Raw genomic sequence first — 115,343 nt, 5'->3', positions numbered from 1 at the left:
GAATTTTGTTCTGGCTGTTTCTTTTCATTAGATGGAGTATCTTGAGCGGCTTGCTGTCTCATTTGAATCTGAATGGCTTTTTTCTGCGTGATTTGATCCGCAAGCTGCCATAGTCATACTTAAACTGCGATCATACTGGCTAAAACTTTCTTCATATTGAACCCCTTTTTAAAATGTAAGTTCATGATGCTCTCCTTTTGATTCATTGAACATCATCATTATACGATATGGACATTTTTTGTGAATGAAAAATGTCCATATCGCGAAGGGAGATGAATACACTGAAATTGCTTACAGCCGAAATGTAAACCTTACAATAAAATGACTAAAACATACCTATGATATTACAAAAACAAAGAATTCCGAAAATAATATTGACTGAAAATGCTTTTAGAATTATGATAATATCAGAAATGACAATAATGTGACAAAAATATTACTACAACATAACAATGGATAGCTTATGTTTATCTTTTTGGTTAGAAATGTAAACGATTACAATTTTCAGGGGTGTAAATCTAAGATAGAGATGACTTTAGTTTTTTTGCCAATATCCACACTGAAACAACTTATTAAGTAATCTTAATAAAGGCAGGGGAAATGGATATGAATGAACATCGAAATCGTAGATTGAAATTAATAATGATTTCAGCAACATTTGGAGGACTTCTCTTTGGATATGATACTGGAGTTATAAATGGTGCTTTACCTTTTATGGCAAGACCAGATCAGCTTCATTTAACACCGGTTACAGAAGGGCTTGTAACAAGTATTCTTTTATTAGGTGCTGCGTTTGGAGCATTGTTATGCGGCAGATTAGCTGACCGCTATGGCCGCCGTAAAATGATCCTTAACCTTTCTTTTTTATTCTTCCTGGCATCTCTTGGAACAGCATTAGCACCAAATGTTTCAATAATGGCACTCTTTCGTTTTTTGCTCGGGCTGGCTGTTGGGGGAGCTTCAGCTATGGTACCGGCCTTTTTGGCAGAAATGGCACCGCATGAGAAGAGAGGCCGAATGGTAACTCAAAATGAGCTAATGATTGTCGGCGGGCAATTTTTAGCATATGTCTTTAATGCGATACTTGGTGTTACAATGGCAAATACCGGACATGTATGGAGATACATGCTTGTCATTTGTGCCGTACCGGCTATACTGTTATTTGCCAGTATGCTCAAGGTTCCGGAAAGCCCGAGATGGCTAATCTCCAAAGGCAAAAAAAGTGAGGCGCTGCGTGTTCTTAAACAAATTAGAGAAGAGAAACGTGCAGAAACTGAATGTAGAGACATTCAAGCTGCGGTAGAAAAAGATACGGAATTGGAAAAAGCATCACTTAAGGATTTTTCGACACCATGGCTGCGCCGTCTGTTACTGATTGGAATTGGTGTTGCCATAGTGAATCAAATTACAGGTGTTAACTCAATTATGTATTATGGCACTCAAATCCTTAAAGAATCCGGTTTTGGCACAAAAGCAGCTTTAATCGCTAATATTGGGAATGGATTGATATCAGTCATTGCCGTTATATTTGGGATTTGGCTGGTCGGAAAAGTAAGAAGGCGCCCAATATTATTGATTGGTTTGGCGGGAACAACGACAGCACTTTTATTCATTGCAATATTCTCAATAGTGCTTGATGGATCCGCAGCACTCCCTTATACTGTACTTTCTTTGACCGTTTTATTTCTTGCCTTTATGCAGGGATGTGTAGGGCCTGTGACTTGGCTGGTCATAGCGGAAATATTCCCTCAAAGATTAAGAGGGCTTGGTTCTGGGATAAGTGTTTTTTTCCTTTGGATATTAAACTTTATGATCGGCTTTGCATTTCCGATATTGCTTAGCTCTGTAGGTTTATCTTTTACATTCTTTATATTCGTGGCTTTAGGTATATTGGCAATCGGATTTGTGTATAAATTCATGCCGGAAACAAAAGGACGGACACTTGAAGAACTGGAAGAGCATTTCCGATCTCGCCATCATCAAAATACCCCTGAAAAATCGGTTGCTGAGGTATAATGATTGATCATAGAATCAGTTCATTATTAAGCCTCTCTGTTTTAAACAAAGATAACATCCCTCTGCATAAAAGAGGGATGTTAGGATGCTGAAAAGGAAATCCAGTTCAAATCTACACGTATAATACAGGAGTTGATACCTTAAAAATTTCGCCATCTCTTATATAAAAACGAGGGATGCGGCGGCTTAATGTAGACACCACTTCATAGTTAATCGTATTAAGCATTTCAGCAACTTCATCAACGGAAATCTCAGCTCCCTTTTGCTGACCGTAAATCACGACTTCTTCTCCTTGCTTACCTTTACCGTTCTCTCCTAAACTAACCATTATCATATCCATGGTCACTCTTCCTGCCACCGGCACTCGTCTTCCGCGATGAAGAACGAATCCGCGATTGGAAAGTGCGCGAGAATAACCGTCAGCATATCCGATCGGGATCGTAGCGATTACTTCATCGGGTTCGGCGATATATGTAGCACCATAGCTAATGGTTCGGGGTTCTGTCTTCATGGTTTTTACATAAGCGATACGCGCCTTTAAACTTAATGCAGGTTTTAGCCTAACGAGGTTAAGTTCTTTTATATATGCTGAAGGATATAAACCATATAAGCCTATACCTAAACGAATCATATCAGCACTAAATTCAGGGAAAGCGATAGCGGCAGCTGTGTTGCTCATATGCACAGTGGGCAGCTCAATGCCTTGATTCTTTAAAAAGCTGAGAAAACTGACAAATTGCTCGTGCTGCAGCTCGGTTAGTGCGGTGTCTGGTTCATCAGCTGTTGAGAAATGTGTAAAAATACCTGACCATCTTAGGAATTGACTTGCTGTTAATGCTTTCACTACTGCTAAAAGTTCTTCTTTTGTACGCACACCTAATCGGCCCATACCTGTATCTACATTAATATGTATACCCAGTCGGTTAGTACTTGCTTCATTTTCCAATATTTCGTTAGCTTCTTTAATCCAATCAACCTGAAATGCTGATAACTCTATATTCCAAGCTGCTGACTTTTTCACACAGCTTAGGGATGTAAAACCAAGCACAAGAATAGGTGCTGTAATCCCCGCTTTTCGTAAAACGATTCCCTCCTCCACGCTCGCAACAGCGAGCTCACTCGCCCCATGTTCCAGTGCATGTCGTGCCACTTCTACAGATCCATGACCATAACCGTTGGCTTTTACGACAGCCATAATTTTGCTCTTTTTTGGAATATGCTGGCGTATTGACCGCAAATTTTTTTTAATGGCATCAAGGTTGACTTCGATCCAAACTTCTCGGCAAAGTTTTGTCATCAACGATTCCTTCTTTCTTATGGTGTAGTACAAATGTATGTAGCCTCAATCAATCTAAATGTAAATGTTAATTGCTGGATGCGTTCAATCTTATTTTTATTCAACTTTAACTGAAATCATTCAACGGCAAAGCCATGATATACGAGAAGGGGTTAATCATCGAGGTTTGAAGGTTATCTTTACGTCAAGAAAATATGTGATATATGAGGCGCAAAAGAGAGGATAAATTGAACGACGACCTAGAATATAGAGATAGTACGTATCAGCGTATCTCCGGAAAAACAAGCAGGACAGTTAATATGGGAATCATTTTAAATTAAAAGAATAACAAAAATAAAAATAAGTGAGGCATAAGAACGAAGAGCGTATCAAACGATAATTGATTGCATGTTACACTGAAATAACAATTGAGTATAATGTTAGAGAGGGGTGACATGAAAAGGGGCGTTCGTTTTCAAATTCCGGGAATACTGCAGCCGTTTAAAATAGCGGCAAACGAGTGGAGAATCTGATTATGTTGTAGATAGAGAGCTAGATGCTGAAGCGTTCTTTAATGACTGCGCAATTGTTGAAGGGACTGACTTTGCAAATTAATTAAAAACAAATCAGTACTATACTATTTTCGTTGAACTGCAAGCATTTCCGTTTAGTAAAACGGTTAATCAAATCAAGACATATGCAGAGATTGTTGACAGTGATTGCGAACTTGTCCTATTGCTGGCAGACAGCAGCTATGTTTCGATATACTGCAAAGACGAAAATGTCATTGAAAGGATTTACTTCAATGCTTTACAGAACCACATTGTAGAGGTTCAGGTTGTTACTATGAAAATGACTCAAGAACCGGCCTTACCAATATGACAATTAATAATATTAAAGGGAGTAATACATATGACAATGCAAATTAAAATCAAATATCTGGATGAAACACAAACAAGAATCAGCAAAATTGAACAAGGAGATTGGATTGATCTTCGAGCTGCTGAAAATGTAACAATCAAAAAAGATGAATTTAAACTTGTTCCATTAGGTGTAGCAATGGAGCTGCCTGAGGGCTATGAAGCACATGTTGTTCCCCGTTCAAGTACGTATAAGAATTTTGGCGTTATTCAAACAAACTCAATGGGTGTTATTGATGAGTCATACAAGGGAGACAATGATTTTTGGTTCTTTCCTGCTTATGCATTGCGTAATACAGAGATTAAAAAGGGGGATCGGATCTGCCAGTTCAGAATTATGAAGAAAATGCCGGCCGTTGAATTAATTGAAGTTGAGCGATTAGGAAATGAAGATAGAGGCGGGCACGGTTCTACGGGAACGAAGTAAATAATAATTAAAAACCTTGGCTGTCTTCATGAAGCCAAGGTTAATGTCATGTCTTCATATAAAAAAGCCCCGGCAAATCTCACCGGGGAACGTAATAGATGGTTATGAGATTTAGTGATGTTTTTTATAGGATTCGACAAAATCATAATAGTGATCATCATCATCATGATATTTTTTTTCATAATGATAATCGTGGTCATCGTAATACTTTTTATCATGATCATAATGCTTTTTGTCGTAATCATAATGTTTTTTATCATGATCATAATACTTTTTGTCGCAATCATAATGCTTTTTATCATGGTCATGATACTTTTTGTCGCAGTCATGATATTTTTTATCATGATCATAATACTTTTTGTAATACGTTTTCTTCCAAGTGTAATACTCTTCTTTATACTTTTTATAATAACCCAATTAAAGTCCTCCTTTTAGTTTTAATCGAAATTAATATATGAAGTTTAAATGATATGGTATGGTCTAATGAAATAATAATAGTAAAAAGAGGCTGTTTAAATCTGAAAAACCAGGATGGTACACTAATTAAAATAAGAGTAAGAGAAAGGATTCAAAAAAATCAGGATACGTTAAGAGGGACTTCTTAAATGATAGAGGGATTTGAACTTCTTGGTTAAGATTCATGAGCTTTATCATGTAATTTCTGATGCTGCCTTGAAGGATTGAAAGATATGACCTCAACATCAGCAAAACGAAGGAATGATCAATAAAAAGTGTTATTGATGAAATGAAAGAGGATATGTATTAAAAAGGCCTAATTTTACTTGGACAAATGACAATTCATATTGAGAGAAATACAATGCATTAAACCATAGGGAGCAATTGGAGGATTTAACGTGTTTAGACAATATCCAATTTGGTACACACAAACACCTTACGATTTGAATTTTTATGTGCCTCAATATCAAATCATGTCATATGATCCTCAACGATGTTATCAACGGTGTATGTATCAAACCGGCGGTAACTATGAGCTGTGTGACAGGTTATGTTATGGGGAAATACAGGTGTAAAGAGGGGGCTAACTCCTCTTTACACATACAGTGATTGGAATAAGCATCTCTTTTTTATCTGCACGTGATGCGTTATTATTGTTCTTGTCTTGAATGGCAAGCAACTGATAATGAAAGAAGGATATGAACAGTCATGACTCAATTTGATAAACAATACAACTCAATTATAAAGGATATCATGAATAATGGAATCTCAGACGAAGAATTTGATGTGAGAACCAAGTGGGACTCAGATGGAACACCGGCTCACACACTAAGCATCATCAGCAAGCAAATGAGATTCGACAACTCAGAGGTTCCGATTTTAACGACAAAAAAAGTTGCCTGGAAAACAGCGATTAAAGAGCTGCTCTGGATTTGGCAGCTGAAATCGAACAATGTTAATGATTTAAACAATATGGGTGTACATATCTGGGATCAATGGAAACAAGAAGATGGCACCATTGGACATGCATATGGATTCCAGCTGGGCAAGAAAAACAGAAATCTAAATGGAGAAAAGGTAGATCAGGTTGATTATCTTCTGCATCAATTGAAGAACAACCCATCTTCACGGAGACACATTACAATGCTTTGGAATCCTGATGAATTAGACTCAATGGCCTTAACACCATGTGTATACGAGACGCAATGGTACGTTAAACAAGGGAAACTCCATCTGGAGGTAAGAGCACGGAGCAATGATATGGCGTTGGGAAATCCTTTCAATGTATTTCAGTATAATGTGTTACAGCGCATGATTGCTCAAGTCACAGGCTATGAGCTTGGTGAATATATCTTTAACATTGGGGATTGCCATGTGTACACACGTCATATAGACAATTTGAAAATTCAAATCGAAAGAGAACAGTTTGAAGCACCTGAATTGTGGATCAATCCCGAAGTTAAGGATTTTTATGACTTTACCATTGATGATTTTAAGTTAATCAACTATAAACACGGGGACAGGCTTTCATTTGAGGTAGCAATTTAATGCTGCCTCTTTATTATTTATTGGAAGGGTGACGGTATGAGCAGCAGATGATGTATCGAAGAAGTTAATCATTATTTTTAATATCATCCAAGCTATGAACAGCAAGCGATTCTTTTTGTGCATTTGTCCTAAGAAAACCGCCAGCGACGCCGGCGGCTTTTTGCTGCTTTGTTTATTTATTAACAGAAATCGTCACGTTGTTTCCTGAAACAGCAACCTTTGCGAAATCTTGTGTATCTACCACAGGTGTGACGGCTTTATTGTCGATTGTAATATTGTTAAAGGCCGTTGAAAAAGTTGCTTTGATGGCATTACGCTGACTTTCGTACGAAACAGCTGCGGTAGCAAGTGTTTTCCATTTCGAGATCGTTCCTATGCTGGTTCCCTGAATTTCCATGATAATCCGTCCGGTATAACCGTCATTGTTTGTTCCCCAAAGGGTCATGCGTGTATTGCCGTTCAAATTTTTATAGATTGTCATTTGGACTGTACTTCCTGGACGGAAGCCTTTATTGTATGTGAATTTGTCTTTTCCTTCGATGTACGTTTCATCATTTTTGGATCCGACCTTCATGAGGGGTTTCCAGACGTTGTACTGTTTGCTGTACTGAAGGCCGATATCCGCCTCAGTTCCGTTTTTTGCGCTAAATCCTGAATAAATATAAGGAGTAGAGACTGAGTCGTCATTTTTCACAGTATCAGGAAGTTTGATTTTTGCTGTAAAAACTGAGCCAGCGCTGTTCAGGTAGGCGCGGCCCCCGATGCCCTTAGGCAGCTGGGAGGCTGCTTTTGCGACTTGAGTGTCTGCTGCTGGCAAGCCGGGAATACCCGATGAAAGTGTTCCGAAAAGAACTGCAGTTCCTACTGCACCTGCAATAATTACTTTTTTCAACACAATTCCCCCTTTTTAGTGGTTTCGTTATTCATTATACCTTATTTTGGAACTCATTTTATGTATATAAAACGACAAATATTTAACTAAGAGAAACTGCTCCTTCAATTGTAAACTTTTTTAGCATTCTAACCTGCTTACAACCGTTTGAGATAATTTGACATCTTCCTCAAAATAAAAACACAAATGCTTATAGAAACGAGAATCAAAAGAATGACCGCTATCGTTTCCCAGCCGGCAAAGAAGGGGTGATCATTAATGAAAGGTCGTCCTTTTAAAATAATAAAAGTACAGGCACCGACTAGAAAAAGCAAACAAATACTTAGGATCGCAAACGCTTTACGGGTATATGTTTTCATTTCATCTCTAACGTATAGCAAAACGAAAACAAAGCAGCTCACATTGGCAATGGTGCTTATCATGTCAAAGCTTTTCATGACAATTGATATAAAAAGACAAAGTAAAATAAGATAAAATACTAAGTTATTAGACAAAGAATCTCTCCTTTTATGTATCACCATCAAAGAGTTTACAAAAGTTTCATTCCAGCTGCAATGCCTGGAAGAGGGATCAAATATAGTTAAATAAACTAATTAAACTATGTACTAAATATTCATTATTAATTTAGATTCAGTCATTAAGGTGAAAAAAGATAGGAAGCGATGGATACAACCGGTGGCCAAACAAAAAAAACCCGGCATTTAGCCGGGGAAAAAAGTGAAAACGAGGAGATGTTAATGGAGTTTAGTAATGGTTTTTATGCTTCTTATACTCTACAACATAATCATAGTCTTTTTTGTCGTGATCATAATATTTTTTATCATGGTCATAATATTTTTTGCCATAATCACAGTCGTAATCTTTTTTATCATGGTGGTCATAGTATTTTTTATCATATTCATAATACTTCTTATAATACGTTTTTTTGACCGTATAATACTCTTCTTTATATTTTTTGTAGTAACCCATATATACTCCTCCTTTATTGTTAATACGCTTTATTATATGGCGAATAGATTGTATCGCTTGAGCAATTAAATCATAGGAGGAAAAAAAGGGCTGTCCAAATCATAGAAAAAAGAGACGATGATATAAAAATAAATCAAAATAAAAAGCCGATCATCATCGGCCAAATCATTTATCTTATATTTGTTTGTCTTCTTTGTTTTCTGATTCACTTTTTCTTACATCCTGAGTGAGTCCGCTGGTTGCTTGTTTAAATTCTGATAAGGCTTTTCCAGCAGCGCGGCCAAGTGCCGGCAGCTTATCAGGTCCAAATACTAAAAAGCCTACAAATAAAATAACGAGTATTTTTGTGAAGCTTAATTCCATATTCTTTTCCTCCTGATTGAAGTTCAACCTTCTACACAAATTATAAAAGATAGCGGTTCAAATGGAAATATGTTATTTTGGACATTTTAAAAACCGAGAGCGGGGAAGATGAATAATTCATAAAATATCTGCGGCGGAATATAATGTCCAATGCCATTTACAAAAGAAGCGGGGAGGTGACCTGGACGGAAGGGACATAGAGGGCCATCCTTGGCTTCATACCGGGTGGCATGTCAGACTCAAAGAAATGACGTATAGTACTGTGAATTGGCTATGATCGAGTAGAGGGGAGATCTGGATGATGAGATTCACTAAGGTAATTGGATTCCTGTCTGTTTTAGGATTCGCTGCGGTTTTTCCATTAACGGCACAAGCTGAAAAAGCGGGGACTGCTGGAGCTGGGGAGTGGGATAAGCTGGGGACTTACACATATACTTATTCAAGTCCGACGGTATACTCGAGCGGGGGAGATTTTAGAGTCTGCCTTTCTGGAAGCACTCCTTTTTCGGTCTCGCTGCACCTATATGAAGATGATGCCGGTGATAATCCTGATGATTATGTAGGGTCAAACTATTTTTCACCCGGAGAATGTCATACCTTTAGCAGTATCGGAAAATTTGTAGATGGAAGCAATAATAGGGCGGAGTTCTTTGTTACTGATTACTCTGGCAAATCAAAAACCGTTACGTTTTATGATTAAAGAGAGAGACACCTCTCTCTTTTTTATTCTTCGACAGCCTTCCGAAGCCGCTCGTTAACAATTCCTGTCCAGCCTCCATCCATTTTGTCTCGAATGACGGAGCTTTTCTCGTTTGCCTTGCCGATCACTTCATTTGGCTTCTTCCACCCGCTGTGAATCAGTGTAAGCGCTGTCTTGTTCCCCAAGTCCTCTAAATGAAATGTAACGACCCATCCATCCGTGTCCCATGTAAAAGAAAGCTCAGTCGGAGCATGAAAATGTAAAACTTTACAAGGGGAGGGTCCAAACGGTGATTGTAAGTGGAATTCTTGTCCTTCCTTCAGCTGAAAGTCATTAGGCATAAACCACTTGGACATTCCTTCTGAAGTGGAGACTGTCTCCCAAACTTTCTGAATAGGCGCTTCCAGGGTAATATGTTTCGTAATATCCGGTAATGTATTTTCGTGATTTTGATTCATTTTGTTTACCTCTTAATAAAAGATATTTTTTCCGTTAAATCATATAATACATAATGAGATCATGTCCATAGCTTGTATTATTATGCTGCAGTCTGTTGATAATCATTTGTACCAGTCATCCAGTTTTATCTGTGAAAGGGTGTTTCTGCGTGTGTGAGAAAGAACATACAGTGAGAGAATGGAAAGTGTATATTTTCGTCTTTTTAATCATGAGTGTTTGTGCAGCGGCACTGGTTCTTTTTGAACCGGGCATCCTGTTCAGCCAAATTGTTTTGCGCGGATTTGATGCATTCATCGGTTATGTTTTACTAGCAAATGTTCTCTTTTTTTGGAGAAAGAGCAAAGGTATAGCATGTTTTTCAGGAGTTTTAGCTGTAATCAATTTTATTATGGTTATAGCTCTGGTTTAAAATCTAAAAACGGGAGGATTTTTGATGCTCGGAAAAATCAAAGCAGCCATTGATAACAGTCCAGGAAAACCGGCTAGAATTGTAGTCAGTGAAAAAACGTTTCAGCAATTAAAGGAGGAAATGCGATTTGTTTACGCTTCCAAACCGAAAACGATAATGGGGATACCTGTTGACATTTCAGATCAGACAGAAAGCTTCAAACTGGAGTTTTAGTTTAATTGCAAACAGGCTCATTTTGCATCTATACTTGTCCTTTGGACTAGTCCTTGGATGTTGTCGTCGGTATGATTGGCGGCTTTCTTCTGACCTTTCTTAATATTGATTTCTAAAGCATGATGAAGATGTTCATCATGCTTTTTTATTGTGAAAATGATGAACATAAAAAATAGATGTACGGGAAAAATAATCCTATTAGAGAGAAGGGAAATGACAGATGGATAATATGATATCAATACTTACTGATTGGACAGTGTGGTTTCAGGCATTAGTTGTATTTCTCGTTCCATATGCAATCTATAAAGTGTTTACTTGGATTCATATATAAGAAGGTGCAATCATGAGATGGCGGGGCAATCATTATAAACCACAAAAGCAGCATCAAGAATCAGAGCATTCAAAAGATGATCACGATGTGTTAACCGGTAACTTCGGATACGACATCGAGCAGGTGAAAAAAAAGATCGGACATAACGGAGACATTCACATTCGGGAACTTCAGATCACTTCTTTATATCTGAAAGCGGTTTTGGTCTTTGTCGATGGACTGTCTGATCAGGATTTGATGAATAAAGGACTTTCTGCGTTGGTCGTGAATCGACCTCATCAGGTAAGCGATGAAGTTTCTCAATTTGGCAAAGACGTTCTTACTCCTCAATATATAAAGAATCAAATCATATCAATCAGTGATGTTATAGAATCAGAGAAAATCAGTGATATCGTGATGAATGTTTTCATGGGTTCAACTGCGCTTCTAATCGAGGGAATGCCGCGGGCCTTTCTTCTGGGCACCGCCAAAAAACAAAATCGAAGCATCGAGGAGCCGCTTTCAGAAGCGCTTGTCAGAGGGCCGCGTACAGGCTTTACAGAGAAGCTGAGCACGAATACAGCTCTTTTAAGACAGCAAGGAAAAAATGATCAATTAACAATGCAAAAATTTGAAGTAGGTACACGACTCAAAAAAGATCTTATCATTGCTTATATGAATGACATTGCAGATACAAAAGTGGTCGAGGAAGTTAAAAAAAGAGTCAGAGGGATTGAGATCGATCATTTGCCGGAATCAGGCTACGTTGAACAGCTAATTGAGGATAACTATCTGAGCCCCTTTCCGCAAGTGCAGAATACAGAACGGCCTGATCGCGTGATAAGTGGATTAATGGAAGGCAGAGTAGCCATTCTGCTTGACGGCACGCCGTTTGCCTTGCTTGTTCCTGTCACTTTCAGCATGGTGCTTCAATCGCCTGAAGATTATTATGAACGATGGTTCCCAAGCTCGCTTATCAGATTGCTAAGGTTCATTGCGGCAATCATAACGTTATTTGCACCGGCTTTATATATATCATTTATTTCTTTTCATCCGGGGTTAATTCCGACCAAATTGGCGATATCAATTTCCGGGACGCGTATGGGTGTTCCGTTCCCATCTATCATTGAAGCATTATTTATGGAAATTGCAATTGAAATTTTACGAGAGGCGGGTCTTCGTCTGCCTAAGCCGATCGGACCTGCGATAGGCATAGTTGGCGGATTAATCATCGGGGAAGCAGCTGTGCAGGCAGGGATTGTCAGTCCAATTATGGTCATTGTCGTTGCGCTTACAGCAATTTCTTCATTTGCCATCCCGCATTACAGTACAGGCATTGCACTTCGGATGCTTCGGTTTGGCGCAATGTTTTGCGCCGCAGTGTTTGGATTATTTGGTGTCATTATGTATTATCTGCTTCTAAGCAGCCATGTTGTAAAGCTGAAGAGTTTTGGTGTCCCATACGCAAGTCCGGCAGTGCCTTACCACTTGAAAGATTGGAAGGATTTCGTCATCAGACTGCCTCTTTTAGTCATGAAGCGCCGGCCTAAAATGATGAATACGGATAATACAAAACGGGTGAAGTGACGAACTCGACAGGATGGTGATAAAGTCTTATGTTCAGCCCAACCAGTAAAATCACAACCGCTCAGGCAACGATTATCATCATTAATTATATGCTTGCTGCCGGAGTTCTTACACTCCCCCGTACAGTAACAGAACAAACGAAATCTCCTGATGGATGGATTTCAGTTTTATTAGGCGGAGTCATTGCGGTAATAGCCGGGATCATAATAGTTAAATTAAGCCAGCAGTATCCTGAAGAGACCTTTTATGAATATTCAGGACATATTGTAGGAAAGTGGCTCGGCCGTTTGATCAGTATGGTTTTTATTGCTTATTTTCTGGCACTCGGTGCATTTGAAATCAGAGTAATGTCTGAAATTGTTGAGTTTTTTCTCCTTGAAGGGACACCAGCTTGGGCCATTATTATGACAGTTCTTTGGATTGGGCTTTATTCGATTACACAAGGGCTCGATCCCATTGCCCGGCTTTTTGAAATGATCTTTCCGATTACGGTCATCATCTTTTTAACGGTGGCGCTCATGAGTATAGGTATATTTGAAGTCAATAATTTGCGCCCTGTATTGGGAAATGGAATCATGCCGGTTCTCAAAGGAGTTAAAACAACGACCCTTTCATTTACGTGTTCAGAAATTATGCTCATTTTAGTCGCATTTATGAAGAAGCCGAAGAATGCAGTGAAAGCGGTATTCATAGGGACAGGGGTTGTAACGTGTTTTTATATCATTACACTGATTATGGTCATCGGTGCACTGTCAGTTGAAGGTGTCGTGACGAGAACATGGCCGGGGCTTGACCTGATGAGAAGTTTTGAAATACCGGGTTTAATATTTGAACGGTTTGAATCATTTTTGCTAGTCATTTGGATTATGCAGCTTTTTGCCACGTTTATTATCACTTTTTATGCAGCATCTTTAGGCGTCTCGCAAGTTTTCAAAAAGAAACCTATTTCATGTATGTTTGGGCTGCTTCCTGTTATTTATATTCTCTCTTGCATGCCGAAAAATGAAAATGATGTGTTTATTTTGGGCGATATGGTCAGTCATATGGCTTTGTATATATTTGGCGCTTTGCCGATTTTGCTTTTAGTCATATCGAAATGGAGGAAAAGAGGTGAATAGTAAAATAAAACATCCAGTGTCCGTTCTCGTTATATTATGTCTGATGATGTTTTGCGTAACAGGGTGCTGGAGCAGCCGGGAAATAGAAGAGCTTGGTCTCACATTCGCTATCGCAATTGATAAAGGAAAAGAAACAAACATTGAAAAAGAGTTAAAAGAAGAGGGCGGGAGCTATCCAAAAAAAGACAACATAACGCTGACCTATCAATTTGTTAATGAAAAAGCGGCGGGTGCGGGGACAAGCGGGGGAAGCGGTGGCGGACAAGGAGCACAAAAAGCATATATTAATATTAGCGAAACAGGAGATTCGTTACAGCAGATCGGAAGCGAGGTTGCGTTAAGAAGGGACCGTGAAGTGTTTAGCCCGCATTTAAAAGTTATTGTCATGAGTGAAGATGTGCTGCGTACATATCCTATCAACGAAATGCTGGATCAATTTTTTCGTGATAATGAAATCAGGCTGAGCTGTCTCGTTTTATCTGCAAAAGGGGAGGCGAGGGAAGCCCTCCAGCTGAAAGAAAGCGGTGAAATTCCGGCTTTTCGGCTGGTTGGGTTAGGTGAAAATGAACATAAAGTTTCCAGAATTCTTCCTCCTGTGACACTCGCGAAACTTATTGGTAAACTTCATTCCGGCAGCAATTTCTTACTGCAAAATGTGGTTGCGGCGAATGGAGCAATCAAATATTCTGGAGCAGCGGTAATCAGCGGGAAGTCTAAAAAAATGATCGGCACTTTAAACGAATATGAAACTGAGGGGATTACATGGATTACCGGGGAAGGAAAAGGCGGAGTTGTAAAAAGCTATGATAAAAAAAGCAAACACGTGATTGCGTACGATATCAATTATATAAAAAGCAAAATCAAGCCCATCGTAAAAGGAAAGGATATTTCATTTCATGTCGATATTGAATCAGAAGGGGATTTAGTTGAAAACTGGAACACAAAAGAGGCCTTGAATACCCGTTTTATTAAACGGATTGAAACAAATACCGAAAACGAAATAAAGAAAATAGTCGGTGATGTATTAACAAAGATCCAGCATAATTATAAAGCAGATGTTGCTGGTTTTGATGAATCATTAAGAGTTAAGCATCCTCACTTATGGAAAAAGGTGAAAAATAACTGGGATGACACCTTCAGTAAGGCTGACATCACGTACAGTGTAAATGCCACAATTACACATTACGGTACAGTTAAAACACAGTAATGAATCAAAAAGAGCTCTAAAAGAAGAGAAGAAAACATCTCTTCTTTTTTCTATGCATGATTTAGGTTGATAATACTTTTTTTGGGATATATGTCTTTTATAAAATGATCAATATGCTAATATAGGAATTGCTTGAAATCGAAGGGAGGAGGGGCTGTGAGGCAGAAACCGATTTATGTAGAAATCGAAATGACATCTGATCTGGACAAGCTCTGGGAATATACGCAAAACCCATCGCTGCATAAGGAATGGGACCTCCGGTTTACCAATATCACATACTTGCATAAGCAGCCGCATGAAAGGCAGAAGTTTCTTTATGAGACGAGGATAGGCTTTGGATTAAAGGTGTCAGGTACAGGAGAAACAGCTGGTGTTTTTAACGAATATTCATCGGAAAGAGTTTCCTCTCTGGCTTTTGGCTCTGATCATCCGCTATCTCTGATTCAGCATGGCAGCGGTTATTGGAAGTACATACAGCGAGACAACGGGAAAATAACGTTTTTAACACAGTACCAATACAAAACAGCATACGGGCTGCTGGGAAGATGGATTGATCATTTATTATTTCGGCCGCTGCTCGGCTGGGCAACCGCATGGAGCTTTGATGCCTTAAGGCTTTGGATTGAGCAAAATAAACATCCGAAACGCTTCATTCGACTTGCTATCGTCTATTTATTAATGTGTCTGTTTTTCAGTCTGTTTTGGTTTTATCAAGGCTTTACAGGTCTTGAAACAAGCATTTTTACAAGAACAGCGGAGATAGGATGGGGAATTTTGTGGTTGATTCCTTTCAAGGGAAAATGGTTCATTCATGCTGTCCAGGCTTGTATTTTTGCTGGATTGGCTTTTCTAGGCTCTGAGGCATTTTTATTGATTCTGTTGAGTGTCTTTTCTGCGGTAAGCGGCGTTCTTAGTCTTCAACTCCCCAGTGCCCGGCACACAAAACGAAAGAGAAAGAAGTGACATTGTGAGTTCGATTTATGAAAAAACGATCAATAACTATCATATGCTCCACCCCAAGCTGCAAAAACGCTATCAATTAGATGCATCTCATACATTCAGCGGGACAGGAACGATGTCAGAAATAAGCGGGGGCTCTTTTCTGGTTAGAATGCTGTTAAAGCTGGGTGTTTTTTTTAGATGCTTCTTTTCAGAAAGAGGCAGAGATATTCCTTTTATGATACAAAATAGAACTTGTCTTTTGAATCAGGAACAGGTCGGGATAGAATGGAATCGTACATTCTTTTTCAAAGGCAAAAAACGTTTTTTTGACGCGATAATGGTATACGACGAAAAAGAAGACAGAATACTAGATTTCTTTGGCAGACCTCATCTTCTGCTGTCTGTTTTAGCATTCGAGGCATCTCCTGACGGCTCTCTTACGATTACGTCGGGAAAGCAATGGCTGTTGATAGGCGGCAAAAGAATACCACTGCCCAAATGGCTGACCGGTACATCCGTTGTTTGCGAAACGTTTGACGAAAGCAAGAATTGCTTCACCATTCAAGTGCATGTGCAAAATACCATTCTCGGCACTCTTTTCTTTTATAAAGGAACGTTTCAGGAAGAAGAGAGAGAAACATGCTAAAACGAAATGGCATAATCAGTACGCTTTGCTTTATAGGATTTCTTGCAGCGGAAGCACCCCATATATCAGTGGCAGAGGCACTCGTTTTGTTATCTATACTGTTTTTCGTGCCGGGAATTTTTCCTTTTGTCTTTCGTCAATCACCGCTTCGGGCTGCTCAATCCCTGGAACCTTGGTTAATACAGTGCTATCCGGCAGCCGCTTTCTTTGCGATGCTCGCTCTTGTGACAGACAACGGAGGTTTCGCTCTGATCTGGTGGATGTACACCGTTTTTCTGGCATTGTACGGGATTCTTCGTCTTTGGAAAACAAAGATACATAGAATTGAAGAGACATCAGTTTTGTTTGGGCTTATCTATTTGGCGGGTGGAGGATTTTGGTTTGTTGCTTATGCTGCACATTTGCAGATCATGCAATTTGGTTCTCTCATCATCTTGCTGACGGCTGTCCACTTTCACTATTCAGCTTTTCTGATTCCGATCTTTAACGGCTTGCTTGGAAGAATCACCAGAAAAAATCGAATGTTGTACAGTTGGATAACATGGGTGATTTTGCTGTCGCCCCTTCTTATCGCGCTTGGCATTACATATTCAAAAACACTTGATGTCATTGCGGTTGGCATCTATATGGCGACGCTTTATCTTCACGCTTTTTTGGTGTTCACCACAGCTTTTCGCAGCAAGACGGGGAAAATTCTTATTCGGCTTTCCTCGGCCGTTTTAATGATCACGATCACTTTCTCGATGATTTATTCATTTGGTGTATTTCGTCAAGAAATAACATTGACGATTCATCAGATGATTTGGATTCACGGTTTTGTCAACGCGTTCGCTGTTATATTGCCCGCTCTCATAGGATGGAGAATAGAAGCTCCGAAGGCTTTAGATGCTGACAGCGTAAAGACATTCAGCCGTATCTACGGAAAAAGAAGGATAGGAAAAGACTTTTTAGCTAACATTCAAGCCGAAAGTAATGCTCGATACAGAGGGCTTGTGGATGATATGGGAAGCCTTCGTTCAAAAGATTTTTCACCAGAAAGACTTGCACCGCTCATTGTATCATTTTATGAACAAACCATTGATTATGATGTAAAAGCAAAAGTGATGTGGAGCATGTGGTTTCGGCCGTTTGCAATTGCTTACGAATGGTTCAGCAGGCGAACCGGCCAGCTCCATCTGTCAACGAACCCTGACTGGTATAGAATGTACAGTACGATAAAAGGTGTCAATTCGAAAAAAGACGGAAGAAACAAAGTGCGTGCCTGGATCAGAACAAATGAAAAAAACGAAACCATTTTTACCGCACTATATTCAGTGTATCGTTCAAACGGAGAAGGGTATATGAACATCTGTCTCCCGCTTCCATTCAGCAGCATGACAGGCATTTTAAAGCCTTATCATCATCAGGAGAAGCTGGTTTTGACAAGCAGACGGAGAAAAAGCGGAGCAGGAGATGAGGGGATTTATCTGCAAACCGGAGCGGGAACTTGTCCGCTTCCTTTATCTGAAACCTTTCTGATAGCTGCTCATGACAATAGATTAACCGCTGTTCATCATATGTGGCTGTTTGGATTAAAATTTTTAACCGTTCATTACAGCATCACACATATTGCCCGCCCAAATGTAAGAACCTAATACAAAAAAGGGGGCTTCGTCTGACAGCTGTTTGACGATTAGATCAGCCGCATTCCCATTCGGCATCTAGATCGGAAAGGAAGGATATTATCATGTTTTATATCAGTTTATTTCTGATTCTTTGGCTGGCTGCGGGATTTGCAGTGGGAGTGAAACAAGTGTATGTCGATCAGCTGTTTGATAAAGATGTGATCGAGAGGCTGGAAAAAGAGGCGGCTGTTCATGGACGCGCTGACCGGTTTATCAAAAGCCGTGTCCTTTACATCACAGCAGTGACATTAAGCGGTTTTATCGCTGTTTATCGTGAAGTGAAAACAATTCCGCAAAGGCGAAGAATAAAAATAATTGAAAAAAATATCATGAAACTGAATAAAGCAAAGAAAAGAAGAATGAAAAAAAAGTAAAAATGCACAGGCCAAAGGGCAGGTGCGTTTTTTTCTGTTTGATATGGGAATTGGGGGAAAGGTGGTGCCACATACTTTTCATAAATTCAAAAATGAGAAGAACAGCGCCCGGGCTAATGGTATATAATATTGTGAATTTAACAAAAATTTAACAAGGAGGACGAGAGAATTCGTGCTAAAGCCTCAAAGAAACCGACATCCTGTTTTGGACTTAGAGGCGGAGTAGATGAAACCGGCCAAAGTATCCCTGCTCCGCCGTTTGCTCCATTCCTTGAAGCATGTTGATTGTAACATAGCCAAACGTTTTCCATCAACTCTTAAAATTGTAAAATTGTTGTTTGTTATTATGGTGTTCACTCCGATTTCTTCAATATATGCTGAAGATGTATATCAGAATTTTGAGGAATTAAAAAACAATGAAGATCCTTCTGATTACGGCATTGTTACGAAGGAAGCCGGCAGCTCTGTCCTTGTTTTAGCGATTCATGGAGGAGGTATTGAAGGCGGGACAAGTGAAATAGCGAGAGAGCTCAGCAAAGAGTATTCGATGTATTTATTTGAAGGCTTACAATCGTCAGGAAACTCAGTGCTGCATATTACAAGCACGCATTTTGATGAGCCTCGGGCCCTGAAGATGACGGGAAGTCATGACTATGTCATTTCATTACACGGGTATGCAGAAGAAGATCAGCAGATCGAGGTCGGCGGTACAGATCGCGTAAGAGCGGCAGACTTAGTTGAAAAGCTGCAAAATGCTGGTTTTCCTGCCGTATTGCTCAGTACCGACCATCCTCATGCGGGCGTAAGTCCGAATAACATTGCAAACAAATCAAAAACAGGTCTGAGTATCCAGTTAGAAATGAGCACGGGTTTTAGAAAATCTATGTTCGGCATCTTTTCTTTAGAAAGCAGATCTGGTACTCAAAATGAGAGGTTTTATGATTTTACAGAAGTGATGTCCAGCTTTTTAAAAAGCAACTACTGAAAAATAGGAGGCGATCAGCCAGCCTCCTACTCCTCTTGCTGCTCTTTTGGAACGTCAGGAAACAGCTCGCCTGCGGCTTCTGTTTGATATTGCAGAGTGTTATCCTTGGCTGTCAGCTCATTTCGGAAGGTTTCATCCAGTACATTTTTCAGCAAATACCGATGAAAAAAATATTCAAATACAGTAAGACAGGCAGCGGAGAGAAGAGCGGCTGCAAACGGTGAGAAATCATTTCTTGTTTGGGTCAAAACAAAGACCCAAAGAATAACAAATGAAAGTCCAAAGTCAGCCAATGAAGCTGTAATATTGTTTGTTCTCGGAAGGACGATCATGTCACCGGAAAGATAAGAGACAAAGCCTAAGAAAAATGCAATAAACAGCACGCTTAAAAAGGGTGCGTGATAGAATCTGTCCAGAATCACATATAAAAGGGCAAGAGTGAGAGCAATCTTTGAAGCAAGTGCAATGATATGTTTCATTTGACCACCTAAATTGTTATTTTTGAGGAAACTCCTGGCTCGTAAAGCCTAATTAGTTGCAGTTATTATTTTGAACAATCCGATTTTGTTTACACTGGTATTTTTTGCTGCGGTATGAAACTTTCCAAGTAAACAATCGTACATATAGATGATTAGCTTGCAAGGGGGGATGATTTGTGAAGGTCAAAGGACTCAATCATTTGTTATTTTCAGTTTCTCATCTGGATTCTTCAATTGATTTTTATGAAAACGTGTTTGATGCCAAGCTTCTGGTAAAGGGCAGAACGACAGCTTATTTTGATTTAAATGGCATTTGGCTTGCGCTTAATGAAGAACCAGACATTCCGAGAAATGACATTAAGGCGTCTTACACCCATATTGCTTTTACGATTGAAGAGCGGGATTTTGAGGACATATCAGCAAAATTAAATAGGCATCATGTCAATATTCTGCCTGGCAGAGAACGAGATGAACGCGATCGAAAATCGATTTATTTTACAGACCCTGACGGCCATAAATTTGAATTTCATACCGGAACCCTTCAAGACAGACTTTGTTATTACAAACAGGAAAAAACACATATGGAATTTTATGAATGAACAAACTTAACATAAAGTGATTGAAAAAAACTGAACCAGCACTGGTATTAACGATTTTGTGATGCCATTTACCATAAAGTCTGGAACTCAACATCAAAACCGACACACGGGTGCTAATAAGCTGAACATATTGAAACGTTAAGCTCACTATAATAAAGGAGAGTGAGCTGTTTTTTTAGAAAAAACTGAACTAACTATACTATGTACTAAATTTTCGCAATAATTCAATTTTTACGCTCCTTAAATAAACTTTAAGCCTAATCATTCCACGCCCTAAAAGAATGAAACCTTTTTAAGAAGATGCCGTCTAATTATTTAAACAGATAGCATTCTGATAAAAGTTTCCTAAAGGAAAGAAAATTTCTTGACTTCAACAATTGTTTGATGGATAATTATGGTGTAAACATGATGTTCTTTTTCCTCCTATTCAGGCTCGCTCCTAAAAGTCAGGGCGAGCCTGCTTTTTTTGAACAACAAACCCCCTCTCCGTAAAGGAAGAGGGGGTTATTTCATAATGATAGATCAATAGGTTAATGGACCGTTCTGAAAACGCCAATCACCTTGCCTAGAATGCTGACATTCTGTAAGATGATAGGTTCCATCGTTGGGTTTTCAGGCTGTAAGCGAATATGAGTATCTTCTTTATAGAAACGCTTTACCGTAGCTTCGTCATCTTCTGTCATCGCCACTACAATTTCCCCGTTGTTCGCAGTGTTTTGCTGTTTAACGATGACATAATCCTTATCGAGAATACCAGCATCAATCATACTGTCTCCCATAATCTCCAGCATAAATACATGCTCATCCGGGGGAACCATACGGTCAGGAAGCGGAAAATATTCTTCAATATTTTCTACTGCTGTAATAGGAGAACCCGCTGTGACTTTTCCGATGACCGGTACATTAACGACCTGGCTTTGCGGAATGTCTACTTCTTCATCTAGAATTTCTATCGCTCTTGGTTTTGTCGGATCCCGTCTAATCAGCCCTTTTGTTTCCAAACGTGCCAAATGGCCGTGGACAGTTGAACTGGAAGCAAGCCCGACAGCCTCTCCGATTTCTCTTACGGAAGGCGGATATCCTTTTGATTTAACCTCTGCTTTAATAAAACGGAGGATATCAAGTTGCCTTTTTGATAGCTTCGTCATTTTTCGCACCTCAAAACGTCGATTTTAAGAAGATTATAGCATGATTTTCCTTACAGTACAAACATAGGTTCGAAAAAAACAATTGACAGAAACATTTGTTCGTATATACTGAAACTATAAAAAGCGAACAAACATTCCTGTTGGAGGTTATGATCATGAGTAAAGAATCTATTATTTTTGTCGGTCTGTTCACAGTGATTTTGAGCGCGGTTATCCTTTTGCTGTCATATACAAGCAGCGGCCAGGAGCTTAATCAGTATGTTAAAATAGAAGTCCAGCAAGGCGACACACTTTGGTCAATTGCGGATCAGGTAGCAGATAAAAAAAAGATAAACAAAAGTGATTTTATTCAATGGATAGCTGATAACAATCATCTTCAGACGTCTGATATCCAGCCGGGAGATGAGTTAGTGATTCCATTGAAAAAGAAGCATCAGGATGCCTATGAATTGGCAACTGTAAGATAGAGAGAGGAAAGAAAAAAAATGAAAGCACTCATTTATGCCCGCGTGAGCACAAATAAAGAACAGCAAGAGACCTCGTTAAAGCGGCAGGAGGAAGAGCTTACGGCCATTGCAGCCGAGAACGGCATGGAAGTTGTCAAAGTGATTTCTGAAAAAGCCAGCGGATATGAAATGGATCGGGATGGTGTATTTGAGCTGCTTGATGAGATCAAAAATTCTGGAATAGATGTTATTTTAGTTCAGGATGAGACAAGGCTCGGACGGGGAAATGCAAAAATCGCACTGCTTCATTGCATCTACAGAGAAGGTGTGAAAGTCTATACAACGGCTCACAGAGGTGAACTGGAGTTATCAGAGGCTGATTCGATGGTGCTGGAGATCGTCAGCATTGTGGAAGAGTACCAGCGGAAAATTCACAACATGAAAATTAAACGCGGAATGAAGCGTGCCGTGAAAAACGGTTTTAAACCGCAAAAAAACCTGAAAAACCAACATGAAAACAGCGGGAAAGAAAGAATAGAGGTCCCCATCTCAGAGATCGTCCGCCTAAGAGCCAATAAACTGACGTTCGCAGAAATTGCGGCTACGTTAAGAGGTTTTGGCTATGATGTGTCTAAAGCGACCGTCCACAGACGGTTTCAAGAATACATAGAGAATGAAGAGACTGCCGAGTGAATCAGTTGTAAAACTCATTTTGATCTAGTACTATATAGACAAATTGGAATAAAGGAGTTTAACATGATTTCAAACGCAAAAATTGCCAGAATTAATGAACTTGCTGCCAAAGCCAAAGCTGGCGTTATGACAGAAGAAGAAAAAGCCGAACAGCAAAAGCTCCGACAAGAGTACCTGAAAGGTTTTCGCTCTTCTATGAAAAACACTTTAAAAAGTGTGAAAATCATTGACCCAGAAGGCAATGATGTAACACCAGAAAAGTTAAAAAGAGAACAAAGAAATAACAAACTTCACTAATATAAGAGGAATACGGAAATATCGTATTCCTCTTTTGCATATACTACAACAAAACTTTTATGTGACAAAATTCAACAAGTTTCTCTCAAATTTAAGCTGAAACAGTTGAGAAAAAGTCGTCAGACATTTATGATGTAAGGGTACAACACATAAGGAAGGGGATTTTTATGGATACAATTGAAAAAAAATCAGTTGCTACCATTCGCACACTGTCAATAGACGCAATTGAAAAAGCAAATTCTGGTCACCCAGGGATGCCAATGGGGGCCGCTCCAATGGCATACACGCTGTGGACAAAATTTATGAATGTAAGTCCGGCAAATCCTGGCTGGTTTAACCGTGACCGTTTTGTTTTATCTGCTGGACACGGATCAGCACTTTTATACAGCATGCTTCATTTAAGCGGGTTTGATCTTAGCATCGAAGATCTAAAGGGATTCCGCCAGTGGGGCAGTAAAACACCTGGACATCCAGAATTCGGACATACTGCCGGTGTCGATGCAACTACAGGGCCTCTTGGTCAAGGAATTGCCATGGCGGTCGGAATGGCTATTGCTGAACGCCATTTAGCCGAGACTTATAACCGCGATTCATTTAACGTAGTCGATCATTATACATACAGTATTTGCGGTGATGGTGATTTAATGGAAGGTATTTCTTCTGAAGCCGCTTCACTCGCTGGCCATCTTCAGCTTGGCCGTCTGATCGTATTATACGATTCTAATGACATCTCTCTTGATGGAGATCTTGACCGTTCATTCTCTGAAAACGTGAAGCAGCGTTTTGAAGCAATGAATTGGGAAGTTCTTTATGTCGAGGATGGAAACAACATTGAAGAATTAACAGCGGCTATCGAAAAAGCACGCCAAAATGAAAAGAAACCTACATTAATTGAAGTGAAAACAACAATTGGATTCGGTTCACCTAACCGTGCCGGCACATCCGGTGTTCATGGTGCGCCGCTTGGTAAAGAGGAAAGCAAATTAACAAAAGAAGCTTACGCGTGGACGTATGAAGAAGATTTCTACGTTCCGTCTGAAGTATATGAGCATTTCGCTTCAGCAGTTAAAGAATCAGGCGAGAAAAAGGAACAAGAATGGAATGCCCAATTTGCTAAATATAAAGAAGTTTATCCTGAACTTGCCGAACAGCTTGAGCTGGCAATCAAAGGAGAGCTTCCGAAGGACTGGGATCAAGAGGTTCCTGTTTATGAAAAAGGAAGCAGCCTGGCATCCCGTGCATCTTCCGGTGAGGTTCTCAACGGGCTTGCGAAAAAAATTCCTTTCTTTGTCGGAGGTTCTGCTGACCTAGCTGGATCTAACAAAACGACAATTAAAAATGCCGGTGATTTCACAGCGGTTGATTACTCAGGCAAAAACTTCTGGTTTGGTGTTCGTGAATTTGCGATGGGTGCAGCTTTAAATGGTATGGCGCTTCATGGCGGACTTCGCGTATTCGGCGGGACTTTCTTTGTTTTCTCTGATTACCTGCGTCCGGCGATTCGCCTTGCAGCATTAATGGGTCTTCCTGTCACATATGTCTTCACTCATGACAGTATTGCAGTAGGTGAAGACGGACCGACGCACGAGCCTGTTGAACAGTTGGCTTCACTCCGCGCGATGCCTAATCTTTCCTTGATCCGTCCTGCAGACGGCAATGAGACAGCGGCAGCATGGAAGCTTGCAGTGCAAAGCACTGACCAGCCAACAGCGCTAGTATTGACACGCCAAAACCTTCCTACGATTGACCAAACAGCTGAAGAAGCATTGGCAGGAGTAGAAAAAGGTGCATATGTCGTTTCTAAATCTAAAAACGAAACACCTGACGCTCTTCTTATCGCTTCAGGCTCTGAAGTAGGTCTTGCGATTGAAGCACAAGCTGAATTGGCAAAAGAAAATATCGATGTTTCTGTTGTCAGCATGCCTTCAATGGATCGTTTCGAGAAACAATCTGATGAGTACAAAAACGCCGTTCTTCCTGCAGATGTGAAAAAACGTCTTGCAATTGAAATGGGCTCATCATTTGGATGGGGCAAATACACGGGGCTTGAAGGAGACGTTCTCGGCATAGACCGCTTCGGTGCATCTGCTCCTGGTGAAACGATCATTAACGAATACGGCTTCTCAGTACAGAACGTAGTGAATCGAGTTAAGGCATTAATCAATAAGTAAGTCTTTGAAAGAGGATGAGTCAAATCATCCTCTTTTTCTTGTTTATCCGACAAAAATAGTATTGGCTGTTTAACAGTAATAGACAATTCTTTCTTTTCTTCTTTTGTATAATAGAGAGCAAATGAAATGCTGCTGGTAAAGGGGATGAAAAGATGGAACGTCACTACTATACGTACCTGATAAAAGAGGAATTTGCCAATCACTATTTCGGGCGGGAATCGGTTATGTTTGAGCTGTTTCAAGACTATCATTGGACAAGCCTTGAAAAGCAGCAGTATGAAATGACAGAGAAACAGATTCAATATATTACACAGCCAATCCCAATTTTACATATGCATCAGAGGTTAAAAATGAATTTAAACAAGACGGATTACAGGCAGCTGGATTATATTTATAGAATAGCTTTGCCGAAAGCAAAAGGCCACGCAACGTTTATGATGAAGGAGCACATGATAGAAATTGTGGCTTCGGGAGATTACGAGGCAGAAACGATTTTCTTTGAAGTGTTAAGAAAGGTAAGCCCTTGCTTTCTGGCAATGGATTTCAATTCGAAGCGGTATGGATGGCTAAATCCGGTGAAAGAAAGAAATTTTGTCTAAAACCGAAGAAAAAGAGATGTAAATGTTGTATAATAGCTTTTGGTTTAGTACACTTTAAACTAGACAACATGAAGGAGGAAATAAAATGACTTTATGGGTTGGCATCCTAGTGGGCGTTGTTGCATTGCTCATAGGTGTTGCACTCGGGTTTTTTATTGCTCGTAAATATATGATGAGCTACCTTAAAAAGAATCCGCCTATTAATGAACAAATGTTACGCATGATGATGATGCAAATGGGAATGAAACCTTCTCAAAAGAAAATCAATCAAATGATGAAAGCCATGAATAATCAAACGAAATAATACGTAAAGATTATGATATAGAGAAACATGGTTATAAAATAAAAAACCCTTATACGGGTTTTTTATTTTGCAATTATTCATCACCCGCTACTGCTCGAAGGCGCTGCTTTTGATATTGTATGAGAAGATGGTCAAGCTCCTGACTGAGCTCTATCGTAATATGAGATGTCATTCCGTTCGCCATGACAATTTGCAGCAGCTCTGCTCTTTTTTTTTCAATTTCATTTAATAGATGCTCTCTAATCACAGGGATGTATCCTTTCATACATTAGATCTTCAAAAGTGAATGTTTATATTATATCCATATTTATACTAATTTTCAAATGAGAAGGAGTACAATATCTCAATGTCAAATTAAATTATATAAGTTTTTTCTATAAATAGAAATCCTTCAAGCAAAAGTGTTAAAAAAATGAAATCATTTTGTCATAACTTGAAGGTATGTCAAATGATGAAGGGATGATGACATGGGAGATGTAAATTACTTTTTGACATTCGGAGCGGGGTTTTTATCCTTTATTTCGCCTTGCTGCCTGCCGCTTTACCCAGCTTTCTTGTCATATATTACAGGGGTCAGCATGGATGATGTGAAAACCGAAAAGCTGCTGCTGCAGAAAAGAAGCTTGTTTCATACTTTGTGTTTTTTGCTTGGTTTTTCGATCATTTTTATCGCTTTAGGCTACGGAACATCCTTTATTGGCAGCCTGTTTAGGGATTATCACGATGCAATTCGGCAAATTGGGGCATTGCTCATTATTTTGTTCGGTTTCATTACGCTTGGCGTGTTCCGGCCTGAGGCAATGATGAAAGAGCGGAGAATCCATTTTAAACATAAACCAACCGGATTTTTAGGTTCCGTCTTAATCGGAATGGCATTTGCAGCGGGATGGACGCCATGTACCGGTCCGATTTTAGCCGCTGTTATCACGCTTGCAGGGACAAATCCAGGCTCAGCGGTGCCGTATATGCTGTTATATGTACTCGGCTTTGCTGTTCCGTTTCTTTTATTGTCTTTTTTTATCACAAAGCTGAAGTGGATAAGGAAAAACCAGCTTTTGATGATGAAAGCGGGAGGCGTTTTGATGATTGTGATTGGTATACTGTTATTCTTTGATTGGATGAGTGTGATCATTATTTTGCTGTCTGATCTATTTGGGGGATTTACTGGTTTTTGACGGTAAATTACTTTCGAACTACTACTAAACCTTTTGTTTTTGGTACAATAAGACTATTATCTGTGGAAATCGTTTTTTGGAGGGGAATATGACAAGAGTTTTAGTTGTAGACGACGCCAAGTTCATGAGAGTGAAAATTAGAGAGATCTTGGAAGAGGCAAATTACATAATCGCAGGCGAAGCAGCGGACGGTGAGCAAGCAGCGGACCTGTATAAAAAACTTCGGCCGGACATTGTGACAATGGATATTACAATGCCAGTGAAAAACGGCATTAAAGCGCTTCGTGACATCTTAACCTTTGACCCTAAAGCGAAGGTCATTATGTGCACTGCCATGCGCCAGCAAAGAATTGTAGCTGAAGCAATTGAACTGGGGGCGAAGGACTTTATTGTCAAGCCGTTCGAGGAATCAAAAGTGTTAGAAGCTGTTAGCCGCGTTATGGGGCATTAAAGTCATTTCTTTTGAAATTGGTTTTTTTTATTGTTTTGGAGTATAGTATATAGTATCACACTCCGAGAAACAAAGGAATGATATGTATGATGATTATAATTTCATCGATTATTGCTGTGTTAATGGCTGTAGCTGTGATGGTGGTCAGAATAAAGTCATCTGACAAGCCCGTTTCACCGAAAAAAATCATTCTTCCGCCGATTTTTATGAGTACGGGAGCGTTAATGTTTTTATTTCCGGTATTTTGGGTCACTGGTGCAGAGTTTTTAGAAGCCATCACCTTAGGCGTGATTTTCTCTATTTTTCTAATCAAAACGTCTAAGTTTGAAATTAAGAATAATGAAATTTACTTGAAGCGCTCTAAAGCATTTGTCTTTATATTAGTCGGTCTTTTAGTGATCAGAATCGTGATGAAATCAATTTTGAGCACATCAATTGATTACGGCGCATTGAGCGGAATGTTTTGGATTCTGGCATTCGGTATGATTGTGCCGTGGAGAATCGCCATGTATTTATCATATCGAAAACTTCATAATGAACTGCAGTCAGCTAATATTCAAATGAATTAAAAAACCTTTCCACCTGTCAGGAAAGGTTTTTTTATTTAAGAAGGGTCTGATAAGGTTCGAGATCGATATTTTTGTCTCGCAGATGTCTTTTTAAGAAGGTATGGTCTCTTTTAGGAGTTGCGAGAATATAGCCTCTGATCATCAGTTGCTGATCAATCTTTGATACCTTTTCTTTTAATGCTAGCTCACCTATTTTACCTGCGATTTTGGCTTTTGCGGCATCTCTGAACAGTTCCGGAACAGGCGATACCAATTCATTCAGAAATTGTTTGTTTTCATTGCTCCACAGATGCCTGCTTTTTTCGATATAGTAATCCTGCCAATCAAGCTCTGACCTGCCGTCTTCTTTTGGTAAACGCTTTAGAAACTTTCGAAACATAAAAAAGCCGCCGATTGATAATAAGACAACCATCGTGATCACCCAAAACAGAATAAACCACAAAAACCAGCCTTCAAGCATTAATCATTCCCCCTTATTCTAACCATATTGTATACGAAGAGAGAATAGAAGAACACAGTAAAAAAAGAATAGAAAAAAGTGATAGACGTCTAGTCAAAAGAGATAGTAGATCATATTTTATTGTATAGTGAATCTGCTATTTGGCCATGGGAGAGTCACTAGAGGGTATTTGACGATAAACGGACGGAAAAAAAGTCACTTTCATAATAGGGGATGAAAGTGACTTTTTATGTTTAGCTGAGAGGAAATTGAAGAGAAAAAGAAGAACCATCTTCTGTTTCTTTATTGACGGCAACTGTGAGTATTTGGTTTTCGCATTCAGTTTGAATGGTTTTGTCATTCAAATAAAAAGGAAGCATCATTTGTTTTTCAAACGTCTGTCCTGATGATTTGACTGTCAAAATGAACTCGCATCCGGACAGGGTAACCGTTACTTGTGTCGGCTTTAAAAACGTCAGATCCGCTTCAATAATATACTGCTGACTTGTTTCATATAAATCAATAGGCAATGTTTCGTCGTACCAGGCAAAGGGGTCTTCAAAAAATTGCCGAAGCCACTCATCCATACCATCGAAATCATTAGCATCATTACGTTTTGAATGGGTCATGGAAGCATTCCCTCCACATATCAACCTTGCTTTCCATCATATGCGGAGGTTGAGAAATGGGTGAACGCATAAAAAAACAGACACTTAGGTCTGCTTTTCTTACATATCATGGCTTGAGTTGTGCTTCTGTCTTGTGTGGTTTCGGTTCTTCACTTTTTTGCTTCCGCTCAGAGGCTCCGGCTGGCCCGGATTGTGTCCTTTAGGGGCGTTTTTATGCATATCTTTACTTGTATTTTTATTGGTCATAAAATGAGAACCTCCTTAAAAGAGTCCGAAGTTATTGATTGGTTTTTCTTTTTTTATTATTTTGGCGTTCAGCCTCAGTCAGTACAAGCTGGTCGTTTTCGATGTAGCCGGCGCCTTTGCCTTGGCTTTTCGCGTCATTCATTCCGTTAATGACGTGATTTGCTTTTCTTTTGACCATCATTATCACCTCAATCATAATATGGCTCCTTTTGTGATGATATATGAGAGAGCATAAACAGCAATAATTACCGGTACATTAGTCTCATAAGCCGAACTTATTGTATTTAATAAAAACATTGATATTTACTTATGTATGATTTTGTTTTAATATGAAATTGTGAGAAAATTGTGATGGAATGTAACATTCATCTGAGAATGATCTGATCTGAAGGGGGATTTTGGAGAATGGCAAACGAGCAAAAAACAGCAGCAAAAGACGTTTTCCAAGCGAGAAAAACGTTTACTACTAATGGGAAAACATATCATTACTACTCTTTAAAGGCGTTAGAGGATTCAGGTATCGGGAAAGTTTCGAAACTTCCTTATTCCATCAAAGTTCTTTTAGAATCAGTATTGCGTCAAGTTGACGGATTCGTCATTAAAAAAGAGCACGTGGAAAATTTGGCAAAATGGGGAACTGCCGAATTGAAGGAAATCGACGTTCCGTTCAAACCGTCTCGTGTAATTTTACAAGACTTCACTGGGGTTCCGGCAGTAGTAGACCTTGCTTCACTGCGTAAAGCAATGGCAGCTGTAGGCGGAGATCCAGATAAAATTAATCCTGAAATTCCTGTTGATCTCGTTATTGACCACTCTGTACAGGTTGATAAAGCGGGCACAGAAGATGCGCTAGCTGTTAATATGGATTTAGAATTCGAAAGAAATGCAGAGCGCTACAAATTTTTAAGCTGGGCAAAGAAAGCGTTTAACAACTATCAGGCAGTGCCGCCTGCAACAGGGATCGTGCACCAGGTAAACCTCGAGTTCCTGGCAAGTGTCGTTCATGCCATTGAAGAAGACGGCGAGCTTGTAACGTATCCTGATACGCTTGTCGGAACAGACTCCCACACAACAATGATTAACGGAATCGGCGTTCTTGGCTGGGGTGTCGGCGGAATTGAAGCTGAAGCGGGAATGCTTGGACAGCCTTCTTACTTCCCTGTTCCTGAGGTAATCGGCGCGAAACTTGTCGGCAAGCTTCCAAACGGAACAACAGCAACTGACTTAGCGTTAAAAGTGACACAGGTGCTGCGCGAAAAAGGCGTTGTCGGAAAGTTTGTTGAATTCTTCGGGCCGGGAGTTGCTGAACTGCCGCTTGCAGATCGCGCAACTATTGCGAACATGGCTCCGGAATATGGTGCTACATGCGGATTCTTCCCAGTAGACGAAGAAGCGCTTAACTACTTGCGACTGACAGGCCGTGATCCAGAACATATTGATGTTGTCGAAGCATACTGCAGAAGCAATGGCTTGTTCTATACTCCTGATGCTGAAGACCCTCAATTTACTGATGTGGTTGAAATTGACCTGTCTCAAATTGAAGCAAACTTATCAGGTCCAAAACGTCCTCAGGATTTAATCCCGCTTTCTGCTATGCAGGAAACGTTTAAAAAGCACTTAGTCAGCCCTGCGGGTAACCAAGGGTTCGGTTTAAATGCTGAAGAAGAGGATAAAGAAATTAAGTTTAAACTTCTCAACGGCGAAGAAACAGTTATGAAAACGGGTGCAATCGCGATTGCTGCGATTACAAGCTGTACGAATACATCAAACCCGTACGTTTTGATCGGCGCCGGACTTGTGGCGAAAAAAGCGGTTGAATTAGGGCTTAAGGTGCCTAATTATGTGAAAACGTCACTTGCACCGGGTTCAAAAGTCGTTACAGGGTATCTTGTGAATTCAGGCCTTCTTCCATACATGAAAGAGCTTGGTTTTAACCTCGTTGGATACGGATGTACAACATGTATCGGAAACTCAGGACCGCTATCACCAGAAATCGAAGAAGCGGTTGCGAAAAACGATCTTCTGATTACATCTGTTCTTTCCGGAAACCGTAACTTTGAAGGGCGTATTCACCCGCTTGTTAAAGGCAACTATCTTGCTTCCCCGCCGCTTGTTGTGGCGTATGCACTGGCTGGAACGGTGAACATTAACCTGAAAACCGATCCGATCGGCGTGGGCAAAGATGGTCAAAACGTTTACTTTAATGATATTTGGCCGTCAATGGACGAAATTAATTCACTTGTTAAGCAAACTGTAACACCTGAGCTCTTCCGCAAAGAATATGAAACGGTATTTGATGATAACAAGCGCTGGAACGAGATTGAAACAACAGATGAAGCTTTATATAAATGGGATAGCGAGTCTACTTACATTCAGAACCCGCCATTCTTCGAAGAAATGTCTGTGGAACCAGGCAAGGTTGAGCCATTAAAAGGTCTTCGTGTTGTCGGCAAATTTGGTGATTCAGTCACAACCGACCATATTTCTCCAGCAGGGGCAATCGGAAAAGATACGCCTGCCGGTAAGTACTTGCAGGAGAAAGGTGTTTCACCTCGCGACTTTAACTCCTATGGTTCCCGCCGCGGAAACCATGAAGTGATGATGAGAGGGACATTTGCAAACATCCGCATCAAAAACCAAATCGCGCCGGGAACAGAAGGCGGATATACAACGTACTGGCCAACTGGTGAAGTAACATCGATCTACGATGCGTGCATGAGATATAAAGAAGATAAAACCGGTCTTGTCGTGTTAGCCGGAAAAGACTATGGTATGGGATCTTCACGTGACTGGGCTGCAAAAGGAACAAACCTTCTCGGCATCAGAACGGTAATTGCTGAGAGCTTTGAAAGAATTCACAGAAGCAACCTTGTATTCATGGGTGTGCTGCCGCTTCAATTTAAACAAGGTGAAAATGCGGAAACACTCGGCTTAACTGGTAAAGAAGTCATCGAGGTTGATGTTGATGAAACCGTTCGCCCTCGTGACCTTGTCACAGTAAGAGCAATCAATGAAGACGGTGATGTAACAACATTTGAAGCAGTCGTCCGCTTCGATAGCGAAGTTGAGATTGATTACTACCGCCATGGCGGCATCCTGCAAATGGTGCTTCGTGAAAAAATGAAGCAATCCTGATGAATCAATAGAAGAGAAGGCATTCAGCTTTCTCTTCTTTTTATGACTAATGTGCTGCGGAGGTGGCATATGCTGAAAAAATGGCTCGCAGGGATTCTGCTTATCATACTTGCCGGTTATATGGGATGGAATTTGTATCAAACATACAGCAAAAAAGAAGTCGGGATTGAAGAGGGACAGCAAGCACCTCATTTTACTTTGAAAACGTTGTCAGGGGAGAAAACCTCCTTACAGGACACAAAAGGAAAAAAAGTGCTGCTCAATTTTTGGGCAACTTGGTGTAAGCCGTGCCGTCAGGAAATGCCGGCGATGGAACAGCTCCAAAAAGAGCACGCAGATAAACTTGCTGTTGTGGCGGTGAATTTCACCTCAGCTGAGAAAAGCGAGCAACAGGTTCAATCGTTTGCTGATACGTATGATTTAACGTTTCCTATCCTGATTGATAAAAAAGGAATCAATGCTGACTATAACGTGATGTCATACCCAACGACGTATATCTTAGATGAAAAAGGCGTTATTCAAGACATACACATCGGCACGATGACAAAAAAAGAAATGGAACAAAGACTGGATCTTGATTAGATTCAGTTTTTTTATGTTCTGATACGCTTACAAGTTTTCAGAATTGGAAAAAATAAAAGAATATGCGGAGGTGAGAAGAGTGAAGAAGATGAGAAAGCGTTCTTTTCATGAGCTTGTCATGGAAAATAAAAAAGAGTTGATGACCAATACAGAGTATTTGAATCAGCTTGAAGAAAAGCTTGAACAGCGATTTAAGCAAAAATAACCTTTAATTTGTATTCATGTTTACCCCTCCTTTTGAGAATCCTATCTGTTGAGGAGGGATAAACATGGGAAACAACAAGAAAAACGGTCAGCCTCAATATGCTCCAAGCCACTTGGGTACAAAGCCTGTAAAATATAAAGCCAATAAAGGGGAAAAAATGCAGGATACTTCCGGCCAGCAGCCGATCATCATGCAAACAAAAGGCGAATAACGCGAATCGAATTTATTTCTAGGGGGTACATTCGAATGACGAATAACCAAAAGCAATACCAGCAGCCTAATCCTGATGACCGTTCTGATAACGTAGAAAAATTGCAGGATATGGTGCAAAATACAATTGAAAACATGGAAGAAGCAGAAGAATCAATGGAGTTTGCTTCAGGAGAAGATAAGCAGCGCATCAAAGAAAAAAATGCCAGACGCGAACAAAGCATCGAAGCGTTTCGCAATGAAATTCAAGACGAATCTGCAGCGAGAGAAAACGGATACCGCTCTTAAAAACCAGGGAAACCTGGTTTTTTTCTTTCTGATTTGATTATGGTAAAATGGGGCTAAATTGACGTTAAGGGAGCAGAGTAATCTTGCATGTATCAAAAAAAGAAATAGAAGTGCGTTACGCAGAAACAGATCAAATGGGGATCGTCTATCACGCAAATTATCTGGTGTGGATGGAGGTCGGCAGAACGGCCCTGATTAAGGATTTAGGCTTTTTATACAGTGATATGGAAAAGAGAGGTGTCCTGTCTCCAGTCGTTGATATCAATATTTCCTATAAAAAGCCGCTTCATTATGGAGAAACTGCGGTTGTGCACACGTGGATAGAGCAATACAACGGCTTTAAAACCGTCTATGGATATCACATTTACAATCCGGCCGGTGAGCTTTCTATTGAAGCTACCTCATCTCATATTTGTGTGGATAAAGAAAGCTTTAAGCCTATTCAGTTTCGCAAAGCTTTCCCTGATTGGCACGCAGCATATGAAAAGGCCAAAAAATAGGGAAGTGAACGAAATATGGCGTTTGGTGTGAAACGTGAGGAACTGAATCGGTGGAAACAAGCGGTAAAAAGAGGAGAAATCGCATTTTTAACACATTACTGGCTGGATGACCGGTTCCCAGAAGCGAAGACCGTGACAAAAGCCGGCTGTGCAGATATTGATAAGCTGATTCAATGGGGAGAGGCGTACGGTTTAAAAAAAGAATGGATACATAGGAAAAGTGGATTTCCTCACTTTGATCTGCTGGGTGAGACCCAAAAGTATATTTTGGAACAAGAAAACCTGACCGATCATCTTATTCGATTTCATTTGTAAAAAAAGAACGCACGTAATGTGCGTTCTTTTTTATTGGTATTCAAAAACAGGTTCATCAGCGTCCGCTGAATAGCTGACTAGAAGGTCGTGGTTATCGAAATACCATAGATCACTTTCTTCGATAAAGAAAGTAATGCCGCCGGCTTCTGCAGTGACTCCAGCCTCTTGTGGGGCATCTTTCGCCACACCGAGAGAAAAACCCTTTTGAACGTTGCTGCAGCCGCCGTAGCGGACGAAAAAGCGAACCTGGTCTCCGCTTTCTAAATCGAGCTCTTCTTTATACCAGTTCAGTGCGTCTTCGTTAATTGTCATATTCATAACAGAACACCCCTTTGTTCTTCATTTGAATTTTCTCTATTATAAACGTATTAGGCTATTCTGTGTCAAAAGAGAAGTTTTTTACGTTTATAACCATTTTACTTTTGGTTCTGTTTTATTGATAATACGTTTAATGTTCGCCCGGTGTCTGTATATGACAAAGATAGTGAGCAGGGTAACGACAATCAATAAATACTTATCATGGACAAAGAGACTATATATAACAGTATAGATCCCTGTTAACATCGATGACAGAGAAACAAATTTAGTCAAGTATAAAAAGATGAAAAATACCGCGACCATCGTGATAAATAACAGAGGTGCGTAAAATAGCAAAACGCCTCCGGATGTTGCCACGGCTTTGCCGCCTTTAAATTTGGCGAAGATGGGAAACACGTGTCCTAAAACCGCAAAGACTCCTGCAAGAAGCGGATGAATATCAACATGCATGAGAAAAGGCAATGCAGTCGCCAGCGTCCCTTTCAAAATATCCCCGGCTATAACGACCGAACCAGCTTTTACGCCCAATGTACGGAATGCATTGGTAGCGCCTAAGTTGCCGCTTCCGTGCTCCCGAATATCAATTCCCTTGGCAAGCTTGCCCACAATTAAGCCAGATGGAATGCTGCCTATCAGGTAGGCCAAAATAATCAATAAAGCAATTAACATCTACATTTCTCCTTTTTCAAAATCCCTTCTTTCTATTTTAACATGAGATGTCATGATCTGATGACAAGTTTTTTGTAAAGTTTGCTTACAAATCCAATCAAACATGCATCATACTTTGATTTCTTTCATTTTTTTCGTGTAAGATAAATAAAAAAGGAGTGGTACATGATGCAAAACCCATCCAAAGCAGAAATTAAAGAGATTCTTGATAGAAGCAAACGAATCGCGGTAGTGGGGCTTTCAGACCGCCCGGATAGAACGTCCCATATGGTTTCAAAAGCGATGCAGGATGCGGGCTATGAAATCATTCCCGTTAATCCTACAATTGATGAGGCGCTTGGTGTCAAAGCCGTTTCATCTTTAAAGGAGATTGACGGCCCGATTGACATCGTCAATGTATTCCGGCGCTCAGAACAGCTTCCAGACGTGGCGAAAGAGTTTTTGGAAACTGATGCTCCAGTATTTTGGGCACAGCAAGGATTGGTAAACGAAGAAGCTTACCAGATGCTAAAGGAAAAAGGCAGAACGGTTATCATGGATCTGTGCATAAAAGTGGCGCACGCTGTAACAAAATAGGTGCAGAACTGCAAAAATCCTTGTAAATTCAAGGATTTTTGCTTTTTAATTTTAAGATATTGTTTGCGTATTACGGTGAAACAGATACAATAAAGCTTGAACAGCTTTTTTTGAATACCTTGTCCAGCTGGGTTTCGGCCGTTCGATTTGCGAAGGTCTGCTGCTTTATATATAATAAACAAACATACGTTCTCATGACGTAAAAACAGCACTAGCCGATGTTTTGCGAACTGATTCGTTCGCTCTATGTTGCGATCGCAAACATATTGGTTATAATGAGGAGTCCAAGGCAGTACCGGCTTGAGGCTAGGTTTATAAAAAATACTTTATACTATTGACGCGTAACACTGAAAAAGAGAAAGACAATGTTAGTTTTTGAAAGGGGTTTGTACGTTTGGCTAGAAAACAGCAATTTGATTACAACGAAGATGCCATACAGGTGCTCGAAGGCCTTGAGGCTGTCAGGAAAAGGCCGGGTATGTATATTGGCTCTACTGACGCGCGTGGCTTGCACCACTTGGTTTATGAAATTGTAGATAACTCTGTCGACGAGGTACTTGCCGGCCATGGAGATCATATTATCGTCAAAATACATAAAGACAACAGTATTTCTGTACAGGATAGAGGCCGCGGCATGCCGACCGGAATGCATAAGCTTGGCAAACCAACCCCTGAAGTGATTTTAACTGTGCTTCATGCCGGAGGAAAGTTCGGCCAAGGCGGCTATAAGACAAGCGGAGGGCTGCACGGAGTCGGTGCATCTGTCGTGAATGCTTTATCTGAATGGCTGACGGTTACCATTGAGCGGGACGGTTTCGTCTATCAGCAGCGATTTGAAAATGGAGGAAAACCGGTTACATCTCTTGAAAAGATCGGCAAAACAAAAAAGACAGGGACGCTTACGCACTTTAAGCCAGATCCAACGATGTTCAGCACAACCACTTATAATTTTGAAACGCTTTCTGAGCGCTTAAGAGAATCGGCGTTTTTGTTAAAAGGATTAAAAATTGAGCTGATTGACGAGCGGAATGACCAGCATGAGGTCTTTTATTATGAGAACGGCATAGAAGCGTTTGTCGCTTACTTAAATGAGGAGAAAGACGTCTTATCTGAAGTGGTCTCGTTTGAGGGAGAGCACCATTCAATAGAAGTGGACTTTGCGTTCCAGTTTAATGATGGCTATTCTGAAAACATCCTGTCATTTGTTAACAACGTCAGAACAAAAGACGGCGGCACGCATGAGTCAGGTGCAAAAACAGCGATGACACGTGCTTTTAATGAATATGCGAAAAAAGTGGCTTTGTTGAAAGAAAAGGATAAAAACCTGGAAGGCACCGATATAAGGGAAGGGCTTTCAGCCATTATTTCTGTCCGCATTCCTGAGGAACTTCTTCAATTTGAAGGACAAACAAAAGGAAAGCTCGGGACTAGTGAAGCGAGATCAGCAGTTGACGCAATTGTTTCAGAGCAGCTTGCTTACTTTTTAGAGGAAAACCGGGACACCGCAACACTTCTTGTCAAAAAGGCGATCAAAGCTAGCCAGGCGCGAGAAGCGGCACGAAAAGCCCGTGAAGAAGCAAGAAGCGGCAAAAAACGCAAAAAATCAGAAGCGACATTAAGCGGGAAGCTGACACCTGCGGGTTCAAGAAACCCTGCAAAAAATGAATTATATCTCGTTGAGGGGGATTCAGCAGGCGGATCAGCCAAACAGGGACGAGACCGCAGATTCCAAGCGGTACTGCCTTTACGCGGTAAAGTCATTAATACGGAGAAAGCTAAGCTTGCTGATATCTTTAAAAATGAAGAGATCAATACAATCATACATGCGATCGGCGGGGGTGTCGGAGCGGATTTCTCAATCGATGACATCAACTATGACAAAATCATCATTATGACCGATGCGGATACTGACGGCGCTCATATTCAAGTGCTGCTTCTCACCTTTTTCTATCGCTACATGAAGCCGCTCATTGAGCATGGCAAGGTGTTCATAGCATTGCCACCTTTATATAAGGTCAGCAAAGGAAGCGGGAAAAAGGAAATCATTGAATATGCTTGGTCTGATGAAGAGATGGATGATGTCTTGAAAAAAGTCGGCAAGGGCTATACCATTCAGCGGTACAAGGGTCTTGGAGAGATGAACGCAGACCAGCTATGGGAAACGACGATGAATCCGGAGTCCCGCACGCTTGTAAGGGTCAAAATCGACGATGCGGCACGCGTAGAGAGACGTGTGACGACGTTAATGGGAGACAAAGTAGAGCCGCGCAGAAAGTGGATTGAGAAAAACGTCGCTTTCGGCTTAGATGAAGAGAGCAATATTTTAGAAAATGAAAACTTATCGGTCGCTGAGGAGGTATAATGATTGTCACAGCCAGAATTATTTCATGATTTACCATTAGAAGAGGTCATCGGCGACCGTTTTGGACGCTATAGTAAATATATTATTCAAGACAGGGCGCTTCCAGATGCGAGAGACGGCTTAAAGCCGGTGCAGCGCAGAATTCTGTATGCGATGCATACTGACGGAAATACGTTTGATAAAAACTTCAGAAAAGCGGCCAAAACGGTCGGTAACGTTATCGGTAACTATCATCCGCACGGTGACAGTTCGGTTTATGAAGCAATGGTGCGTATGAGCCAGGATTGGAAAGTGCGAAATGTGTTAATCGAAATGCATGGGAACAACGGAAGCATCGACGGAGATCCCCCGGCAGCCATGCGTTATACAGAAGCGAGATTATCTCCAATCGCTTCTGAGCTACTTCGGGACATTGACAAAAATACAGTTGAATTTGTGCCGAACTTCGATGATACAAGCAAGGAGCCTGTCGTACTCCCGGCAATGTTTCCTAACCTATTGGTCAATGGATCTACCGGGATTTCAGCAGGATACGCAACCGACATTCCCCCTCACCACCTGGGAGAAGTCATTGATGCTGTCATCAAGCGCATTCAAATGCCATCTTGCTCTGTTGATGAACTTATGGAAGTCATTAAAGGTCCTGATTTTCCAACAGGCGGTATTATACAAGGCGTTGACGGCATAAAAAAAGCTTACGAAACCGGAAAAGGGAAAATCATTATCCGCGGAAAAGCTGAAATTGAAACAATCAGAGGCGGACGAGAACAAATTGTCATTACTGAAATTCCATTTGAAGTAAACAAAGCAAACCTTGTGAAAAAAATGGACGAATTCCGCATTGATAAAAAGGTTGAGGGCATCTCGGAGGTTCGTGATGAAACGGATCGAACAGGGCTGAGAGTAGTCATTGAACTGAAGAAAGAAGCAGATGCCAAAGGTATTTTGAATTTCTTATATAAAAATACCGATTTGCAGATCACATATAACTTTAATATGGTGGCCATCCATAACCGCCGTCCGATGCTGATGAGCCTGCCGTCTATTTTGGACGCATATATCGGCCACCAAAAGGAAGTCGTCACAAACCGATCCGTTTACGAGCTTCAAAAAGCAAAAGACAGACACCACATCGTAGAAGGTCTCATGAAAGCTTTGTCCATTTTGGATGAAGTGATTGCAACAATTCGTTCTTCCAGCGATAAACGTGACGCTAAAAATAATTTGATTGCGAAATATGAATTTACAGAGCCTCAGGCTGAAGCGATCGTGTCATTGCAGCTATACCGTTTAACAAACACAGATATCACAGCGCTGAAGGAAGAGGCAGAAGAGCTTGGCAAAAAGATTGAAGAGCTTGAATCTATTTTAAGCAACGATAAAAAGCTCTTAAAAGTGATCACAAACAGCTTAAAAGCACTGAAAAAGAAATATGCAGATGCGAGACGCTCAGTGATTGAAGAAAAAATTGAGGAAATTAAAATTAACCTTGAAGTGATGGTTGCGTCTGAGGATGTATATGTGACTGTTACAAAGGATGGTTACCTGAAACGTACGAGCCAGCGGTCATTTGCCGCTTCTAACGGTCAGGATTTCGGAATGAAAGATACGGACAGAATGCTGCATCAGTTTGAAATGAATACGACGGATGTGCTGCTGCTCTTTACGAACAAAGGAAGCTATATCTATTGTCCGGTTCACCAGCTGCCTGATATCAGATGGAAGGACATGGGCCAGCATTTTTCAAATATGATCACTATTGACCGTGATGAAACGATTGTAAAGGCTATACCGATAAAAGAATTTGATCCGTCGGCATATCTTTTGTTCTTTACGAAAAACGGCATGGTGAAAAAGACAGAACTTACCCATTATAAAGCACAGCGATATTCTAAGGCGCTTGTGGCCTTAAATCTAAAGGGTGAAGATGAACTGATCGATGTACATGTGACAAATGGGGAAAGCCAGATCTTTATGGCGACTCATCTAGGGTACGGCCTATGGTTTGGAGAAGACGAAGTAAATGTAGTTGGCGCGCGTGCGGCAGGTGTCAAAGGGATTAACTTAAAAGAAGATGACTTTGTTGTCTCCGGAGAGATCCTTCAGGAATCTGATTCAATTGTATTGTTCACTCAGCGGGGAGCGGTGAAACGCATGAGCCTTTCTGAGTTTGAAAAAACATCCCGCGCAAAACGCGGTGTCGTTATGTTAAGGGAACTGAAGAAGAATCCTCACCGTGTCGTCTCAGTGTTCGCTTGCGGTCTTGATCAGCGATTTATGGCAGAAACTGAAAAAGGCGACAGAAAAGAACTGCTGGCAAAAGACTTGCGGACAAACGACAGATACAGCAATGGCTCTTTCTTGATTGATGAAGAGGAATCAGGCAAGGTTACAGCTGTCTGGCGCCTTCATACAGAACAATAATAAAAAACCCGCTCGCATGATGTGAGCGGGTTTCGTTTGTTTATGAATCAGCTTTCATGGCTGGAGAAAAGATCCGTTACGGCATGAATGACTTCGATTCCTTGCCATACAAATAAATTCAGCGCTGTGAAAGAAAATAAGCCTAAAATCACCATTCTTAAGATAAACAACATGTTAAACAGCCTCCTCATATTTTGTTATATAATCGGGTGATGTTGAACATGAAGTTTGCCAAAATAAGACGATTGATAAAATTTGGCCAGTATAAAGCTTTTCTTTCGCTGTCGCCTCCGGGAGTAACCCGTATGTTTGCTTTCAGCGGTTACAAGCAGAACAGCCAATGCCCATAAAGCGGTCAGGGTAAATGCTCCTGTGATGGATTTCTTTTCATCATCTGCATTTTGTCCGGCTTTCATTTCATGCATTTCCTGCTGGTCAGCTACAGCCTTATAATGATGGCCAATATCAAAGGCATGGGGAATTGAGAACAAATGAAAACTGGCAATCGCCAAGAACAAGATGGATGCTTTCAATATCGTTACCTTTTTCAAATGATCTGCCCCCCTTTAATATTACTGAATATTTTTATAATAATACCCCAATTCATCCCCAAAGTAAACCTGATTTATTAAATTTAAAAATAAAGTTCACTTTGTTAAGTATATATCTTTTTGCTTATTTTTGAAAGAGAAATATCTTTTATTAGTGTATGTATACCCGATCTAAGGTGTGAATGAAAACACATTTTAAACGTTATGTTTGTTGTTTAGGATTTATAACTTTAATTATCTTAGGAAACAGAAAGTGACAGGCAAGAAAATCTTACATTTTTAAAAGAATCTCTTTTTTTAAATACAAGCTTAAATGAAATATTTTTATTCATGGGAAAATAAAAGAGAGAGGACCAAAGGGGTAAAACTCAATCTAGAACAATAATCTTCACGAAAAAACTTCCTAATTCGACATATTGTGATATAATAAGACTCGTTATGTTAAAAAATCTAACATCAAAATCGAATTCATAGTGATTGATGAAAACGGGAGGTAAATATGGAGTCTTTTTTCAACAGTTTGATTAATATTCCAAGTGATTTCATCTGGAAATACCTATTTTATATTTTAATAGGGCTTGGATTATTTTTTACCATACGTTTTGGTTTTATCCAATTCCGCTATTTTATTGAAATGTTCAGAATAGTAGGGGAGAAACCAGAAGGAAATAAAGGTGTTTCATCTATGCAGGCATTCTTTATTTCGGCCGCATCCCGAGTCGGTACAGGAAATTTGACTGGTGTCGCCTTAGCCATTGCAACTGGCGGACCGGGCGCTGTATTTTGGATGTGGGTTGTAGCTGCTGTAGGGATGGCTTCGAGTTTTGTTGAGAGTACGTTAGCGCAGCTTTATAAAGTGAAGGACGGAGACGATTTCCGCGGTGGACCGGCCTACTATATCCAAAAGGGCCTTGGGGTCAGATGGCTCGGCATTGTTTTTGCTGTCTTAATTACGGTCTCATTCGGTTTAATCTTTAACGCTGTTCAAACGAACACCATTTCAGGGGCATTAGATGGCGCATTCCATGTCAATAAAATTGTTGTCGCCATTGTTCTGGCAGCTTTAACGGCGTTTATCATTTTTGGCGGTTTAAAACGTGTTGTGGCTGTATCACAGCTAATCGTGCCGGTTATGGCAGGCATTTATATTCTCATTGCTTTGTTTGTCGTTATTACTAATATAACAGCATTCCCTGGCATTATCGCAACAATTGTGAAAAATGCTTTCGGTATTGAACAAATCGTCGGCGGCGGATTAGGAGGCATCATTGTTATCGGTGCTCAGCGCGGACTTTTCTCAAACGAAGCTGGAATGGGAAGCGCTCCGAACGCGGCTGCGACAGCTCATGTATCGCATCCGGCAAAGCAAGGCTTTATTCAAACATTAGGCGTATTTTTCGATACCTTTATCGTATGTACATCTACAGCCTTCATTATTTTGCTGTACAGTGTGGCACCAAAAGGTGATGGTATCCAAGTAACGCAGGCTGCCCTTAATCATCATATTGGAGGCTGGGCGCCTAGCTTCATCGCTGTCGCAATGTTCCTGTTTGCCTTCAGTTCAGTTGTCGGGAATTATTATTATGGCGAGACAAACATTGAATTTATTAAAACTAGCAAGACATGGCTGAACATTTACCGTATCGCTGTTATTGCTATGGTTGTCTATGGATCTCTATCAGGCTTCCAAATCGTTTGGGATATGGCGGACCTCTTTATGGGTATCATGGCGCTGATTAACTTAATTGTGATTGCGCTGCTGTCAAACGTTGCTTATAAAGTGTATAAGGATTACGCGAAACAGCGTAAGCAAGGGCTTGATCCTGTATTCAAAGCGAAAAACATCCCGGGCCTGAAAAACGCTGAAACTTGGGAAGATGAGAAACAAGAAGCATAAGAACACGGCTGCATTCAATTCATTGGATGCAGCTTTTTATTTGCTAAAAAGAAGCGGAATTTTTTTAGATAAAAAAATAACGTGTAAAGTCCTGGTTAAACACTTTTATGTTTTGTTAACATGTATCAGCTGTACCAGAAATAAGGCAAAAAGAGCAAATAGACAGGGTTTTAAGCTGCTTAAAAACAAGAAATTAGGTTGATAGACAATGATGAGAAAGATTTTTACAATGAGTTCGTGCTAAACAAAGAGAAGGGAGGGGGGAGTGGTAAGTCGGTAGGCATATTCCTTATATAATGTTTAAAGGAGGAAAGATCAATATATGAAACGTTCAGTCTCTTTTTTTATCATTTGTTTATTAATTGCATTATTGGCAACCAGCAGCTTGGGGCCGGCTGCATCCGCAGCAGGGGCAAAAACGCCAGTATCCATAAATGGCCAGCTCAGCTTAAAAGGTACACAGCTAGTCAGTCAAGACGGGAAAGCGGTGCAGTTGAAGGGGATCAGTTCACATGGATTGCAATGGTACGGCGATTTTGTCAATAAAGACAGCTTAAAATGGCTGAGAGACGATTGGGGCATTACGGTTTTCCGAGCGGCGATGTATACGGCAGACGGTGGCTATATTGATAATCCATCTGTGAAAAACAAAGTGAAAGAAGCGGTTGAAGCGGCAAAAGAGCTCGGGATATATGTCATCATTGACTGGCATATTTTAAATGATGGCAATCCGAATCAACATAAAGAAAAGGCAAAAGAATTCTTTGAGGAAATGTCAAGACTTTACGGAAACACGCCAAACGTCATTTATGAAATTGCAAACGAACCAAACGGCGATGTGAACTGGAAGCGTGATATTAAACCGTATGCGGAAGAAGTCATTTCCGTTATCCGTAAACATGATCCCGATAATATCATCATTGTCGGAACCGGTACATGGAGCCAGGATGTAAATGATGCTGCCAATGATCAGCTAAAGGATGCAAATGTCATGTACGCGCTTCATTTTTATGCCGGCACACATGGCCAGTTTTTACGGGATAAAGCCAACTATGCTCTCAGCAAAGGAGCGCCTCTTTTTGTGACGGAATGGGGGACAAGCGATGCTTCCGGAAATGGCGGAGTATTCCTTGACCAGTCGCGGGAATGGCTGAATTATCTCAACAGCAAGAACATCAGCTGGGTCAACTGGAATCTTTCTGATAAGCAGGAATCATCTTCAGCTTTAAAGCCGGGAGCAGCTAAAACAGGCGGCTGGCCATTATCAGATTTATCTGCTTCAGGAGCATTCGTAAGAGAAAACATTCTCGGCACTAAAGATTCGACTAAAAACAGTCCTGAAACGCCAGCACAAGGTAAACCCACACAGAAAAACAGTATATCTGTGCAATACAGAGCGGGTGATGGGAGTGTGAACGGAAACCAAATCCGCCCGCAGCTTCTTATCAAAAATAACGGCAGCACTACGTTAAATTTAAAAGATGTTACTGTCCGTTACTGGTATAACGGGAAAAATAAAGGCCAAAACTTTGATTGTGACTACGCTCAGATCGGATGCGGAAATGTGACCTACAAGTTTGTGACGTTACATAAACCTAAGCGAGGCGCAGATACCTATTTAGAACTAGGGTTTAAAAATGGAACACTGTTAACGGGAGCAAGCACAGGGAATATTCAGCTTCGTCTTCATAATGATGACTGGTGCAATTATGCACAAAACGGAGATTATTCCTTTTTCCAATCAAATACGTTTAAAACAACGAAAAAAATCACATTATATAATCACGGAAAACTGATTTGGGGAGAAGAACCCAAGTAGTTAAGCTTTTGACGGACATCAGCAATAATGATGTCCGTTTTCATCATCTTATACAGCAAAACAAGGAGGTTTACGTTGTGGATGAAACATTGAGACAGTATATGGTGCTGTTCAAAGAAATGAACGATGTGATCAATGGTCCGGATTATCCAGGTAAGGAAAAAGACATCCAACATCAAAAAGAACAGATCGATGGTTACGAAAAACAGCTACAGCAAGGTTTTTCAACGGATTATGACTACGATGTGTTTGCTGACTCGGTTATCAAATGCGCATATGGCGATATGACGCTGGAAGATTTAGAAGCAGTTTATTATGGATTGACAACGCCATTTTTTTGATTAGGCATTCAACTGTAACATTTCAATTTCTGTCTCACTAACTTAAGTATACTTTGACAATGAGACAGAAATTTATTTCTTTCAGTTACTTCCTAGAATATATATTATGTAAACTGATAAAAACTCAAGAAGTAAGCTTTGCTGTTTGTACATACTTCTTCTCTCCCTAATTTGGCCTATACCTTCTATAAAAAAGCGATTTCCCGATCAGGAAATCGCAAATTCAGACATTCTATTGAAAAATGAGTTTGCGGGTCTTAGGTGCCCTTAACGATTGACAACAAAAGTTGTCACGCTTTGAGCTGGAAGATGAGCCCAAAAGTGATTGCCCGTTACGTTGAGATTCGTTCCAGGTTGTAGATTGCTGCTGCTGCTCGTGATCCATCTGGATACCTGAGAAGCAGATCCATTCTGCAAAACAAAGTTTTGGTTAACACCTGTGTTGCTTTTGTTAATGGCAACAATAACGACCTTGTTATCACCTTTATAGGCTGACACGTAAACGTTCGCATTAGGGTTTTTCGTTGCATCAATCCTTACATAGCCGGGACGCACAAACTTCGAGAAATGAGCCATATTGTAACCTCGTTTGCTGATCGTACCATCTTCTTTCATAGGTCCATATGATCTTCGGATGTACCACCATACATAAGCTTGAAAGTCCCCCTCTACCATCGCATTGTGAATATGCTGTGAAACATCCAATGCCTCAGGCCATCGATCCGCCGAGTTGTTATCACTGTTCGGATAGTATACTTCCGTCATCCAAAGGTCCTTCCCCGCTCCTTTTTGTTTGAAAAGAGGATAAGGGAATTGGCTGACCTGGGTGCCGTACAGGTGCGTTCCGAGAATATCCATATTGGCAAGAGCCTGCGGATCGTTCAAAATCGGGTCCGACAAATTCTTCAAGTATTGAAATGACTCAGGTGCAATGACGCGGGCATTGATCGAGCCGGCGTTTTCTCTCATAAAGCGAAGGATCTCTTGCGGCGTCCACCACGTCCACTCGTGAGCGTAATCAGGCTCATTTTGGACTGAAATTGCGTAAAGATTCACACCATTATTTTTCATGAAGGTAACAAAATCGTTAAGATGCTGCGCATATGCGGCGTACTTATCGTATTTCAGCCGTTTAGCCGATGTGTCACCATTCCGATTAAAGGTCTCAACCATATTACTTGGAGGATTCCAGGGAGAAGCAAAAACGATTGCTCCATGTTTGACCGCACTCTTGGCAGTCTCCACCTCTTTATACCAATTATTTCGGTTTTCATCTACATGAATTCTTAAGATTGAGAAGCCTAACTGATTCTGTCCATTGCCAAAGGCGGCTTCTCTTTGAGCTGCTGTAAGATCCCCAACCCAAGCCGGATGGTTCATCCCTCCAAAACCGCGAATCACTTGTTTCTCTGCAGATACATTAACTGTTACATCACTGGCTGCCAAAACTTCAGTAGCGCCTGGTCCTAACATGACTGACAGCATAGTGAAACATACTAATAGTACACAAATTGTTTTTTTTATGCGTGGAATCATTTATTCCTCTCCTTCGTCATGTGTCTTTTACGGTATTAGAAAATCTGCATGGCATATCCATAATGGCGAGTTCCGGTGTTGGCCCGTTCTTCACGCGTCTCGTTTTTAAACGGTCCCATTACAAGTCCTATCTTTGCGTAAACTGCCAGTAATCAAAATTAAACAAGTTTCCTGTGCCTGTTCCGGTAAATACAAAGAATACTTTGTGCACACCGGTAGCCCCGCTTACTGCAGTTTCTATTTCTCTCCAGGTTTGCGCTCCGCCTGTTGAAGGTACATTCAGAGTTCCAACAAGCTTACCGTCAGCACTGTCGAGGCGCACTTCTATTTTCCCGCCTAAAGTGGATGCTACATTTGCTTTAAATGTCCTGGCACCGCCCGCTCCGAAGTCTGCATTTCCTACAGCAATCCAGTCTCCATTTTGAATACTTGTTACATGCTGATTATTTACTGGCCCGCCGGGTGCTGTCGATTTCTCTGTCAAAATGCGTCCATTCCAAGCGAACGTTTCAGCTTCTACCCGGTTATATGGGTTTAAATTGGAAAGTTGTGTTACACCTGCATAATTTGCCGCTACCTCTTGAATAGATCCATCTGCATTATGCACCAGCTTATTAATATGGGGAGAGCGGTATCCTTTGCCTGCCCCGAACAGAGCCGAACTGACAGTTTGCGCATGGTACACGACATACCACTCGTTTTTAAAATTGAAAACAGCATGATGGTTGTTTCCGCCGCCTCCGAAAAATGCACCAGGATTTTTCAGGAAGTGCCCTCTATATGTAAAGGGACCCATGGGATTTGAACTGGTCATGTAGCCGATCTCGCCTGGGGGTTTATCGGCCGGGTGTATGCCACCGAAATTGATGCAATAGGTATAGTAGTATGTTCCGTTATACTTGTGCAACCCCGAATCTTCAAACATGAAAGGCGCATCAATTGTAGATGCACTTCCCTCAACACTCGTCATATCAGGCCCTAATTTTATGACCCTTGCCGTTTTAGGACTGGCCCATTGTCCCTGCGTTGGATTTGAACCGCCAGGAACGCCTCCCCCGGCATATAGGTAACCGGTGCCGTCATCATCTACAAATACTGCCGGATCAAAAAGCCATACAACACCAGACATTCCTGGCGTACTTGGCGTTACGAGGGCTTTTCCGATGGGGTCGGTCCATGGGCCAATCGGGCTGTCTGCGGTGAGAACCCCGATACCTCCGCCGCTGTTTGCGAAATAAAGGAAGAATTTATCCTTGCCATTGATTTTTTTTACTGCGATTGCCGGTGCCCAGGACGCACCGGCCCATTTTGCAATTCCACAGCCTCCATTAGCTCCATTGGCACCTGCTACCGGAATGGCTCCATGGTCTGTCCAGTTCACCATATCCGCTGAAGATATGACGAATACTCTATTCAAATTGGCAAATGAATTATCTTTAATCGTTCCGTTGCTATTATATTCATAGTCATCACTTGACATATAGATGTAGACTCTTCCATTATAGGTCAGCGCAACCGGATCTGCTCCCAAATGATGGTCTATAAGCGGGTTTGAATTTCCTATATGTTTTGCAATTGTAGTACTGGTGGCAGCATACGCAGACTTCGCAGATAAGCAGCTCAATAATAAAGCAAGAACCCATAAACAAACGCTACACTTTTTACGCATAACTTAACACCCTCCTTTTTCCTTAAATAAGGGATTTTCTTTCGGAATATGAAGACTACAGTCATGAAGCATAAAATAGATGAAAACTATTTAATTTGACATATTAATTTTGCACATGAATCGAATGTTCCGAGTTCTTGTTCTGAAAGCTCATCTTCGTGTGTTTTCATTCTCTTTCCTTCGAGGTGATCGCACCACTCGCTTCTTCAAATTTGTTCCAACCCCCCATTCCTAGCGACCATTGACCAGAAAATAAAAAGACAGGATTGATCATCGTCTCCCTTTTATCACATCGAAAGGGGATACAGAATTATCCATAAATACCTTTATATAACATCCTACATCATTAAAAAAATTGTGCATAGAACCTTTTGGAGGAGTTAGTGTTCGATTCTACATAGGAACTGGATACATTTATTCATTGTTAAGATAGGGCTAACACTCCGTTTATATTTGTATATAAAAATAGTTTTCAGGCACAAAAAAACAGCCGTTCAATACGGCTGTTTTTCTAGAGTATAAGAACGATTAAGCGGTATACGGTTTTTTCATGTTTTGTTCATATTTTATTAATTGTTTTTTCAACACTGTCCGCTAAAGTAATCCCTATCAACAAATATAATAGCCATCCGCATCTATTATGAAGGGAGGTCAAATTAGGTACCGTTATGCTGAAAGAAAAAATAAAGACATTAGGCCGTTTTTGCACCGTAGGCGCCGGCAATACGCTGATAGATTTTGGTGTTTTCTTTCTTCTTACTGCTTGTCATGTCCCTTATCTGCCGGCACAGATCTGCTCCTATTCTGCAGGTATCATCAACAGCTATGTGTGGAACCGGAATTGGACGTTTCGTGTAAAACATAAGACTGGCGGGAAAGAGATCGGGCGCTTTCTTATGATTAATATTGCCGCGTCGGGGATCACCTTTTTGCTGCTTTATTTGCTTCAAAAAGGCGGTTTTTCGCTTTTGGTGAGTAAGCTCGCCGCCACTATCGGCGGGATGATGATGAATTTTATCGGAAACCAAATCTGGGTATTTGGAGATTCGCTGAAAAACATACAGGATCAGGAGTGAAGATGAATGAGTAAAAAAGTGAGAAAAGCGGTCATTCCCGCAGCGGGTTTAGGAACGAGATTTCTGCCAGCGACAAAGGCGCAGCCAAAAGAAATGCTCCCAATCGTTGACAAACCAGCAATTCAATACATTGTAGAAGAAGCTGCAGAGTCAGGAATTGAAGATATACTGATTATTACAGGGAGAAACAAACGCTCGATTGAAGATCACTTTGATCGGTCGGCGGAATTGGAATTCAATCTGCGAGAAAAAGGCAAGACGGAGACACTTAAGGAAATGCAGCAGATTGCTGATTTGGCCAATATTCATTACATCCGCCAGAAAGAGCCGCTCGGATTAGGCCATGCGGTGCTGTGTGCGGAGCATTTTATCGGAGATGAGCCTTTTGCCGTTCTCTTAGGCGATGATATTATGGTGTCTGAAAAACCGGCTCTTCGGCAGCTAATGGATGTATACGATGCTTACGGCACAGAGGTTGTCAGTGTACAGTCCGTTCCCCCTGAGGATGTCAGCAAATATGGTATGATAAATACATCAGGCTCTCAAGGGCCTGTGTATGAAGTGAAGGATTTAGTTGAAAAGCCTTCGCCTGAAGAAGCGCCTTCGGACATCGCCATAATGGGACGGTATGTGCTGAATTCTTCGATCTTCCCCGTGTTGAAGTCCATTGGCAGAGGCGCGGGCAACGAAATTCAGCTCACCGATGCGCTTCGTGAGGTTTGCCGTAAGCAGCCGATCCATGCCCGGCTGCTGGAAGGAAATCGATATGACATTGGCGATAAGCTGGGCTGTTTTAAAGCGAGCACGGAAATCGGTTTAATGCGCCCCGAAATAAGATCACAGCTTTTGGCTTATTTAGAAGAGGTGATCAAGCGGGAAACAAAAGAAATGCTTCGGTAAAAAAATTGTAACCATCTTGCTCGTCAATCAGTCATATAATAGTGAAAAAGATGAGGACAGGTTGTGAAGAATGTGGGCAGTTTGATAAGCGAAATTTTAACTTGGCTGACGAATATGGGGTATGCAGGCATTGCAATTGGCTTGATGATTGAGATTATTCCGAGTGAAATTGTATTGGCCTATGGCGGCTATATGGTATCGGAAGGCACGATTGGGTTTATTGGCGCCATTATTGCGGGTGTCATCGGAGGCACCATTGCCCAGATCTTTATTTATTGGATCGGACGCTATGGCGGCAGACCGTTCTTGGACAAATACGGGAAGTACTTATTGATTAAAAAGCATCATATCGATATGGCAGAAAACTGGTTTCAAAAATACGGCACGGGGGTTGTCTTCTCGGCGCGTTTTATACCAGTTGTCAGACATGCGATATCCATTCCTGCAGGCATTGCCAAAATGCCGTTTCTCAAATTTGTGGTACTGACTGTACTTGCTATCATTCCGTGGTCTATCCTCTTTGTTTATTTAGGCATTCAGCTCGGAAGCCAGTGGGATGACGTTGAGAACATTGCGGGCACTTATACCACGCCGATTATGATACTGGCTATTGTCGTCATTGCCCTTTATTTTGTCATAAAAAAACGTACAGCTATATTTAAACGATAACGCGGATATGCATAGGGAAGATCAATTCTCCCCCTATGCATATTTTTTTACCTGCGATGCTGGTTTGCCCGCTTCAAATTCTCCGCTAGAAATGCGACAAACACTTCATCCCGCACGAGCGATGCGGCATAATTTCTTTTAATGAACCATTCTGCTTCTTCAAACGCTGTGAATGTTTCATCCTGTGTTTCCCCGTTAATTTGGATATTCCACTCGTTGTCTAAAGGAAACAGAAAAAATCTCATTTGTGCACGATTTTCATATAATGAGCCGTTCGCAGATCCCTTTATATTATAGATGTTACGGAAAGCATCCGGCCGGACAGGCTCAATCCGGAATGCTTCAGCAACAAACAATTCGTATACTTCATCGGTTATCGAACAGCCGGATGCCTTTGCATGCCCTCCGCCTCCGTATCGGCCCGCGATTTCTGACACATCGACGTAATCATGAATGGTGCGCAGGCTGACCCGTTTTGACCCCATGCTTAAAATTGCAATGTAATCAAGGTGGGGATTTTCTTTTCCAAGCCTGTTTCCAAGCTCTGAATGGTACGATTCTGCATGAACGATGCCTACACAGTGTTCATGAACAAAGGTTTGCACCATTTCCCTTTTCTTTCTGCGGAGATAGCGTTCGATTTTTTCGTCTTCCAGATCAAGCAGTTTTTCTTCAAAATCATCAAAGAAAAATTCGTCATGCGCCGAAAGCCGCTGAATCATTTTTTCTTCAAATTCATCGATTGACAGCAAAAAGAAAAGGTCATTAAGCCGCTTCGCCTGTTTTTGATCGTACCGCTCCCATTCCCATGTATCATATTGGCGGACGAGCTCTGTGAATTGATCTAAGGCGTTTGTCGGTTTCATGAAGCCATTTTCAACGAGATAGTCATATAAAAGCGATGTGGCTGATGAGAGCCGTCCATCATCGTATTCCACTTGGACAAAGCCCCATTCATGCTCATTTAAATGAAGCGCTGTTTTATGGTGGTCGATCAGCTTCACTTTTCCGCCCGCATGAACATACTCATTCAATCTCTCTTCGTTTTCTTCGTTGACAGCGAGATCGGTAATGAATAACGCGTCTTGTCTGTTGCTCTCTTTCGCTTTTTCTAAAAAGTACTGGACTTGGGCGTTTAAGCCATTGACAGAGTTATACCGGACCTCAACATCTTTTCCAAATGCCAATTTTGCTACAATTCCGCATCCTACTCCGTCCAAGTCGTTATGTGAATATAAATGATACATAATGTGGGCCCCTTTTTATGATGAACTGACAATTGCCGCTAGAGATGCGGCAGCCTTTATTTACTATTCTAAAAAACATAGCGTTTTATGCAAAGTCGGTTAGTTTACATAATGTTATTATTGTAAATATATAAAAGGAGCGCTTTTACGCTCCTGAGTCACATTGCGTTTATACCGGATACACTGGATGCTTTCGATAGGTAAAGGTCATTTCCTTTGTCATGTATGCCTTCAGCCGTTTGTTCAGCTCATCCCGCAGTGAATTGGCTGGGATTACGGCATCGATGATCATTTCTGAAGCCAGGCGGTATATATTGATGTCTTCTTTGTATTCCTCCCGTTTGCTGTTGATAAATTGGGCCCTCTCTTCTTTCGGCAGCTCAGCGATTTTTTTAGCGTAGACGGCGTTTACAGCTGCTTCAGGACCCATGACGGCGATTTGGGCGGTTGGAAGCGCTAAACAGCAATCCGGTTCAAAGGCCGGCCCTGCCATTGCATACAGCCCCGCTCCGTACGCTTTTCGGACAATGACAGAGAGCTTAGGAACGGTTGCCTCCGACATTGCTGAAATCATTTTGGCTCCGTGCCTGATAATGCCTGCTTGTTCTACCTTTGTGCCGATCATAAAGCCGGGGATATCCGCTAAGAACAGCAATGGAATATGAAACGCGTCACATAAGGTTATAAATTTAGCGGCTTTGTCTGCTGAATCGTGAAATAAGACGCCTCCCTTTACCTTCGGCTGATTGGCAACAATACCGACAGGCTGCCCCTCGATCCGTGCGAAGCCTGTTATTAATTCGGGTGCAAATAAGGCTTTAATCTCAAAAAATGAGCCTTCATCAATAACCCGCTCAATCAGCTCATTCATATCAAAAGGCGCATTTTGATTTTGCGGAATGATGTCCGCAAGCGGGATATCAAAGTGTTTTGGAGGACGTTTATCCTGTATCGGTGCTTTTTCTCGATAATTAGCAGGAAAGTAAGATAAATAAGTTCGGGCCAGACGTATGGCTTCTTCTTCAGTTTCCGCAAGAATATCGCCGCACCCTGAGATTGAGCAATGCATACGGGCACCCCCCATTTCTTCAAGAGACACTTTTTCGCCGATAACCATTTCCGCCATCCGCGGCGAGCCTAAATACATGGAGGCGTTACCGTTTACCATGACGACAATGTCACAGAAGGCCGGGATATAAGCGCCTCCTGCCGCAGACGGTCCGAATAGCAGGCAGATTTGCGGAATGCGCCCTGATAATTTGACTTGATTGTAAAAAATTCTTCCTGCGCCACGTCTCCCTGGAAAGACATTGATTTGGTCGGTGATTCTGGCGCCTGCCGAATCGACTAAATAGATAAGCGGGCAGTTTACTTTTTCGGCTGTTTCTTGAATGCGGATGATTTTTTCAACGGTTTTCGCTCCCCATGACCCCGCTTTTACCGTAGAGTCATTTGCCATCACACAGACGGTTTGGCCGCCGATTTTGCCGATGGCGGTTACGACTCCGTCCGCGGGAAGCCCGTCTGACATGCATTCCGCAAAAAAAGCGTCTTCAAGCTCAATGTCATTGTCAAACAAAAGAGCAAGCCGCTCTCTTACAAAGAGCTTGCCCTTTTCTTGGTTGCTGCGATGATACTTTTCCGCCCCGCCTTTTTGTATCCGTTCGGCCCGTTCTGTTCGTTCCTTTTCATAATCCATGAGCATTGCCTCCCTTTTATATTCCTTTGTATACGGCCCGTCTTTTTTCTTGAAACGCCTGAAGCCCTTCTCTCCTGTCTTTTGTTGGAATGGTATGTTCATAAGCTTTTTGTTCAATTGCCAGGCCTGTAGCGAGGTCTGTTTCCAATCCTTTATTGATTGCAAATTTAGCCTGACGGACAGCAATCGGCCCGTTGGCAGAAATAACTGCGGCCAGTTCCTCCGCTTTTGGCATGAGGTCACGAGGAGCCGTGACTTGCTCGACAAGGCCTATCTCTTTTGCTTTGTGTGCTGTTACGCGATTTCCTGTATAAATTAATTCTTTTGCTTTTCCTCTGCCAATCAGACGCGGCAGCCTTTGGGTTCCTCCAGCGCCCGGGATAATGGCTAACCCTGTTTCCGGCAGGCCCAGCATGGCAGATTCAGCTGCGATTCGAAGGTCGCATGCCATTGCCAATTCAAGACCGCCGCCTAAGGCGCTACCGTTCATCGCAGCGATGACCGGCTGCGGCAAGGCTTCAAGTAGAGCCGCGGTTCTTTGAATGAGAGATACACTTTCAAGTACCTGATCTTCTTTCAGCTTTATCCTTTCTTTCAAATCTGCCCCCGCACAAAACGCTTTTTCACCGGTGCCTGTGAGGATGACGCAGCGGATGTTTGAGTTGAATTCAATTTTCTGAAGAATCAATTGCAGGTTTCTAAGCATTTCCGCTGAAAGTGCGTTTGCCGCCTGAGGCCTGTTTAAGGTGATCACGGCAATATGTTCATTTTGGATAGTAAATAGAATCGATTCTCCCATTGTTTTTTCCTCTCTTTTATCAAGATGATTTATATACCTGTAAATTTCGGCTCGGCAGCTGTTTGCCCATTTTTTTCTCTATCCATTTGGCTGCGGATAGCAGTTTTTCGAGCTTTACATTTGTTTTGATGTCCATCTGTTCAAGCATGTATACGATATCCTCAGTTGCGGCGTTTCCTGACGAGCCAGGAGCATATGGACATCCCCCAAGCCCGCCTGCCGAGCCGTCGAACACCGTGATGCCCATTTGGAGAGCTGTGACCATGTTGGCGAGCGCCGTTCCTCTCGTATCATGAAAATGCAGGGCGATTTGATTGGCTGGAAATCGGGCCAAAAGTGCTTCGAGCACGGTTTCTACTTGGGCAGGATTTGCCGCTCCGATTGTGTCACCTAGCGACAGTTCAGAGATCCCAAATTCAAATAGAGCTTCAGAAAGGCGAATGATTTGATCAATGGGGACATCTTTTTCGTATGGACAGCCGAAAACGGTTGAGAGGTAGGCTCTTGTTGTGAGGTTTGCTTTTTTTGCGTCATCGTTTACTTGTTTGAGAATGTGAAGTGTATCAGCAGTGGATTTGTTGATGTTTTTTCTGTTGTGCGTCTCGCTTGCAGACATAAAGACACAAGCTTCGTTAATGCCTCCTTCAAGCGCATTCTCCAGCCCCTTTTGGTTCGGGACAAGTGCCGCGTACGTTACCCCTTCTACACGGTCGATGCCTTTTGCCACGTCGATTGCATCTCGAAGTGCGGGAATCCATTTCGGGTGAACGAAGGATGTGATTTCGATATATGAAAGCCCAGTCCGGGAAAGCTGGTTGATCCAGGCGATTTTATCTTCGGTTGCGATCCATACGGGCTCGTTTTGTAAGCCGTCACGCGGACCGACTTCTTTGATTGTCACTTTTTTAGGATATGACATGGTCTTCCTCCAGTTTATTGCGTGGAATCGCTCAGTTCGAGCAGCACATCTCCCTCATTCACGAAATCTCCCTCATTTTTTTTGACTTCTTTTACGGTTCCGCTTCTGTCTGCAACGATCGGAATCTCCATTTTCATTGACTCCAAAATGGCAACTTCCTGGCCTTTCTTTATTTGGTCGCCCGCTTGGACGTGCACTTTCCATAGGTTTCCCGCCATCTGTATCTTAACTGTCATATGAACGGCCTCCTTTATAAATGTTGTTTCAAAAAGTCAGTCGTGACATCCCCTTCTTTAAATGCTTTTGATCCGGCAGCCTGTATGAGGAGCGGAAGATTTGTTTTGATTCCCTCTATCCGGTAGTCACGGAGCGCCGTCTCCAGCTTTTCAATTGCCTCCGCTCTGTTTTTGCCTTTGACAATCATTTTGGCGATCATCGGGTCATAAAAAGGGGTGACAGTACTGTCTTTTGCTACCGCGCATTCGTGTCTGACCCCTTTTTGGCCAGGAAGTGAAAACGCGGTGATCGTGCCTGGTGACGGGTAGAAGGTCTTGGGATCTTCCGCGTATATTCGAACCTCTATCGCATGCCCGTTTCGTTTGATGTCTTGCTGGGAGAATGTGAGTGTATGGCCCGCAGCAATCCGCAGCTGCTGCTCAACTAAGTCCAGGCCTGTTATTTCTTCAGTCACGGGGTGTTCAACTTGCAATCTCGTATTCATTTCAAGGAAATAAAAGTTTTGACTCGGGTCAACTATAAATTCAATCGTTCCTGCGTTTGTATAGCCGATCGCCTTCGCTGCTTTTACGGCCGTTTCCCCGATCTTCATTCTCAGTTCATCATCTAAAAATGGTGACGGCGCTTCTTCAATAACCTTTTGGTGGCGCCTTTGAACAGAGCAATCGCGTTCAAACAGGTGTACTGTATGGCCGTGCTGATCCGCCAAAAGCTGAACTTCGATATGGCGGGCATGTTCAATGACTTTCTCTATATACATCGACCCGTCACCGAAAAAATCTGCAGCGCGCTTTTTGTTTCCCTCGTACGCCTTTATTAAGTCTTCCTCGTTTTGGACAAGCTGCATTCCAATGCCTCCCCCGCCCGCTGAAGCTTTCAGCATGACAGGATAGCCAATTTGATTTGCAGCGCGGCAGGCTGCCTGAATGTCTCCGAGGGATTCAGAAACACCGGGAACGACAGGGACACCTGCGGCTTCCATTGTTTTGCGTGCTTCAATTTTGCTCCCCATTTTTGCAATGATATCGGGAGATGGTCCAATAAACACGATGTTTTCCTGCTTGCAGCGTTCGGCGAAGCGGCTGTTTTCTGATAATAACCCATAGCCGGGATGGATGGCGCCGGCATTTGCTTTTTTCGCCGTCTCTATGATTCTCTCTATATTTAAATAGCTTTCATTGACTCTCGATTCACCTATTCGATAAGCCTCTGTGGCTGCCTTAGTATGTGGCGCATCTCTGTCTGCTTCAGAATAAACTGCAACGGTTTTTATGCCGAGACGGCTGCACGTACGGATGATCCTCATTGCAATTTCTCCGCGATTAGCGATCAGTACTTTTGAAAACATGACTTCACCTCATTGACTTGATGATAAGCGGTACATGTCAATCGTTTTTTCACGCAGCTTATATTTTTGAATCTTGCCTGAAGCCGTCATCGGGTACTCGTCTGTAAAAATAACATAACGCGGAATTTTGTGGCGCGCGATTTTCCCTTTGCAGTAGGCTTTAAGTTCATCAGGTGAAACACTCTTACCGTCTTTCAGCTTAATCCAGGCAGCTGCCTCCTCTCCGAATTTTGCGTCAGGGACACCAACGACCTGTACATCTAAAATGGCGGGATGCCGGTATAGGAATTCTTCGATTTCCCGCGGATAAATGTTCTCACCGCCTCTGATGAGCATATCTTTTAATCTTCCAGTAATACGGCAGTACCCGTCTTCATCCATGACAGCAAGATCACCGGTGAACAGCCATCCGTCGGGATTGATTGCTTCTCTGGTCGCTTCGTCGTCTTTATAGTAGCCTTTCATGACATGATAGCCGCGGGTGCATAGCTCTCCCTGCACGCCTCTTTGAACTTCTCGACATGTCCCAGGTTCTACGATTTTTACTTCTGCATGCGGTAAGGCTCGGCCAGTTGTTTCGACCCTTCTGATGAAGGAATCATTTGCTCTTGTTTGCGTAATAACCGGTGATGCTTCGGTTTGTCCATAGGCGATTGTAATGTCTGTCATGCCCATCTTTTCAATCACGGCTTTCATCACCTCGCTTGGACAGGGTGAGCCGGCCATGATGCCTGTTCGGAGTGTTGATAGATCATATGCATTAAAATCCGGATGATGCAGCTCTGAGATAAACATGGTCGGTACGCCATGAAGCGCTGTGCATTTCTCTTTTTCCACTGTCTTGAGGACAGTAACGGGATCAAATTCTTGTACAGGTATCATGACTGCCCCGACTGACACACACGCCAAAACCCCAAGCACGCATCCGAAGCAGTGAAAAAACGGAACTGGGATGCACATGCGGTCTTGAGAGGTTAACACCATACATTCTGCGATATTGACAGCGTTATTGATGACATTAAAATGCGTAAGCATCACGCCTTTAGGAAACCCTGTCGTACCTGATGTGTATTGCATGTTAATCACATCGTCTTTTTCAAGGCTGTTCATTCTTGCTTCCAGTTCAGCATCCGTCACTGTTTTCGCCAATATCTCTATATCGTCCCAATGATACATGCCAGGAAAGCGTTTTTCGCCAATATGAATGAGCGTTTTTAAAAAGGGATAACGTTCTGAGTTCAGCTGGCCGGGCTTTGCTTCCTGCGACTCTGGAATTAGGCTGTTCACGATATCTGTGTAAGAAGTGCCCCGGTAAGAATCCATGACAATAAGCGCCGCAGCATCTGATTGCTTCAGCAAGTAATCGAGCTCGTGTGCTTGATAATTGGTATTGACGGTAACGAGCACGGCTCCGATTTTCGCGGTGGCGAACTGAACGGCAAGCCATTCGGGGATATTCGAAGCCCATATGGCTACGTGGTCTCCTTTCCCAAGTCCCATCCGCATAAGTCCTTTAGCAGTTTGACGGCACAGACTGTTAAATTGGGCGTACGTATAGCGGATATTTCTGTCTGGATAAACAACCGCTTCTTGATCGGGATAGGTTTCAGCGATTTGTTCCAGCAGTCTGCCGATTGTGGAATGGATGAGTTCAGCCATGCAATGTTCCTCCTTTCCAAGTGATCGAAAGCGTTTACATTTTATTTTAAAAGCTGTCTGGCGATCACGATACGCTGAATTTCAGATGTGCCTTCACCGATTTCCATTAATTTTGCGTCCCGCAGCATCCGTTCTACCCCATATTCTTTCATGTAGCCTGAACCTCCATGGATTTGAATGGCTTGATTGCAAGCCCTTGTCGCCATTTCAGATGCAAACAGCTTGGCATACGCCGCTTCTTTTGTGAACGGGCGGTGATGGTCTTTCAGCCAAGCAGCTTTTAACACCATTTGCCGGGCCAGATCAATTTCCATCGCCATGTCAGCAAGCTTAAATTGAATCGCCTGAAAGGAAGAAATCGGCTGTCCGAACTGCTTCCGTTCTTTCGCATATGCCAATGATGCTTCAAGTGCCGCTTGGGCAATGCCGACTGCAAGAGCAGCAATGGAGATCCGACCGCCGTCAAGCGTGTAGAGAAACTGCTTAAACCCTTTTGTTGGATCGCCAAGTAAGTTGCCCGCGGGCACTCTGACATCCTCTAACAAAATTTCCGCTGTATTTGAACCGCGGACGCCCATTTTATCGTACGGGCTTGTGATCGTAAGTCCAGGTGTGTCAGTTGGCACGATGAATGCGGAGATGATGTTTTTCCCGTCTTTGTTTTTGCCTGTTACTGCGGTCACAATCACCGTGCGTGCGTAGCTTGCATTCGTGATCCAGCATTTTTCCCCGTTGATTACATACTCGTCACCGTTTGTAATCGCTTTTGTTTGAGTTCCTCCTGCATCTGAGCCGGCGTTTGGTTCCGTCAGGCCGAATGACCCGAGTGCTTTGCCCGAGGCCAGCGGAGTCAAATGCGTCTGTTTTTGTTCTTCTGTTCCAAAGTAATAAAGAGGACTTGCGCCGAGCGAGACTGCTGCTGCATAACTTAATCCAGTACTGCCGCAAGCTTTGCCGATTTCTTCAACTGCTAAGGCATATGAAATCGTATCTCCGCCTGACCCGCCGTATTCTTCGGGAAATGGAATACCCATCAGCCCGAGCTCACCCATTTTTTTAAATGTTTGGATCGGGAACTCGCCCGTTTGATCTACATGTTCAGCGTGAGGAGCAATTTCTTTTCTCGCAAAATCCTTTACCATTTCACGCACCATTTGCTGTTCTTTTGTCAGCTCAAAATTCACTTGCTTTCCTCCTTCACATCTTTGTAACATCCTATTAGGCGAGTTCTGTAATCATTCCCTGACAAAAGAAGTCTGAAAATTAAAACTGGATCATTTCTTATGTGAAAACATTAACGGGATGAACAAATACAGGCCATAGGCGCATACCATCCATATGGCAAACGCATTGACTTGCCCCTTTGATAGCGCCGGGAAGATAATGGGATGATTCCAAAGGGAAAACGTGTCTATCAATAAACCGACCGCTGATCCCCATAGGCCGAGCTTGATTACCGCGTACTGTGATTGATCGAGTTTTTGATAGAGAAAGAACACGAGGCATAAAACGAGAGCGGTGCCCGCTTCCAGGAGAAGAAAGTTCAACAAAAAAGGTTCTTCGGCCGGATCTGTTAAAACAGCGTCTCCAAACAGCACAAAAAATAGTGTGGCACCTAGCCAGACTAGAAATGAAAACGTGAGGACAAGCCCTAATTTTTGAGTAAACATGCTTGATCTCCTTTCGTGTTACCTCATTTTTTCAGTCAGCTTCACCAAAATCCATTCGAGCTCCTGATAAACACCTTCTGAGGAAAAATCATCGGAAATGAGAGACTGTATGGCAAGCCCGTCAATTAAAGCATTCAGCATCATTCCCCAGGTTGCCAAGGAAACGCCATCAATTGGGGATTTGCCCCACAATTGAGTGAGCTCTTCTGTCAGACATTGATTTTCAGTTTGTAGCAGATGACATAGCTGCTCTTTGATCCGTTCATTTTGGAAGCTTGATACGATCAGCGTTAAAAATAACCGATGATAATCCCCATTTTCTTTCGTTCGAGCTTTTGCGGACATCAAAGCCTCTCTCAGCTTTTCGCTTGACGGGAGCCGGCTGTTCTGTATGTTCGCCCATGAGCTGCCGCACACGTGGCGAACCACCTCCAGCATGAGGTTTTCTTTCGTGCGGAAATGATAATAAACTGTGCCTTGGCTGACACCAGCTTGTTCTGCTACTGATTTTAATGTCAGTTTTTCTAACCCGTTTTCTGTGATGCATGTCTTGGCACATTCAATGAGTGTTTCTTTGGAAATAACATTTGGTTTCGCCATGCCGCTCCTCCTTATGAATTAGTCAGTTCAATAACTAACTTATAGTTCAATCTCGTTATGCTGAACAATTTTTTGAATTTGAAAAAGAAAGATTTATACGTAATCGTTTTTAAGAAGGCCGTATATTTCTAAATCGACCACTCCTTTACCAGACCAATAGGAAGCTTGTCTGATTACTCCCTCTTTCATAAAATTGTTTTTTAAGAGGACGTTTTTTGAAGCCTCATTGGCTGGCATAACTTCAGCTTGAATTCTGTTTATATTGGCTTTCTCAAATAAAAATGAGACAAGCATGCGGACGGATTCCGTTGTAATGCCTCTCCCCCAATATTCTTCAGCCAAGTAGTAGCCAATCGTTACCATGTTTACTTTTACGTTGAAATCCATCGCTTCTATGATTCCCGCCAACGTATTCTCTTGACTTTTCGGGAAGATTCCCCATTTGATTCTGCTTTTTTTGTTGTAATCCCGATCAAAATGGCCAATCATTTTATGTACTGTTTTAATGTTATGTTTCGGGATGATACCGCAGTATTCGAATACTTTGTCATTATCATAGATTGAAAATACATCCTGCACGTGCACCTCTTCGATTTTACCTAAAACCAGATTCTCAGATTCCAATACTGGAAAATGTCCAAAAACCGCTTCTATATTCATGTGAGTCTCTCCCTCGTCTTTTTCGTTTCTTTAACAAATTCAGCGGCGTATCATAGTTTCCTGTCTGCAAAATCACTTTTTCTAAAAAAGACGACTTAGAAAGCCGTCCTGTTTATTTCTTATTTTGTTTTTCGTTTGGAAGCCTCGCTTTCGTTATGAAGCCGGTCTGCTGAAGTGACATAATACGTATACTGCTTATTTGGATCTGCCGTGTCATCTAAGAAGGTTTGCTGCTCATTTGTCTTTCTCGCGGTTGCCAGCAATGTTTTGTTCTTTTTCCCTTCGGTTCTGTATATCGCATAATAAGCTGTTTCTTTCGTTTTTTGATTTGATGGATGGTCTTGAATGTGCAGAAGATTGCCGTTTTTGTTTTCGGTCACTTTTGAGAGCTTTGGCTTTTTTGGGACTGTACTGTCAAGCCAAGGCATTTGCGGAACCAATGCCGGCTGGCTGTAAAGCTCGGTGATGAGCCTGTCTTTGATGCCAAGCGGATTTTTGTTGAGGTCTTTGAGGCTGAAATGCATGCTTCCTTTCACCAGCTCAAGCTGACGGTTCAAAGTGATTTGTCTTACATACTCCTCGGGGTCGGACCAGGGCGGATCAAAGTTGTTATTGATTTTATAAGCTGCCTGGCCAATATATAAATGAACAGGCTTATTTTTGACTTCATTGCTCCACCAATCAGCCAGCACGTCGTAAGCAGCAGCGTTAAAGCCGATGCTCCAATAGATTTGCGGGGCAATATAATCGATGTCGCCTTCTTGGATCCAATGTCTTGTATCTGCATAAAGGTCGTCATAATTTCTGACGCCTGCTTTGGTATTCGATCCGGTCGGGTCATCTGCCGCGTTTCTCCATACACCAAAGGGACTGATACCGAATTTGACATATGGTTTTGCAGCTTTAATTGTTTGATTGATTTGTTTGACAAGCCGGTTTACGTTATCCCGCCGCCAGTCATCAATATTGGAAAAAGTGGCTTTTCCGTATTGTTCGTACTGTGCTTGATCAGGAAATTCCTGTCCCGCTATTTTGTATGGGTAAAAATAATCATCCATATGAACGGCATCGATATCATAATGTTTTACGACTTCTTCAATGCCTTTAACAATAAAATCTCTCGCTTCAGGAATACCCGGATGATAATACAGTTGCTTTCCGTAGGCGGCAACCCAGTCTGGATGCTTTCTTGCCGGATGATCCTCAGATAATTTATTGAGGTCTGTATGATTCATCGTAATACGGTAAGGGTTAAACCATGCGTGAAATTCCAAATTTCGTTTATGGGTTTCTTCAATCATAAATGCAAGAGGATCATAGCCCGGGTCTTTCCCTTGGACACCGGTTAAGTATTCAGACCAAGGTCCGTAAGCGGACGGATAAAAGGCATCTGCCGTCGGTTTAATTTGAACAATAACGGCATTCATCCCCATTTTCTGCACATCGTCCAGCAGCTTGATATACTCTTGTTTTTGGTCTTCCATAGATAACCCTTTTTTTGACGGCCAATCAATATTTAATACGGAAGCAATCCATACGGCTCTCAGCTCCCTGTCAGACTGTGCATTGGCCATAAACGGAACGGAGATGACAAACGTTCCGATGATCAAGCTGACAAGGAAACGGACAATCGACTTTTGACAAACCTTCATGCTGTTTCTTCTCCCCCATTACATCACTTTCACTATTCGCTATTACGGTATTCCCTGGCTGTAAAAGGGTGCTTAAACGGATGGAAGAAATCGGGATTTATATCTATATCACCAGATAAACGAAAAAAGTCCTGAAGCATTTTAGGGGCAGCTTAGGACTTTTTATCATTTATCATGGTTTGCAGGCTCTTTAACACATCAATGAGTTTAACGCCCACACCGACAGCTGTTTCAAGAATCGCTTGTGCTCCAGCGATGGCTAAAATAAAGATCACTGGAACTGCAATACGGGGCAAAAAAAGATAGCCGAGCCCGATCAAGATGGCACACCAAACGCCGGCACACCAGTAGCAATTGAGCATGTATCCAAAGTTAGAAGCCGGCACGCTTTTTTCGTCCACATGGCCGTTTTGATCGACGATCCTTTTCTTTTTCATAAAAGGTTTTCGGATAAACTCCGTGATTTTGTCGAATACAATCAAATGTGTCAGCCTGTAACTGGCTAGAATCAGCATGATAAAAGTAAGCCAAGAAAGATGGTCCATGACAAGCCTCCAAGAAAAAGGTTGATGTTATCATTCCCTAGTGTCCTTTATCCATTCTTGATACAAAAAGAAAGACAGACAGAGAATGGCCTCTGTCCGATAATCCAGCTTATCGTTTATGCAGTATTGCTATTTTGTCTAAAGCGCCGTTTCATAGTCAAAACCCTTCATTGTGCTATTGGAGCGGCTAATACTGCATAGATCCGATAAGGTTGTACAATTCTTTCTGTTCTATTCTTCATTCATTTTCAACAAATTATAAAGAAACGGTTGGTGACGCATAATGGAAAGCTGTTCCCTGCCTACTCGCATACAAAGGAAAGAAAGTCCGCGTTTCGTGTAATGTGTCCATTTGTTATCAACAGGGTCAGAACATTATTAAAGACATAAAAAAACCTGTTTTCCTTTGAAAACAGGTCTGCCGTTATGATTGATTTGCCAAGATGACAGCAATTTGGTCCTCAATATCTTTTCCATCCTCGTCATCAATCAATCCGTTTAAAAGAATAGAAAAAACAAGGGTTTTTCCGCTCTTAGTTTCTGCATACCCGGATAAAGAGCTGACTGTGCTTAGTGATCCGGTTTTGGCTCTTACTTTTCCTTGTGCAGGTGTGTCTTTCAAGCGGTTCCTCAGCGTTCCGCCTATCATTCTGTCACTATTGCCTGCTACAGGCAGAGAATGTAGATAAGATGGGAACCATTTCTCATCCTGAATGTCATACAACAGCTGAGAGATTTGATCTGAAGATACAGCATTAATATGAGAGACTCCTGATCCGTCCCTTAAAACGAGTGATTTGGAGTCGATGCCGAAGTTCGGAAGACTGTTGTTTACCACTTCAAGTCCCTTTTCCCAGCTCCCCTCTTCTTTTTTCACTTTCCCCATTTCTTTAACGAGTACTTCTGCATGTCCGTTATTGCTTAATTTCATAAACGGAACAAATAGTTTTGATAGAGGCATTGAGTGATGAGAGATTAGCACGTCTGAGGAACTGGGTGCTGCACCCGTCTTGATGTTCCCTTTTACAGTAATTCCTTGTTTTTTTAGCGCATGCTTAAATAAATCCAAAGCGTAACCGGTTGGCTCCCAGACGGCAATCCAATCCTTTGTCTTGCTTGCGTCAACCGGTATGCTTCCTTCAATTATAATCGTGTTTGTGCCATGCTCTCTTTCAATCGTGAGGTCTTTCTTTTGGCCAGCCGCAGTCGTTTCGGCATTGTTCTTAATCGTTACATAATCCGTCTGCGGAGATACAGAAACGGCAGGCTTTTTCCCCTCTTTTTTACCTGGGGTGACCTCTATAATCACAGTGCCTGCATCATAATCATCATTCGGAGACGCTGTTAACGCGGAGATTTGTGCGCCGTAATAGGTGGATTCATCACTCCATGGCATATCAGGCGATAATCGGATGTCATCATACCATGTGTCATCACCGATCAGATTGCCTTTAATCTCTTTCACACCGGACTGTTTCAATTTCTTAGCCATTTCTTCAAAATCAGATGGTAATAGTGTCGGGTCTCCTTTCCCTTTCAAATAAAGGTTCCCATTTAGCTTTTTCCCTTTGAGGGTGCCGTCAGTCCGGACCTCGGTTGTAAAAGAATGGTTCTCGCCAAGGACAGAAAGTGCTGCGGCTGCTGTCAAAAGCTTCAGAGAGGAGGCGGGCCTCATCCGGACGTCTCCTGAATGCTCATATAAAACAGCGCCTGTTTCCGCAGAACGAACCGTGATGCCTGCCATTGCGCCTTTAAGTGCAGGATGATCAGCTAACACCTTATTGATCTGTCCGGCAAGTGCATCTTGTTTTTCAGCGGCCTGTGCAGCTTGATGCATATAAGGAACCGAAGCAACGATGAAAAGCAGCAAAACAGCAATATAAAGCTTTATGCTTTTTTTCATTTCTTTACCCGCCTCTCTCATCCTCATCTTTGGTTATTGATGATTCAGTTCAATGGTGATACTGCTTTTGGCTGTTGTTTCTTCTCCCGGCTCCAGCACTTGTACACCAGTGAGTGATGGAGACATGTCAAGGTTCACAGCATTTGTCACCCATGTATAAGGTTCAGGGCATAAATACCCCTGTTTTCCGTCCGCGTTGTATACGACCCAATGTTTAAATTGATCATCTGCTTTATAGATAATGCTTATGTGTGCATGCTGATGATAAATGACTGCCTGGTTTTCTCCGCCTCTCTTCTGATAAGAAGATAAAAAGACATCATCCAGCTGCTTGTGGCGTAAATCCATTCCATCGTGCAGAACTTCTTTATTCGGTACATCCATCAGTTTTCCAGTCGGCAGCAGACGTTCATCCAACTCCCATTGCTGATCTGCTGTCAGTGAGAATAATGAGCTTTCTTCTGGAAATACAAATGTCGTATGATAGCCGATTCCCCAAGGAAACGCTTCCTTTCCTTTGTTCATAATGGTCGCATGTTTAAATAGAGTATTCCCCTTTAGCGTATATGTCATCCGAACGACGGCATGATGCGGAAATTGCTTATATACATGGGGAAGCCCTGAAAGGTCAATTTCAGTTTCAACGATCACTTTTTCATCAGTTTGCTTCATGGTCACCACGTTCCACTTTTCCTGATAAAGAAACCCGTGAAGATGATTGTGTTTATCCTTTTCGTTGATATCAAAATGATACGTTCTGCCCCGAAAGCTGAAAGTTCCGTCACTGATCCGGTTAGGAGGAAACAGGATGGGAATGCCATACAATGTAGGTGTCTTGTGAAAGCTTTCTGCTGTTTCCGGTTCACGTAAAAGCTGCATCTTTGTCGCTTTGTCTGTGAGAGAAATGACGTTGCTCCCCCACTCAGGAACGACAATCATTTCTACATGCTCATTGCCCGCTTTGATGGCGGGCGTTCCTAAATACATCATTTTCTCAATATAGTTTGCCATGTGCACTCAACCTCTCTTTGATTCATTGCTTGTATAACAATTCAATGTACTGTGCCATATTTCCTCCATTTTAGATTTTCCCTATTAAATAAAAAAGCACCGCTCAAATCATGAACGGTGTGATTCGTAAGACTATTGGATGAGACGTGTAATTTGTTTCTTTTTCCACACGAATTGGTAATACACATAAATTAGCAGCAAGCTGACGGCAAACGCAGCTGGATAGCCAACCCAGACGCCAAGAATTTCAAGTTTTGTATAGTGGGAAAGAACGAACGCGACAGGCACTTCAATACCCCAAATGGAGAAAATGCTGATAACGGTTGGCCATAAAACGGTTCCGCTTGCCCGCATCGTCGCGGAAATAATTTGAGCATTTCCAAACAGCAAATAGCTCCACAATGTAATCATCAAGAGTCGGTGTGCGATGTAAAGTGTGTCTTGCTCGGTTAAAAATAACCCTAAAATCTGATGTGAAAAAACATAGATTAGAATGATCAGCACGCCGCCGATGATATAATTCAGCCAAATCCCGACGCGAATGACCTGTTTCAGGCGGTCAAACTCGTTTGCTCCGATCGATTGTGCAGCGAAAATAGATACTGCAATGCCGAGGCTGACGGCCGGCATCTGCACATAACTCGCTACCTGGTTGACCACTCCGTATGCAGCTGTCGCATTAGAACCGTAATGGTTGACGAATGAGATAACCGCTATCTCTGATAATGAGACGAGAATCATATTGATGCTTGATGGAATCCCTAGACGCAGCAGGAGAGCCAGCAGCTCCTTATCCATCTTTAAATAGTGCCGCACGGTTTTATCAAATTGCAGCGGATGGTTTCGTTTTCGCAAATACACCATTAACACAATAAAAGTCGCAATCGTAGAAATGACGGTTGCATATGCGGAGCCGTATATTCCAAGTTTCGGCAACCCGAACATGCCAAGAATCAGGAGAGGCAACAGCGCTATGTTGATGACCGTGCTCACGATCAGCGTATAAAACGGTGTCTTAGAATCCCCTGTTCCGCGCAAAAACGTGGTATATGCAAAATATAAAAACATAAAAGGCATAGCGTAAAATAAAATACGTGCATAGTTGGCACTGACATCAATGACATTTTCAGGCGTGCCCATTAAACGAAGAATATCCAATGTAAAAATACTGCCGATGACGGCTAACACAACCCCTAATAAAAACGTAAACGTGAGCGTTGTTCCGACAACAGCCTTTAACCGCTCCTCATTCTTCGCCCCGTAGGCTTGTCCGATCAGGATCGAACTTCCTGAACCAATCCCTATCGTAAATGAGATTAAAAGAAAAAATAACGGGAAAAAGGATGATACAGCTGCCACGGCATCAACGCCAAGCCATCTGCCTACAGCCATCATCCCGACAAGCTGGCCGACTGATTGCAGCACATTGCTTAGCAAAAGCGGCACTAAAAAGAGTGACATGGACCGCCAAACAGATGGCTTGTTTTTCTTCTGAGTTACAAGTTGTTCTTGTGATGTTTCCATATTGAAGGACTCCTTTTGAAATCGTTTTTAAACGTATTTCTGTTCTTTTTACAAAAACAGGATATGTAACATGTTATTATTCATCACTGTCCATATGAAACCCTTCTCGATTCTTCTAATTTTACACATCTTTTTAGCTTATGAAGAATAAACTAGCAAGTAACAGCCTATTTCTTATGAATAAAAGAAAAAAATAATCTATGCAAAAGTATTGTAATCTATACGTAATTATTGTAACATTTGTAACATAAGAGAAAGAGATTTTGAAGGAGTGACTCACAATGAAAAAATGTCTTCTATTTTTAACAACTATTGCACTTATTCTGTCATTGAGCACAAATGCATTTGCGAAAAATACTTCAGGTGATTTATCACAAAAACAAGCACTGCAGCTGGCATTGTCAGCTAGAGAGCACTTTTGGAACACAATGAGCGGCCATAACCCAAAAGAGAAAAAAGCAGTTTGCCCATCTGGCACATTTGAATATCAAAATCTTCAATATGTGTACATGTGCAGTGATCTCGGCACTAAAGCAAAAGCCGTAAATTACTTAACTCCTATTTTCACAAAAACAGCAATCGAAAAAGGCTTTAAAGATTATCATTTCACTGTTTCAAAAGGAAAACTAGCAGTTCCAATCGGCGACGGAGACAACCTTCTGAATTGGAAAAAGTCAACTGCTAAAGTGATCTCTAAAAAAGGCGGCACAGTCACATATGAATTTACCGTTCCTACTTTAGACGGATCACCTGCAGCGAAACGGAAAGTGACATTTGTAAAAGAAAATAAAAAATGGAAAGTCAACAAATTTGACGCAGTTATATAAGAAAAACGCCCGGTGTATGCGGGCGTTTTTTATTAGGCATAAAAGAAAGACAACAGGCGAAAAGCCCATTGTCTTTCTTTCGTTATATTACGCTCTAGGAGAGATTCGAACTCCCGACCTGCAGTTTAGGAAACTGCTGCACTATCCGCTGTGCTACTAGAGCTTTTGTATTTATATAGTAGCTCTGATAATCAATATTTTCAAGCTGTTTGTATTAAAGCCCTCCAAAAACCTTATACGCGGCTCTTGTCGTATCTTCATCAATACCGATATACCGCATAGTAATCGAGGGTGATGAGTGATTTAATATTCTCTGCAGTTCGGCAATGTCTTTTGTCCGCTGATAAAAATGATAGCCAAACGTTTTTCGGAGCGTATGCGTCCCTATCTCCTCGAGTCCGCACGCCGCGGCAGCTTCTCTTAAAATTCTGTAGGCCTGAATGCGGGAAATCGGCTTCCTGGTCCGGACAGATTTAAACAGATATTCGTTCTCCTTCATGTCTTCCGTGTACTCATATATTTCCTGTTTTAGTGATTCTAAAATCAGAATCTTCCTTTTCTTTTTTGTTTTGCTTTCCGTTGCCCATAAATGATCTTTATGTTTAACGTCCTTCACTTGCAGCGGCAAAATATCAGAAATGCGGAGCGCGCTGTTGATGCCGAAAATAAACAGAAAGTAATCCCGCTTGTTTTTGTTTAGCAAATATTGTTTTACTTCTTGGATTTTCTCTAAACTGCGAATCGGCTGTACAATATGCATCAAAAAACTCCTTAAAAACGGTTATGTAACGTTTTGAGGTCTATGTTACTATTATAGCTGAAAAACGTTGAATGTCAAAGCGTGACGGGATTTATGTAACATAATATACATAGTGTTACATAAGCAGACAGGAAGGCTTTCAAAAACCTCCTCCCTATTAAATAAGCTTTACATCCTCATATAAAGCTTTTAACCTCTTAGATACTTATTCCTCTTGATATCATCAAAAAGCCTCTTAAAACGAAATCTGACGCTCCTAATTTTCCGGCGTTTCTGCAAAAACATACAAAAAAAGACACAATTTCAAATTGTGTCCTAATCTTCATCCTTTACATCAATATCTTCCGGGATCGGTTCATTTAATATTTCCTGCACCAGAGCTTTGTAATTTTCCAGCTGTTCGAGATGCGTTTTGAACTGTCCCTTATAAATCAAAAATTGCTCACCGTCATGAACGGCCCTGATTTTTCCTTCGAGTACCAAGCTTTTAATATAATCCTCTGAAAGATTTGCATATTCTGCTGTTTCTTTAATCGTTAAATACATATAGAAATCCTTTCTTAATCCGTATGCTGATTCTAATATAGCACATGGCTCATAACAATATAATCAATTTCGCACAGAAAAACGGGTGAATGCTCGATATAATATACCATTTGTCACTTGTGAAAACGCTGTAATTTTCTTACGCTAAGATTGTAACATTACAGCTTCATATAGGAGGGAGAACATGAAAAGAACGTGGAACGTCTGTTTAACAGCTCTGCTTAGTGTTCTGTTAGTCGCTGGAATTGTTCCTTTTCACGCGGAAGCTAAAAAGCCGCCCAAAAGCTATGACGAGTACAAACAAGTAGATGTTGGGAAAGACGGCATGGTTGCTACTGCACATCCTCTCGCTTCGGAAATCGGTGCAGATGTACTGAAAAAAGGAGGAAATGCCATTGACGCAGCAGTTGCCATTCAATTTGCTCTTAATGTAACAGAGCCGATGATGTCAGGCATTGGCGGCGGCGGTTTTATGATGGTGTATGACGGAAAAACAAAGGATACAACGATCATCGACAGCCGTGAACGCGCTCCGGCAGGCGCAACTCCCGATATGTTTCTCGATGAAGACGGAAAAGCGATTCCTTTCTCTGAACGTGTGACAAAAGGTACTGCCGTCGGTGTTCCAGGTACACTGAAAGGGCTGGAAGAAGCCTTGGATAAATGGGGAACCCGTTCAATGAAGCAATTAATTACCCCTTCTATTAAACTCGCTGAAAAAGGCTTTCCGATTGACTCAGTATTGGCAGATGCCATTTCTGATTACCAGGAAAAGCTGTCACGGACTGCTGCAAAAGATGTATTTTTGCCAAATGGCGAGCCGCTTAAAGAAGGCGATACGCTGGTTCAAAAGGATTTGGCAAAAACGTTTAAGCTTATTCGCTCGAAAGGCACTGACGCTTTTTACGAAGGAAAATTCGCCAAAGCGCTTTCTGACACAGTACAGGACTTCGGCGGATCAATGACGAAAAAAGATTTAGAAAATTACGACATTACAATCGATGAGCCGATTTGGGGAGACTATCAAGGCTATCAAATCGCCACTACTCCTCCTCCAAGCTCTGGCGGTATTTTCTTATTGCAAATGCTGAAAATACTTGATGATTTTAACCTTTCACAGTACGATGTCCGCTCATGGGAAAAATATCAACTGCTTGCTGAAACGATGCATTTGTCTTATGCCGACCGTGCGTCTTACGCAGGTGATCCCGAATTTGTAAACGTTCCTCTCAAAGGCCTGCTTCACCCCGACTATATTAAAGAACGCCAGCAATTAATCAGCCTAGAACAAGTGAATAAAAAACCGAAAGCCGGCGATCCTTGGAAATACCAAGAAGGATCGGCAAACTATAAGCAAGTCGAACAGCCGAAAGACAAAGTAGAAGGCCAAACAACTCACTTTACAGTTGCCGATCGCTGGGGAAATGTTGTTTCGTATACGACGACAATTGAACAGCTATTCGGAACGGGCATTATGGTCCCTGATTACGGTGTCATTTTAAACAATGAATTAACTGATTTTGATGCAGTTCCAGGCGGAGCTAACGAAGTACAGCCAAACAAACGGCCTTTAAGCAGTATGACCCCGACTATTTTATTTAAGGATGGCAAACCCGTCCTCACCGTCGGATCTCCTGGCGGGGCCACCATTATTTCGTCCGTTTTGCAAACCATTCTCTATCACATCGAGTATGGCATGGAATTAAAAGCGGCTGTTGAAGAGCCGAGAATTTACACAAACAGCATGAGCTCCTACCGCTACGAAGACGGAGTTCCTGAAGATGTCCTCAGTAAACTAAACGACATGGGCCACAAATTCGGCAAGAGCCCGGTGGATATCGGAAACGTACAAAGTATATCGATCGATCATGAAAACGGCACCTTTAAAGGCGTAGCTGATTCAAGCAGAAATGGCGCAGCGATCGGAATTGATTTAAAACGTAAATAAATAAAAAAACTGTACTCGCTTTAAATGAGTACAGTTTTTCTGTTATGCAGACCCTGTATATAAGAATATCTCCCTGTTGGTGATACTATGCCGCCGGCTTTCGTAACAATCGGCTACGCTCTTGATTCAGTTTATGAAACGGCTTCATCTTTTCATTTCGTTAATCTCATCAAGAAATGTCTGAAACGCACACGTCATAAAAAAGTCTTTCCTGTATATAAATACAATCTCTACATCTTGATACGCAGCTGGCAGCTGATGAATACATACATTCATACGATGGACGGAGCAGTCAACAGCGGATTTTGGGAGCAGCGCCGTACCCAACCCGGCGGACACTCCTCTAAAAATGGCTTCCAATGTGCCAAACTCTATCATTTTTTGATTTTGAATGCCTGCTTCCTCTAGCAATCTTTTGATCCTGTCACGGTGAGAGCAGCCCGCTCCAAAAAAGAGCATCGGCTGCCGAAGCATGTCTTCCGCCGTTCCTCCCCGTAATGAAATCAAAAACAATTCATCATGGGAAACAGGGATTTGTTTGATATCAGTGTGTTCAACCGGCCCATATACAAAAGCGCCATCAACCTTATGATCAAGAACCTGTTGAATTAAATGATGTGTATCTGCTGTGTTCACTGATAAATCAACTTCGGGAAAACGGCTGAGGAAGGCGGCCGCATGCTCGGGCAAATGCGTTACCGCCGTTGTTTCCAACGATCCGCAAAGGCCCTTTCGGATGCTGGCTCATCTGTGCCGATTTTTCAGCTTCGTCTAACAGAGATAATACTTGTTCTGCGTATTGCAATAGATTTTCTCCGGCAGCTGTCAGCTTCACCCCGCGATTCGTTCGGTGAAAAAGCTTGATCTTCAAATGTTCCTCAAGGTTATGTATTCTGGCTGTCACATTCGATTGAACATAATTCAGCATTTGCGCCGCTTTCGTTATACTTCCTTCACGGGCAACAGCCCGAAAAATCTTCAAATCTCCGCTTTCCATAGGCACTCACCTTCTTGCTAGGATAAAAAGTGATATCGGCTATCATTTTTGTTCATTTTACTTGAAGAAAAACGCTATGTAAAATATGTAAAGATATAAAAATACAATTCAATGGAGGCAGACTTCATGAAAGCTGTAACTCACAACGGAAAAGCCGGCCTTCAGGGGTTATCCGTTCAGGACGTTCCATCAAAAAAGCCCGGATACGGAGAGGTCAAAGTCAAATTAAAATCTGCAGGTCTAAACCATCGCGACCTGTTTCTTATGAATAACAAATCTGAACGAGACCCTCATGTGATACTGGGCTCTGACGGTGCAGGCATCATTGAAGAGGTTGGAGAAGGCGTGAGCAATGTTGCTGTTCAAACAGAAGTGATCATCTTCCCGACATTGAACTGGGATTTGACAGAGAGTGTACCCCCTGTACCGGAGATTCTCGGAGGGCCTTCTGACGGAACGCTTGCTGAATACGTAATTATTCCTTCAAAGAAAGCAATCAAAAAACCTTCTTATTTATAATGGGATGAAGCAGGCGTTTTACCTTTATCCGCTTTAACCGCATATCGTGCCCTGTTTACAAAAGCCCAATTGAAAAAGGGCGAGCATCTATTGGTACCGGGCATCGGCAGCGGTGTGGCAACCTACGCTTTATTCATGGCTAAAGCGATCGGGGCAACAGTAAGCGTGACCTCCCGCAGTGAGGAGAAAAGAAAAAAGGCGCTGCAATTAGGGTGCTGATTATGCATTTGACAGCTACAGCAATTGGGATGAGCAGTTGCAGGGAAAAAAGGCAGATGTTGTTCTTGACAGCGCAGGCCCTGCCCTCTTTTCGGAATACTTCCGCCATGTAAAACTGAACGGCCGTATCGTCAGCTTTGGGGCAAGCTCCGGTGACGACCTCCGTTTTCCAGTGCGTTCTTTATTCTTTCCTCAGCTCAATGTTTTGGGAACCTCGATGGGAAGCGGTGAAGAATTTCACGATATGCTTACTTTCATTGAAAAACATCAGCTGCGGCCTGTGATCGACCGCACATATCCTTTAGAAAAAACATATGAAGCATATAAAAGAATGCAGGAAGGCAGACAGTTTGGAAACATCGGAATCGTAATGGAATAAAAAAGAAACCGGCTGGCGAACAGACCGGTTTCTCTTATATGATAATCCCCTTTATTTACGGAAGAACTGAACTCCCCATTAAATATCGATCCACTTCGCGCGCCACTTCACGGCCTTCATTGATCGCCCAAACGATTAAGCTTTGGCCTCTTCTTGCATCCCCTGCGGCGAATACACCCTCGATATTTGTTTGATAATCCCCATATGCTGCGCTGATTTTGTTATTGACAGAATCAACACCAAACTGTTTCAACAGCGGCTGTTCTGTGCCTTCAAAGCCGATAGCGATAAAAACAAGCTGAGCAGGCCAAACTTTTTCCGTTCCAGGCAGCTCGCGGAACTCGTATTTTCCGTGCTCATTTTTCACTTTTTCCATTTGGATGGTATGAAGCTCTTTCAGCTTTCCGTTTTTATCTGCAACCATTTTTGTCGTTTGAATAGAGTATTCTCTCGGGTCTCTTCCGAATTTTGCTTCTGCTTCTTCATACGCATATTCAAGGGTAAAGACGTGCGGCTGTTCAGGCCACATATTGTCATTCGTGCGGGCTGGCGGAAGTTTCGGGTGTTTGCCGAATTGGTGCACACTTTTGGCTTTTTGCCGCAGCGCTGTAGCCACACAGTCAGCTCCAGTGTCTCCGCCTCCGATTACAATGACATCTTTTCCTTTGGCATCAATAAATTTTTTGTCTTTAAAGTTAGAATCTAAATAGCTTTTTGTTGCGAGTGTCAGGTAGTCCATCGCGTAATGGACTCCTTTTGAGTCGCGTCCTTCAATTAAAAGATCCCGTTGTTTCTGAGCGCCTGTGCACAGGATCACAGCATCAAATTGCTCCTTCAGCTCATCAGCTGTAATGTCAACGCCGATTTCTGTGTTCGTTACAAAATCAATTCCTTCTTGCGTCAGCAATTTAATCCGGCGTTCTACAATGCCCTTCTCAAGCTTCATGTTTGGAATGCCGTATGTTAATAGGCCGCCCGCTCTGTCTGAGCGTTCAAACACAGTGACAGAATGGCCCGCTTGATTCAGCTGGTCAGCACTTGCCAATCCGGCTGGACCTGATCCAACAATGGCCACTTTTTTGCCTGTTCGTTTTTTAGGGATTCTAGGCTGAATCCAGCCATTCTCAAATCCTTTGTCGATAATGGTCCGTTCAATATTTTTAATTGATACGGCCGGGTCTGAAATTGCTAATGTACATGATCCTTCACAAGGAGCGGGACATACCCGCCCTGTGAATTCAGGAAAGTTGTTCGTTTTCAAAAGACGTTCCAATGCTTCTTTCCACCTGCCCCGGTAGACAAGATCATTCCATTCAGGAATCAAATTGTAAATTGGACAGCCGGATGTAAATCCGTTAATGTCTGCACCGATCTGGCAAAACGGTGTACCGCAATCCATACACCGCGCCCCCTGCCGTTTCGATGCTTCTTCTGAAAAAGGAGCAGAATATTCTTTCCAATCCTTTAAGCGAGTGAGAGGGTCCCGCTCAGCAGGTTTTTCTCTTTTGATCTCCATAAATCCAGTTGGTTTCCCCATGTTCCTCTCCCCTTCCTTACTGTACTACCGCTTGTTTTTGTCCCGATGATGCTGTTTTCTGCTTTGGCTTCGTGTTTGCTTCAAATGCGAACATGACAGCTTCTTCATCTGATAAGCCTGCAGCTTTTTGCTCTTCGATGCTTGCGAGCATTAGTTTATAGTTTTTCGGAATGACTTTGACAAATTTTTTCACGCTGTCTTCCCACTGATCAAGCAGGTCTTGTGCTTTTTGGCTGTTTGTATACCCAGCATGTTTTTCAAGCATTGCTTTAATTTGTTCGATTTCTTTCTCATCCTCTAATGATTCAAATAAAATCATTTCAAGGTTGCATTTGCGTTTAAACGCTTTTACATCTTCGGCCAGAACATAAGCGATTCCGCCGGACATACCTGCAGCAAAGTTTTTGCCTACATCACCGAGAACGACAACGCTGCCCCCTGTCATGTATTCACAGCCGTGGTCGCCGATGCCTTCTACCACTACATTCACACCGCTGTTCCGAACGGCAAAGCGTTCACCCGCACGTCCGTTAATATATGCTTCTCCGCTTGTCGCGCCGTAGAAAGCAACGTTACCGATAATGACGTTGTCATCCGAATCAGAGTTGAATCCTTCTGGTGACTTGACGATGATTTTTCCGCCAGAAAGCCCTTTTCCGACATAATCATTTGAGTCTCCGTCCAAATAAAGCGTCATCCCTTTAGGAACGAAAGCTCCAAAGCTTTGTCCGGCTGATCCGGTAAATTGCAGCTTGATCGTATCCTCCGGAAGCCCTTCTTCTCCGTAGCGTTTCGAAATTTCACTTCCCGTTATCGTTCCGGCTACACGGTTTGTATTGTTGATTTTGATTGAAATATCAGCCTCTTTTCCAGATTCGATGGCTTCTTGTACGGCCGGGAGAATCGCTGTGATATCTAGTGATTGATCAATTTTATGATTTTGCGGCGACTGGAATGTCCGTACGCCTTCAGGCTGATAAAGAAGTGTAGACAAATCAAGCTGGCTTGCTTTCCAGTGCCCCTTCGCCCGTTCACTCACATGAAGTACGTCAGTGCGGCCGATCATTTCATCAAATGTCTTGAAGCCTAACGCTGCCATATACTCACGAACTTCTTCGGCAATGAACAGCATATAGTTCACAATATGGTCAGGATCTCCCATGAACTTTTTGCGAAGCTCCGGATTTTGTGTCGCTACCCCTACAGGGCATGTATCCAAATGGCAGGCACGCATCATGACACAGCCGAGTACAACTAGCGGAGCCGTTGCGAAACCGAATTCTTCAGCTCCGAGCAAGGCAGCCATCACAACGTCCCTGCCCGTCATGAGCTTTCCGTCTGTTTCTAATACAACACGGTCGCGAAGTCCGTTCAGCATTAATGTTTGATGTGCTTCTGCGAGGCCAAGCTCCCACGGAAGCCCTGTATGTTTAATACTGGTTTTCGGAGAAGCGCCTGTACCTCCATCGTAGCCGCTGATCACAATGACATCTGCAGTCGCTTTGGCAACACCTGCAGCAATTGTGCCTACGCCTGCTTTTGATACCAGCTTTACGCTGATTCTTGCGTCGCGGTTGGCATTTTTCAAATCGTGGATCAGTTGTGCTAAATCCTCAATTGAATAAATGTCATGGTGAGGCGGAGGTGAGATTAATCCAACACCTGGCGTTGACCCGCGGACATCGGCAACCCAAGGATATACCTTGTTGCCAGGCAGCTGGCCGCCCTCACCCGGCTTAGCGCCCTGCGCCATTTTAATCTGCAGCTCATCTGCATTGACAAGGTAATGGCTTTTGACACCGAAACGGCCGGATGCAATTTGCTTGATCGCACTTCTTCTATCATCGCCGTTCTCATCTGGAACAAAGCGTTTTGGATCTTCTCCGCCCTCACCGCTGTTGCTTTTTCCGCCAAGACGGTTCATTGCGATCGCTAAAGCTTCGTGCGCTTCCTTACTTAAGGATCCAAATGACATTGCACCCGTTTTAAAGCGTTTGACAATCGATTCAGCGGATTCAACTTCCTCCAATTTCAGAGGCTTGCGGTCTCCGTCAAATGCGAACAAGTTCCGTAAAAATCCGATGCGTTCTTCATCTGCCGCTTTTGTATATTGTTTAAACAGGGTGTAATCATTTCTTCGGCACGCCCATTGTAGGGTGTGAATTGTTTTCGGGTTAAACGCGTGATGCTCTCCGCCGTTTCTCCATTGGAAGTCACTTCCCGGTTCAAGCGTTTTGCTGAAATCATCCTGATACGCTTCCCGGTGGCGGCGCTGGGCCTCTTCTGCAATGGTGTCCAAATCGATGCCGCCGAGCTGTGATGCAGTTCCCGTGAAATAACGGTCAATCACATCTTGGCTGATTCCAACTGCCTCAAAGATTTGGGCGCCTCTGTAGCTTTGTACAGTTGAAATCCCCATCTTGGACATGACTTTTACAACACCTTCAGTAATGCTTTTTCCATATTTGCTGACGGCTTCTTCATAGCTGATATCCAAGCGGCCTTCATCAATTTCCTGTTTGTAGGTCGCATAAGCGAGATACGGATTAATCGCATCCGCGCCATAACCGATTAATGCTGCAAAGTGGTGCACTTCACGTGCTTCTCCTGATTCCACAATAATGCTGACTTTCGTACGCAGACCTTTGCGGATTAAATGCTGATGCAGTGCGCTGACTGCCAGAAGCGGCGGAATTGGTGTCAGGCGTTCGTTCATCTTTTTGTCTGATAAAATTAACAGGCTTACACCTTGACTGATGGCTTTTTCTGCCTGTGTGAACATGTCCTTTAATCCGCGTTCAAGATCCTCTGAAAACAGCACATCGATTTTTTGGCTTTTTAAATCAGGATGAACAATCGTTTTCAATGCGTAAAATTGTTCATTGGATAATACAGGTGTATACAGTTTAATCCGGCGAACGTTTCGCTCACTCGGGTGAAGAAGATCGCCTTCTGCACCGAGCCAGGTCATTGTAGATGTCACAAGCTGCTCACGAATAGCGTCGATTGGCGGGTTTGTTACTTGGGCAAACAGCTGCTTAAAGTAGTTAAACAGCGATTGCGCGCGGTCTGACAAAACAGCAAGCGGCGCGTCATTTCCCATTGAACCGAGAGGATCTTTGCCTTCTTTAATAACAGGAATTAAATATTTTTGGATATCCTCGTATGTGTATCCGAATGCTTTCTGGCGAGTGAGGAGATCTGCAAACTGTTCTTCCTCTCTTGATTCCGGATCAGGATTCACTTGGACAAGCTCTTCTTCAAGCCACTTTTGATACGGGTATTCGGTTGCAATTTGTGTTTTGACTTCTTCATCAGAAATAATTCGGCCTTCTTCCAGATCGATTAAAAGCATTTTCCCCGGTTCAAGCCGGTTTTTATATAAAACGTTCTCCTGTTCAACTTCAATAACGCCTACTTCAGATGAAAAAATAATATAATCATCTTTTGTTACGTAGTAACGTGCCGGACGGAGACCATTCCGGTCAAGGATCGCACCGATTTGTTTTCCGTCAGTAAATGAAATGGCTGTCGGTCCGTCCCAAGGCTCCATTAAGGAACTATGATACTCGTAGAACGCTCTTTTTTCTTTGGACATATGCGTATTTTCCGTCCACGGCTCAGGAATGAGCATCATTGCAGTATGGGCCGGTTTGCGTCCAGCCATCACGAAAAACTCAAATGCGTTATCCAAAATGGAAGAGTCACTGCCGTCAGCGTTTAGTATCGGCAAAATCTTGTTCAGGTCCTCCCCGAAGCTTTCAGATACAAATTGCTGCTCACGGGCTCTCATCCAGTTGATGTTTCCGCGAAGGGTATTGATTTCACCGTTGTGAACCAAATAACGGTTTGGATGCGCTCTTTCCCATGTAGGGAATGTGTTGGTGCTGAAGCGTGAATGTACAAGTGCAAAAGCAGAAACGAATGCTTCATCTTGCAGATCCGAATAAAACGCATCAACTTGCTCAGGTGTTAAAAGGCCTTTATACACAATGGTCTGGCTTGAAAGACTGGCAAAATAAAAATCAAGACCCTCCGTTACTCCCCAGTTTTCAGCCTGTTTACGAATGACATACAATTTTCGTTCAAAAGACAAATTGTCCTTCAAATCAGAACTTGCACCGATAAATACCTGACGGACAAACGGGCAGCTTTTCTGTGCCACTGTTCCGATTTTTCCGACATTTACAGGTACAGTTCTCCATCCAAGAACGACTTGGCCTTCTTGTTCAATCAGTGCATTGATTTGCTTTTCAATTTTTTTTCTTTCCTCTTCCTTCTGTGAGAAAAAGACCATTCCTACCCCGTAATGCCCTTTTTCCGGCAGATTGATGTCTTTGCACTCTTTCCTAAAGAAAGCATCAGGGATTTGAACCAGTAAGCCGGCTCCGTCTCCTGTATCCGGGTCACTGCCTTGGCCTCCTCTGTGGTCTAGCTGGCAAAGCATCTTAAGCCCTTGTTTGACGATGTCATGTGTCGCCTTGCCCTTTAAGTGCGCATATAGGCCGATTCCGCATGCATCATGTTCAAATTCAGGACGGTAGAGACCTTGAGCTTTTGGCATTTGATTGTACGTCATAATTCCTCTCCCCCGATCAATTTCCGATAATACCGGTCATAAAATCTAACAACTCTATGTTTATTGTAGGTTTTCAAAACGATATAAACAATATATAATTTAGATCAAAAGAATCTCAAAATGAGATAGATGGATGTGAGACAAATATGGAGCTACGCCAACTGCGTTATTTTATGGAGGTGGCTGATAGAGAACACGTTTCAGAAGCCGCCGATCATTTGCATGTGGCCCAATCAGCAATCAGCAGACAAATTGCAAATCTTGAAGAAGAACTAAATGTGACTTTATTTGAACGTGAAGGGAGAAATATCAAACTTACGCCAATCGGTAAAGAATTTTTAATTCATGTGAAAACAGCGATGAAAGCCATCGATTATGCGAAAGAACAAATTGATGAGTATCTAGACCCGCATCGCGGAACGGTTAAGATTGGCTTTCCTACAAGCCTTGCCAGCCAGCTTTTGCCGACTGTGATTTCAGCATTTAAAGAAGAATACCCGCACGTCGAATTTTTGCTGCGTCAAGGATCCTATAAATTTCTGATTGAAGCTGTCAGAAGCCGCGATATTGATTTGGCCTTATTAGGACCGGTGCCAACGAATTTTCCAGACATAACAGGGAACATTTTATTCACAGAAAAAATTTACGCGCTTGTTCCCTTAAATCATCCGCTTGCCAAACAGAAAACGGTTCATTTAATCGACTTGCGCAACGATCAATTTGTATTGTTCCCGGAAGGATTTGTCCTTAGAAAAATGGCAATTGATGCTTGCAAACAAGCCGGCTTTGCTCCTCTCGTTTCTACGGAGGGTGAGGATTTGGATGCGATTAAAGGATTGGTGTCCGCGGGAATGGGCGTTACCCTTCTGCCCGAAAGCACGTTTGCTGAGACGACACCTCGTTTTACTGTAAAAATCCCAATTGAGTTCCCTCAAGTGAAACGGACTGTCGGAATCATTAAACCGAAAAACAGAGAGCTTGCTCCTTCTGCGAATGACTTTTATGAGTTTGTCATTCAATTCTTTTCTAAGCTGGAGCAGTATCAATAAAAAAACGAACCCGGGCTTCCTTCTAGAAGCTCGGGTTTTTTGCTGAAAATTAATATACAGGCAAGGATAAATCCACATGGCATACAAATGCTTCCTGATCAATTACGGCTTTTTTGATCAGCTCTTTTTTCTTATCGGGTTCTTGAAGCTGTACAGAAGAATAATTGACGATTCCGAGTCCGATTTCTATTCCTTGTGCATCGATCAGCCTAACAACAGATCCGCTTTTGAAACTTCCTTTAATCTCCTGTACACCGTCCAGATACAAACTCGATTGGCCGTTTGTTATTTCTCGTGAATAACCATCTGATACAATAATTTCACCTTCAGGCCCGGAATTAAAAACGATCCACTGCTCCTTATGGTTCAATGAAAGTGTTCCCTCTGCTTCAAAATAGGTGCCTTTCGCCTCTTCATGAACAGCTTGAAATAAAATGTCGCTGACATCTGCCTGACCAAGAAATCCTTTAATGCCAGATGCCATTACGATTTTAAACGCATCAAGTTTAGAGCGCATGCCGCCGGTACCAACGCCGCTGCCAGTGTCACCCGCGCACGCTTCAATGTCAGGCGTTATCTCACTCACCCGCTGTATCATTTTCGCTTCTGGATTTGTGCGCGGATTGCCGTCATATAGTCCGTCTATATCTGATAAAATGACAAGCATATCCGAATCAATGAGCCCCGCGACTTTCGCTGCGAGCGTATCATTGTCACCAAACTTGAGCCGATTGACAGTAACTGTATCATTTTCGTTTATGATCGGGATGATGCCGCGTTCGAGCAGTACATTCATTGTATTCCGCACATTGTTATATCGGTATTCATCAGAAAAATCGCTTCTCGTAATTAAAATTTGGGATGCAACATACCCGTGTGCTAAAAACAGCTTTGAATAAGCTTCCATGAGAAGGCCCTGGCCGATTGAAGCTGATGCTTGTTTTTCGGGAAGCTTCTCGGGTCTTTGGATAAATCCGAGCTTTCGATATCCTGCCGCCACTGCGCCAGAGGAAACCAAAATCACTTCATAGCCGGCGTCTTTGAGTTTGACGATTTGGTCAACCAATGCTTCTAACTTTCGAATGCTGATTTCCCCATGAAGACTTGTTAAAGAACTGCTTCCAATCTTCACAACGACTCTTTTCACGTTTGTTTCAGGCGTCACTTTATCACTCCTGATAGCGGGGCTGCTGTTTTTTCGATATCATCGCTGATTTCCTTGGAACGCTTAGCCGCATGCTTAATCGCTTGAGAAATCGCTTCTCCTCCGCCGCTCTTTTTCAAGGCTTGCAGCCCGGCAGCAGTCGTTCCGTTCGGTGACGTGATATTGTCTCTTAAAACTTCAGGCTGTTCTCCTGTTTCCATGAGCATCTTTGCGGCACCCAAAAGCGTCTGTGCGCCGATGCTTCGAGATAACTGCTTATCGAGGCCAGCTTCCTCTGCTGTCTTCTCAATGAATTCCATTAAATAATAAAAATACGCGGGGCCGCTTCCGGCAATTCCGGTGAAAATGTCCATTTGATTTTCTTGGATTGTATAGACTTCACCCATGCATCCGAGCAATGCTTCGGCCAGCTTTTGCATGTCATTTGACACATACTTGCCAAGTGCAATGGCCGTTGCAGAAGCGCCGATCATACTGGATGTGTTGGGCATTACTCTGACAACCGGCTGTTCATGAAGCAATGATTGTTCAATAAAAGAGGTGGTTATGCCGGCAAGGACCGACAATATTAATTGATGGGGTTGAATACGTGATTTTAGGGATGACAGAGCGTTTTCGGCGTCTTTTGGCTTCATTGCCAAAATGAGCACATCCATGTCTTCAATACATAATTCATTTGGCGCAACACCTTTGATTCCATATTGAAGTTCAAGTTCAGTTAATCGCTCTGTATTGCTGCGGTTTGTAACGCAGATGTTCTGTTTTGGGATTTTGTTGGCGCGGACGATACCTGATACCATTCCTTCCGCCATAGATCCTGCTCCTATAAAGGCTACTTTCTTTTGATCAAAGATCGGTAACATCTCCTTTGTTCGCTTTTTTGTTCGCATTTTCACACGTTTAAAATGTTACCACGTGAGGAAATGATGTCAAGTTTGAACGTCATTATTGATTTGTATTGTTACGTTTCGACAAATATGTGTAATGAAAAGCATAAAACACCCGAAACCGCTGCTGGGCCGAGTGTTTGTTCATATCAAAAGTTATCTGATAGCGCTTTTTCAATGAGTTTTTTACAGCGGTCCAGCTCAACCTTCAGCTGTTTTTTATATAGTTTGGCAGCTTCGTAATCTTTAAATTGATAAAGGACGACTTCCTGGAGCTTAGCCCCTTCTTTTTTTACTTTGATCTGCTTTAATATCCCGTCATCAAGAAGCTCATGCAAAGACCGATATACTTCTGTATGATTTGGTTTAAAGCCAATCTCTTTAAATTCAGACCGGAGCACTTCAAGCAGCTTTAATCCGTAGAGTCTCTCTTGCTCTGTCATTGTTATCATATAAAGCTTCAAAAATGCGCGTTGTTTAACTAAAAAACCAGTTGAACTTCTTTTTTCTTCTTTCATCATATGCACTCCTTTTTCTGTCAACTGAGAACACTATGTACTAAATATTCAATTTTAATCTATTGATTTCCTCTTTATTAAAGATAGGTTATTCAGTATTCTTGTGTTTACTGTTTATGAGTGGAGTGGAATAAAAATATATAGTGAACATTTGGCACATAGTTTATTTAGTTCTATTTTAACTGATTTTCACTGTTGTCTTCAAGTAAAAACGGTTCCAATATATATAGCTTTGGCTTTAAACATTGCCAGTGCGGATACTGTTTAAATAAAAAATAGCCTGTCGTAAGACAGGCTTCTCTTTTTACGGATTTGTTGACCATAATCCCGCTGTTTTGATGAAAATTCGCGGATCTAACTTCAGTTGTGCCACCATGTATTCGGCAAGATCTTCAGGCTGCATAACCTTTTCTGGATTACCATCAGTTAAGTTCAATTCGATAGACATATCACTAGCGACAGTGCTTGGTGTTAACGCGCTGACTCTAATATTATGCTTTCTCACTTCTTGCATAAGAGACTCTGTTAACCCGAGAACCGCAAATTTAGAAGCACTGTAAGCACTTGTCACAGCAGCTCCTCTTTGGCCCGCTGTAGATGAAATATTAATGATATCTCCGGCTTTGCGTTCGATCATTTCCGGGAGCACCGCACGAGTGACATGATACACACCCATTAAGTTGACTTGAATAATATCTTCCCACTCATCAGCTGTCAGATCTAAGAAACCGCCAAATTTGCTGATTCCAGCATTATTAATGAGGATATCGATATCACCGAGCTGTTCCTTTACTTGAGCTACAGCTTGATTAACCTGGTCCGCGTCCTTTACATCTGCAGCGGCAAATGCAGCTTTTACACCAAGTGCTTTAACCTCTTCAGCCACTTTTTCAACGTTTGCGGCAGTCCGGCCGATTAACCCAATGTTCACGCCTTCTTTCGCAAGGGCAAGAGCTGTAGCGCGGCCTATCCCTCTGCCCCCTCCTGTGATCAGTGCAGTTTTATTTTGTAAACTTTGCAATTGAAGCACCCTTTCTTTGTTTACATATGTACGATATCACATTATAAGTACAATAAATCCAATACGCAAATCAAACGAACTGTGAAAACATATTTTCTTTGATTAAAAAAGCGGAAACAGGGTAATGACAAAAGAAAAGGAGTGAACATATGGTTATTGTTTATATCAGCATCGCAGTATTGGCTATTTCGATCATTATCTTAGGGGTTAATGTGATTCAAAACAAGAAAAAAATAGATCCCGCACTAAAGAAGCTCACCTCTGTTACGCAGGCAATGCAAAAACAAGTCGAAGGATTAAAAACGGAGACGGAGCTGCTGACGCAAAAACAAAAGAAGATTCAGCAGGATATCCAAATGAAAAAAACCGTTTTTCAACAAACTACAGCTGAAGTGAAAGAAGTTCCTCAAGCAGTCAAAGAGGTGTGGAAGGCAGGACATTTAAATAGCAGATAAAGATGAATGATATCCCCTTGTTACGTTCAGAATGGACAATGGGATATCATTTTTAAGGAGGACTATGCATGATTGTAAACCGCCGCTGCTTAAAGGAGTTCGCAGAGAAACTGCATTCTCTTCCTTCATCACTTACAAAGTCCGATTTACTCGTTTCTTCATTTCGTCTCCATCAAGAAAATGAACTTGGCATCTACTATTCACCTCATAATGAATATATCAATCATAATGCCGCAATTGTAATTGCTGGAATCACGCCGGGGTTTTTTCAAATGAAAACAGCATACGAAACCGCCGTAGAAAGCCTGCGGCGCGGCCGGTCTCTTGAGCAAATGGCAGTAGACACGAAAAAAGCAGCGGGTCTTTCCGGTTCAATGAGGGATAACCTGATCAACATGCTGAATTTATGCGGGCTGCCGCAGGCTTTAGGCATTCAATGCGCCTCACAGCTTTTTGGAGACTTGCGTCATATGCTTCATACCACTTCCGTTATCAAATATCCTGCCTTCATTCAGCTAAAAAACTATACCGGATACAGACCGGCTATTTCTCGCTCTCCTATCCTAAGCACCTATGCTTTTGACAACTTCCCTGCGGAGCTTAATAACATGACCAGGCCGGCTCTTCTCATTCCGCTTGGAAAAGCAGCCGAAACAGTATGTGAAGCACTGATCAGCGAGCACAGTCTCCAGAAGTTTTTCTGCCTTCGCGGCTTTCCCCACCCATCAGGCGCAAACGGCCATCGTTTAAAACAATTCAACAAAAACAAAGAGCAGCTAGAAAAACAAATTCGTGCCTTTGCTTCCTCAGGTTTGATTTCACTATAGAAAAGAAGAAATAAAGGAGATATGATAAACGAAAACGCAAACTGGGAGTGGTGAAATGTTTCCTGTATTAGAAACGGATCGGCTTACACTTAGACAAATCAGAGATCAAGATGCAGAAGCCATTTTTGCTTGTTTTTCCAACCCTGAGGTGACCCGCTATTACGGAATTGAAAGCATGGAATCTAAAGAACAAGCCATTTTAATGGCTCAAACGTTTGCCGCCCTTTATCAAGAAAAAAGGGGTATACGGTGGGGAATTGAGAGAAGAGACACTAAAGAATTGATTGGAACGATTGGCTTTCATGCTTTGGCCCACAAGCATAGGCGTGCAGAGATCGGTTATGAAATCATCCCGGCGCATTGGCGAAACGGATTTGCATCAGAAGCCATTTCAAAGGCCGTATCCTACGGATTTTCTGCCCTTGGACTGACACGTATCGGCGCAGTCGTATTTACCGAAAATGAAGCATCAAATCGCCTGCTCGTAAAAATGGGATTTCAAAAAGAAGGAGTCTTAAGACACTACATGTATCAAAATGGAGTCCCTTATGATACAAATGTGTACTCTACTTTAAAATCAAGAGAATAACGGTATTTTCTTGTCTGTGCACGTATATGCCCTTCCCTTTAAAATGTCCTATTCATGATCTGCACCAGACATGGCGTCTTGATTCTTGACCACTTCCTGCAAGATTTTCACCTCTTATACTTATATAACTTACAAAGATGCATATTGGTAAATGCTGTTACAATCATGGGAACCCTTACATTACTAAATAAATCATAAAAAGCGCCCTGAAACAGGACGCTTCCTGATTAAGATGCATATTGAGGAGTCGTTTCCTCCTGTACTGCTTTTTCCTCAGGTATATGAATGCATTTTGTCATGACCGCACTCGCAAGATAAAGGATCGCAAAGATCCAGACAACACCTTGCGCCCCGATGAGACCGATGAACAGCCAAGCGAGCGCAGGGCCGACAAACGCTGATAAACCTGCAGCCAAATTCAATACAGACATGGCCGCTCCTTTGTCTTTTCCGGCCACCGTCGGCACAATTGCACCAATCGGCACATAGCCTGCCAGCAAACCTCCCCAAATAAAGCCGATCACGCTGACAACCGCTAAACTTCCGCCGGAGAAAACAGGTGCATAATATAATAGGACGGTGAAAATGCCGCAGCCGACTCCGCCGAACCAAATAACGGTATTTTTCCAGCCGAACTTATCGCCGACAATGCCAAAGATGAGGTTGAACACAATGTTCCCCAGAAAAATCGTTCCCCAAATCTGCAGCCACACATTGGTTGAAATTCCATGCTGAGCCATGTGCATCGGCAAAAAGACTGGGAAACCATATGTACCAATGCTGTTGATAATTCTGATGATTCCGCCTGTAAGCACGCGCGGATTTGTAAATAGAATCGTAACCCCTTTTAAAAGCTCCTCGGCTGTTTCTGATCTTTTTTCTTTCTTCTTTTCAAAACGGTCTTTATTGATAAACAATGCGAAAAATGCACCAAGACATACCCAGAAAATAGAGCTCCAAAGCGTGTTCAAATAACCGAACGCTTTGATCGCGTAGCTTGAGTACCAAGCACCGAACACAAACATGCCCAGGCAATATGCAATCCAAAACCAGCCGACAGCCGTGCTTAGCTTGTTTTGCGGTGTTCTGTAAATGACCCATGTCAAGAAAGAGTATGCAAAAAGCGGGTAGCCTAAACCTTTTACGAAGTAAGTCACATACATTACAGGAAGGTTTAGCTGTTCAAATCCAAATACGATAAAGGCAGCTGTACCGATCACATAAAACAACAGCCCCATAAACATCGTCCGTTTTGCGCCAAATGCTTCCAGACATACACCCGAAAACCAGGAAGCTATAGCCAAGGATATCCCGTATATACTAAAAATGGAAGCGGATTGCTGAACGGTAAGCCCGTTTTCGATCAAGAAAGGACTGAGCCAGCCTTGTTCAAGCCCGTCTCCCATCATAAACAAAACAACCCCTATAAACCCCCAGGCAAGCCGCTTCGGTATACCGATTTTATCTAACATTTCTGTCTCCTCCTTAGATGCTTATATTCATTACCGTATTACCTTGTTAAAGCTGAAAATTAGATAATTCCTCAAAACAGCAGTATATGCCGCCTTATATTAGCACTTTGCTTTCTGAACTTGAGAAAAAGCGCTGCGTTTGCTTCCATTCCTCATATAAGCCCGGTTCAATCTGGCTGTCTTGGGGTTCTATCACCCGGACATTTGCTGACATCTCTTCCGTCAATTGAAAGGTCTCATTGCAAATGACAGCAGCACCAACGACAGATGCCTGATGAAATCCCTCATGAACATAGATTTTTTTCTGAAGAAGGTCAGCAATATATTGAGTGAGAGTTTTGCTTTGAAAGCCTCCTCCGCACACCCAAACATAGTCACGTTCATACGGAGTAACCTCTGTTAATATGTCAAAGTTCCATTTGATTGAAAATGCGATCTCTTGCAGCGCCGCACGTACAAAATGTGCTCTCTTTAAATGCGCTGATAGCGGGGCATCAAAAAGAAAACCGCCTCTGGTTAACGCATTCTTTTCTTCCGACAAATAAGATCCGAGAGCCGCCACACATGCATTGTCTTCTTTAGCAAGTGCAGACATCTCTTCCTCCATCACATCGTACGTTTCATTCGGGTAAAAAATCTGTTTTAATTTTTGATAATTCAGGCCGGTAATGCCAGGATTCGTTTCTACAAGCCACTGTCCTTGATCTGTATGGCAGTTCAGCCAAGCTTTATATTTTAGATCGTCATGCTCAGCAGTAACTTTGGTGATTGGCGTTGTTGTCCCTGATACGATGACAATGTCCTCAAGCACAGCGCCGGTACTTTTCACAGCCAGCTGTGTATCCCCGCCCCCTGCTACCACCTTTGCATGTATAGATAGCCCTAATTTGGACGCATTCTCATTTGTGATCGTTCCAGTCGCTGTTCCCGCTCTTACAAGAGGCGGAAGAATAGATGAGGAGAAGCCGAAAATGCCGCACATCTCTTCTGACCAAGTGTTTTGCTTTACGTCAAACAGCAGGGTTTCGGTTGCCTGTGATGGTTCATATGTCAATTTCCCGCTCAGCTGGTACGTCACCCAATCACTGATGCTTGTAAAACTTGCCGTTTTTTCCCACAAAGACGGCTGGCGCTGTTTTAAACCATAAAGCTTAAGCGCAGAAAAAAGTGCGGTTGGCAGGCGGCCTGTGCGGCTGTATATCTCCTGCTGATTGGGTATGCTCCCCTCCCACTCACGCCCGCGGTTATCAATGTTCGGCAATCCGAGAAAAGCTTCGCCGTTTTGATCGATCAGAACAATTCCCTGTCTTTGACTCGTCGATGTCAAACCAATGATGTCAATATCACTCGAACGGGAAAGCGCACGTTTTGCCAATCTCATGACTTGCTTCCACAGCACCTGAGGAGAAAAATAACGGCTGTCCGGGTAAAGTGTCTCGGTGGAATATACAATGTCCTCCCGTTCAACCGTTTGAACACGGCCCGACACACTCACGACTGCTACTCTCGCATTCCCTGTGCCGATATCAAATACGAGATAGCCTTTTTGTTTCTTCATTCTGTCGGCCTCCTTTCTTATACCCCTGTTTTCAGTTCGACCTTGTTATACAATGTCGGAATATTAAGAGTTTTTTCATCCTTCCACTTTTTGAGGGCTTCATTCAGGATCGCCACATGATGATCCTCCACTTCAAAGGTTGCGCCAGCGAGATGCGGTGTTGCCAGAACATTAGGCAATGAGATCAATTCGTAATCCGATTCCTCTGGAGGTTCGTGATAAAAAACGTCTAAAATCGCCCCTCTGATTTTATGTTTTTTTAATACAGATAAAAGGTCTTCACGGTTTACTACCACCGCTCTTGAAGTATTGACGAAAATCGCACTCTCTTTCATCAGATCAAAATACGCCCGATCTATAAGTCCAAGCGTTTCCTCGGTACGAGGCAGATGGATAGAAACGATATCACTGTCCGAAAAAACCGTTTTAAGAGATACTTTTTGATACAGCGGATGATCGTCTTGTACGTATGGATCGTAATACTTTATTTGACAGTCAAACGCAGTCAGGAGTTTTGCAATCCTTTGCCCAACTGCTCCAAACCCAACCATGCCGACTGTTTTTCCCGATAATTCGTTTCCTTTAAATTTGACATAAGCCTGCAAGTAATCGCTGTCCCACTTCCCATCCTTCAGCCATTGATTTGAAGTGCTGGTATGGCGGAGAAAGGAAATCATATTCCCGATAAACATTTCAGCCACGGCTTGTGCATTTCGCCCGGGTGTATAGAAAACGGGTATGCCCCTTTTTGACGCTGCTGCCACATCCACATTGGAGGGCATTCCCCTGCAGACGCCCACAAATGAAAGATCTGGAACAGATGTAAATACGCTGTCTGTAACTTGATCAAGCTCTGTAATCAAACCTATCGCATTTGTTTCTTTTAATAGCTGAATCATTTCTTTTTCCCGGTATGCCCGGCCTTGTTCCTTCCAGGAGTGGTAAGCAACCGAGCCAAACAAGTTTTTAAGCTCTTTGCGTCCTTCTTCGTTGTACGGTGCTGTAACCAAAACCGTCATGGTGCAAAACATCCTTTTCATCGTATTTTTTCATAAAAAAATCTCTTTCCGAAGATGGAAAGAGATTCATATATAGGCGCGCTCTGTTACAGGCAGACGCCGGTATAAACCTTGCTTTCCTATCTTTCAAGCTGTCGCTTGCTGGAATTGGCACAATAATGTTGCCGAGGTTTCATAGGGCCAGTCCCTCCACCTCTCTGGATAGAAAATGTTGAGTATGTAATTTTCGGAATAAAGAATACGTTTATCATAAAGAAGTCTCAGATTGATGTCAATCTCTTTTTTTCAGAATTGACGTTATCATCGGAAGTGTTATAATTCTTACAAAATATCTAACTAGAGAGAGGAACAGGGCCACATGAAATCTTTTGCCACACAACAGAACGGCATTCTCAAATCCGTTTGCTCGCTGGACTGCCCGGATCAGTGCGGATTGTTAATACATAAAAAAGACGGAAAAATTGTAAAAGTGCAAGGCGATCCCGATCATCCTGTCACGGCCGGAAACATCTGCAACAAAGTCAGGAACATGACGGAGCGCATCTATGATAAAAAGCGGCTGACTACACCGCTTAAACGGACAGGTGCGAAAGGCCAGGCGATATTTGAACCAATTTCTTGGGAAGAGGCAATTGATACCATTACCTCCCGCTGGAAGCAGCTGATTGATGAAGAGGGAGCTGAAAGCATACTTCCGTACAGCTTTTACGGAAATATGGGGAAATTAACAGCGGAAGGTATGGACCGCCGTTTCTTTTACCGAATGGGTTCAAGCCAGCTTGAACGGACGATTTGCAGCAAAGCGGGATCTGAGGGCTATAAATATACAATGGGTATAAGTGCGGGGATTGATCCTGAGGAAACCATTCATACGAAACTATTTATTTTTTGGGGTATCAACGCGGTCAGCACAAACATGCATCAGATTACAATCGCTCAAAAAGCACGAAAACAAGGTGCCAAAATTGTTGTGATTGATGTGCATAAAAATCAGACAGGGCGTCTCGCAGATTGGTTTATTCCAATAAAGCCGGGAACTGACAGCGCACTTGCTCTTGGCATCATGCACATTTTATTTAAAGAAAACCTTCATAATGAAGCATTTCTGTCTGAATACACGGTTGGCTATGAAGAGCTCCGTGAACACGTGAAACAGTATGATCCGGAAAAGGTATCACTGATCACCGGTGTCAGCACCGAAGATATTTACCAGCTGGCAAGAATGTACGGGGAAACCTCCCCTTCTTTTATCAGAATCGGAAACGGACCCCAGCATCACGATAACGGCGGGATGATTGTAAGGACGATTGCCTGTCTTCCGGCGATCACTGGCCAATGGCTGCACACAGGAGGCGGCGCAATCAAGCATAACAGCGGAATTTTAGAATATAACACAAATGCGTTGCAGCGCCCTGACTTACTGAAAGGGCGCACACCGAGATCGTTTAATATGAATCAGCTTGGCAAGGTGCTTTTGGAAACAGATCCGCCTATTCGCTCTCTATTTATTTACGGAACGAACCCGGCCGTCGTCGCGCCAGAAGCGAACAAGGTCAGACAGGGCTTGCTGCGGAAAGACCTGTTTACTGTGGTTCATGATTTGTTTTTAACGGAAACGGCTGCATATGCGGACATTGTACTGCCTGCAACATCCGCTTTTGAAAATACTGATTTTTATACCTCCTACTGGCACCATTACATTCAGCTTCAGCAGCCGGTGATTGAGAGATACGGAGAAAGCAAGTCTAACACTGAGGTATTCCGTCTTCTGGCTGAAGCAATGGGATTCACAGACCAGGAGCTCAAAGATTCAGATGAAGAATTAATCCGCCAGGCACTTGACCATCCTGATAATCCGTATTTAGCGGAGATTGATTACGATTCACTTTCTAAACACTCATTTATGAAAGCGAAACGCGAAAAGCCGCTGTTTCCAGGCAAACTCCCGACACCAAGCGGAAAAATAGAATTATATTCAGAAAAAATGAAACAAGACGGCTTCCCGGCTTTACCGACATATACGCCTCTTGTATCCGATAATGAACATCCGTTTATGTATGTTCCGGCGCCAAACCATAATTTCTTAAACTCAACGTTTTCGAACAATGAAAAACACATCAAGCTTGAAAAGACGCCAAAACTCTTTATCAATACAAAAGATGCTGATGAACATGGAATCGCTGATGGGGATCCTGTACGAATTTGGAACAGCCGCGGAGAATGCGAGCTGACCGCTGCAGTCGGGGAACAAGTGCTGCCCGGTGTTGTCGTCAGTCAAGGATTATGGGCGGATGAACCAGGAAAAAAACAGCTTGTAAACGCACTTACCCCGGATCGCTTATCCGATATGGGCGGCGGCGCTACCTTTTTTTCAGGCCGCGTGCAGATTGAAAAAGCATGAGCGAAAAACCGCCAGAGCACATTCTGGCGGTTTTTTTTGGTGATATTGAAACCCGGGGTATGCCAAGCCCGTATAACATAACATCGACATAATGGAGGCATGCATATGGACGTTTTTTTAGGAATCGGTATTGCTTTGGCTGGCTATTTTATCGGTGAAGGCTTAAAGCAAATGAACCATCCAAAAGCAGTTGAAAAAAGTGATACCTTGCTTATAAAAGAACGAGATATTTACTTTTACATCGGACATTTTTTAGGAATAACTGCAACTGAGGCAAAACAGTTAGCCGGAGACATGACAGACCTGCCTTACATTGAGATAAACGGGAAAAAGTATGTGCAGAAACATCTCTTAAAAGAATGGACATTCACTTTAGTTGAGAAACACCAGGGTGAATAAAATCTGGGAGAGCGAGATCATCACTCGCTCCCACAGTTTCAGTTGTATAGAGTCACCATCACTAAAACATTACCCATAAGCGGTAATACTGATCAAAACCACATCTCTTTCCACACTAATACCTGCTGATTGACAAACATTATGATCTTGATGTTATTGATAGTCCACCCATACTGCGCCTTTATCCGCGGATCGAACGCAGTTTTCCACCCAGCGTACTCCTTCCACACCTGCTTCAATTCCTGGATACCACATGTCATTCAATTCTTTCCCTTGATCTGCAGCCTCCATTGCTACGGCAAACCGTGAATAAAGATTTGACCACGCTTCAAACAAACCTTCTGGATGCCCGCCTCCAATCCGGTCATCTTGTAATGCTTCCGGATATAAATACCCCATTCCGCGCTCTAAAATCTGTACAGGTTTTCCCTGTATTTCAAAACGCAGCTGGTTGGGCTGTTCATCCCACCATTCAATACTTGCTTTGGAACCGATCACACGAATTTTCTGGCCATGCATTGATCCGGCATTTACACAAGAAGACCACACCATGCCGACCGCGCCATTATCATACTCCATAATCGTATAAGCATTGTCCTCAAGTGGTGCTCTGCTTTTTACAAAGCTTTGCTTTGTACACAATAATTTTTTTATTTTCAGTTTCGGCAGCATCACTTCAGATAAAAATAGTGGATGAGTGCCTAAGTCACCTAGTACATAGCTAGGACTGCGAACTTCGGGTCTACACGCCATTTCGTGCTAACGTTTTGCAATTCCACCTGATCAGAGTGGAATCCGTGTGCAAATTGCATGTGAATCATGCGAATGTCCCCTAATTCACCGTTAGCGATCATCTGGCGTGCCTGTTCTATCATTTGATGCCCCGAGTAGCCATATGTAATACCGACGACTCGGTTGTTTTTCTTTGCAAGACATTCTAGTTCTTTTGCTTCTTCGACCGTAAAACAAAGAGGTTTTTCGCATACGACATGTAACCCCGCCATCAGAGCTGCTTTGCAGATTTCATAATGTGTGCCATTGGGAGTTGCAATAGACACAGCCTCAATGCCGTCTTCACGTTTTGCTTCTCCTTCAAACATTTTCCGGTAATCTGTATAACAGCGTTCCGGAGAAACATGCAAGTTCATACCGAACTCCTTTCCCCGTTCCGGTATGATATCAAATGCGCCTGCAACCAATTGGAAGTGATGATCACGCAATGCCGCCGAACGATGAATGTATCCAATCTGACTTCCCCGGCCGCCTCCTACCATTGCCCAGCGTATCGGTCTTTCTACCATTTTTTCACCATTAATCACCCTGGTTCCCCCCTGCTAATAACCAAGTTTTTTTAAATAAGCAATGCTCTGGCTGACATCTCTTAAACTAGTATCAGAGTTTCTCGGATCACGTTCCTGTTCGATCGTAATGTAGCCGTGATAGTGAATGTCTTTTAGCAACTTGTAAATCGCTTCATAATCAATAATTCCTTGTCCGATCGGACACATGACTCCTTTTGCGCAAGCATCAAAAAAGCGGATATGCTCACCCATTACTTGTTGATAAACATGTTCATCAATGTCTTTAAAATGGATATAGTCGACACGGTCTGCATAGTCCCGCAGCCATTGTTCCGGATCCATCTTTGAATAATATAAATGACCTGTATCAAGACAAAGCCCCGCAATATCATATGGTATATCCTTTAGTAATTGCTGAATCTCATCCTCAAATTCAATATATCCCCCTGCATGAGGATGGATGACGGCCCGCACGCCATACCGCTCCCACGCCCGAACCGCGATTGTCCGAATATGAGACATCATGCAGTCCCAATCCTTTTTAGATAACCGTTTCGCTTGATCAGGATGCCCCGCCTTATAATCTCTTTCGTCATGACCCCAGTCAATCAGGACCAAATAAGGCGGTGTAAAGCCCCCCTTTTTTTCCTGCAAAGAGAAAGGGAGTGTTGTCATGAGAGAACATATATCGTCTGCCTGCTGCAGCAAATGTTCTAAATTAGACGACGTTACTAAATCATCAAAAATGGTACCGGCAATAATGGACAAATTGTTTTTAAAAAGCTCCGCTCGTACTCGTTCGACGTCCATCGGAATATAGCCGTACGGACCCAGCTCGATCCCTTTATAACCGGCTTGTGATGCCTCCTGCAGCACTCTCTCCCATGGCGGAAGAAATGGATTTTTCGGATCATCTACACCCCAGCAGCAAGGCGCACCAGCAATGTGAATACTCATTCCCAACACCTCTAATCAAATTTTTAATTGATAAACCATTTAAATAAAGCGCTTTCTTTTAGGAGGATCACATATTGGTTTAAAACAACATCCATTTTCCTTTGTTTTAACAGCAGCGGTTTGTATAAGTTATTATTCATCATTGCAGCACCCATAATATAAAGCGCTTTATATTATAATCTTTAAATGTTTGGTTAGACTTTACTAACAGACCGTGCAATAACAAATCGAAAGCGCTTTCTTTAATTGCTAGCTAATTGTATAATATTCAGTATATTTTGTAAATATTTTTGGCAAAAAAATAAGCTGAACCCGAACAGCTTTGACTTTTCGTTTTTTCGATTTTCTTTTGGCCAACAGCAAAAAAGCAGCGGTTCATAAACCAGCTGCTAAATAAATAGAACATAATTCAAAGCTTCAGCGAAGACAGCTCGTGGATTTTCGGACAATTAATTTCGGCAATACTAAAATTTTTTGTTTTTCTGAAGCTTTACCTTCTATCTCCCCGATCAGTAAATCCACTGCCTGTGAACACATACTTTGGACAGGGACTTCAACTGTTGTCAAAGGAGGATCACTGCTTTTTGATAACAGTGTATTATCAAAGCCCGTAATGGAAAGTTCTTCGGGAACCTGCACATGCTTTTCTCGTGCAGCAAGAAGGGCTCCAATCGCCAATATATCATTACAACAAATTATAGCCGTAGGCGGATTAGAAGATTGTAATAATGAAGAGGCCATAGTCTGTGCGGATTCGGCCGTTGAATCTGTTACAACAATCAGACCTTCGTGAACATCAAGATCAGACTCTTGTAATGCCTGTGAATATCCGCGAATTCGTTCCCGGCTGCTTGCATTGTCCTCTGCAACGACCGCAATCCTTGTGTGGCCAAGCGAAATTAAATGTGCGGCTAATTCATACCCTCCCAGGAAATTATCAACCGTAACTGTTGTAACAGATGAGTATGGCTGTGATTCCGAAAGAAGGATAACGGGTATGTTGTCGCGGATTAACTCATGAATAACCTCTTTATTTCGAAACCCCCCGGCTAAAATAAACCCGTCCACACGCTTCTGCCTTAATAATGAGACGTATCTCTCTTCCTTCTCTGATTTTAAATCTGTACTGCAAATGACGAGATTAAATCCATATTCGTGTGCCCGATCCTCTACTCTGCGTGCCATTTCTGCAATCAGCGGATTAGCTATATCCGGTAAAAGGAATCCTATTGTCGAAGTCCGTTTCCCAGTTAATGCTGATGCAAGCACACTTGGCTTATAATTCAGCTCTTGCATGGCATCCAGCACTTTTTGTTTTGATTTCATCCCAACCGGCTGGTGATTGATCACTTTTGAAACTGTTGAAATGGATACACCGGCTTTTTCTGCCACATCATAGATTGTAGTTTTCATTTTGCTAAAAACCTCTTTCTCCGCACAAGTGGCCAGCTAAAAACATGCATGATTTCGAAAGCGCTCTATATAGGCTATTGTAAAGGTAACTGTGAAGATTTCAACAATCTTATAGCACTATTTTGTGATTAATGGACATGGACACACTAAAGAAACTGTAATGCGGCGGATGCTCTCAATCTAGTCACCATTTTCTATTTTAAATAAACTTGTAAAGATACATGATGATTGCCGTAAGACCAAACGGTGTTTTCAATTTTGAGGTTCTGGCTGAACGTTTCGATCCATACCTGATTTGAGTGTAATAAAGCAGACAACTGTGCTGAGTTTAGCTCAACTCTCAACTTCTTCAATCTGTTCGCTTTTTTGAAACACAAATACAACCTTTATCGAATCTCCATTTTTCACCATAATCATTTTCGATTTCTCCTCTTTATGATAAGTAAGATTGTCACATCAAAACAAAATGTCCCCAGTTCTTTACAGCCTCTTCATATACGCAATGTACGAATGAAAGGTTTCAAAAATGACAAATATACGCCTGACATAAAACTGGCTCTTTTCCTAATGGGGGGAATCAACGAAAAAAAAGGGAATGAATAGCTTTCCAACAGACAGAATAAGAAGAGTTGATATTTCAACACTTTTCGTAAAGGGGTGACATCAATGAGTAAAAAAGGAATTCAAAATTCAAGTATTGAACAAATAAGAAATGACCATGAAACTGAAACAGCTTTTAAAGTAGATGATCCTAAAAAACATGGTTCTGATCCTAAAAGAGCGAAATAAGTTTTTGGCCTTTAAGGCATAGACACAGTAAAATTTCAATAGTCTGGAGTGAGTAAAGTGGCTCAAAAAAATGGAGCAGACAGACCGGATGACTACAAAAGATTTTCTTCATTAGACAAGGAATATGATTTTCAGCAATCTTTAAATGTAAGTGATGATTCAGAGAATGTAAAAGCTGAAACCCAAGCTCATAATAAAGAAAACATCAATGACACTACGGATGTGGCTGGAAGATATTTTAATCCCTCAGATTATAAAGGAAGCTCGCAATTGGAAAAAGGATTGGCTGAAACTCATGAGCAAGTCAGCGATGACTATTTTGAAGGGACAATCGATCAAAATTTGGACTAATTTTGATCAAACGAGGCTGACTTAAAAGAAGCATGTTAGCTCCGTTTTAAGAAACAACCGCACGAAAGCCAGTAAAAACCCCACCGAATAAGATGGGGTTTTTACGTCATGTAACCACATTAAAATTTAAAACGATTAATGACAGTTTGAAGTTCTTCCGCCAACTGGGATAAAGATTCTGCAGCATAGGAGATTTCCTCCATTGAATTCAGCTGTTCCTGTGATGATTTTGCAACCGCTTCTGTATTGGCAGACGTTTCTTTTGTACCGGCGGCTAAAGTATGAACCGTATGCTGAATGACTTCAACGCCTGATGTAAGCTGTTGAGTTGCCGCTGCGACTTCTTGTATTTGAGAAGTGACTTGTTCAATCAGATTCAGGATTTCATTGAAATTTCCGGTTGCCTCTTGTGATAGAACAATACCTGAGCTCACATTTTCTTGAACAACCTTAATATTATTTACCGTTTCTATCGATTCATTTTGGATGGTTGTTACCACCGATTGGATATGGTTTGCAGAATTATTTGTTTCGTCCGCCAATTTCCGGACTTCTTCTGCCACTACAGCAAACCCTTTTCCTTGCTCTCCTGCTCTGGCCGCCTCGATCGCAGCATTTAGCGCCAATAAATTTGTCTGCTCGGAAATAGTTGTGATTAGCGAAGATATATCGCTGATCTCTGCTGTACTCGCTACTAATTCCTTCAAGCCATTGCCGGCTGAATCTACAGATTTATCAATGAATTTCATCTGATCTAACATTTTGTTAACGGACTTAGATCCTATTTCAGCTTTGTCCCTCATCGAAGAAGAAAGATCCGCTATGCTCCCTGTATTTGCAGCAACAGATGATATACTGTCTAATAATTCAGTAATGGATTCCGCACTCTTACCTGTCATCGAGCTTTGCTTCACATTGCTGTCGGCAGCCTGCTGCATGGCTCGGGAAATATGTGCAGAAGATGATTTCGATTCTTCCGCCCTACTCTATATCCTCGATTTACTGAAATCATCCAGTTAATTGGCGCTAGCGGAATGGTGACACTGCCGACAGAAAATGCGTTTGACTCAGACATACGGGAGGATCTTGACCAATATCTTCAAGCAGCCAATACAAATGCTGAAGAACGTGTGAAAATTTTCCGTTTGGCATGGGATTTAACCATGAGCTCATTCGGCACAAGGCAAACGCATTACGAAAGATACTTTTTCGGAGATCCTATTCGGATTTCAAGCAGGCTGTATACCAGTTATCCAAAGCAGGAGCTAGTGAATGTGATTAAAGCGTTTTTACATGCAGATGTTGATGATTGATATCTCTTATATACAAAACAGCGGGAAAAGGTCCGCTGTTTCATACTTTTTATTCAGGAAACTGTACATGCCCCGGCACTGTATATGCATTGGATGATCCGCTTTCAGGCAGCTTCGGTATTGTGTCTTTCACAACCTTTCCGCGGATGTCAGTAATTCTGACTGTGAGAGGGCCCGTCCCTACGTTAGTGCTGACAAAATGGTTATAGTCCATTTTCTCCATGTTGATCCACTTTCCGCCTTTACTATATTCCATTTTCATAACAGGATACTTGTGATTTCTGACTTGGATTGCAGCCCACCACCTGCTGCTGCCTTCTTTGATCCGGTACGTAAAATTGCCGGTGATTGGGGCTTTGACAACACGCCATTTGATATTGATTTTTCCGTCTTTCATATTGCCGATTTTTTTGAAGGCATTAGGCGATAAATCGAGAGCCCCGCGAGCGCCTTCAGGATACAAATCGGTAACGTATACAATCGTTTTTCCTTTCGGCCCTTGGACTTCCAAATAAGAGCCTGCTAGTGCCGCTTTCACTCCTCCATAATTGAGATCTGCCGGGTTTATGGCCGTAATCTCCATATCGGAAGGAATGGGATCCAGCAGAAAGGCTCCCCCGGAATAACCTGACCCTGTATACGTTGCATAGCCTTCGTGCAGGTCATCATATGCTGCATAAGCTTGCCGGGAAAAACAAAGGATCATCAATAAAAGCACACCAGCAATTGCATTGATTTTCTTTTTCATACGTATCCTCCTCAACTCAGACTTCAAATGAGAATCATTATCATTGTAAAGCTCAATCCGTCTGGTTTGAAAGAGGAAATAGATTCATAGATATTTCATGACAGATTCACTATCATTCATCTATCCAAGGAAGTGTTTTATCAAAAAATCAATACGAATGAATAAGTATCTCATCAGCCGAATGACTTTTTTGATATGCTGTACTATTTTTCACATAGCAATCAACCTGGTAACAGCTAAGCAGGAAACTTTATTTTTCCCCGCTCAGTTTCAACTTAGCTGTCATCATGATGCCAAATATCAGCACAATAGGCACCCAAATGATCATATTATGAAAATTCGGCTCCGCTAAAGCCACAATAATAGAGCCCACACAATATAAGATAATAGCCAGCGCTCTTAACACAGCATCTCTTAAGAATGTCTTCTTTTGTTTCTTAAAAAACACACGGCCCGACAAATCCTCTAAAAGAGAAGCCATTGTTCCAGTCAACACAGTTGAAGAAATGCCTGCGACTCCCAGCTTTTTGGCTGCTATGGTTTGAATCCCCATGGAAATGCTCAAAAGAATAATAAAGATGTACAAAGGAACAAAAGCCGAATAATAGGAGAGACAAGCAAAGATAAATAAAATGGAAGCTTCAAGTGCAAGCGCTTTTGTCACAGCAGAAGGCCAAAGGATATTTTCTGCCTTTCCGACCATCATTGTTGAAATAATCACCCCAATTATAAATCCGATTAGAGCAGTCAGGGAGTTAAAAACAGTGACCTGAAGGGATTTGCCGATAGCTAACCCAAGTAATACAATATTTCCAGTCATATTAGCTGTGAACACATGCCCTAGGCTTAAATACCCGATTACATCCACGATTCCAGCTGTTAAACATAAAAGTGAAAGCAAGGTGTTTCGATAAGCTGCTGCAGTCAACGGTGTATCCATCCTTTCTTCTATTTCAATTGTCAGTGTGCCTTTTAGCATGCTCTCTATATTTTTAAATCCCCCGGCATTAATTAGGAAGATAGAACCTATTATTCCTTTCCATTTGCTGTAATAATAATCCTCACGAGGAAATTTATTAAAATTGAAAGGAAGCATATGTAATGAAACGATTTTGTTTATGGTTGGCCATGTTCAGTTTGCTATTGGTTCTCTTGCCTGGGAAAGCGTTTGGCGCCGTTGATTTTCCAAATACCTCAACGAATGGCCTTTTGGGATTTGCCGGAAATGCTAAAAATGAAAAAGGCATTTCTAAAGCGAGCACAACGGGCGGAAAAAACGGCCAAATTGTTTACATTCAAAGCGTAAATGATTTAAAAACCCATCTAGGAGGATCAACTCCGAAAATTTTAGTGCTTCAAAATGATCTTTCTGCATCTGCGAAAACAACAGTCACCATTGGCTCAAATAAAACACTCGTAGGCTCTTATGCGAAAAAAACGCTGAAAAATATTTATTTCACCACTTCATCAGCCTCTGGAAACGTCATTTTTCAAAACCTGACATTTGAACACAGTCCGCAGATTAACGGAAATAATGATATTCAGCTTTATTTAGATTCCGGCATCAACTATTGGATTGACCACGTCACATTCTCAGGCCATAGCTATAGTGCAAGCGGCAGTGATTTGGACAAGCTCGTGTATATCGGAAAATCAGCAGATTATATCACGATCAGCAATTCAAAATTCGCGAATCATAAATATGGTTTGATTTTAGGGTACCCAGATGATGCGCAGCATCAATATGACGGCTATCCCCACATGACAATCGCCAACAATTATTTTGAGAACCTGTATGTAAGAGGCCCGGGTCTCATGAGATACGGATACTTTCATGTGAAAAACAATTACAGCAACAACTTTAACCAGGCAATGACGATTGCCACAAAAGCAAAAATATATTCCGAATATAATTACTTTGGGAAAGGCAGTGAGAAAGGCGGGATCCTCGATGACAAAGGGACTGGTTATTTCAAGGATACAGGCAGCTACCCGTCTCTCAACAAGCAAACCTCGCCGCTGACTTCATGGAATCCCGGATCTAATTACAGCTACCGTGTCCAAACGCCGCAGTATACAAAAGAATTTGTCACAAAATATGCCGGATCACAAAGTGCAACACTGGTATTTGGCTATTGACACAAAAGAGGCCTGCGTAAAAAACGCTGAGCCTCTTTTTGGCTTATAGGCTATTTTTAAAGCGCTTTTTCTTTTTCACAGTACCTTCTCAACCGTTTTTTATTATACCAGTTTAATGCAGTGCAAAAAATTCATATGAGTAAGTTTCAAAATAGATTGTTTAAAACGTGTCATTTGATTTTTATTACCTATAAACTAGACCGCCATCGGTTAATATGGCCTGGCCAGTGATGTAATCTGAAGCATCTGAAGCTAAAAATGATACCAGATTAGCAACATCCTCAGGTGTTTGATACCTTTTAAGGGCTATTTCCGAAGAAAATTTTTCAAATGCTTCCCCCGGCTGCAAATCATCACTATGTTTCACCATTTCTTCATCAATTCTGTCCCACATTTTTGTTTTTGCGACTCCAGGACAATACGCATTTAGAGTTATGTTATACTTCGCCAGCTCTTTAGCAGCTGAATGTGTAAAAGACTTCACCGCATGTTTCGTTGCTGAATATGTGCCCAGCATTTTAAATGACTCGTGACCCGCTATACTGCATGCATTAATGATGATTTTGCCCTTAGTTTTTTGTTTCATGAACTGGTCAGCCGCTGCTTGAGTGCCAAAAACAACTCCATTCACGTTAACCTGAAACCATCTATTCAGCTGTTCTGCTGTGATTTCCAAAAATGGAGAAACGGCTTCAATCCCCGTGTTGTTTACAAAAACATCTAAACGGCCAAACTGATCCACCGTTTCTTTAACCAAATTGAATTGGTCATCACGTTTCGAAACGTCCCCTTTAACCCCAATCACATGAAAGTGTCTCTCGTTGAAAGCTGAAACCGTTTCATGCAGCAATGCTTCATTGATATCATGCAGCACGACATTAAAACCATCTTTACATAGTCTCTCTGCGATGCCTCTCCCTAATCCGCCTGCAGAACCTGTAACAATCGCTGTCTTGGACATAACTTTTCCCCTTTTGCAGTGAGTGATCTTGACTATATATTTATTTTAGCAAATCATGTAGTCAACTCTAACTCGCCTTCAGAAAGGACTGCTTGTCCCAGAAGACGGGAACACGTTTTTTCTATTTCCCTTTTTTATACTTCCGACACTTATTCAGTTTAAAAAAAGGCCAAGTTTTAGACCGGCCTTTACATTTAATCTTCTATCCCTATTCGTATATCTCATCAAACTGATAACCGTATAATCCTTTCACTTTCACTTCTCCACAGCCCTGATCTTTCGTTAACTCTAAATAATGATTCTTGTATGGCATTGCTTCTGCTTGGTCGGTTGCGCTGAAATCGAAATGGTTGCCTGTGAAACTTTTCTCACTTAGCTTGATTTCATATCCTGATAAAGACAGGCGATATATTCTAGCATGAATTGTGCAGCCTTCCGCATCAAAAATTGTGAATCGATAGCCGAACTGAGACGGAAGCCAATTTGGATTTGAATGATCAGACATCATGAAGGATTTTTGATTTTCTGTCATCGTAAAACTTACTTTTTCCTCATTTTTCACAATAGCTGCTGATGCATTCCCTGCATCGATTGTCATAAAAAACAAAGCTAAGATCAACATGAAGAGCTTTTTCACTTAGATTCCCCCAATCCTATTTATTTCAATATATTGGAATTCTAAACTTCAATCAATATCATTTTTAATAAATAAGTCTTTAGGGGCAAACCCTACACCTCGGCATAAAAATGCTGAACCAATCTAATGACTGATTCAGCACCATATTTCTTGAATTACCTAAACCATGCCTTTGCTAGGTTATTTGTGAAATTACGATCATTAAATGGAACATTCGCTTTACCGAAATCCGTTATATTTAAAGCATTCCTCGCTGCCGGAGTTAAGTCTTCCCATCCGATTAATGGTTGAGTGCCTCCTGCACGATCACTAATATGCAATTCATGATTTAAGGGCCATGTGCTGTCGTAAGCAATTAATGGATGTTTATCCTTCATATTGCTTTCATTCGGTTGAACATTTGTAAATTTTCCGTGCCCGGAGTATGCAATTGATAAAACTTTTGGATGTTGATTAGCCGGATTGTCGACCCAAACAACGATTCCTTCCCAGTCATGCCGATGCCCCAAACTCGGAGATGCCTCATCCTTCGGGAAATACCAGGAATACATAATTGCCCACACGCCATTGTACCAAGTTGAGCGTGAATAAACTTGTCCAGTATGTTTGCTGCAATGTCCTTCAGGCGCTCCAGTCGGCTCTAACCCCCCGCTCGTATTGCCTAGTGCATCTACTGCCGGAAAGGGCACACAGCCGCTGTAAACCTTCAAATATGGCTGGAACTGTTTTGCGGCTTTTTGAGAGATAGTAGTTGGGACAACTTCATTGAACCCTGCTACTTTGTCATGATCAATGACAGCAGCATCAACTGTTGGAACTAAGCTGATAAACATGAAAAATGACATCAAAACAGCAAACCCGATTTTCTTCATTTCACTTTCCTCCTTACCGCTTTAGTACTGTAAAATCCATACTCCAAAGCCATTATACAAATAGTGGAATCTCCAATCAATCAAGTTTACAGAATCTTAAATTAATAAATATTATCGGTACAAACCTATCTATTTTTATCAATGAACGTTTTATTTTGTCCGGATTTCCTCTTTCCTTCAACCATCTGCGTACAGAGCATTTCGCCTTTTTGATTTTCATGTATCCAGCCTGTACAATATTCAAAAACCCTAAAAAAAGGATGATGGCCATGTGCAGCAGGTTTACTTTATTCTCTGCATTTGAAAACATGCTTGACCGGTTTGACATTGAGCGATTTTTGCCTAAAGACGAATACCATCCAAGTTATAATGTCGCTCCATCGCAAAATATCCTGGCAATTATCAATGATGGATCAAACAATCGCCTAGGCAAGCTTAGATGGGGTCTTATTCCTCCCTGGGCAAAAGATGAAAAGATCGGATATAAAATGATTAATGCTCGAGCTGAAACATTAAACGAGAAACCAGCCTTTCGTAAACCGCTTATCAGCAAACGCTGCATCATTCCAGCCGACAGTTTTTATGAATGGAAACGGCTTGATCCCAAAACCAAAATTCCGATGCGAATTAAAATAAAATCATCTGCTCTTTTTTCGTTTGCCGGTTTATATGAAAAGTGGAAAACAAACCAAGGGACCCCTCTTTACACCTGCACAATCATAACAACTAAGCCTAATGAATTCATGAAAGATATACACGACCGAATGCCGGTTATATTAACTCATGACCATGAAAAAGAATGGCTGAATCCTCAACATACAGATCCTAATTATCTGCAAAGCTTACTGCTGCCTTATGATGCTGATGATATGGAAGCATATCAGGTTTCATCATTAGTGAATTCACCTAAAAATAATTCACCCGAGCTTCTAGATGCAGAGAACAGCATGTAGTGATTGAGTTTCTATCTTAAGGTTTTGTAAAGAAGCTTTGGTTCTTAGTGCCGATTTATTTTAGTTAATATGAATATTTAGTACATAATACAATTAGTTATTTTCATATTTATTATTAATCAGTTCATAATAATATTATTATGTAAACCTATAAAAAAATAAGCTATGTTCACTCCTTTAGACAATGGGGTTTACATGGCTTATTTAAATTTAAATCTTTGCAGGTATCAACAGAGTTTGTAAATTTCGAATGAATCTTATTTTTCGTTTTTATCGGAAAAATAACTCAACCACATTAAACTTATGAAGCCTGCAGCACCTATGACAGTAAATATAATATAGGCCCATGTGGGTATATCCATGCCCTTTCCCTCCAAAGTCATTCTTCAATCAAGGCCTTCTTCTCTCTTTCTCTTGTCCATTGTAATACTGACGAAAATGTTGGTGATTGCAGCTGGGAAATATAGAAATCCTACTCCCCAAATGAAATTTGTACTTAAACTTACTATGTAATTTTTCGTCATAACTTGACTCTCAATCAAAATAAGCAGTGCAATCAATCCGGCCAAAACGCCTGCAAACCAAGCATTGCCCACCGCATAAGAATCAGTCAGCACTCCCAGCCTTTGCCCAAGGAGTGACATACCAACAGCGGTAAAACTGGATAAGATCGTGAGTGATTTCATTTTGGTCCTCCGTATTAAAACCATTCTCATTTTAAAAAAAGAAAGGCTATTATGAATTTTGTTATAGTAAATTAGAAAACCTCTATGAATGTTCAATCAGTTGATGGTTATCATTTCCATACTGTCATTTTAAAGCCCATTATTTTGCCTATGCAAGCAGAAAATCCCTACATAACATACATAGGGATGTAATAACTCTAAATTCAGCTGCTCAAGAATTGAACTGATTAATAGTAAAAACCGTCGCCTGATTCGTAAACTCCTTTACGAGTTAGGGGATTTCACAACAGGCACTTTCTTCTTACGAAGAGAATCGAGCCATTCAGGTCCAGCATTCAAATTGCTTTGCACTAATTCTTTAGGCGTCAATGCCATCCACTGATTGAGTGACACGTCTGCATAGCGGTCACTTTTGAACATTTCTAAAAACCATAACGTTTCTGTACCAGTATTTTGTATATAGTGTCCAGCATTTGAGGGCACATATCCAACGTCGCCTGCTCTAAAATCAAATGTTCGGGCAGTCCCATTCCCGATAAATACTGTCATGCGTCCCTTTCCTGTCAGATAATACTGCCACTCATCACTATTGGGGTGCCAATGAAGCTCTCTCATCGCACCAGGCTCTATTTGAACAAGAGCTGCCGCTATAGTTCTTGAAATCGGGAAGTTAGAAGAATCCACAATTCGTACGCTTCCCCCAGGCGTTTGAATTGGTGTTTGATTCAACATCTCGTATTTGAAGGTCAAGGGGACTTTTCCGTATGGTGACTGAATGTCTTCGTTGGCGACTGATCCCGGATCGCTGCCTTGATAGATATAGACTTGTTCTGAAGGAAGAGAGTGAAAAGCATTCTCTTGGACACCAAAATTTGCAGCAAGAACATCCTTTGGCTTGTGCAAGCCAATCTGAAATGGTTACTCAGAAAAGCTTCCATCATCGAAGACGATCAGAAATTCGCAATGCTCCAACCCTTGGATGGAATGTGGAACTCCTGCGGGAAAATATCATAAATCGCCAGGTCCAACATCAGCTATGAAATTCCGTCCTTCTTGGTCAACAGCGGTTATACGGGCACGTCCCAAAAGCATATAAGCCCATTCAGCTTGTTTATGCCAATGTAGTTCACGCACACCTCCCGCAGTTAAGCTCATATTTACTCCTGCAATTGCGGTTGAAATGGGAAGCTGCCTGACGGTAATTTCACGTGACCAACCGCCGCGGTCCAATTTCATTGGCGCGTCTGAAAACGAAAATCTTAAGTTAGGAATCATACCCATCTGTAACAATATTCGGATTTTGAATATCTTTCATGACATTACGCGGGCCCGCATCGATAGCTTCGGCTCCATCACTTCGAATAGGCTGCGGCACGTTTCTGTCTTCATGATTGATTGGTTGTTTTTCCAACAGTACACACCTCGTTTTAGCAATTAACCAGTTTTCATTCCAGCCTATGCAGGGTTTCATATTGCTGTGCCTAGATCCGCAAAAGCAAAAAAGTGACCCGTAATGTGATCACCTAGTCATCAAGTCAGCTATCTTTTATACCATGGTTTCTTATGTAATTTGATTTCTTCTGTTTGTCTTTTCTCACCTGTCTTCCATTCCACTTTTACTAATAACTCATGCCCTATCACTTCATCTTCAGGCATATAATCAAAGGTAGCGATGTGGTCTTTCATTTCTCGTCCATCGGCCATTTCTTCACCTGTATACTCTGATAAATCATAATCTTCTCTGTCATCATACTTTTTGCCATCTATGTAAAATGTGATTTTCTCAACTACACTCCTTTTTTCGTCTTTCTTACTCCCCTGCCAAAATAAATTTAAAAAGTAATTAGGTCCAATTGAAGTCTTGTCAGATTTTTCAATGCTTGAAACCCACAGTCCGCTTTTCCCGGTGCCCTCATATTTCACTTTGTTTCCTGACAGCATGGCAAAGATTGATACGGTGCAGATCAGCATGAATGCAGCTATCATGAATAGCCAGTTCTTAACATTGTTCTTTTTTCTCATGTGTGTCCTCACTTCCCTCATTCTTTTAGTAGGAAAATGGGATCAAAATGTTACTGAAAAGAAAATAAAAAAGAGCCATTGATTCAACAGATGGCTACTCTAAACTTTTTGAGCTTCTTTTTCTTGCCATTTTAAGCTGCAGGAAATGATCCCAGCTGCCCGGTAATTTCGGCCCCTTTCATTATTCGTATTCAATAAAGACTTTGTGATCATCGACAAACATTTCACTTCCATCGGATAAGTGTATCCAAAACGCTTCTTCTGGTTCTTCTCTATAGTCATAAATCGCAGTAACTTTGACGTTTGACTCATCTTTGATTGGTTTCCCAACTGTTATTTTCGTTTTTTCCTCTGGCAAAGTAATGGATCTAATCATCTTTTCCTCTCCCTTTCCTGACCAATTCTATATCGTTCATTCTTCCGGAATAGTTGGAAATTTTTACACAAAAAACTGATTAACAACGAACGATCTTCAAGTGCTTTAAGTCTAATGAACGCCATCCTCAGTAAATGTAAAGGTTTGTTTTAAATGGTGTCCTTCTTGCCCCTTTTGTGTCCAAATTATATCAACTTCTCATTCAGAAGCCTTATCTGCCAGCAGAAAATGCTTGAACCTCAACGGCGAACCATCGTTTAAACTGTCAGCTAACGTTTTAGAATTTTCTTTTTGTTTTATACAATTTTCATCGGGACAACCAAAAAGAGAAAACCTTGTGATTGAATCAGGGTCATTTCTATACAGTTGCACATCCACTTCAGCTGCTTTTTCCCCTATGTTTTTGAATATACTTTATATTCTCCTTTTTCAAGGTCTTGCAAGTCCCTTTACATTCTTAGCTTCACTTACTTTTACTGACCACTGATCAGTTTGTTGTGTAATAGGCAATACCGTAAAACTCCGGGCTTGCGCTTTTGATTGAAAAAAGGTAAATGCAAATATTAAAATACATAAGAAAAATAATAGCCTTTTCACTTCTTTCATCCCTCATTCTTTTTCATTCGTTTATCGATAAATGTGTCTTAGACATGATTTAGAGCAGTCGAGCTGCTGACTATCTAAGGTATGTGCTTTACCGTTCGTCATTTATTTCTTTCGGTATTTGAGATGGCGCTTTAGGAACCTCTCGCAGTTTGTTATTGATCACGTCAGAAGAGTAAAGCGTAACAACCATAGTTCCCCCATGCTGTTTTGCCCGGATAAGTATTGGCTGGTTATATTGGTTTTGAAAGAGAAAGTCAGGCCCTCCCCAACTTACTGTAGCATCACGTCCTGGCGGAACATATGGCACCTGTCTTGTATGAGAATAGCGCTGAACGATTCGCAGCCCCGCACGATCAACTGCATTAAATAATGTTGATGATACCTGACAAATTCCTCCGCCTACACCTTCAGACAACTCACCTTTGACGATAATGGGCGCACTCTTATAGCCTTTATCCCGGGTTCTCATTCCTACAACTTGGTTAAATGAAAACGTCTCATTAGGGAATACAACATGGTTGTCAATTGCCTTTGCAGAAAGGGAAATATTGTGGGTTCGGCTTGTATTGCTCGAATTAAAATGAGTTACGTACTGACCGAGCTGCTGCGTACTAATGTGAGCAAGCAACTCGCTGTCAACTTTCGGATAAATATTCAATTCCGGCACTTCTGCCTTTGAAGAGCCTTGGCCATAGAAATAAGCATAAAACTTTTCCATAAATGCCTGTTGAGACAGTTTGTAACCAACCCTGCCCGGGATGATGCTCCCCTGGTCGTTAAGTGCAGCATTTATTGGCTCACGGTAAATTTGCTTATCGAGCTGCTCGATGAACTTACGGTACTTTTCATGGTCAATCAGCGGCGTACCTGGAAGAGGCATCATAAAGTGTTCACGGTTAACAGTGGCAATCGTCCGTCCGTCTTGTGTGACCATTAAGCTGTCAGGCTGTTCGCTCGGCTGAGCCAATAATAAAAGACCAGTCATCCAAATGTGTATCATAAGTCGGTTTACCTCCCGATCATTAGTATGAACTGCAGCCTATCCTTTGATGTATTTCTTCCCTTCGTTTGTTTTAGATGTTGATTTTCTTACCATGCAATAAAAAAGCCCCATAAGAGTATATCTTTCATTATTTTCTTGAGCTCATTGAAACACATGCTTAAAATAGTTGCAGGCGTTTAAAATAATCGAGATCTTCTTGTCATGAGGGACGCTTTTTCGTTCTTGTTAAAATAAAAAAAGCCTTCTACACAATAATAAAATAACCTTTTTCAATAGATTTTTATTGTAAAACGATAAAACGTGTGTTAAATTCAATTTGACAATAAATTAGTGAGGTGCTTTTTATGAATCGAGTATCAACACTCTTTTTAAAGATTGCTGTTATTTTTATTGGAATTCCAATTCTAGCTTTGTGTATTTTTGTAGTGCCTAAGATAGCCGCTTATGCTGCAGAATTACTTCCAAATATGGCTTATATACAATATTTCGTTTTCATCTTTTTGTATGGAGCGGCGATACCTTTTTACTTCGCTCTTTATCAAGCGTTTAAACTTTTAAGCTATATCGATAAGAACAAAGCTTTCTCTAACATTTCTGTAAAAGCTTTAAAGAATATCAAATACTGTGCGGTCACGATCAGTACCTTGTTTGCAGCAGGAATGCCATTCTTTTATCTCATGGCCGAGAGAGACGACGCCCCAGGCATCATCGTCATCGGATTGGTTATTATCTTTGCTTCAATGGTGATTGCCGTCTTTGCTGCTGTTCTTCAAAAACTGTTAAAAGAAGCGATTGATATAAAATCAGAAAACGACTTAACGGTCTGAGGTGATGAACATGGCAATTATTATTCATATTGATGTAATGCTTGCTAAAAGGAAAATGAGCGTAACAGAACTTTCAGAGAGGGTTGGCATTACGATGGCTAATCTTTCGATATTAAAAAATGGAAAAGCAAAGGCCATTCGATTATCAACTTTAGAAGCGATTTGTAAGGCTTTAGAATGCCAGCCCGGAGATATTTTGGAATACCGAAGCGATGAAGACACACAGGATTCATAATAAAGAAGATAATGATTAAAAGAAAAATAAAGTGGTTTGGTGGTGACCCTATGGACGTAACCCTATATCCTTCTATGCGTGTCTTACATCTATTCAGAAAAAACCTTTGGGGGCGTACATCATGAGAGCCCTAAAACAGCTCGTTCGTTTTGGTTGGGAACAGGCACTATCCTGTTTGTTTCCTGTCGTTATTTTTGCCTCTTTGGCTATTACACAAATCATCCCTCTTCCCTTCTTGCCGCGCTATGACTGGCTGCTCATCATCTGCGTTCTCATGCAGTGGTGGATGGTGCATTCCGGGCTTGAAACACGGGATGAGTTAAAAGTGATTACCTTGTTCCACCTTATCGGACTTGCTCTTGAACTTTTCAAGGTGCATATGGGCTCCTGGTCTTATCCAGAAGGAGGATATTCCAAAGTTTTCGGGGTGCCTTTGTATAGCGGATTCATGTATGCAAGTGTAGCCAGTTATTTATGCCAGGCGTGGAGAAGGCTTAAGGTTGAACTGGTTAAGTGGCCGCCGTTTTTTGTCGTTGTGCCGCTTGCGGCTGCGATTTATTTGAATTTTTTCACCCACCATTATTCGATTGACATTCGCTGGTGGTTATCTGGACTTGTCATTATTGTCTTTTGGCAATCATGGGTCATATATGAGGTAAATGGGATTCGCTACCGTATGCCGCTGGCACTTTCTTTTGTGCTTATCGGATTTTTTATATGGATAGCCGAAAATATCGCAACATTTTTTGGGGCTTGGACATATCCAAATCAAACCGAGGCATGGAGTCTCGTTCATCTAGGAAAGGTAAGTTCATGGCTATTATTAGTCATTGTTAGCTTTCTTATAGTAGCCACCTTAAAACAAGTTAAGGAACAGAGTCCCACAAAAGCAGAGACCGGTCAATTTTTATAACCGTTAAGAACCTTGCATACAAAGTAACAAATAAGATATATGAGAAAAAGCAACATTCGAATTGTTGCTTTTTCCTTTTTCGATAAATCATATTAAGCTTGGATTTATATCATACTTTCCTTTTTGTGAATCAAGTGTACAGGTTTAGATCACGTCTGCTTCAGCACCTTAATAAATTCGTGCGCTGCCGGTGTTACTTCCTCGAATGAGTGCGCGATGACGCCGATATCTCGGGTGATCCGGGGAAAGATGTCTTTTTTGATCAATTGATGCGGGACAGATGAAAGTGTAAAGTTTGAAATAATGCCTATGCCTAGGTTGTTTTTGACCATATTGATCAAGGTTTCCGCGTTTTGAACAGTCAAGTTTTCCTTTAATTTAATGTGATGCTGCTGAAACGTGTTTGACATCGCGATTTCATGACCGCCTTTGCAAAAAATAAGGTCATCTTGATACGTTTTAAGGTCGACATGCTTTTCCTGTTTTAATTCGTCATATTGCGGCGGGATAACCGCCACCATATAGTCGCTGCGCAATAGTTGATAGTCAAACGTTTCAAATGGAGAAGCTGCGATCCCAATATCAACCGTCCGATCCTCAACCCATCCTTTGATTTGATCAGAGGTGCCCTCAACCAATTCTATGCGGATCAGAGGGTACTGTGATCTGAATGCTGCAATTGCCTGCGGCATGATATTTGTTGAAACAGCAGGAAATGAACCGATTTTCACCTTCCCGCTTAACAGCTTGTTTTCCCGATTGGCTACTTGATATATTTTGCTTTCAATCCCCTTCATCTGCCTCGCCAACAGCAAAATTTCCTTCCCGACGTCAGTCAGCATTAAACCATGATGTTTATCCCTGATCAATAATTTGAGCTGCAGCGAGCTTTCCAGATTTTTAATCGCTTTGCTAACCGCCGGCTGAGAGATGAACAATTCTTTTGCCGCTTCTGTAATATTCAATTTCTCCCCGACTTTTACAAATATGTGAAGATGGTTCATGTTCATAACCATTTGGTTATACCCCCGATAATAAAAATGTATTTCAGTTATATATAAATGTAACATAAGATAGAAACCACCACGATACCTAAACAAGAAAGGCGGCTTACTAATGGTAAAAGTCATGCTGGGAATTTTATCTGTCACACTTATTTGGGGATATACTTGGGTTGCAATGAAAGTAGGAATTCATGATATCCCCCCGCTTTTGTTCTCGGCTTTTCGCCTGTTCATTGGGGCGGTTCCTTTATTTCTCATTCTCTTCATTCAAAGAAAAAAACTTTCAATAGGAAAAGCACATGTCAAAAGCTATATCATCATGAGC

112 protein-coding genes, 1 tRNA gene, 12 pseudogenes and 1 riboswitch (2 of these 126 cut by a window edge) are annotated in these 115,343 nt (G+C 41.9%); of the genes and pseudogenes, 59 read left to right on the top strand and 66 right to left on the bottom strand.

Annotated elements, in window-relative coordinates:
* A pseudogene (locus MOC09_RS04110) lies at positions 1 to 155 on the bottom strand (thermonuclease family protein); it reaches 532 nt to the left of the window's first position.
* Between the two features lie 445 nt (positions 156 to 600).
* Here MOC09_RS04110 and MOC09_RS04105 point away from each other — a divergent pair.
* Positions 601 to 2,016, top strand: a complete 1,416-nt coding sequence (locus MOC09_RS04105; RefSeq protein WP_268361015.1) for a sugar porter family MFS transporter — start codon at positions 601 to 603, stop codon at positions 2,014 to 2,016.
* 112 nt (positions 2,017 to 2,128) lie between these two features.
* Here the strand turns inward: MOC09_RS04105 and alr are convergent, their stop codons facing one another.
* Entirely contained in the window at positions 2,129 to 3,313 is a 1,185-nt protein-coding gene (gene alr / locus MOC09_RS04100; RefSeq protein WP_268369653.1) for an alanine racemase, read from the bottom strand.
* 434 nt (positions 3,314 to 3,747) lie between these two features.
* Here alr and MOC09_RS20160 point away from each other — a divergent pair.
* Together MOC09_RS20160 and dutA are read left to right on the top strand one after the other, a co-directional pair.
* Positions 3,748 to 4,221: pseudogene (locus MOC09_RS20160) on the top strand (DUF2691 family protein).
* On the top strand, positions 4,205 to 4,639 hold the full coding sequence (dutA, locus tag MOC09_RS04090) for a dUTP diphosphatase DutA (protein WP_268361012.1): 435 nt from the start codon (positions 4,205 to 4,207) through the stop codon (positions 4,637 to 4,639). Before MOC09_RS20160 ends, dutA begins: the two are co-directional and overlap by 17 nt.
* A gap of 111 nt (positions 4,640 to 4,750) precedes the next feature.
* Here dutA and MOC09_RS04085 read toward each other — a convergent pair whose 3' ends face one another.
* Positions 4,751 to 5,056 (bottom strand): hypothetical protein, encoded by a 306-nt coding sequence (locus MOC09_RS04085; protein WP_268369652.1) that lies wholly within the window; start codon positions 5,054 to 5,056, stop codon positions 4,751 to 4,753.
* 747 nt (positions 5,057 to 5,803) lie between these two features.
* Between MOC09_RS04085 and MOC09_RS04080 the strand changes: the two genes are divergently transcribed.
* Positions 5,804 to 6,643, top strand: a complete 840-nt coding sequence (locus tag MOC09_RS04080) for a thymidylate synthase (protein ID WP_268369650.1) — start codon at positions 5,804 to 5,806, stop codon at positions 6,641 to 6,643.
* A gap of 172 nt (positions 6,644 to 6,815) precedes the next feature.
* On the opposite strand, the gene MOC09_RS04075 is transcribed toward MOC09_RS04080, so the two are convergent.
* The 4 genes from MOC09_RS04075 to MOC09_RS04060 form a co-directional block, all read right to left on the bottom strand.
* Positions 6,816 to 7,538 carry a YrpD family protein gene (locus MOC09_RS04075; RefSeq protein ID WP_268367289.1) on the bottom strand — a complete coding sequence of 241 codons (723 nt, stop codon included), beginning with the start codon at positions 7,536 to 7,538 and terminating at the stop codon, positions 6,816 to 6,818.
* Positions 7,539 to 7,672: 134 nt separating this feature from the next.
* Entirely contained in the window at positions 7,673 to 8,029 is a 357-nt protein-coding gene (locus MOC09_RS04070) for a YoqO family protein (protein ID WP_268369648.1), read from the bottom strand.
* 250 nt (positions 8,030 to 8,279) lie between these two features.
* Positions 8,280 to 8,504 (bottom strand): spore coat protein C, encoded by a 225-nt coding sequence (locus tag MOC09_RS04065; RefSeq protein WP_268362241.1) that lies wholly within the window; start codon positions 8,502 to 8,504, stop codon positions 8,280 to 8,282.
* 174 nt (positions 8,505 to 8,678) lie between these two features.
* A complete protein-coding gene (locus MOC09_RS04060; RefSeq protein ID WP_268362244.1) occupies positions 8,679 to 8,867 on the bottom strand; it encodes a twin-arginine translocase TatA/TatE family subunit in 189 nt (62 codons plus the stop codon).
* 301 nt (positions 8,868 to 9,168) lie between these two features.
* Here MOC09_RS04060 and MOC09_RS04055 point away from each other — a divergent pair, with 301 nt between their 5' ends.
* The gene (locus MOC09_RS04055; protein WP_268362267.1) at positions 9,169 to 9,567 is read left to right on the top strand and encodes a hypothetical protein; all 399 of its coding nucleotides are present in this window, start codon (positions 9,169 to 9,171) and stop codon (positions 9,565 to 9,567) included.
* A 23-nt stretch (positions 9,568 to 9,590) separates the two neighbouring features.
* Here MOC09_RS04055 and MOC09_RS04050 read toward each other — a convergent pair whose 3' ends face one another.
* Complete coding sequence (locus MOC09_RS04050; RefSeq protein ID WP_268362246.1) at positions 9,591 to 10,025, bottom strand: SRPBCC family protein; 435 nt, start codon at positions 10,023 to 10,025, stop codon at positions 9,591 to 9,593.
* Between the two features lie 149 nt (positions 10,026 to 10,174).
* Here MOC09_RS04050 and MOC09_RS04045 point away from each other — a divergent pair, with 149 nt between their 5' ends.
* The 10 genes from MOC09_RS04045 (at position 10,175) to MOC09_RS04000 (ending at position 19,481) form a co-directional block, all read left to right on the top strand.
* Positions 10,175 to 10,435, top strand: a complete 261-nt coding sequence (locus MOC09_RS04045; protein WP_268369646.1) for a hypothetical protein — start codon at positions 10,175 to 10,177, stop codon at positions 10,433 to 10,435.
* 24 nt (positions 10,436 to 10,459) lie between these two features.
* Entirely contained in the window at positions 10,460 to 10,648 is a 189-nt protein-coding gene (locus MOC09_RS04040; RefSeq protein WP_268369643.1) for a hypothetical protein, read from the top strand.
* A gap of 340 nt (positions 10,649 to 10,988) precedes the next feature.
* Entirely contained in the window at positions 10,989 to 12,545 is a 1,557-nt protein-coding gene (locus MOC09_RS04035) for a spore germination protein (protein WP_268369792.1), read from the top strand.
* Between the two features lie 29 nt (positions 12,546 to 12,574).
* The gene (locus MOC09_RS04030; protein ID WP_268369641.1) at positions 12,575 to 13,663 is read left to right on the top strand and encodes a spore germination protein; all 1,089 of its coding nucleotides are present in this window, start codon (positions 12,575 to 12,577) and stop codon (positions 13,661 to 13,663) included.
* Between the two features lie 43 nt (positions 13,664 to 13,706).
* Complete coding sequence (locus MOC09_RS04025; RefSeq protein WP_284439360.1) at positions 13,707 to 14,870, top strand: Ger(x)C family spore germination protein; 1,164 nt, start codon at positions 13,707 to 13,709, stop codon at positions 14,868 to 14,870.
* Between the two features lie 156 nt (positions 14,871 to 15,026).
* A complete protein-coding gene (locus tag MOC09_RS04020; RefSeq protein ID WP_268369638.1) occupies positions 15,027 to 15,833 on the top strand; it encodes a hypothetical protein in 807 nt (268 codons plus the stop codon).
* Positions 15,834 to 15,837: 4 nt separating this feature from the next.
* Entirely contained in the window at positions 15,838 to 16,458 is a 621-nt protein-coding gene (locus MOC09_RS04015; protein ID WP_268362260.1) for a DUF4166 domain-containing protein, read from the top strand.
* Complete coding sequence (locus MOC09_RS04010) at positions 16,452 to 18,092, top strand: YndJ family protein (protein WP_268369637.1); 1,641 nt, start codon at positions 16,452 to 16,454, stop codon at positions 18,090 to 18,092. The genes MOC09_RS04015 and MOC09_RS04010 overlap by 7 nt, the downstream gene beginning before the upstream one ends.
* Positions 18,093 to 18,181: 89 nt before the next feature.
* Positions 18,182 to 18,496 carry a hypothetical protein gene (locus MOC09_RS04005; protein ID WP_268362271.1) on the top strand — a complete coding sequence of 105 codons (315 nt, stop codon included), beginning with the start codon at positions 18,182 to 18,184 and terminating at the stop codon, positions 18,494 to 18,496.
* Positions 18,497 to 18,722: 226 nt separating this feature from the next.
* On the top strand, positions 18,723 to 19,481 hold the full coding sequence (locus MOC09_RS04000; RefSeq protein WP_268362262.1) for a poly-gamma-glutamate hydrolase family protein: 759 nt from the start codon (positions 18,723 to 18,725) through the stop codon (positions 19,479 to 19,481).
* 26 nt (positions 19,482 to 19,507) lie between these two features.
* Here MOC09_RS04000 and MOC09_RS03995 read toward each other — a convergent pair whose 3' ends face one another.
* The gene (locus MOC09_RS03995) at positions 19,508 to 19,960 is read right to left on the bottom strand and encodes a YndM family protein (RefSeq protein ID WP_268362263.1); all 453 of its coding nucleotides are present in this window, start codon (positions 19,958 to 19,960) and stop codon (positions 19,508 to 19,510) included.
* 176 nt (positions 19,961 to 20,136) lie between these two features.
* Between MOC09_RS03995 and fosM the strand changes: the two genes are divergently transcribed.
* Positions 20,137 to 20,559 carry a FosM family fosfomycin resistance protein gene (fosM, locus tag MOC09_RS03990; protein WP_268362265.1) on the top strand — a complete coding sequence of 141 codons (423 nt, stop codon included), beginning with the start codon at positions 20,137 to 20,139 and terminating at the stop codon, positions 20,557 to 20,559.
* Positions 20,560 to 21,089: 530 nt separating this feature from the next.
* Here the strand turns inward: fosM and lexA are convergent.
* On the bottom strand, positions 21,090 to 21,707 hold the full coding sequence (gene lexA, locus MOC09_RS03985; RefSeq protein WP_003238209.1) for a transcriptional repressor LexA: 618 nt from the start codon (positions 21,705 to 21,707) through the stop codon (positions 21,090 to 21,092).
* Positions 21,708 to 21,856: 149 nt separating this feature from the next.
* Between lexA and yneA the strand changes: the two genes are divergently transcribed.
* The 6 genes from yneA (at position 21,857) to MOC09_RS03955 (ending at position 26,217) form a co-directional block, all read left to right on the top strand.
* Positions 21,857 to 22,174 (top strand): cell division suppressor protein YneA, encoded by a 318-nt coding sequence (yneA, locus tag MOC09_RS03980; protein ID WP_268362930.1) that lies wholly within the window; start codon positions 21,857 to 21,859, stop codon positions 22,172 to 22,174.
* An 18-nt stretch (positions 22,175 to 22,192) separates the two neighbouring features.
* Positions 22,193 to 22,846 carry a YneB family resolvase-like protein gene (locus MOC09_RS03975; protein WP_019258523.1) on the top strand — a complete coding sequence of 218 codons (654 nt, stop codon included), beginning with the start codon at positions 22,193 to 22,195 and terminating at the stop codon, positions 22,844 to 22,846.
* A 63-nt stretch (positions 22,847 to 22,909) separates the two neighbouring features.
* Complete coding sequence (locus MOC09_RS03970) at positions 22,910 to 23,143, top strand: DUF896 domain-containing protein (protein WP_071579098.1); 234 nt, start codon at positions 22,910 to 22,912, stop codon at positions 23,141 to 23,143.
* A 167-nt stretch (positions 23,144 to 23,310) separates the two neighbouring features.
* Positions 23,311 to 25,314, top strand: a complete 2,004-nt coding sequence (tkt, locus tag MOC09_RS03965) for a transketolase (RefSeq protein WP_268367285.1) — start codon at positions 23,311 to 23,313, stop codon at positions 25,312 to 25,314.
* Between the two features lie 152 nt (positions 25,315 to 25,466).
* Entirely contained in the window at positions 25,467 to 25,913 is a 447-nt protein-coding gene (gene sirA / locus MOC09_RS03960) for a sporulation inhibitor of replication protein SirA (protein WP_003231591.1), read from the top strand.
* An 85-nt stretch (positions 25,914 to 25,998) separates the two neighbouring features.
* Positions 25,999 to 26,217: a YneF family protein gene (locus MOC09_RS03955; RefSeq protein ID WP_003221221.1), complete on the top strand. Its 219-nt coding sequence runs from the start codon at positions 25,999 to 26,001 to the stop codon at positions 26,215 to 26,217.
* 73 nt (positions 26,218 to 26,290) lie between these two features.
* On the opposite strand, the gene ynzD is transcribed toward MOC09_RS03955, so the two are convergent.
* The gene (gene ynzD / locus MOC09_RS03950; protein WP_024121579.1) at positions 26,291 to 26,464 is read right to left on the bottom strand and encodes an aspartyl-phosphate phosphatase YnzD; all 174 of its coding nucleotides are present in this window, start codon (positions 26,462 to 26,464) and stop codon (positions 26,291 to 26,293) included.
* Between the two features lie 220 nt (positions 26,465 to 26,684).
* On the opposite strand from ynzD, the gene ccdA reads away from it, so the two are divergent.
* From ccdA to MOC09_RS03935, 3 genes are all read left to right on the top strand, one after another.
* The gene (gene ccdA, locus MOC09_RS03945) at positions 26,685 to 27,392 is read left to right on the top strand and encodes a cytochrome c-type biogenesis protein CcdA (protein WP_268363046.1); all 708 of its coding nucleotides are present in this window, start codon (positions 26,685 to 26,687) and stop codon (positions 27,390 to 27,392) included.
* A gap of 88 nt (positions 27,393 to 27,480) precedes the next feature.
* A complete protein-coding gene (locus tag MOC09_RS03940; RefSeq protein WP_268363045.1) occupies positions 27,481 to 27,843 on the top strand; it encodes a response regulator in 363 nt (120 codons plus the stop codon).
* Positions 27,844 to 27,920: 77 nt separating this feature from the next.
* Positions 27,921 to 28,412, top strand: a complete 492-nt coding sequence (locus MOC09_RS03935) for a CcdC family protein (RefSeq protein WP_268367283.1) — start codon at positions 27,921 to 27,923, stop codon at positions 28,410 to 28,412.
* A gap of 31 nt (positions 28,413 to 28,443) precedes the next feature.
* On the opposite strand, the gene MOC09_RS03930 is transcribed toward MOC09_RS03935, so the two are convergent.
* From MOC09_RS03930 to sspO, 4 genes and pseudogenes are all read right to left on the bottom strand, one after another.
* A complete protein-coding gene (locus MOC09_RS03930) occupies positions 28,444 to 28,872 on the bottom strand; it encodes a DUF2621 domain-containing protein (RefSeq protein ID WP_268360739.1) in 429 nt (142 codons plus the stop codon).
* 233 nt (positions 28,873 to 29,105) lie between these two features.
* Positions 29,106 to 29,499 (bottom strand): annotated as a pseudogene (gene cotM / locus MOC09_RS03925) (outer spore coat protein CotM).
* A gap of 80 nt (positions 29,500 to 29,579) precedes the next feature.
* Positions 29,580 to 29,726: a small acid-soluble spore protein P gene (locus MOC09_RS03920; protein WP_003221237.1), complete on the bottom strand. Its 147-nt coding sequence runs from the start codon at positions 29,724 to 29,726 to the stop codon at positions 29,580 to 29,582.
* Positions 29,727 to 29,757: 31 nt separating this feature from the next.
* Positions 29,758 to 29,904, bottom strand: coding sequence for an acid-soluble spore protein SspO (gene sspO, locus MOC09_RS03915; RefSeq protein WP_003244839.1), 147 nt, complete (start codon positions 29,902 to 29,904; stop codon positions 29,758 to 29,760).
* Positions 29,905 to 30,131: 227 nt separating this feature from the next.
* Here sspO and acnA point away from each other — a divergent pair, with 227 nt between their 5' ends.
* The 7 genes from acnA (at position 30,132) to MOC09_RS03880 (ending at position 34,961) form a co-directional block, all read left to right on the top strand.
* Complete coding sequence (acnA, locus tag MOC09_RS03910) at positions 30,132 to 32,861, top strand: aconitate hydratase AcnA (RefSeq protein ID WP_268369636.1); 2,730 nt, start codon at positions 30,132 to 30,134, stop codon at positions 32,859 to 32,861.
* 69 nt (positions 32,862 to 32,930) lie between these two features.
* Positions 32,931 to 33,443: a redoxin domain-containing protein gene (locus MOC09_RS03905; protein WP_268360735.1), complete on the top strand. Its 513-nt coding sequence runs from the start codon at positions 32,931 to 32,933 to the stop codon at positions 33,441 to 33,443.
* A gap of 79 nt (positions 33,444 to 33,522) precedes the next feature.
* A complete protein-coding gene (locus MOC09_RS03900; protein ID WP_003244964.1) occupies positions 33,523 to 33,648 on the top strand; it encodes an FbpB family small basic protein in 126 nt (41 codons plus the stop codon).
* Positions 33,649 to 33,712: 64 nt separating this feature from the next.
* The gene (sspN, locus tag MOC09_RS03895) at positions 33,713 to 33,859 is read left to right on the top strand and encodes an acid-soluble spore protein SspN (protein ID WP_268360734.1); all 147 of its coding nucleotides are present in this window, start codon (positions 33,713 to 33,715) and stop codon (positions 33,857 to 33,859) included.
* Positions 33,860 to 33,894: 35 nt separating this feature from the next.
* A complete protein-coding gene (tlp, locus tag MOC09_RS03890; protein WP_268369635.1) occupies positions 33,895 to 34,146 on the top strand; it encodes a small acid-soluble spore protein Tlp in 252 nt (83 codons plus the stop codon).
* 83 nt (positions 34,147 to 34,229) lie between these two features.
* Complete coding sequence (locus tag MOC09_RS03885; RefSeq protein ID WP_014476945.1) at positions 34,230 to 34,646, top strand: YbgC/FadM family acyl-CoA thioesterase; 417 nt, start codon at positions 34,230 to 34,232, stop codon at positions 34,644 to 34,646.
* Positions 34,647 to 34,661: 15 nt separating this feature from the next.
* Positions 34,662 to 34,961, top strand: coding sequence for a hypothetical protein (locus tag MOC09_RS03880; RefSeq protein WP_187956246.1), 300 nt, complete (start codon positions 34,662 to 34,664; stop codon positions 34,959 to 34,961).
* A gap of 30 nt (positions 34,962 to 34,991) precedes the next feature.
* On the opposite strand, the gene MOC09_RS03875 is transcribed toward MOC09_RS03880, so the two are convergent.
* Together MOC09_RS03875 and plsY are read right to left on the bottom strand one after the other, a co-directional pair.
* The gene (locus tag MOC09_RS03875; protein ID WP_268360731.1) at positions 34,992 to 35,279 is read right to left on the bottom strand and encodes a HesB/YadR/YfhF family protein; all 288 of its coding nucleotides are present in this window, start codon (positions 35,277 to 35,279) and stop codon (positions 34,992 to 34,994) included.
* 87 nt (positions 35,280 to 35,366) lie between these two features.
* Positions 35,367 to 35,948 (bottom strand): glycerol-3-phosphate 1-O-acyltransferase PlsY, encoded by a 582-nt coding sequence (gene plsY / locus MOC09_RS03870; RefSeq protein ID WP_252685486.1) that lies wholly within the window; start codon positions 35,946 to 35,948, stop codon positions 35,367 to 35,369.
* Positions 35,949 to 36,116: 168 nt separating this feature from the next.
* Here plsY and MOC09_RS03865 point away from each other — a divergent pair, with 168 nt between their 5' ends.
* From MOC09_RS03865 to parC, 3 genes are all read left to right on the top strand, one after another.
* Complete coding sequence (locus tag MOC09_RS03865; protein WP_268360729.1) at positions 36,117 to 36,524, top strand: CoA-binding protein; 408 nt, start codon at positions 36,117 to 36,119, stop codon at positions 36,522 to 36,524.
* A gap of 394 nt (positions 36,525 to 36,918) precedes the next feature.
* Positions 36,919 to 38,886 carry a DNA topoisomerase IV subunit B gene (gene parE / locus MOC09_RS03860; protein ID WP_268360727.1) on the top strand — a complete coding sequence of 656 codons (1,968 nt, stop codon included), beginning with the start codon at positions 36,919 to 36,921 and terminating at the stop codon, positions 38,884 to 38,886.
* Positions 38,887 to 38,889: 3 nt separating this feature from the next.
* Positions 38,890 to 41,310: a DNA topoisomerase IV subunit A gene (gene parC / locus MOC09_RS03855; RefSeq protein ID WP_268360725.1), complete on the top strand. Its 2,421-nt coding sequence runs from the start codon at positions 38,890 to 38,892 to the stop codon at positions 41,308 to 41,310.
* A gap of 47 nt (positions 41,311 to 41,357) precedes the next feature.
* On the opposite strand, the gene MOC09_RS03850 is transcribed toward parC, so the two are convergent.
* Together MOC09_RS03850 and MOC09_RS03845 are read right to left on the bottom strand one after the other, a co-directional pair.
* On the bottom strand, positions 41,358 to 41,483 hold the full coding sequence (locus MOC09_RS03850; RefSeq protein ID WP_268360724.1) for a hypothetical protein: 126 nt from the start codon (positions 41,481 to 41,483) through the stop codon (positions 41,358 to 41,360).
* Between the two features lie 24 nt (positions 41,484 to 41,507).
* Positions 41,508 to 41,861 carry a hypothetical protein gene (locus tag MOC09_RS03845; RefSeq protein ID WP_268360723.1) on the bottom strand — a complete coding sequence of 118 codons (354 nt, stop codon included), beginning with the start codon at positions 41,859 to 41,861 and terminating at the stop codon, positions 41,508 to 41,510.
* A gap of 499 nt (positions 41,862 to 42,360) precedes the next feature.
* Here MOC09_RS03845 and MOC09_RS03840 point away from each other — a divergent pair, with 499 nt between their 5' ends.
* The 3 genes from MOC09_RS03840 to MOC09_RS03830 all read left to right on the top strand — a co-directional run bounded on the left by MOC09_RS03840 (position 42,361) and on the right by MOC09_RS03830 (position 45,918).
* A complete protein-coding gene (locus tag MOC09_RS03840; protein ID WP_268360722.1) occupies positions 42,361 to 43,758 on the top strand; it encodes an alanine/glycine:cation symporter family protein in 1,398 nt (465 codons plus the stop codon).
* A 322-nt stretch (positions 43,759 to 44,080) separates the two neighbouring features.
* Complete coding sequence (locus tag MOC09_RS03835; protein ID WP_268369631.1) at positions 44,081 to 45,577, top strand: cellulase family glycosylhydrolase; 1,497 nt, start codon at positions 44,081 to 44,083, stop codon at positions 45,575 to 45,577.
* Between the two features lie 77 nt (positions 45,578 to 45,654).
* Positions 45,655 to 45,918, top strand: coding sequence for a YnfE family protein (locus MOC09_RS03830; protein WP_088110833.1), 264 nt, complete (start codon positions 45,655 to 45,657; stop codon positions 45,916 to 45,918).
* A gap of 267 nt (positions 45,919 to 46,185) precedes the next feature.
* Here the strand turns inward: MOC09_RS03830 and xynC are convergent, their stop codons facing one another.
* Positions 46,186 to 47,454, bottom strand: a complete 1,269-nt coding sequence (gene xynC, locus MOC09_RS03825) for a glucuronoarabinoxylan endo-1,4-beta-xylanase XynC (RefSeq protein WP_268369630.1) — start codon at positions 47,452 to 47,454, stop codon at positions 46,186 to 46,188.
* Between the two features lie 127 nt (positions 47,455 to 47,581).
* Positions 47,582 to 49,123, bottom strand: coding sequence for an alpha-L-arabinofuranosidase (xynD, locus tag MOC09_RS03820; RefSeq protein WP_268369629.1), 1,542 nt, complete (start codon positions 49,121 to 49,123; stop codon positions 47,582 to 47,584).
* Between the two features lie 618 nt (positions 49,124 to 49,741).
* On the opposite strand from xynD, the pseudogene MOC09_RS03815 reads away from it, so the two are divergent.
* From MOC09_RS03815 to MOC09_RS03805, 3 genes and pseudogenes are all read left to right on the top strand, one after another.
* Positions 49,742 to 50,199: pseudogene (locus MOC09_RS03815) on the top strand (GtrA family protein).
* 6 nt (positions 50,200 to 50,205) lie between these two features.
* Entirely contained in the window at positions 50,206 to 51,099 is an 894-nt protein-coding gene (gene galU / locus MOC09_RS03810; RefSeq protein WP_268369627.1) for a UTP--glucose-1-phosphate uridylyltransferase GalU, read from the top strand.
* 72 nt (positions 51,100 to 51,171) lie between these two features.
* Positions 51,172 to 51,768 (top strand): DedA family protein, encoded by a 597-nt coding sequence (locus tag MOC09_RS03805; protein WP_268360715.1) that lies wholly within the window; start codon positions 51,172 to 51,174, stop codon positions 51,766 to 51,768.
* A gap of 47 nt (positions 51,769 to 51,815) precedes the next feature.
* Here MOC09_RS03805 and nrnB read toward each other — a convergent pair whose 3' ends face one another.
* The 16 genes from nrnB to MOC09_RS03725 all read right to left on the bottom strand — a co-directional run bounded on the left by nrnB (position 51,816) and on the right by MOC09_RS03725 (position 69,241).
* Entirely contained in the window at positions 51,816 to 53,015 is a 1,200-nt protein-coding gene (gene nrnB, locus MOC09_RS03800) for an oligoribonuclease NrnB (protein ID WP_268360714.1), read from the bottom strand.
* A gap of 169 nt (positions 53,016 to 53,184) precedes the next feature.
* A complete protein-coding gene (locus tag MOC09_RS03795; protein WP_268360713.1) occupies positions 53,185 to 54,720 on the bottom strand; it encodes an acyl-CoA carboxylase subunit beta in 1,536 nt (511 codons plus the stop codon).
* A gap of 10 nt (positions 54,721 to 54,730) precedes the next feature.
* Positions 54,731 to 55,513: an enoyl-CoA hydratase gene (locus MOC09_RS03790; protein ID WP_268360711.1), complete on the bottom strand. Its 783-nt coding sequence runs from the start codon at positions 55,511 to 55,513 to the stop codon at positions 54,731 to 54,733.
* A gap of 19 nt (positions 55,514 to 55,532) precedes the next feature.
* Entirely contained in the window at positions 55,533 to 56,432 is a 900-nt protein-coding gene (gene ldeG, locus MOC09_RS03785; protein WP_268360710.1) for a hydroxymethylglutaryl-CoA lyase, read from the bottom strand.
* 14 nt (positions 56,433 to 56,446) lie between these two features.
* The gene (locus tag MOC09_RS03780) at positions 56,447 to 56,668 is read right to left on the bottom strand and encodes an acetyl-CoA carboxylase biotin carboxyl carrier protein subunit (RefSeq protein WP_268360709.1); all 222 of its coding nucleotides are present in this window, start codon (positions 56,666 to 56,668) and stop codon (positions 56,447 to 56,449) included.
* A 14-nt stretch (positions 56,669 to 56,682) separates the two neighbouring features.
* Positions 56,683 to 58,017, bottom strand: a complete 1,335-nt coding sequence (locus MOC09_RS03775; RefSeq protein ID WP_268360708.1) for an acetyl-CoA carboxylase biotin carboxylase subunit — start codon at positions 58,015 to 58,017, stop codon at positions 56,683 to 56,685.
* 9 nt (positions 58,018 to 58,026) lie between these two features.
* The gene (locus MOC09_RS03770; protein ID WP_268360707.1) at positions 58,027 to 59,676 is read right to left on the bottom strand and encodes an AMP-binding protein; all 1,650 of its coding nucleotides are present in this window, start codon (positions 59,674 to 59,676) and stop codon (positions 58,027 to 58,029) included.
* Positions 59,677 to 59,717: 41 nt separating this feature from the next.
* Positions 59,718 to 60,860 (bottom strand): acyl-CoA dehydrogenase, encoded by a 1,143-nt coding sequence (locus tag MOC09_RS03765; RefSeq protein WP_268360705.1) that lies wholly within the window; start codon positions 60,858 to 60,860, stop codon positions 59,718 to 59,720.
* Between the two features lie 90 nt (positions 60,861 to 60,950).
* Entirely contained in the window at positions 60,951 to 61,274 is a 324-nt protein-coding gene (locus MOC09_RS03760; RefSeq protein ID WP_268360740.1) for a DUF5367 family protein, read from the bottom strand.
* 90 nt (positions 61,275 to 61,364) lie between these two features.
* Positions 61,365 to 61,946, bottom strand: a complete 582-nt coding sequence (locus MOC09_RS03755; RefSeq protein WP_268369625.1) for a TetR/AcrR family transcriptional regulator — start codon at positions 61,944 to 61,946, stop codon at positions 61,365 to 61,367.
* Positions 61,947 to 62,039: 93 nt separating this feature from the next.
* Positions 62,040 to 62,606, bottom strand: coding sequence for a GNAT family N-acetyltransferase (locus tag MOC09_RS03750; protein ID WP_268360703.1), 567 nt, complete (start codon positions 62,604 to 62,606; stop codon positions 62,040 to 62,042).
* 119 nt (positions 62,607 to 62,725) lie between these two features.
* Complete coding sequence (locus MOC09_RS03745; protein ID WP_268360702.1) at positions 62,726 to 64,258, bottom strand: glycoside hydrolase family 10 protein; 1,533 nt, start codon at positions 64,256 to 64,258, stop codon at positions 62,726 to 62,728.
* Positions 64,259 to 64,410: 152 nt separating this feature from the next.
* Positions 64,411 to 64,803 carry a DUF1360 domain-containing protein gene (locus tag MOC09_RS03740; protein ID WP_268360701.1) on the bottom strand — a complete coding sequence of 131 codons (393 nt, stop codon included), beginning with the start codon at positions 64,801 to 64,803 and terminating at the stop codon, positions 64,411 to 64,413.
* 424 nt (positions 64,804 to 65,227) lie between these two features.
* Positions 65,228 to 66,706 (bottom strand): D-alanyl-D-alanine carboxypeptidase/D-alanyl-D-alanine-endopeptidase, encoded by a 1,479-nt coding sequence (dacB, locus tag MOC09_RS03735; protein WP_268369622.1) that lies wholly within the window; start codon positions 66,704 to 66,706, stop codon positions 65,228 to 65,230.
* Positions 66,707 to 66,739: 33 nt separating this feature from the next.
* Positions 66,740 to 67,717, bottom strand: coding sequence for an aldose 1-epimerase (galM, locus tag MOC09_RS03730; protein WP_268362887.1), 978 nt, complete (start codon positions 67,715 to 67,717; stop codon positions 66,740 to 66,742).
* A gap of 132 nt (positions 67,718 to 67,849) precedes the next feature.
* Entirely contained in the window at positions 67,850 to 69,241 is a 1,392-nt protein-coding gene (locus MOC09_RS03725; protein ID WP_268367281.1) for an MATE family efflux transporter, read from the bottom strand.
* A 281-nt stretch (positions 69,242 to 69,522) separates the two neighbouring features.
* Here MOC09_RS03725 and iseA point away from each other — a divergent pair, with 281 nt between their 5' ends.
* A complete protein-coding gene (gene iseA, locus MOC09_RS03720) occupies positions 69,523 to 70,068 on the top strand; it encodes a DL-endopeptidase inhibitor IseA (protein ID WP_268367280.1) in 546 nt (181 codons plus the stop codon).
* Positions 70,069 to 70,158: 90 nt separating this feature from the next.
* On the opposite strand, the gene MOC09_RS03715 is transcribed toward iseA, so the two are convergent.
* From MOC09_RS03715 to MOC09_RS03705, 3 genes are all read right to left on the bottom strand, one after another.
* Positions 70,159 to 70,231: transfer RNA gene (locus tag MOC09_RS03715), tRNA-Arg, on the bottom strand.
* Between the two features lie 51 nt (positions 70,232 to 70,282).
* A complete protein-coding gene (locus MOC09_RS03710) occupies positions 70,283 to 70,828 on the bottom strand; it encodes a site-specific integrase (protein ID WP_268362898.1) in 546 nt (181 codons plus the stop codon).
* 315 nt (positions 70,829 to 71,143) lie between these two features.
* A complete protein-coding gene (locus MOC09_RS03705) occupies positions 71,144 to 71,374 on the bottom strand; it encodes an excisionase family DNA-binding protein (protein WP_024121629.1) in 231 nt (76 codons plus the stop codon).
* Positions 71,375 to 71,558: 184 nt separating this feature from the next.
* Between MOC09_RS03705 and ggt the strand changes: the two genes are divergently transcribed.
* Positions 71,559 to 73,322: a gamma-glutamyltransferase gene (gene ggt, locus MOC09_RS03700; protein ID WP_268362897.1), complete on the top strand. Its 1,764-nt coding sequence runs from the start codon at positions 71,559 to 71,561 to the stop codon at positions 73,320 to 73,322.
* Positions 73,323 to 73,466: 144 nt separating this feature from the next.
* On the opposite strand, the pseudogene MOC09_RS03695 reads toward ggt, so the two are convergent.
* A pseudogene (locus MOC09_RS03695) lies at positions 73,467 to 74,319 on the bottom strand (LysR family transcriptional regulator).
* A 126-nt stretch (positions 74,320 to 74,445) separates the two neighbouring features.
* On the opposite strand from MOC09_RS03695, the pseudogene MOC09_RS03690 reads away from it, so the two are divergent.
* Positions 74,446 to 75,436: pseudogene (locus MOC09_RS03690) on the top strand (zinc-binding dehydrogenase).
* A 55-nt stretch (positions 75,437 to 75,491) separates the two neighbouring features.
* Here the strand turns inward: MOC09_RS03690 and gltD are convergent.
* Complete coding sequence (gene gltD / locus MOC09_RS03685; RefSeq protein WP_268362895.1) at positions 75,492 to 76,973, bottom strand: glutamate synthase small subunit; 1,482 nt, start codon at positions 76,971 to 76,973, stop codon at positions 75,492 to 75,494.
* Between the two features lie 16 nt (positions 76,974 to 76,989).
* Complete coding sequence (gene gltB / locus MOC09_RS03680) at positions 76,990 to 81,552, bottom strand: glutamate synthase large subunit (RefSeq protein WP_268369619.1); 4,563 nt, start codon at positions 81,550 to 81,552, stop codon at positions 76,990 to 76,992.
* Positions 81,553 to 81,698: 146 nt separating this feature from the next.
* Between gltB and gltC the strand changes: the two genes are divergently transcribed.
* Positions 81,699 to 82,601: a glutamate biosynthesis transcriptional regulator GltC gene (gene gltC / locus MOC09_RS03675; protein WP_268367278.1), complete on the top strand. Its 903-nt coding sequence runs from the start codon at positions 81,699 to 81,701 to the stop codon at positions 82,599 to 82,601.
* Between the two features lie 49 nt (positions 82,602 to 82,650).
* Here gltC and proB read toward each other — a convergent pair whose 3' ends face one another.
* The 4 genes from proB to MOC09_RS03655 form a co-directional block, all read right to left on the bottom strand.
* A complete protein-coding gene (proB, locus tag MOC09_RS03670; RefSeq protein ID WP_268363031.1) occupies positions 82,651 to 83,766 on the bottom strand; it encodes a glutamate 5-kinase in 1,116 nt (371 codons plus the stop codon).
* Positions 83,763 to 84,656: a pyrroline-5-carboxylate reductase gene (gene proC / locus MOC09_RS03665; protein ID WP_268369618.1), complete on the bottom strand. Its 894-nt coding sequence runs from the start codon at positions 84,654 to 84,656 to the stop codon at positions 83,763 to 83,765. Before proC ends, proB begins: the two co-directional genes overlap by 4 nt.
* Positions 84,657 to 84,802: 146 nt before the next feature.
* Positions 84,803 to 85,171 (bottom strand): replication termination protein, encoded by a 369-nt coding sequence (gene rtp, locus MOC09_RS03660; RefSeq protein ID WP_003220337.1) that lies wholly within the window; start codon positions 85,169 to 85,171, stop codon positions 84,803 to 84,805.
* A gap of 304 nt (positions 85,172 to 85,475) precedes the next feature.
* Complete coding sequence (locus tag MOC09_RS03655; RefSeq protein WP_268367277.1) at positions 85,476 to 86,192, bottom strand: 3-ketoacyl-ACP reductase; 717 nt, start codon at positions 86,190 to 86,192, stop codon at positions 85,476 to 85,478.
* A gap of 149 nt (positions 86,193 to 86,341) precedes the next feature.
* Here MOC09_RS03655 and MOC09_RS03650 point away from each other — a divergent pair, with 149 nt between their 5' ends.
* The 3 genes and pseudogenes from MOC09_RS03650 to MOC09_RS03640 all read left to right on the top strand — a co-directional run bounded on the left by MOC09_RS03650 (position 86,342) and on the right by MOC09_RS03640 (position 88,063).
* On the top strand, positions 86,342 to 86,647 hold the full coding sequence (locus MOC09_RS03650) for a DUF948 domain-containing protein (RefSeq protein WP_268358779.1): 306 nt from the start codon (positions 86,342 to 86,344) through the stop codon (positions 86,645 to 86,647).
* 68 nt (positions 86,648 to 86,715) lie between these two features.
* Positions 86,716 to 87,488 (top strand): annotated as a pseudogene (locus tag MOC09_RS03645) (hypothetical protein).
* 41 nt (positions 87,489 to 87,529) lie between these two features.
* Entirely contained in the window at positions 87,530 to 88,063 is a 534-nt protein-coding gene (locus MOC09_RS03640; RefSeq protein WP_268369614.1) for a GNAT family N-acetyltransferase, read from the top strand.
* Between the two features lie 227 nt (positions 88,064 to 88,290).
* On the opposite strand, the gene MOC09_RS03635 is transcribed toward MOC09_RS03640, so the two are convergent.
* The 3 genes from MOC09_RS03635 to MOC09_RS03625 form a co-directional block, all read right to left on the bottom strand.
* Entirely contained in the window at positions 88,291 to 89,535 is a 1,245-nt protein-coding gene (locus MOC09_RS03635) for an MFS transporter (RefSeq protein WP_268369612.1), read from the bottom strand.
* Between the two features lie 94 nt (positions 89,536 to 89,629).
* Entirely contained in the window at positions 89,630 to 91,093 is a 1,464-nt protein-coding gene (locus MOC09_RS03630) for an FGGY family carbohydrate kinase (RefSeq protein ID WP_268369610.1), read from the bottom strand.
* Between the two features lie 17 nt (positions 91,094 to 91,110).
* A complete protein-coding gene (locus tag MOC09_RS03625; RefSeq protein ID WP_268369608.1) occupies positions 91,111 to 92,133 on the bottom strand; it encodes a 2-hydroxyacid dehydrogenase in 1,023 nt (340 codons plus the stop codon).
* 95 nt (positions 92,134 to 92,228) lie between these two features.
* Positions 92,229 to 92,320, bottom strand: a riboswitch (SAM riboswitch).
* A gap of 150 nt (positions 92,321 to 92,470) precedes the next feature.
* Between MOC09_RS03625 and MOC09_RS03620 the strand changes: the two genes are divergently transcribed.
* A complete protein-coding gene (locus MOC09_RS03620; RefSeq protein WP_268369607.1) occupies positions 92,471 to 94,513 on the top strand; it encodes a molybdopterin oxidoreductase family protein in 2,043 nt (680 codons plus the stop codon).
* A 105-nt stretch (positions 94,514 to 94,618) separates the two neighbouring features.
* The gene (locus MOC09_RS03615) at positions 94,619 to 94,912 is read left to right on the top strand and encodes a hypothetical protein (RefSeq protein WP_268358792.1); all 294 of its coding nucleotides are present in this window, start codon (positions 94,619 to 94,621) and stop codon (positions 94,910 to 94,912) included.
* 153 nt (positions 94,913 to 95,065) lie between these two features.
* Here the strand turns inward: MOC09_RS03615 and MOC09_RS03610 are convergent.
* The 3 genes and pseudogenes from MOC09_RS03610 to MOC09_RS03600 form a co-directional block, all read right to left on the bottom strand.
* A pseudogene (locus MOC09_RS03610) lies at positions 95,066 to 96,231 on the bottom strand (Gfo/Idh/MocA family protein).
* Between the two features lie 15 nt (positions 96,232 to 96,246).
* A complete protein-coding gene (locus MOC09_RS03605; protein ID WP_268369605.1) occupies positions 96,247 to 97,170 on the bottom strand; it encodes a sugar phosphate isomerase/epimerase family protein in 924 nt (307 codons plus the stop codon).
* A 417-nt stretch (positions 97,171 to 97,587) separates the two neighbouring features.
* A complete protein-coding gene (locus tag MOC09_RS03600; RefSeq protein WP_268358796.1) occupies positions 97,588 to 98,583 on the bottom strand; it encodes a LacI family DNA-binding transcriptional regulator in 996 nt (331 codons plus the stop codon).
* A gap of 666 nt (positions 98,584 to 99,249) precedes the next feature.
* Here MOC09_RS03600 and MOC09_RS03595 point away from each other — a divergent pair.
* Both MOC09_RS03595 and MOC09_RS03590 read left to right on the top strand, forming a co-directional pair.
* On the top strand, positions 99,250 to 99,372 hold the full coding sequence (locus tag MOC09_RS03595; RefSeq protein ID WP_268369603.1) for a biofilm-forming protein: 123 nt from the start codon (positions 99,250 to 99,252) through the stop codon (positions 99,370 to 99,372).
* A 57-nt stretch (positions 99,373 to 99,429) separates the two neighbouring features.
* On the top strand, positions 99,430 to 99,723 hold the full coding sequence (locus MOC09_RS03590; RefSeq protein WP_268358799.1) for a YozQ family protein: 294 nt from the start codon (positions 99,430 to 99,432) through the stop codon (positions 99,721 to 99,723).
* Positions 99,724 to 99,842: 119 nt separating this feature from the next.
* Here MOC09_RS03590 and MOC09_RS03585 read toward each other — a convergent pair.
* Positions 99,843 to 100,703: pseudogene (locus MOC09_RS03585) on the bottom strand (methyl-accepting chemotaxis protein); the annotation flags it as partial.
* Between MOC09_RS03585 and MOC09_RS03580 the strand changes: the two are divergent.
* Positions 100,704 to 101,036: pseudogene (locus tag MOC09_RS03580) on the top strand (4-hydroxyphenylacetate 3-hydroxylase C-terminal domain-containing protein); the annotation flags it as partial.
* A 49-nt stretch (positions 101,037 to 101,085) separates the two neighbouring features.
* Here MOC09_RS03580 and MOC09_RS03575 read toward each other — a convergent pair.
* Positions 101,086 to 101,784, bottom strand: a complete 699-nt coding sequence (locus MOC09_RS03575) for an expansin EXLX1 family cellulose-binding protein (protein ID WP_268358803.1) — start codon at positions 101,782 to 101,784, stop codon at positions 101,086 to 101,088.
* Positions 101,785 to 102,034: 250 nt separating this feature from the next.
* Positions 102,035 to 102,712, bottom strand: coding sequence for a YoaK family protein (locus MOC09_RS03570; RefSeq protein ID WP_268358805.1), 678 nt, complete (start codon positions 102,710 to 102,712; stop codon positions 102,035 to 102,037).
* Positions 102,713 to 102,885: 173 nt separating this feature from the next.
* On the opposite strand from MOC09_RS03570, the gene MOC09_RS03565 reads away from it, so the two are divergent.
* Positions 102,886 to 103,923: a pectate lyase family protein gene (locus MOC09_RS03565; protein ID WP_268369601.1), complete on the top strand. Its 1,038-nt coding sequence runs from the start codon at positions 102,886 to 102,888 to the stop codon at positions 103,921 to 103,923.
* A gap of 184 nt (positions 103,924 to 104,107) precedes the next feature.
* Here the strand turns inward: MOC09_RS03565 and MOC09_RS03560 are convergent, their stop codons facing one another.
* From MOC09_RS03560 to MOC09_RS03550, 3 genes are all read right to left on the bottom strand, one after another.
* On the bottom strand, positions 104,108 to 104,884 hold the full coding sequence (locus MOC09_RS03560) for an acetoin reductase (RefSeq protein WP_268369600.1): 777 nt from the start codon (positions 104,882 to 104,884) through the stop codon (positions 104,108 to 104,110).
* Between the two features lie 208 nt (positions 104,885 to 105,092).
* Complete coding sequence (locus MOC09_RS03555) at positions 105,093 to 105,521, bottom strand: hypothetical protein (RefSeq protein ID WP_268369598.1); 429 nt, start codon at positions 105,519 to 105,521, stop codon at positions 105,093 to 105,095.
* Positions 105,522 to 105,676: 155 nt separating this feature from the next.
* On the bottom strand, positions 105,677 to 106,393 hold the full coding sequence (locus tag MOC09_RS03550) for an NPP1 family protein (RefSeq protein WP_268369596.1): 717 nt from the start codon (positions 106,391 to 106,393) through the stop codon (positions 105,677 to 105,679).
* A 269-nt stretch (positions 106,394 to 106,662) separates the two neighbouring features.
* Here MOC09_RS03550 and MOC09_RS03545 point away from each other — a divergent pair, with 269 nt between their 5' ends.
* Entirely contained in the window at positions 106,663 to 107,346 is a 684-nt protein-coding gene (locus MOC09_RS03545) for an SOS response-associated peptidase (RefSeq protein ID WP_268369790.1), read from the top strand.
* 386 nt (positions 107,347 to 107,732) lie between these two features.
* Here MOC09_RS03545 and MOC09_RS03540 read toward each other — a convergent pair whose 3' ends face one another.
* From MOC09_RS03540 to MOC09_RS03515, 6 genes and pseudogenes are all read right to left on the bottom strand, one after another.
* Positions 107,733 to 108,032: a hypothetical protein gene (locus MOC09_RS03540; RefSeq protein ID WP_268369594.1), complete on the bottom strand. Its 300-nt coding sequence runs from the start codon at positions 108,030 to 108,032 to the stop codon at positions 107,733 to 107,735.
* A gap of 264 nt (positions 108,033 to 108,296) precedes the next feature.
* Positions 108,297 to 109,503, bottom strand: a pseudogene (locus MOC09_RS03535) (oxalate decarboxylase family bicupin).
* A 68-nt stretch (positions 109,504 to 109,571) separates the two neighbouring features.
* Complete coding sequence (locus MOC09_RS03530; protein ID WP_268369592.1) at positions 109,572 to 110,054, bottom strand: DUF4944 domain-containing protein; 483 nt, start codon at positions 110,052 to 110,054, stop codon at positions 109,572 to 109,574.
* Positions 110,055 to 110,235: 181 nt separating this feature from the next.
* The gene (locus MOC09_RS03525) at positions 110,236 to 110,430 is read right to left on the bottom strand and encodes a hypothetical protein (RefSeq protein WP_003241855.1); all 195 of its coding nucleotides are present in this window, start codon (positions 110,428 to 110,430) and stop codon (positions 110,236 to 110,238) included.
* Between the two features lie 111 nt (positions 110,431 to 110,541).
* Positions 110,542 to 111,027: pseudogene (locus tag MOC09_RS03520) on the bottom strand (hypothetical protein).
* A 97-nt stretch (positions 111,028 to 111,124) separates the two neighbouring features.
* Positions 111,125 to 112,036, bottom strand: coding sequence for a VanW family protein (locus MOC09_RS03515; RefSeq protein WP_268360349.1), 912 nt, complete (start codon positions 112,034 to 112,036; stop codon positions 111,125 to 111,127).
* A gap of 347 nt (positions 112,037 to 112,383) precedes the next feature.
* Here MOC09_RS03515 and MOC09_RS03510 point away from each other — a divergent pair, with 347 nt between their 5' ends.
* The 3 genes from MOC09_RS03510 to MOC09_RS03500 all read left to right on the top strand — a co-directional run bounded on the left by MOC09_RS03510 (position 112,384) and on the right by MOC09_RS03500 (position 114,014).
* Entirely contained in the window at positions 112,384 to 112,866 is a 483-nt protein-coding gene (locus MOC09_RS03510; protein ID WP_268360348.1) for a DUF2975 domain-containing protein, read from the top strand.
* Between the two features lie 10 nt (positions 112,867 to 112,876).
* A complete protein-coding gene (locus tag MOC09_RS03505; protein ID WP_268360347.1) occupies positions 112,877 to 113,101 on the top strand; it encodes a helix-turn-helix domain-containing protein in 225 nt (74 codons plus the stop codon).
* Between the two features lie 121 nt (positions 113,102 to 113,222).
* Positions 113,223 to 114,014 carry a DUF817 domain-containing protein gene (locus tag MOC09_RS03500; protein ID WP_268369589.1) on the top strand — a complete coding sequence of 264 codons (792 nt, stop codon included), beginning with the start codon at positions 113,223 to 113,225 and terminating at the stop codon, positions 114,012 to 114,014.
* A gap of 149 nt (positions 114,015 to 114,163) precedes the next feature.
* Here MOC09_RS03500 and MOC09_RS03495 read toward each other — a convergent pair whose 3' ends face one another.
* The gene (locus MOC09_RS03495; RefSeq protein ID WP_268360346.1) at positions 114,164 to 115,030 is read right to left on the bottom strand and encodes a LysR family transcriptional regulator; all 867 of its coding nucleotides are present in this window, start codon (positions 115,028 to 115,030) and stop codon (positions 114,164 to 114,166) included.
* A 100-nt stretch (positions 115,031 to 115,130) separates the two neighbouring features.
* On the opposite strand from MOC09_RS03495, the gene MOC09_RS03490 reads away from it, so the two are divergent.
* Positions 115,131 to 115,343, top strand: partial view of a DMT family transporter gene (locus MOC09_RS03490; RefSeq protein WP_268360345.1) — the 5' portion only. 666 nt of this gene lie beyond the right edge of the window; only the first 213 of its 879 coding nucleotides appear in the window; it begins with the start codon at positions 115,131 to 115,133; its stop codon lies beyond the right edge, outside the window.

The sequence above is a fragment of the Bacillus sp. N12A5 genome (assembly GCF_026790125.1).
Lineage (GTDB): Bacteria > Bacillota > Bacilli > Bacillales > Bacillaceae > Bacillus.
Note: the sequence above shows the minus strand (reverse complement) of the source record. Positions and strands in the feature narration are given on the sequence as shown.

Bases quoted from the DNA above. Each gene is read 5' to 3' on its own strand.
- MOC09_RS03850 (WP_268360724.1), bottom strand. From the start codon at position 41,483: ATGTTGTTTATCTTAAGAATGGTGATTTTAGGCTTATTTTCTTTCACA.
- yneA (WP_268362930.1), top strand. From the start codon at position 21,857: ATGATCATGAGTAAAGAATCTATTATTTTTGTCGGTCTGTTCACAGTG.
- MOC09_RS03640 (WP_268369614.1), top strand. From the start codon at position 87,530: ATGTTTCCTGTATTAGAAACGGATCGGCTTACACTTAGACAAATCAGA.
- MOC09_RS03875 (WP_268360731.1), bottom strand. From the start codon at position 35,279: ATGAATATGACAATTAACGAAGACGCACTGAACTGGTATAAAGAAGAG.
- MOC09_RS03940 (WP_268363045.1), top strand. From the start codon at position 27,481: ATGACAAGAGTTTTAGTTGTAGACGACGCCAAGTTCATGAGAGTGAAA.
- MOC09_RS03500 (WP_268369589.1), top strand. From the start codon at position 113,223: ATGAGAGCCCTAAAACAGCTCGTTCGTTTTGGTTGGGAACAGGCACTA.
- sirA (WP_003231591.1), top strand. From the start codon at position 25,467: ATGGAACGTCACTACTATACGTACCTGATAAAAGAGGAATTTGCCAAT.
- MOC09_RS03840 (WP_268360722.1), top strand. From the start codon at position 42,361: ATGGAGTCTTTTTTCAACAGTTTGATTAATATTCCAAGTGATTTCATC.
- MOC09_RS03545 (WP_268369790.1), top strand. From the start codon at position 106,663: ATGTGCAGCAGGTTTACTTTATTCTCTGCATTTGAAAACATGCTTGAC.
- ggt (WP_268362897.1), top strand. From the start codon at position 71,559: ATGAAAAGAACGTGGAACGTCTGTTTAACAGCTCTGCTTAGTGTTCTG.
- MOC09_RS03550 (WP_268369596.1), bottom strand. From the start codon at position 106,393: ATGAAGAAAATCGGGTTTGCTGTTTTGATGTCATTTTTCATGTTTATC.
- gltD (WP_268362895.1), bottom strand. From the start codon at position 76,973: ATGGGGAAACCAACTGGATTTATGGAGATCAAAAGAGAAAAACCTGCT.
- proC (WP_268369618.1), bottom strand. From the start codon at position 84,656: ATGCGAACAAAAAAGCGAACAAAGGAGATGTTACCGATCTTTGATCAA.
- nrnB (WP_268360714.1), bottom strand. From the start codon at position 53,015: ATGTATCATTTATATTCACATAACGACTTGGACGGAGTAGGATGCGGA.
- alr (WP_268369653.1), bottom strand. From the start codon at position 3,313: ATGACAAAACTTTGCCGAGAAGTTTGGATCGAAGTCAACCTTGATGCC.
- dacB (WP_268369622.1), bottom strand. From the start codon at position 66,706: ATGAAAAAAAGCATAAAGCTTTATATTGCTGTTTTGCTGCTTTTCATC.
- MOC09_RS04000 (WP_268362262.1), top strand. From the start codon at position 18,723: ATGAAACCGGCCAAAGTATCCCTGCTCCGCCGTTTGCTCCATTCCTTG.
- MOC09_RS04025 (WP_284439360.1), top strand. From the start codon at position 13,707: ATGATGTTTTGCGTAACAGGGTGCTGGAGCAGCCGGGAAATAGAAGAG.
- MOC09_RS03635 (WP_268369612.1), bottom strand. From the start codon at position 89,535: ATGTTAGATAAAATCGGTATACCGAAGCGGCTTGCCTGGGGGTTTATA.
- tkt (WP_268367285.1), top strand. From the start codon at position 23,311: ATGGATACAATTGAAAAAAAATCAGTTGCTACCATTCGCACACTGTCA.
- MOC09_RS04040 (WP_268369643.1), top strand. From the start codon at position 10,460: ATGCTCGGAAAAATCAAAGCAGCCATTGATAACAGTCCAGGAAAACCG.
- MOC09_RS04055 (WP_268362267.1), top strand. From the start codon at position 9,169: ATGAGATTCACTAAGGTAATTGGATTCCTGTCTGTTTTAGGATTCGCT.
- MOC09_RS03775 (WP_268360708.1), bottom strand. From the start codon at position 58,017: ATGTTTTCAAAAGTACTGATCGCTAATCGCGGAGAAATTGCAATGAGG.
- MOC09_RS04060 (WP_268362244.1), bottom strand. From the start codon at position 8,867: ATGGAATTAAGCTTCACAAAAATACTCGTTATTTTATTTGTAGGCTTT.
- MOC09_RS03995 (WP_268362263.1), bottom strand. From the start codon at position 19,960: ATGAAACATATCATTGCACTTGCTTCAAAGATTGCTCTCACTCTTGCC.
- xynC (WP_268369630.1), bottom strand. From the start codon at position 47,454: ATGATTCCACGCATAAAAAAAACAATTTGTGTACTATTAGTATGTTTC.
- MOC09_RS03575 (WP_268358803.1), bottom strand. From the start codon at position 101,784: ATGAAAAAGAAAATCAATGCAATTGCTGGTGTGCTTTTATTGATGATC.
- iseA (WP_268367280.1), top strand. From the start codon at position 69,523: ATGAAAAAATGTCTTCTATTTTTAACAACTATTGCACTTATTCTGTCA.
- galM (WP_268362887.1), bottom strand. From the start codon at position 67,717: ATGGCAAACTATATTGAGAAAATGATGTATTTAGGAACGCCCGCCATC.
- plsY (WP_252685486.1), bottom strand. From the start codon at position 35,948: ATGTTAATTGCTTTATTGATTATTTTGGCCTACCTGATAGGCAGCATT.
- MOC09_RS03705 (WP_024121629.1), bottom strand. From the start codon at position 71,374: ATGTATTTAACGATTAAAGAAACAGCAGAATATGCAAATCTTTCAGAG.
- MOC09_RS04050 (WP_268362246.1), bottom strand. From the start codon at position 10,025: ATGAATCAAAATCACGAAAATACATTACCGGATATTACGAAACATATT.
- MOC09_RS04080 (WP_268369650.1), top strand. From the start codon at position 5,804: ATGACTCAATTTGATAAACAATACAACTCAATTATAAAGGATATCATG.
- MOC09_RS03880 (WP_187956246.1), top strand. From the start codon at position 34,662: ATGGCGTTTGGTGTGAAACGTGAGGAACTGAATCGGTGGAAACAAGCG.
- MOC09_RS03595 (WP_268369603.1), top strand. From the start codon at position 99,250: ATGAGTAAAAAAGGAATTCAAAATTCAAGTATTGAACAAATAAGAAAT.
- MOC09_RS03710 (WP_268362898.1), bottom strand. From the start codon at position 70,828: ATGCATATTGTACAGCCGATTCGCAGTTTAGAGAAAATCCAAGAAGTA.
- MOC09_RS03975 (WP_019258523.1), top strand. From the start codon at position 22,193: ATGAAAGCACTCATTTATGCCCGCGTGAGCACAAATAAAGAACAGCAA.
- galU (WP_268369627.1), top strand. From the start codon at position 50,206: ATGAGTAAAAAAGTGAGAAAAGCGGTCATTCCCGCAGCGGGTTTAGGA.
- MOC09_RS03780 (WP_268360709.1), bottom strand. From the start codon at position 56,668: ATGACAGTTAAGATACAGATGGCGGGAAACCTATGGAAAGTGCACGTC.
- lexA (WP_003238209.1), bottom strand. From the start codon at position 21,707: ATGACGAAGCTATCAAAAAGGCAACTTGATATCCTCCGTTTTATTAAA.
- MOC09_RS03865 (WP_268360729.1), top strand. From the start codon at position 36,117: ATGCAAAACCCATCCAAAGCAGAAATTAAAGAGATTCTTGATAGAAGC.
- MOC09_RS04030 (WP_268369641.1), top strand. From the start codon at position 12,575: ATGTTCAGCCCAACCAGTAAAATCACAACCGCTCAGGCAACGATTATC.
- MOC09_RS03605 (WP_268369605.1), bottom strand. From the start codon at position 97,170: ATGAGTATTCACATTGCTGGTGCGCCTTGCTGCTGGGGTGTAGATGAT.
- MOC09_RS03625 (WP_268369608.1), bottom strand. From the start codon at position 92,133: ATGAAAAGGATGTTTTGCACCATGACGGTTTTGGTTACAGCACCGTAC.
- MOC09_RS03525 (WP_003241855.1), bottom strand. From the start codon at position 110,430: ATGATTAGATCCATTACTTTGCCAGAGGAAAAAACGAAAATAACAGTT.
- ccdA (WP_268363046.1), top strand. From the start codon at position 26,685: ATGGGAGATGTAAATTACTTTTTGACATTCGGAGCGGGGTTTTTATCC.
- MOC09_RS03540 (WP_268369594.1), bottom strand. From the start codon at position 108,032: ATGAAATCACTCACGATCTTATCCAGTTTTACCGCTGTTGGTATGTCA.
- MOC09_RS03970 (WP_071579098.1), top strand. From the start codon at position 22,910: ATGATTTCAAACGCAAAAATTGCCAGAATTAATGAACTTGCTGCCAAA.
- gltB (WP_268369619.1), bottom strand. From the start codon at position 81,552: ATGACGTACAATCAAATGCCAAAAGCTCAAGGTCTCTACCGTCCTGAA.
- MOC09_RS03835 (WP_268369631.1), top strand. From the start codon at position 44,081: ATGAAACGTTCAGTCTCTTTTTTTATCATTTGTTTATTAATTGCATTA.
- tlp (WP_268369635.1), top strand. From the start codon at position 33,895: ATGACGAATAACCAAAAGCAATACCAGCAGCCTAATCCTGATGACCGT.
- MOC09_RS03615 (WP_268358792.1), top strand. From the start codon at position 94,619: ATGGACGTTTTTTTAGGAATCGGTATTGCTTTGGCTGGCTATTTTATC.
- MOC09_RS03740 (WP_268360701.1), bottom strand. From the start codon at position 64,803: ATGGACCATCTTTCTTGGCTTACTTTTATCATGCTGATTCTAGCCAGT.
- MOC09_RS03515 (WP_268360349.1), bottom strand. From the start codon at position 112,036: ATGATACACATTTGGATGACTGGTCTTTTATTATTGGCTCAGCCGAGC.
- MOC09_RS03600 (WP_268358796.1), bottom strand. From the start codon at position 98,583: ATGAAAACTACAATCTATGATGTGGCAGAAAAAGCCGGTGTATCCATT.
- MOC09_RS04065 (WP_268362241.1), bottom strand. From the start codon at position 8,504: ATGGGTTACTACAAAAAATATAAAGAAGAGTATTATACGGTCAAAAAA.
- MOC09_RS03530 (WP_268369592.1), bottom strand. From the start codon at position 110,054: ATGAGAAAAAAGAACAATGTTAAGAACTGGCTATTCATGATAGCTGCA.
- MOC09_RS03795 (WP_268360713.1), bottom strand. From the start codon at position 54,720: ATGCTCATGGATTATGAAAAGGAACGAACAGAACGGGCCGAACGGATA.
- MOC09_RS03745 (WP_268360702.1), bottom strand. From the start codon at position 64,258: ATGAAGGTTTGTCAAAAGTCGATTGTCCGTTTCCTTGTCAGCTTGATC.
- MOC09_RS03505 (WP_268360347.1), top strand. From the start codon at position 112,877: ATGGCAATTATTATTCATATTGATGTAATGCTTGCTAAAAGGAAAATG.
- MOC09_RS03790 (WP_268360711.1), bottom strand. From the start codon at position 55,513: ATGGGAGAATCGATTCTATTTACTATCCAAAATGAACATATTGCCGTG.
- MOC09_RS03495 (WP_268360346.1), bottom strand. From the start codon at position 115,030: ATGGTTATGAACATGAACCATCTTCACATATTTGTAAAAGTCGGGGAG.
- MOC09_RS04010 (WP_268369637.1), top strand. From the start codon at position 16,452: ATGCTAAAACGAAATGGCATAATCAGTACGCTTTGCTTTATAGGATTT.
- rtp (WP_003220337.1), bottom strand. From the start codon at position 85,171: ATGAAAGAAGAAAAAAGAAGTTCAACTGGTTTTTTAGTTAAACAACGC.
- MOC09_RS03920 (WP_003221237.1), bottom strand. From the start codon at position 29,726: ATGACCAATAAAAATACAAGTAAAGATATGCATAAAAACGCCCCTAAA.
- MOC09_RS03510 (WP_268360348.1), top strand. From the start codon at position 112,384: ATGAATCGAGTATCAACACTCTTTTTAAAGATTGCTGTTATTTTTATT.
- xynD (WP_268369629.1), bottom strand. From the start codon at position 49,123: ATGCGTAAAAAGTGTAGCGTTTGTTTATGGGTTCTTGCTTTATTATTG.
- MOC09_RS03750 (WP_268360703.1), bottom strand. From the start codon at position 62,606: ATGAATATAGAAGCGGTTTTTGGACATTTTCCAGTATTGGAATCTGAG.
- MOC09_RS03905 (WP_268360735.1), top strand. From the start codon at position 32,931: ATGCTGAAAAAATGGCTCGCAGGGATTCTGCTTATCATACTTGCCGGT.
- MOC09_RS03930 (WP_268360739.1), bottom strand. From the start codon at position 28,872: ATGCTTGAAGGCTGGTTTTTGTGGTTTATTCTGTTTTGGGTGATCACG.
- ldeG (WP_268360710.1), bottom strand. From the start codon at position 56,432: ATGTCATATCCTAAAAAAGTGACAATCAAAGAAGTCGGTCCGCGTGAC.
- MOC09_RS03565 (WP_268369601.1), top strand. From the start codon at position 102,886: ATGAAACGATTTTGTTTATGGTTGGCCATGTTCAGTTTGCTATTGGTT.
- MOC09_RS03560 (WP_268369600.1), bottom strand. From the start codon at position 104,884: ATGTCCAAGACAGCGATTGTTACAGGTTCTGCAGGCGGATTAGGGAGA.
- MOC09_RS03650 (WP_268358779.1), top strand. From the start codon at position 86,342: ATGGTTATTGTTTATATCAGCATCGCAGTATTGGCTATTTCGATCATT.
- MOC09_RS04105 (WP_268361015.1), top strand. From the start codon at position 601: ATGGATATGAATGAACATCGAAATCGTAGATTGAAATTAATAATGATT.
- acnA (WP_268369636.1), top strand. From the start codon at position 30,132: ATGGCAAACGAGCAAAAAACAGCAGCAAAAGACGTTTTCCAAGCGAGA.
- sspO (WP_003244839.1), bottom strand. From the start codon at position 29,904: ATGGTCAAAAGAAAAGCAAATCACGTCATTAACGGAATGAATGACGCG.
- MOC09_RS03770 (WP_268360707.1), bottom strand. From the start codon at position 59,676: ATGGCTGAACTCATCCATTCCACAATCGGCAGACTGCTGGAACAAATC.
- gltC (WP_268367278.1), top strand. From the start codon at position 81,699: ATGGAGCTACGCCAACTGCGTTATTTTATGGAGGTGGCTGATAGAGAA.
- MOC09_RS03725 (WP_268367281.1), bottom strand. From the start codon at position 69,241: ATGGAAACATCACAAGAACAACTTGTAACTCAGAAGAAAAACAAGCCA.
- dutA (WP_268361012.1), top strand. From the start codon at position 4,205: ATGACAATGCAAATTAAAATCAAATATCTGGATGAAACACAAACAAGA.
- sspN (WP_268360734.1), top strand. From the start codon at position 33,713: ATGGGAAACAACAAGAAAAACGGTCAGCCTCAATATGCTCCAAGCCAC.
- MOC09_RS03755 (WP_268369625.1), bottom strand. From the start codon at position 61,946: ATGGCGAAACCAAATGTTATTTCCAAAGAAACACTCATTGAATGTGCC.
- MOC09_RS03630 (WP_268369610.1), bottom strand. From the start codon at position 91,093: ATGAAGAAACAAAAAGGCTATCTCGTATTTGATATCGGCACAGGGAAT.
- MOC09_RS03620 (WP_268369607.1), top strand. From the start codon at position 92,471: ATGAAATCTTTTGCCACACAACAGAACGGCATTCTCAAATCCGTTTGC.
- MOC09_RS03935 (WP_268367283.1), top strand. From the start codon at position 27,921: ATGATATGTATGATGATTATAATTTCATCGATTATTGCTGTGTTAATG.
- MOC09_RS03955 (WP_003221221.1), top strand. From the start codon at position 25,999: ATGACTTTATGGGTTGGCATCCTAGTGGGCGTTGTTGCATTGCTCATA.